Raw genomic sequence first — 115,343 nt, forward strand, 5'->3', positions numbered from 1 at the left:
CAAAGTTTTAAACATGTTAACCACGTTGTTTTCCCTCTATAAACCGAGTTTTAAACATTTTCCACACCCCTAAAGAAGAAGAAGTAATATTTATATAAATACTCTATCCTTTTCAGACGTTGTGGAAAGTGTTGAAGGAATGTAAACATGAGCTCATTAGCATTGAGTCGACGACCTCGTAGAAATAGAAGATCCGAGGCGATTCGTGATTTGGTGTCGGAAACTGCTTTATTACCTCAGGATTTCATCTGTCCTTTTTTTGTTAAGGAAGGAAAAAACATACGCGAGGAAATCGAAAGTCTTACGGGTGTGTATAGGTGGAGTATAGATCTTCTTTTAAAAGAGATCGAAAGGTTGTGTTCCTTGGGGTTAAGGGCTGTAATTCTTTTCCCTGTCATTCCGAGTCATCTTAAAGATGCTTATGGCTCATACTCTTCCAATCCTAAAAATATTCTCTGTAAGAGTATCTATGAGGTAAAAAAAGCTTTTCCTAACTTGTGTGTAATCAGTGACATTGCTTTAGATCCTTATACCACCCATGGTCATGATGGTATTGTTGATCGCGGGGAAGTATTAAACGATGAAAGTGTTCGTATATTTGGAAACATAGCTACGTTGCATGCTGAGATGGGTGCTGATGTTGTCGCTCCTAGTGATATGATGGATGGCAGGGTAGCTCATATCCGCTCGAAGTTAGATCAAGCAGGATGGACTCAGACGTTGATTCTTTCTTATAGCGTGAAGTATGCCTCGGCTTTGTATCATCCTTTTAGAGATGCTTTAGGATCTCATTTGCAATCGGGAGATAAACGAAATTATCAGATGAATCCGACCAATGTCTTAGAAGCTTTACTCGAATGCTCTTTAGACGAGCAAGAGGGAGCTGACATGCTCATGATCAAACCTGCGGGATTCTATCTTGATGTGTTGCATCGAGTGAAAGCTCTTACAATGTTACCTTTAGCAGCCTATCAGGTCAGTGGTGAATATGCTATGATAGCCGCGGCTTCTACTTTGGGGTGGTTGGATAGAGAAAAGATAGTCTATGAATCTTTGATAGCGATCAAACGAGCAGGAGCTGACATGATCATTTCTTATGCAACCCCGTTAATATTAGAAATGATAGCTTCTTCGAGAATTTAAGTTCTTCGAAGAACTTTATTCTACATCGGCGGTATTTTCTGGATTGAGTATCCCTGTTTCTTTTGCGTAATGCTTTAGGGATTCTTTAATTATTGTGAGCATTTCTGTTTTTGATGGGTCTGTGAAGGTCGGAAGAGCAAAATCTTCAGGACACACTTCTAATAACCCCAACATGCACGCTAATTCGAAGTTTTTGGTAATGACGGATTTAATTAAAGGTACAACAGGGATTTTCATCGCCATAACTTTATCATAAATTTCGGTGTCTATGATGGGGCGTGTTTCACCGTGGAGGTTGGTATCCGGATCCATATATGTATGTTTTCTTTTTAAAAATCCGGAAAGGTAGGTCCTTGTCAGTGTAGGTTTATTAATGCCTAACCTTAAAAAGTTAAAAGCTTGCCGCTTTTGGGGGTTAGGGAGCACGGAGATGGTAGCGTCTCTCATACCGAGACAAGGAAGATCTTCTTTGTTGCAAAGCCTTCCAGTTAAAGGATCACCAGAAATTAGAGATACCTTATCGGAGGCGATCTCATCTAAGGGAAGTAGGCTTTGGAAATCAGCACCTCTAGTAGTAATCACATAGCGTCTTAAGGAGGGTTTTAAACCCGATCCCGCTAAGGCGACTACTTGTTCATTGAGAATTCTTCCTTTTAAGAATAAGTGTCCTATAGTTAAGACTTCCTGGAAGGATATAGTGAAAACGATATCTTTTTCGCTAGTAATCGGTGCTATGTAGTGAATGTGTGTAGAGGGAGACCCAGAAGGATAGGGGCCCGTGATTTTATGTACATGTGCTATGGATTTTAAGTCTTTTTCAGGAATCACTAGTCTATCCGTAGAAATAATATGCGGGCATAAACCAAACAGTTTGGCTATAGCGCGAACTCCTACATTGAAAACGTAAAATCCTTCTTCCCTGGAAGAAAAGACAGAAAGATGTTTTTCTGTAGATGGGGTGAAGGGACGGTTATCAGCTAAGTTGATGAAGACATCTCTAGGATGATGTGTGGGTAGGGCTGGAATATCAAAGGGACGTTGTTTAAAAAGCGCGAACAGCCCTTCTTTCTTAAAGATTTCTAACAGCTCTGTTCTTGATAATTTGGATAGATCGTAAGAATATTCTGTGAGATTTTGTCTTGGGGTTTTTTTGATAACTACATCTAAAAGAGAGCGTTTGTCTCCTCTACGTATTTCTTGTACAGTTCCAGAAACGGGAGAGGTAATAAAAACGCCCGGGAAGTTTTTATATTCCGCAATGGGTGATCCTGAAGAAATAACATCACCCTGTTCTACCTTAAGCTTTAAAGTTAAGGCAGAATACGGGCGCAGGTCTACAGAAACCAGAACCGGGTCTATTCTTTTTAAAAACCCAGACTCTTTAGGAGACCCTTGCAAAGATAGATCTAAACCCCGAGTAATCGCAATTTTCATACTTTAGGGATTATAGGCGTTTTTATAAGGGAATCCAGTTTTTTTTCTTATTTTTTTTAGATGAAGTGGTTTTTGTTTTATTACTAGAATTAGGTTGGGGAGTTTCTCCTCCTAATTCCTTGGTCACTTCACTAATCAGAGCTTCTGTTTCTTTTTTATATTCGTTACATGAAGACCGGATGTTTTCTAAGGCCAACCATTCTTCTGGAGAGAAGTTATCAGGATTATTCGCAAACACTTCCATTTGTTCTCTGGTCATCCCTGTTTGTTGAAGGATTTCCTGAGAACGTTTATCTAGCTCTTGGATTTTTTCTTGGGTTTTTTCCAGCAAATATTCGTAATCTACTTCAGAGTCAGAAGATAAAGCTGAACCGAAGGAAGGATCAAAGTCTATATTATAAAGAGTAAGTATTTGTTTTATAGAATCTATTATTTTTTGCGCAGAGTTACTATTCATTAATACACCATGGATTTTAATTTATTATAAAATAAATATTATTATTTTTGTGTTGTGATATTGCTCTTTTTTATAGTTAAGCGTATATTTCCCGTTAAAAACGGGAGACATCGTGGACTATCTAGAAAAGTTGCAAGTCTTAATAGACGAAGAGCAACCCTCAAGTTTCTTTAATTTGTGGGAAGAATATTGTTTTAACGATGTGGTGAGGGGGACGGAGCTTGTTCAGATCTTAGAGAAGGTAAGACATTCATCTTTAGCCCCTTTGTTTGGCAAGATAGCAGACACTGTCCTTCCTTTGTGGGAAAGAATACCTGAGGGCAAAGAAAAAGATCAGGTTCTTAGATTAGTTTTGGATATACAAAACACTAACGCTAAGCCGTTTTATGATGCGGCTATGGATTACGTAAATAGGAAGTACCATGGTAGGCAAAATTTTAATGAGGCTTTAAGAGTTGTTGGTCTTCGTGATGGTCGTGAGTTTCAGTATAGTTTAAGCCGTTTTGACTTCTTGATGCACTTGAAAGAGGGAAATTTCGTCTTTCATTCTGGGGGATGGGGTGTTGGAGAGGTGATGAGTGTTTCCTTTCTTCAACAGAAGGTTCTCATAGAGTTTGAAGGCGTGATGATGGCTAAGGATATCTCCTTTGAAACAGCCTTTAAAAGTTTGATTCCTTTAGATAACGATCATTTTCTATCACGAAGATTTGGAGATCCAGATGGGTTTGAGGCTTATGCTAAAGATCATCCGTCCGAGGTGATAGAAATTCTACTTAAGGATTTAGGTCCGAAAACAGCTAAAGAGATCAAGGATGAGCTTGTAGATTTGGTTATTCCCGAGGTGGACTGGCACCGTTGGTGGCAAGCAACTAAGAGTAAAATTAAGAAAAACACTCGTATTGTATCCCCTAAAACCATAAAAGACCCTTATCGATATAATCCTGGAGGGGATTCTTTAATTTCTCAGTTAGAAACGCGACTTTCTCAAATCGAAGAGACTCAGAGAAAGATTATCGAGATTTATCAATTTATTAGAGATTTGCATAGTGAATTAAAGAAACCTGAAAACAGGGAAATCATACTGAAGGTTTTACAAACACTTCCTATAGAAGATAACCAATCTTTAGAAATCCAAAGGGATTTGTTACTTTCTGATTTTTTAGGTGAAAAATCTAATAAGTTAGACAGTAAATTTGTAGCTTCGCTTTCTGAAGAAGGGATTATCACTATAGTTAATGACATTTCTATAGCCGCCTTACAGAAGGCTTTCTTAATGTTAATCAAGAAGTATTCTCCTGTTTGGGAAAATGTCTTTATGAAGATCTTTTTCTCGACAACGTTTCCAGCCCTCAGAGAGCTGAGTTTTAAAGTATTAAAAGGAGAGGAGTCGTGTTGCCAGAAAATTAAAGAAAAGCTTCTTGGATTTATAGAGCATCCTATGATGTATCCAGAGGTTTTTGTCTGGTTTTTCTTAAAGTTCGGTTCGCACGATGACGGTCTTTTTGATCCTAAAGATAAGGAAATCGAAAGGCTGTTTTTAGAGGCGGCTATGGTGTTTATGTACTATATTGCTTCAACGCCGCAGAAAGAGTTAGGGAAAAAGATTTACAACTTCCTTGTGAGAGAACGTTACCTGGTGATTCGTAATATGATAGAGGGGGCTCCTTTATCTTATTTGAAAGAGATTCTGTTGCTCTCAACGAAATGTAGTCAATTTTCCTCTAGTGATCTCAGTGTTTTACAAAGCCTTGCCGAGGTTGTACAACCTGATCTGAAGAAAAACACTGTAGCTGTGAAAGAAGATATTCTTTGGACAACACCAGAAAGCTTTACGAAAATGAAAAACAAGCTTCAATCTCTTGTGGGTAAGGAAATGGTGGATAACGCCAAGGAAATAGAGGATGCTAGAGCTTTAGGGGACCTTAGGGAGAACTCTGAGTATAAATTTGCTTTGGAAAAACGAGCACGTTTACAAGAAGAAATTCGTGTGCTTTCTGAAGAAGTAAATCGAGCTAGAATATTAACTAAGGATATTGTTTTTACTGATACGGTAGGCGTTGGTTGCAAAGTTTCTTTAGAAGATGAACAAGGAAATCTTATCACCTATTCCATTCTTGGTCCTTGGGACGCTGACCCCGACAACTATATTCTATCTTTAAAATCTAAGCTTGCTCAAGAAATGCTAAACAAGAGCGTTGGAGCTAGTCTACAGTTTCAAGGAAAGAAATATAAGATTAGCCGAATACAATCTATTTGGGATGCATAAAGCAATGGAGTATAGCGGAATCGAACCGCTGACCTCAACAATGCCATTGTTGCGCTCTACCAATTGAGCTAATACCCCAAGTAGATAAAATTATCATGAGGTAAGGTTTAGAATCAATCTTTGTTACAATACGAAGGAATTTCTTTGGTATGAGTTTTTTTCATCAATTACCCACGTTTGCTCCCGATTCTATTTTGGGTTTGCAAAAACTATTTTTAGAAGACGAGCGAGAGGAGAAGGTCAATCTTGTTATAGGTTCTTATGAAGATCCTAACAAGGCTTATGGTGGCTTTTCGAGTGTCCGCAAGGCGCAATTTTCATTGTTAGAAAACGAGATGAATAAAGGGTACTTACCTATTAGTGGGTTATTGTCTTTTAATCAGCAAATGGAAAGTCTTGTTTTTGGTGATGATGTAAATCCGAGTTTTGTTGTTGGTGCCCAAGCTCTCGGGGGAACGGGAGCGTTGCATTTAGGTGCTAAGATTTTCGCCATGGCTCACCCTTCTGCTGCAGTATACATTCCCGAACAGACATGGGGAAACCATTTGAGAATATTTGCTCAACAAGGTTTAGATGTTCTAAAATATCCTTATTATAGTTCAGAAAGTAAAACACTCGTTTTTGATGAGATGATTTCTGTATTGAAATCTGCTCCCAAGAACTCTTTAGTGCTTTTGCAATGTTGTTGTCATAATCCTACAGGAATGGACCTTGACGAGAACATGTGGACTCGTCTTGCAGAACTGATGAAAGAACGTCAGCTTCTTCCTTTTTTTGATACGGCGTATTTAGGCTTTGGGTTAGGTATCGAAGAAGATAGAAAGCCTATAAAGATTTTTATAGATTCAGGGCATACTGTATTTGTAGCCGCATGCGCAAGTAAGAATTTTTCTCTTTATGGGGAGCGTGTAGGCTATTTTGCTGCATATAGTCGGGTTGTTGATGATTTAGATAAGATTTCTAGCTGTCTCGAAGAAAAAATACGAGGAGAGTATTCTTCACCACCTCGACATGGAGCGAAAATTGTTTCTACAATTTTATCAGATGCCTCTTTAAAAACAGAATGGTTGGCAGAATTAGACACGATTCGTTGTTCTTTACAAAAAACACGCACGCGATTTGTTCAGGCTATGCGCAATCATATTGGTCATTCTTTTGATTTTATCCTATCTCAGAAAGGATTTTTTGGTTACCCAGGATTTTCTTTAGAACAAGTCTTATTTTTAAGATTAGAAAAAGGTATTTACACAACCAGTGGAGCCAGGTTTAATCTCAACGGAATCACCGATAATAACATCGATCATGTAGTTCAGAGCTTTGCTGAGGCATACCAACAAGCTTAGTGTACTGAGTTTGATATAACATGATTTCGCTTTGTTGATTACATCTACTCATAATGATAGCGCAGATGCATATCTGCGCGTATTTTTCATTCACATTACACTGAAGTTTTCATTATGTTTTGTTTTATCTGTTAATATCATCAAACGATAAGTTACGCACTGAACAGCTACAGAAGCTCAATAAGGCTTCAGGTAGAGTGCAGTCGCCTGTAGTGAAAACGAAAACATTAAGCAATATGCGAGAAATTCAACATTCGGAAGAACATTCTGCAATAAAGACGACAGGATCTGTTTTTTACCGTCGACATAGAAAAAACAGAGTTTATGTCTACGTGGTGCTAGCCTTAAGTATTGCTTTGTTCTGGAGTTTGCCCAAACCGTTTTATGAAAATATCCAAAAACGTTTCGTAGTTTGGTATTCGCGTGTTTTTATGCACCACGCTGAAGTTTCTCCCCAAAGTTGTTCTCTCCAAGATACGGAGAACATCATCTTAAAAGATCGCATTGCTATTTTAGAAGAGCGTTTGCAAGCTTATGAGGTTGCTTATCATACGCCTCCTGTGTTTCCAGAGATTCTATCACCGTATTTTCGTAAGTTAATCACTAGTCGTGTGATTTACCGAGATCCTTCCCACTGGGGAAGTTCTTGTTGGGTAGATGTAGGTCGTGAACATAACATACAAAAAAACTCCTCAGTACTTTCTGGGAAGGTTCTTATCGGTCTTGTAGATTACGTGGGAGAAAAGCAGTCCCGCATACGTTTGATTACTGATGTAGGTATGCAACCTTCGGTGATCGCCGTTCGTGGAGGCATACAAGCTTGGTTAATAAAAGATCGGATTCAAGATCTGAGTAAACAAATAGAGCGCCTTTCAGATGCTTACATTCTAGAAAAAGATAAATATGAAAAAATCTATCAGCTAGAAGAACTCAACGTATCTATACAATGCAGTGATGAAAATACCTTACTTTTGCGAGGGACATTATCAGGCAAAGGCGGTCCTTTATGGAAAGATGAAACTCTAACTTTACATGGAGAAGGATTTTGTTTTTCTGATGGTAAGGGGTTGTGTGTTGGGGATCTTTTAGTTACAACTGGACTCGATGGTGTCTTCCCTCCAGGATTGTTGGTTGCTGAAATTACCAAAGTTTGTCTACCCCGAGAGGGAGCATGCTCTTATAAGATAGAAGCTAAATCACTTGCTGCTGATTTAATGAATCTTTCTTCTGTTTTGATTCTTCCTGCTATGGAATTTAACCCTAATGATAGACCGGATATTTTTGGTTTATTGTGGGATTAGATGTTTTGTAGTTGGGTAAGCAAAAAAATCCGTTTCCTGAAGAATCGGTACCCCGAATAAAAACAAATCCCATTTCTACGTCACTAGTAATATCAAATTGTTGCAAAAAGCGTTTTGCCGCATGGATGTAAATGGCACCTTGATAATCCAGGTTGTGCTCTTTTATGTAAGAGAAGAGATTTTCTTGAGAATATTTCGAGCTGGTTTCCCCTAAGAAGGATGTTTTCCAATCTATAATGTAATACTTGCCCTGATGCTCGAAAAATAGGTCAATGGCTCCCTGCCACAACTGGTCTTTATTAGAAAAGAGAAAGGCTTCTTCACTGAGTATTTTGTCGGGACAAATATCTTTTAAGGCAAAAGATGCGGAGGTGAAAGATAACGGTGAGGAGATAGTTGAGAAAAGCTTTTCTGAAATTATCTCTTCGTACCCTTCTAAATGAGTGTTTTTAACGAAGTGTAAGACTGTAGTGAAGATTTTAGACATGGGAATTTTAAAATTTGGAGATATATTCTCGAGGATTTTATGAATGAGAATTCCTGTTTTTCTTCCTCTAGGGAGTGCAGAAGAGATAGAGGAGATCTCCATATCACTGTCTAAAAGCACTTCGTTATCCAACATCGTCTTTACCGAAGAAAAGGAGAAAATTTGTTTTGTGGGGTAGGAGGATAATGCAAAAGTTGCAGGTGGGGTAATGTGGTATATAGGCCAAGTAGATCGATCCTGGGTGTTTGTGGTCGATAAAGAAAATAGGGAAGGATGCTCTTTGGATAAATTTTTTGCTAGATCGAGGATAGATGCATGAGATCCGTCCTGATTTACATAGTTAGTAAGAGCTGTATTGCGTCTTGTACTTAAAGAAGTTTGGAAAGGGATAAAGAGTTGTTTTTTAGCTCGAGTACAAGCTACATACATTTCTCTTATCCATTCTGAAGAACTTTTATTTTTTTTTGATTTATCTAGTCCCGGGCAAAAAACAATATCATATTCTAATCCCTTAGATGCGTGAATTGTAGTGATTTTTAAGATTTCTGTGTCTTCGGAATAAGAAGAAAACGACAGGTTTTCTTCCCAACGTCCCGTTTCTGAAAAATACTGCAAATAGAGAAGTTGGTGTTGAGGTTGTGAAGAAATCGTTCCTAAGTATGCACACAGCCTTTCCATTTCTTGGAAAGTCAGGTCTCCTTGAGGAGTTTTTAGTAAAGCTTCACCATGAAGAGTCATGAAATGATAAAATGTAGCTAAAAGCCCATGATCAAAAATATAACTGCGTAGGGAAAAAAAATACGAAGAGTAGTGTTCTTTTTTCTCTAGAACATCATTGAGGTCATGGCGAAATAAGCTGCTCAGTAAGACTCTTTGTATTTTTTCATAATTTTCTGGATAGAAGATAGCTTCTAGCCAAGCTAGGGTTAATAGATAGGTTTCGGTAAGATGAAATATCGATTTATTTTTAAAAAATGATACGGGAATACTGCAGTGGGTAATGAGATCGAATGCTTGAGCCGAATCCGAGACTAAAATCGCCATGCGTCCAAAAGGGATCCCATGAGTAGCTTGTAAATGCGCAGCTGTTTGAGATATCCAAGCAGCTTGGTCAAGAACGTTATCATAAGAAAAGAAGTGGATAGGCGCATGTTCGGTGTTATCAAAATATTCTAAACTCTGCGGGGTTAAGGAATGATATTCTATAGGTTCATAACCAGGAATTTCTAGGAAAGGAGAACATTTACAGAAGAGAATGTTGATCGCCTGCATCAACTGTGGTGTAGAGCGGTAGTTGTTGATAAGATGCAGCTGTGACGTTTTAGGAAATGTAGATTTTGCTTTTAAATATGTAACGAGATCGGCATTTCTCCACTCATAAATCGATTGTTTTGGATCACCTATTAAAAATAGAGATCCAGAAAAATCTTTGTGCGCAAAGAGTTTGGCAAAAATATTCCATTGTTTCCTATCCGTATCTTGAAATTCATCGATTAATATGAGCTGGAAGCGCTTTCTTAAGGATGGTATCACTTCTTCTGCTTGAGAAGAGTGCAGGAGATCTTCTAATGTTACAATACTTTCATCTGGAGATAGCCACCAAGTGTAGTGGTTTTTTAAATACACTTGTACATCGTGCAGCAAGGTGTTGAAAATCGTGTCTACATTGCAAAATTGCTCGGTGTATTGAAACCATGACGTTTCTTCTATATAGCTAAAGGCGTGACAAGGTTGATAACGTGCTAAACGATTTTTGGGATGAAAAGTTTCTGCTATCTTAGAAAAAGAAAACAGGCGCACGGATGTTTCTGCAGCATATAAGTGCTCTATAAAAGATACGAGGTCCTCAGTAATAGAGAAGGGCTGTTTTCTGAAACTCTCCGTATATTTAAGAGCTTGTTCTAAGAATTTTTCCTTAGGAATAGCGTTGATTTTAGATCGGATAGAACTGTGCCAAGTGTTGAGTAAGGAGGCAGTGGTGCTTTTAGATGGTAGGTGATCAAAAGTCTGCGCTGTGTAACTGGAAAGTAGCTTATCTGTCAAAAAAGATGTATGTTTGCCATGAGAATTATAGCGTGCCGCAAGTAAGTAAAATTGTTCAGGAAATAAGATGTTCTCCCAAAGATCTTGGGATAAATACTTGCGAATGTGATGTAAAACTGCTTGTGAGTGCGTAAGAGCAGAGTTTTTTTGCGAGATTTGTATTTCCGGAAAATGCTGTTGTAAAACGTAATTACAAAACCCATGAATAGTAAAAATTGCCATACGATCTATCGTAGCTAAAGCATTACGCACCTGCATGTAAAGCAGCTTTACATCACATGGGTGGTGTAAGTAAGGAGGCAAAGGTTGCTCGGGGTCTGTAATAGCAGATTTTAACTGCGCTCCAGCTTGTTTGAGATTCTCTGAAATCCTCAGTTTTAATTCATTTGTCGCGGCATTTGTAAATGTCACAACAAGAATATTTTCAACATGGGAAACAGAACCCTCTAAAAGAGCACGTAAAACAATTTGTTCGATAGTAAATGTCTTTCCTGTACCCGCAGAAGCTTCTAAAAAATATTTCCCTTGGATAGATGTTTGAGGATGAAAAATATCAAACGGTTTCATGCGCCCCCTTAAACAAAGAAAGAATCAGAAGACGTTGTTCTTCACTTACTGTGAACTGCTCTTTATAGTCTCGGTTATGAAATTTCCAAAAAGTCGATAGAGAAGGATTATTCACATCAGCTTCAATAGCTGTGTGTATAGCTTCATGAAACTTTTCAGCATTGTCTAAAAACTTCCAACAGTCAGAAGAAATTAAAGGAATCGGAAAATCTCTCATCATTTGGTACACACGAAGAACCTGATGCAGGTAGTTGTCAGGATGAGAAAAAGGAAGGGGAAGATCTTCAAACACCTCTTGAGAGAGGATATTCCTGATAACCGCGTGTTCTGAAAGCACGCCAGATTTTTGTAACATGGCTATAGCTATATAGGCCTTTAAGTAATTTTTCATGTCAGCAGGGTTCTCTAGAATAGATTTTGTTTTCCTTACAGTTTTTCTTGTCTTAGCTGTAGGGTCAATGGAACACAGGTATATACCTTTGGAAAATACTCCAGAAAAATTCCCGTGTAAGTAAAGCTCAGAGTTGTTCAAAGTGAGGGACACAGGTGAGAGAACCTGGTCTTGATCTGCAAGGTGATCATGAAATAATGATGAAGAAAACAGCACGGTATAGGGGGCTGTGAGAGGATTTAAGCGAACAGTGTTCAGCCATTGGGCTATGAGATCGTCATAGTAAGTGAACATGGCCTCAGAAAAGGAAGATAGGTAATTATACGTGTGATCTTCGGATGTATTAGAGAGTCGATTTTCCCAAAACATCAGGATGTGTTTTTTCGTAGGAAATAGCTTCTCTCTAGATTCTAGTACAGTGGGAGATCTTAGAGAAATCTGGTAATTAGATTTTAAGAAGAAGTCTAAAGGAGAGAAAATAGCTTTTATAATTTGAGAAACAGATAAATGGTCGGGCAGGTTTGGCGTAGTATCTGGAGTTTGAAACAAAGAAGGTAGGGGCTCTTTCTTAGAACAAAAGGCTTGCGCTAACTTGTAGTAATGCTCTTGAGAGGTGTGTACCAGGGTGGTATCGGCAAATAACGAAGGTATATAAGCTTTTGTAGGAAGATGGGAAACAGGTAGTTGTAAAGCCTCTTGAAGATAATGAATATAAGCGCTGGGTAATGCAGGATTGTGAGCAGAGGAGGGATAACTCATGTGCAGTTCGTATTTAGTAGAAACGATCACCTGAAGGAAATGAAAGTTTTCTTCATCTTCAGAAGATGAAAATACTAGTTCTTCTTCTGTTGAGGCATCAACTAGATCGAGTAAATCTATGGCTTGTTTCTGCTTATTTGCTCCGAGGATAAACGTGTAGCCTTTAGGTATAAGACTTAAATCTCCTAATGTTCCGACATAAGGGCCAGGCTTATCATAAAGGGGGCTATTAGCACAAAAGCGAGAAAAGAAATCCAAACAAAAGTCTGTAAAAAATTTTAAAGAACATTCTGAAGAAGAAAAAGCGGGGAAGAGCGCATTTCTAAGAGATGTGATAAAAGATAATTCCTCTGGAGATAAAATAAAGAGGGATTCAAGGAAAGATAAAATGTGGTTACAGTGTTCCTCGTAAGATTTAATCGTGGTAGATGCATAAAGATCTAAGAATTTTTGTAGATCATACAGTAGAGGAAGAATACGCTCCCAGAGTTCTACCTGACTTACTTTACCACACTCTTCAACAAAGGGATAGTCATGCAAAATGTTATCCCCCAGATGTTGTAAATGTGTTCCATCCCCTTTATACAGTTTTTCCCACTCACTAGAGAGCTTATTCAAAAGATAGGGAGTTTTACTCGGATCTATAGGATTCTGTAGTTGGGGGTGTGTAAGAAGTTGTAATAGACGGTAGAGATTGCCCTGTGTTTGTAAAATAGACGATAAGAGTAAGAGCTTTTCCTTTAAGTCTTCAGCATGTGAAGAGGTGTTATTGCAGCAGTATAAAGGTAAATGGGGGGAAAATACTGCTTTTAAATACACCTCATAAATTTCTAGTTGCGAAGATAAAATAAAAATTTCTTCAGGGCGGACACCTTGATGCAATAATATAGAAATTTTTGAGAATACTTCTTGTACCTCTCTAGATGGACTTAAAGCCTTGCTAATAGTGATCGTTTGCTTTTTGTCTGCAATGTTTTCATGAGAGCTTGGTTTTAAGTGAAATAGATTACTTTGCACAACTCCTAAAGATGTTGTTTCTTGAGGAGGAATGAAAACTTCGGAATAATGTATTTCCTTGTCTAAAAAGAAATTTTGAGATGCTTGCGATTTGTGAGAAAGATTGGCAAGCAAGGCTTGCCTATCCGTTAAAACATAGTGTTGCCAAGCATCTCTGTTGGGTTGATCTATAAGTTGACGCCATAAGAAATCTATCGATTTGTCAGATAACAAATCACCAAAATATTCGCGACTGGGTGAGAAACAGTAAAAATATACAGGGAAAAAATTACTCAATTTGGTAAAGAAAGTCGCAAAATGCCTGGGTAAATGAGAATAACCAAAGATATGCAAGGAACGGTTTTGTTTCTTAACTTTTACAGAAGATAGTATCGAAGCAAACACCTTCCCCATAGGCATAAAGTGCTTCTCTAACTGAGAAAAAAGATCTTTATGATAACGATTATTTTCCGAAGGCGCTTGCGAGAATGTATAGAATTTTTTAAAAATAGCTGCCAGATGCTTTGTTGAGCTATAAGAAGGCTCCGAAAGAAAAGAGGGGTTTTGTAAAATATTAGGAGTGGCTGCAGAAGTCTTTAGTAGCTCGTGTATAAATAGGGGAAGTGTTATATAGTCAGGAATTAAAGGTTTTTCATGACAAACTTCAGTGAATAAATGTTTGATAAGGGAGTCAGAAGAAGAGAAAATAGTCGACCCCATGAAAATGTGGTTACTCGTAGCATTAGTAAGTTCTCTACGTAGCCAGTGCCCTATTTCTGTATTGGCAACAAGAATCCACCTTTTAGTAAATGGCTGTTGATAAGTAGAAAATAGATCTTCTGCAAGTTTAGCTAATAGATGAATGGGGGAGTTACTAAAAATTGCCTGACTATGTTTGGTCGCATTCATGGATATATCAATACAGAAAAAATCTTTTCGTGCCTTAGTAATAACGCATTTTCTTACGATATTAAATGATAATCTTTATAAGTTTCTTTTAGTCTTTTTCCTGCTTGAAGGAAAAAGTTTAACAGAGAATGCGAAGATATTATCTTACGTAAGTTTGTGTTTTGCTTTACCGTTTCTTTTGCTCGCACCTTTAGCAGGAAGTTTATCAGATAGGTATCAGAAACGAAACATTATCTTAGCTACACGTCTTATTGAAATTGTTTGTACTTCACTGGGGTTATACTTTTTCTATATCCATTCTGTCGTCGGCGGGTATATAGTTTTGCTCCTCATGGCTAGTCACACGGCGATTTTTGGTCCTGCAAAGATGGGGATTCTTCCAGAGATGTTGCCTCTAGATTATTTATCTAGAGCTAATGGAATAATGACCGCAGTCACTTATACCGGGAGTATCTTAGGATCTTGTTTTGCTCCCTTACTTGTCGATCTTACCAAGAATCTTCCAGTTAACTGTTATGTTCTTTCAACATCATTTTGCGTTGTTTCTTCGATCATCAGTACGTTTGTGTCGTTAGGCATATGTTCAAGTAACTTTAAAAATCGTAGTCAAAAAATTACTTATGTCAGCTTTAAAGATCTTTGGGAAATCTTTAAAGATACACGTCATGTACATTACCTCACCCTCTCGATTTTCTTAGTCGCTCTTTTTCTTCTGGTTGGAGCTTATGTACAAGTCGAAATCATTCCTTTTGTCGAGTTTACTTTAGGTTATCCTAAGCATTACGGAGGTTACCTGTTTCCTATCGTCGCTTTGGGAGTTGGCGTAGGCTCTTATATGACAGGATGGATTTCAGGAAAAGATATTAAGTTAGGGTATGTGCCTGTCATGACTTTAGGGCTAGGCCTGGCCTTTATGGGACTGTATGCTGTTTCCTGTTCTTTAGTCGGAGTGATGTTCTTCCTATTACTGTTAGGATTCTTAGGCGGGGTATATCAGGTTCCTTTACATGCCTATATACAATATGCGAGTCCGGAGCATAAGCGTGGGCAAATTCTTGCAGTAAATAATTTCTTGGATTTTGTCGGTGTATTAATCGCTGCAGCCATTGTCAGGATTTTGGGATCCAGTTTAAGTTTGCCACCGGAGACGAGCTTCCTATACATGGGAGTCATCATTTTCTGTCTCGGCTTGTGGATTCTATGGCTTTGGAAAGAGTTGGTGTATCGTTTAATACTCAGTGCCGTATTAATCAAACAACTAGGAAACTATCTTAAACTGCCAAAATCCCTCATTCCTGTTTGCTATTTGGTGCCCACCCACTCTTATCGAGAAGTCCGGCGTGTATTAGCCATGCTACCAAAAACATTACGCACTACTGTAGTGATACTCGATCAAAAACTACAACCTGGTTGGACAACTCGATTAATTTCTTACTGTGTTCCTACAGTCATATGTGATCTTAATGAAACAAGTGATCGAAGCATGAAAGAAGCTTGGGCAGTGTTGCAAGCTAAACGCTTGCACACGTTGTTGAAAAAGCAACCGGATTTGTGCGTGATATGCTTAGGTAAAAAAGATAATATTGAAATATTTTCTCAGGTGCTCTTGGAACAGGGAATTAGTATGAGAAATATTCATTTGACATCCAAGAAAGTGTCCTACCGAAGAAATAGGTATAGCCTATCCTTGAACCAAGCCGATGAAACTTAGTTCAAGGAAAATATTCAGCACATCCTAGTGTAGACAGCAGGAGCTAGCAGCTTCTTCCTTCTCTTTTGTTACTTCACAGAGATGCATACGGCGGAAAGGCTTGTTTCCTCTACAGGGGGCAAAGGAGCGAATCCGAGGTGCTTGAGAACACTCTTGAGAACAACATCCTTTTGTTGAATGGATACACTCCTTACAACAGATGAATAAATTATTACAGTCTGTATTTGCGCAGTTGTAGTAAGTGTCACAGGGAGTCTCACAATGTGAGCACGAGGCGATGGGAGGAACGTCAGTATCCGCTTCATCAATAGGTACAGCTAAACGATCATCAAATACGAATAGCTTACCTCGCCATTTACCTGTGCCTACAGCCTGACCATAAGCAATAACACCACCATCAAGTTGATACACTTCTTTAAAACCTTTTTCTAAAAGGAGGGAAGAGTACAATTCACAACGTATGCCACCAGTACAATACATCATCACAGGGGTGGTAGCTGGGTCGTGTTCTTTGGATAACTGTTCAGCATAATCAGGGAATTCCCGAAAAGTCCGAATGTCTGGAAGCACAGCATTTTCAAAATGCCCTATTTTCCATTCGTAATTATTTCTTACATCTAAAACTAGACAGCGATTCTCCTCGAGCTTTTCATGCCACTCTTGCGGAGAAATATGCTTCCCTTGATTAGATAAATCAACGTCGCAACCAAGAGCGACAAGCTCTTTGCGATATTTCACAGTTACACGAGGGAAAATATTTTCTTCAATGTGATGGATTTTAAATTTTACATTTGAAAATCCAGGACGCTGTCTTAGCCAGTTCATGTAATACTCTGCGTCCGGTTGATAGCCACTAAACTGGCCATTAATCCCTTGTTCAGATATGTAGATACGACAAGAAACATCTAAATCTTTAAATAGTTCCTTGTGCAACGCAATTTCCTGTTGAGGATTATCTACACGAGTCAAATAATAATAAGCTAAAGCGTAATAATTCTTTTTCATGAGAAATACCCTAGCATATTCTCGGAAATAATTCCATTGTAGAAAATTAGGATTGGAACTAAAATGCTCTTTGGTATTTTGTCAAGTGGATGAGTAATCGTTTTCTTTATTAGCGAGGAAAATCTTCCAGGTTATACCGAAAGCAGTGCCGCTACCTTTGTCTAAAAAAGGCCAGGGGGCGAGAATAATTTCTAAGGACTAAATAAAGGACTAAAATACATGGCTCGATATTGTGGCCCTAAAAATAGAATAGCAAGGCGTTTTGGAGCGAATATTTTTGGAAGAAGCCGAAACCCTCTGTTCAAAAAGCCCCATCCTCCAGGTCAGCACGGTATGCAGAGAAAGAAAAAGTCTGACTACGGTCTTCAGTTAGAGGAAAAGCAAAAGCTAAAAGCTTGTTATGGCATGATCTTAGAAAAGCAACTAGTCAAAGCTTTCAAGGAAGTTGTAAATAAGCAGGGCAGCGTCACTAAGATGTTCTTAGAAAGATTTGAGTGCCGTCTTGACAATATGGTGTATCGCATGGGGTTTGCAAAAACTATTTTTGCAGCTCAGCAGTTGGTTGCTCATGGGCACGTATTGGTGAATGGAAAAAAAGTAGATAGAAGATCTTTTTTCCTACGTCCTGGCATGCAAGTTTCCTTAAGAGAAAAATCAAGAAAGTTACAGTCAGTAAAAGAATCTTTGGAAAATAAAGATGAAAGTTCTTTCCCTTCCTACATCTCTGTAGATAAAAGCAATTTTAAGGGCGAACTTTTAATTTCTCCAGAGCAAGATCAAATAGAGGCACAACTTCCTCTACCTGTAGATGTTTCTGTTGTTTGTGAGTTCCTATCTCATAGAACATAAAAGAAAGTTTCTTTCTTCCAAAAAGAGAGGCGTCAACTATTCTTTTATAGTTGGCGCTTTTGGTTTTTTATTTCTGAAAGCTTTTCAACTGCCGAATTTCCTTTGTCCATAAGTCTGGACCTCCAGGAGTCTCTAAATATTTGGGGATCATCCGTGTGAGCTCGTCAGTCATAAGAAATTTAAAACTTTCCATCCCTATATCTCCTTCCCCAAGGGGCGCGTGGCGATCCTTGTGTTTTCCTAGAGGAAACATCGAGTCATTAAGATGAAAAGCTCTTAAATACGACAAGCCTATCGCATCATCAAAATTTTTGAGCACTTGCTTCCAAGACCCCGGAGAGGTAATATCATAACCAGAAGCAAAGATATGACAAGTATCTATGCAAACTCCTACCGGGATTTTATGCTTAAGTTTGTCTATGAGGTAACCAAGTTCTTCAAAAGTACTGCCGACAAGTGTACCTTGTCCCGCAGTAGTTTCAAAAAGAACAACAAGAGGCGGAGAATCTTCGAATAGAGGCTCAACCAAGGAAAAACTTGAAACAATCCTATCTAAGCAAGCTTCTTTAGTATCATTGACAGCGGCTCCTGGGTGGAAGTTAACAAAGGTAATCCCTAAAGATAGACAATCTTGGATCTCTTGCTGTATACAGATGCGGCTTTTTTCTAGGATTTCTGGATTAGGAGCCCCAGGATTAATTAAATAGCCAGCGTGGCTCATAATATAAGATAGAGACGTTTCTTCAAGAGCTGTTTTGAACGAATTTATCAAATCATCAGTGAGAGGGCGTCTACGCCACTGCCTTTGATTGGCAGTAAACATTTGAACGGTGGAAGCCCCAATTTCTTGCCCTTCATAAATGGCGTTTTGAAGCCCTCCAGAAGTGGATGTATGCGCACCTAATAAAGGGACTTGGGGAGGTGGAAATACCTGCATTTTAATGCTCCAAAAATCTCTATCTGCTATGGATAAATTAAGTATTAAGGGAGTAAGACTTTTTAATGAATAAAAAAGACGGCCAGGGATCAGTAGCCAGCTCACTTTTTAATTTATTGTCAGGAACCTTTTTTAGTCGTGTCACAGGAATGTTACGCGAAATTGTTATGGCAGCGTATTTTGGAGCAGATCCTTTAGTGGCAGCTTTCTGGTTGGCATTTAGAACAATTTTCTTTTTAAGAAAAATCCTCGGAGGACCCGTTTTAGGGCTAGCTTTTATTCCCCACTTTGAATTTCTAAGAGCACAAGATACAAGCCGTGCCGCATTTTTCTTTAAGAGCTTCTCACGATTTTTCTGTTATAATGCTTGCGCTTTCACATTAATTATAGAAATAGGCTTAGGATTCTGGTTATATCATGCCCAAGGGAATCTAGCTGACGCCTTACTGTTAACTATGATTCTTCTTCCCTCAGGGATCTTCCTAATGATGTATACGGTAAATTCTGCCTTACTGCATTGTGAGAAAAGATTTCTCAGTGTGGGTTTAGCTCCCGCTGTTGTTAATGTGCTGTGGATTCTTACTGTATTCCTCGCAAGACATAGTGATCCCAGACAACGGATTATAGGACTGTCTGTTGTCCTTGTGATCGGGTTTGTTTTAGAGTGGTCTGTTACCCTACCTGGCGTGAATAAGTTTCTAGGAACAGCAACAACCCCACCTAAGGAGCGTGATAGTATAAAAGCTTTGATCGCACCATTGTCTTTAGGATTACTTTCCATGGGTGTGTTTCAGATCAATCTTTTAACCGATATGTGTTTAGCACGCTATATACATGAAGTCGGTCCGTTATACTTAATGTACTCGATACGTATCCAGCAACTGCCCGTACATTTGTTTGGTCTTGGAGTCTTTACTGTTCTCCTGCCTTCTATTTCTCGTTGTGTGCAAGAAGATAATAATGAAGCAGGCTACGAACTGATGAAGTTCGCTTTGAATCTGACTGTATCGGTGATGGTCATCATGACTGTAGGTTTGTTGCTTCTTGCTCTTCCTGGTGTGCGTGTGTTATATGAACACGGTTTGTTCCCAACAAGTGCTGTGCACGCTATTGTTCAAGTGTTGCGTGGGTATAGCGGTAGTATCATTCCTATGGCTCTGATCCCGTTGATCTCTGTACTCTTTTATGCACAGCGTCATTACACCATACCCTTAGTCATAGGGATCTTTGCCGCTATAGCCAACATGGTGCTCAATGTGATTTTTGGTTGTTGGTTGATCAAACATGTTTCAGGTCTAGCCTACGCCACATCTCTTGTTTCCTGGGTGCAGTTATATTTCCTTTGGCAATGTGCATCAAAAAAACATCTCGCCTATTCGGGGTTAATGTGGATTACTTTTAAGCGTTCTATCAAGGTGGTTGGTGTCACGAGTTTAGCCTTCGTAGTTACCCTGGGGACTAATATTCTTACACATACTACTTATGTGGTTTTCCTTGAGCCTTACACACCACTCGCCTGGTCGTTGTCATCTTTTGTAGCGCAAAGTGCCGCTTTTTTCTCTGAAAGTGTCATTTTCTTGGCTTTTTTGTTTGGTTTTGCAAAACTGCTTCGAGTAGAAGATCTTGTAAACTTAACATCTTTTCAATATTGGAAAGGACGCCGAAGCTCTTTGCTTAGCTCTTCCGTTGTGCAAGATAGTCAAAATTAGCGAGTTGTTTCCTCCTTTCTCATGTGCAACTGTTTCGTTAGGGTTGTCCAAGTAACCATTTTTCGATCTTCTTACATTGAATAATTAAATCGACGCTAAGGAAACTATGAAAAAATATATTTATCCGTGGTTGGTGTGCTTGACTCTATCGACAATAGTGTCTCAAGGGTTTGCCAATACACCTTCTAGCATGCAAAGAACGAACAATTCTCCAACATTGATGAGTTTGGAAGATGTGAAGGCATATTTAGATACTCGAGGTTTTGTAGAAACAAGAAAACGAGGAGGAGTCTTAAGATTAGCCGGGGATGTGCGTGCTAAGTGGATCCACGCTAGGGAAGATATAAAAACACCTCCTACGCAACCAGATAAGTATAAGCCCTTGCCAGTAAACCGCTATCGTAGCGAATTTAAGCTGTATGTAGATTATAACGCGGATAAAACATGGCTAACATCAGAAATGAGTTGGGCAGCAATTGCCGGGGGAGAATCTTCAGCTGCCGGTATGGATATAGATAGAGCCTTCTTGGGTTATCGTTTCTATCGAGATCCGCAAACGCATACTAACATCTTTACGGAAGTCGGACGTTCTTCTTTAGGTAGCATTTTCGAATCAGAAGTGCAGTTTAATAGTAATTTTGATGGTGTTCATCTTTATGCAGCACGTCGCTTAAGCGAACGCTTTCCTTATAACGTGATTATTCACGGCGGGCCGTTCGTAGTTAATATGACGAAAAAACATTATGCCTGGGTTGTGGAAGGGATTGTTAATAAACTTCCAGGGAACTTCTCTGTAAAGTGTAGTGTGATAGATTGGAACTCCTTTTCTCCTACAGAAGCCCCAGACCCTGCAAAAACAGCAGCAGGACCTGTCGCTGCAAATCTGAAATATAAGTACTGCGTCTGGCAATGGTTAGTAGGAAAGTACTCTGATTTACCTTGGTTCCATGGAAAGACAAAACCTTTGTATGTGTATGGTGCCTATTTAATCAATACCTTAGCAAAAGCAACTGCAACAACCTTAAATGAAAAGCAAAACAAAGCTTGGTTTGTTGGAGGAACCTTGGGCAGACTAAGAAAAGCTGGAGATTGGTCAGCGACAATACGTTATGAATATGTCGAGGCGTTAGCAGTTCCTGAAATCGATGTATCTGGTATTGGCCGAGGCAACCAGCTGAAGTATTGGTTTGCTCAAGCAATAGCTGGAAATTATGACCCTAAAGAAGCCAATGGATTTACAAATTATAAAGGGGCTTCTTATCTGTTTATGTATGGAATCACAGATTCTTTATCTTTCAGAGCTTATGGGGCTTATTCCAGACCAGCGGATAGCCGCCTGGGGAGTGACTTCACCTATAGGAAATTCGATCTTGGGTTAATTTCCGCATTTTAATCGGATTTTTAATAAAATCTTTAAAAAGGGCTCATATCTAATTAAAAGATGTGAGCTTTTTTTTTATCTTTTATAATAAAGAAAAGATTTTATAAGTTTATTATTATGGTTAATCCTGTTGGTCCTATAGATGAATCTAAAAACATTGCTCCTGCAGACTTATCTACCTTAGGTATGCAGGCTAGCGCCGCCAATCGCAGCGCAGAAGCTGAATCCATAGCCGAAGTCGAAGGTAAAAACGGATCGCCTCGGCCTTCGGTAAATACCTTGGGACGGCTGAGTTTTCTATCTTCAGCAAGAAATGCTTTAATCAACTTTTTTAATAAGATATCTGCTTTGTTCACAGGAAAGTCTGTGCCTAAGGATTTTGAAGAGGCCAAGACTCAGGCATCGAATGCGCAGAATGCTCTGAAAACAGCGAAAACCTTTGATGAGTTTAAGACAGCGCTACAACAACTCCAAGATGCGATCAAATACATGGAACAATTTGCTGAAACTGACGAACAAAAAACGGAGGTAGCAACATTAAAGGCAGCGCTAGCAGAGAAACAGCCTATTATTGATACAATCAATAAGCTCGGGGGGATTCTTGAAGAAAACGAAAAGCTTTTGGAGGCAATAAAAACGACTTCATCTATCGATCAGATTACAGGAGTTGCTGGGCAGGTAGAAGTTAACAAAGCTGCTGCGGCAGCTCTTATTGAAGAGTTGAAGAAATTAGGTGTTACAGCAGACAGCTACCCCGTAATCGGCGATACGGAAACTAAAATTAACACATCCTCAACAGAAATCACTAAAGTAGCAGAAGCTATAAACAGCGCTTATACTGCTGGGAAAAATAGTACTACAGCTGTCGGTCAAGCTCAGGCGAATAATAGTCCCGCGAACATAGAAGCTTCTAAGAACACGATAAAAGAGGCAAAATCTACTATAGACGCTGCTCTTGGTTTAGCTCCAGATTCTCCAATCGTTAAAGCTGCTCAGAAAGAACAACAAAAGGCAGTGAAAGACATCGACAAAATTAAACCTAGTGGGGGTAGTGATGTGCCTATCGGTGGACCTGGAGCTCCGGGTAGTGTGGGAACTTCTCAGAACCGTGGTACTACTGTAGGGGAAGCTAGGATATCGATGTTACTTGCTGATGTGGACAACGAGACAGCCGCGATCATCATGCAAGGTTTTAGAAACATGATTGATAACTTCCATACGCAAAATCCTGATATTACAGCGCCATTGGAAGAAGTTTTAGCTCAGGTCACAGATTTAACAACGCAAGCCAATCCTGCGGATGCAGAAGCTACAACACAATTACAAGAAATACAACAAACTTTACAAGAAGCGCTTCAGGGTATTTCAGGCGAAGAAGGTTTGACGAATGCCCTAGGTGCTATAACAACGGCTGCTTCGATTTCTACAGGAGCTCCTATAGCATCGGCAAATCAGGGCGGTTCAGCTGTAAAGCAGCTTTACAAAACAAGTTCGGCATCTGCGAGCTCTAAATCTTATGTAGATACATTATCAGCCGGTTACGGAGCTTATCAATCTCTAAATGACGTGTATTCACGTAGCAGCGCTGCTAATCGTGAAGTGTTAGATCGTACTTCTACGCCAGCATTAACGCGAACGGTGTCTAGAACAGAAACGCAACCTCGTGATAACGACACTGCTGCACAAAGGTTCGCAAGAACGATAGCTGGCAATAGCCATACTCTTGGGGATGTTTATGCTTCCGTAAACGTATTACAAACATTACTGGGTGTATTACAAAGTAATCCGCAAGCAAATGAAGACGAGATTAAGCAAAAGCTTACATCCGCAATCACGAAAGCTCCACAATCGGGCTATCCTTATGTCCAGCTTTCCAATGATGCGACACAGAAGTTTATTGCAAAACTTGAGGATGAGTTTGCTAGAGGATCTAAAAGACTTGCAGAAGCAAAAGAAGCTGCATTTGAGAAACAGCCTCTGTTTATCCAGCAAGTGCTCGTGAACGTAGCCTCGCTATTCTCCGGATACCTACAGTAAAATACAGTATCTTCTAAGAATAAAGACTGCTTCAAAAGCCTGTTCTGTATGGTGCAGAGCAGGTTTTTTTATGCTTAGATGAGGTCAGTAGAACTCTGATAATTTGATGATGAGAAGATAGGAAGATATAAAATGGAATATGGGAAAAAGAAGGGAACTTCTTCTGAAGTTCCCTACTTCAATAAGTTATCTAATTAGGGTAAATTTCACCTACGAGTTGGGAAAGGATTCGGTTAAACACCTGCATCGATGTCGATACCAACGTCCATTCTTGTTGTACGTTAGTCATCTGATTTTGCAGGTTTAATTGCTGTGTCTGTCCTTGAGTAGTGTAATTTTGTTGGTCAGATTGAATCTGAGTGAATAAAGGTCCTAATCCTCCGGTAGGCGTGCTGTTAGGGAACCCATTGGAAATAAAACCTTCTAAGCTAGCTAGAGTGGGGATCCAATCTTTAGGACCCATGATTTTAAAAACGGTTTTTTTGTACGCATTCTCCTTGTCTTTCTCAGGTGTAATTTTAAGATTGGATAAGAGTGCGTTCAAAACATTCAGTTGATTAAATGTAATGGAGAGAGCGTACATGTAGTTGGAAGTGGCATCAAGCATCTCGGATTGTTGAGATGAAGAAATCCCTGGGAGTTTTTTGATTTTATCCAGTAAAGCGTTCACAAGCGCTTGAGCCCGTCGACAACGATCTGTATCCCGAGCAATGTATTCTTTTTCCCTAGATAAGGCTAAGCAAGTTTCAAAATAGTCTCCGCAAAATAGATTCTCACCTTCTTTACTTTGAATGAGGTAGGAGGAAAGGTTGTAGTACACAGAAGTTGTGGAAAAGTGGTTAGTGATTTTTAAGAGATCATTAATCGCATTTGCAGCAAGGTTATTAAAATTAATTTCTTCGATTAAAGGGTTTAAGAACGCAGATTGCTTGGGCAATTGAGAGTTTAATATGAGATAGATAAAGGCAGAGCCCAAGCTCTCAGAATTTAACCAACTTTCCACAGCTATTTTGCGTTCAGCAGTAAAACTTGCGTCTGCAGGGTTTAAATCAGTGTATTTTTTTTCTAAATCCGCGATTTGCTGTTGGAGTTGTTTAACGTGAGCGTCTGCGGCTGTTTTAAAGTTTTGTAATACTGTAGCTGCTCTGTCTGAGAATCCGTTTGAGCTACTAGTCACAGGTTTTAATTCGTTCTGAACAAAATCATTGAATTGGGGAATTTGATACTTATTGCTAGTTTGAATATAGTTAGTTAATCCATTGTTGGCTATGTTTGCAATGTATGAACTAACTTGAGAGTAAAAAGGGTTATTCTTAATAGCCTCAGCTTTGTTTTGTAAGTTAGATTTGACTCCTACTGAACTAGATTCAGCATTATTTAAAGTGTATTCTGAAATTGTCTGAAAAGCGTCTATCTTTGCGATAAATTTTGCAACATTAGTGTCATTACTTATATTCTCTGCGAGATATTTAGGAACATGATTATTAAAAATTGCTTTTTCGCTGTCTTGGAGATTTCCCTGCATTTGGGATAGACTATTCAACCCTGCGCTAGCTTCCATTGCCGCTGTGACAATCTCAGAGGTGTATTCTTTGGCTCCAGTAATAGTTTTCGACCCATTTACCCAGGATGTAAAGCAGCTCGACGCTTGTTGGAATGTCGCTAGTTGATTTTCTAGAGTCTGTTTTTCATTTTCTATATCAGAACGCACGGAATGCAGATTTTGTACAGCAGACTGGTATGCGGCTGTAATGCCCTCACGGTATATTGCAGCATCCCTAGGTTTTAAATAGGTATCGAGAGTTGTTTTACTCGGAAGTTGCGATGCTGTATAAATAAGTTTTAACTCTTCATCTGTTAATGATTCTTTAGAGAGATAACCACTGAGAACCAGTTGGGTTTTTATCACTTCTTCTTCACTACCAAGAGCAGGCTCCTTATTCACAGCGTCTGTGAGGCCGTTAAAAATCGTATGTAGCATGAGCATCCCATTCACATTGTGAATGTTGTCTTTAGTCGGTTGTGGGATGGGTATTTCAAGAGCTTTGATATCACTCATCATCTTGGAGGTTGCTCCACCAATGGTAGAGCGGTACGTCATGTACTGCTTTTCAACATGAGCATCAAAAAAGTCAGATGTAAATTTATTCTCGTAGTCTTTAAGAGCTTTCTCAATTTCTTCTTCAGTTGCTCCTGCAGATGTGAGTTTTTCTGATAGGGCGTCTTTTCCTTTCTGAATTTCAGTAGCTTGTTCTTTTTGGATTTGTTTCAGGATTTCGTTCTTTTGAGGCTCATAGCAATTATTAAATACTTTTTGTTGCTCTTCCGAACTTAACGAAGGTTTGCCTTTTAGAGGTGTGATTAATGCGATAGCGAGAACAATAGAAGATATCTGCGCTAAATTGACTTCGGAAGTAGAATCTATGAAAGTCTGTAAGCCATCAAGAATGAGCGGGACAAGAGCTACAGCTGTTGCACTTTGAATCCCGGCAATAGCTTCTGCAGTGCTTTGAGCTGAACCTAGGGGCTTTACTGAACGAGATGTAGGCCTTATAGGAGGAGATGGGAATATCGTGTTGTTAGGATTTAACAACATAGACGCTTGGACATTTCCTGCTTCTATAATCGATGCTAAACGTTTTAATGCGTACAATCCAGAATTCAATGTTTCTATGTCTATAGCTGGCTGAGCTTTGGGATTAAAATTAGAAAATTTATGGTCTAATTTAATATTAAATAAACCGTCACCCGAAACTGTTTTAGGTCTGTTTTGTATATAAAAAGAAGACATAGAAATTATTTTTTATAATTTTTATTTTATTTTCTTATTTTAAAAACTTTTTTTCTATTAAATTTTTTATTTTTCTTATAGTCCTGTTATTTTTGTTTTTAAGAAAAACGATTTATTTTTGATTAATTATAAAAATAGTTTTCATGTTAATTTTATTAAAAATAAAAGTTAACAAGACTGTTTTCCGTATGGATATCATCAATAGTTACTCTGTTTCAGCAAATTATAAAAAATTACCGATACTACCTTGCTCAGATTCAATACAAAAACGCCACCAGTTATTAGAAAGTGTTTTTCATTACGAAAAGACTGAGTTTGAACGTTATGTAGTGCAGAGATTGATCTGTATTTTAGATCAAAAAGCTGATGAAAAGTACCGGCAGTTAATAGATAAACTGCATAAGTTTGAAATAGAAGACCGGGTGATCCCTAAGGAAAATCGAGTTTCAGCTGTTCATCGTAAGCCTTTATCAGATTTACACGCCCCGATTGCCGTTGTAGCTACGACTTCTGCTGTAGGTAGTAGTGACAGCTTACCTACAGAAGACCCTTTCTATAATGCGACTAAACAACAGTGGGCCCACAACTTATTAGGAGAAATCAAAAATGTAGTGGATAAGATCGTGGGAGCCGTAGTGAGACTGGCTGGTAAGCCAACCTTACTTCCAAGAGATGGGAGTGTGCGCTCTTCAATCGAAAAGGTGGAAAAAGAACCAGAGAAACCCTCACAAGAGGAGTTAGATAAAGCAGCGCTTTTGAAAATCCAAACAGAGGTTCAACGTTTATTTGATCTTGGTACGAATTTAACAAACGCAGATTTTGAATCTCTATACCGCTTGTCGAAGCAGATTTTCGATACGGTTCAAACATCCACTCTTTTTATGGGTGGCCAGAAAACAGATTTTATCAATGAGCTCTCAGCAGAATATGGCAATGCAGATCAATTAGCTCAAGTTTTTGCGGATGGTCGTATTGAGGGATTAAAAGATGTTCTCAATGTAGTTAAAAGGAAGTTAACAGAAGAAGAATACAGCATTTTCTCAGAAGTAGAAAAAGCATTAGCGAGTTTGCAAACCTCAGTACACACCTACGACCAAGAAAAATTTGATCTTATCGATCAAATCGGAGACGAATTAGCAGATACAATTAATGCATCTGCCTTATCGAGAAATGATAAAATCGATTTATGTGCACAGATCTCCTATTTATATAAAGATCAAGTATCTGCTGTAGATTCTTTTAATGTTGTTGTTGATGCAACTATTTTCGTCAACAGTCACCAAGAGGCTATTTTCGATCAGATATCTAATTTAGTATCCTCCTTGATGGGGGTATTTGCTCCTATCAACTTAGGACAAGTGACTACGGAGATCAGTAGTGCGGCCATAGCCGGAGCATTACAAGCTGTCCGTGCAATCAATTCTAGGTTCAATGATCTAACAGATGCACAACAAAAATTAGTCAATGATGCTTTTAAAACACTAACAACGTTCAAAGCTCCTAGTTATATAGGGGCGATATGGGCCTATTTTGTTGCTTCGACTGTATTAGCTACTAATACAACAGCTTCAATGGAGAATATTGGTGCTGTCATAAGAGAAGCGGCAAAAGAGATGGGGAGCTCAAAACTTGATATAGCCTCCTCTATTAAGACTACAATGGAGAACATTGTATCAGCAAATGGGCAGTTTAAACCGGGGAATACTGATAACGGGCAAGAAGAAACTTATACAATTTATTCACAACAAAACGGCTCTGGAGTAAAAATCAATGCCCAGCTTTTAAATCGTGGAAACGTAGGATTTTTACCTAAAATAACGGTTGCAGCCAACGCGCATGCAGAAAGTACAGCTAGAGCTTATTTCGCATTTAAAGGACTAGCTGGAGTACAAATAGCACAACTCCAATCTAAGATAGATGAATCCCGAGGGCAACTTAAGGATTATCAAGCTTTAAAGGCAGAGCTCTATAAGGATCAATTATATGCACAATCTAATGAGCTGCAAGCGATGGCATTACCTTCAGCTGTGGCTTCGGTATTAATCGATCGTTATATGCCTAAGGAAGTGGGTTTTTTAAATGGTATTTACGATCAGCTGTACTATAGCAACCTCGGATCGTCAGTTGGAAATGCAATGATAGACGTTATTTCCGAGTATGTGAACGCGGCTACATATTTCAATTTTGCCAGTTATGTGGGTCAGCAACCTGCTGTAGGACAGAAAGGTAAAGATGTATTTCCTGGAACTGCGGATAGCGCGAGAAATAAATTAGAAACAGAACGAAAAAAAGCAGCTGCCTATCTTAAAAGTACGCAAGATGCAAAAATAGTATTGGAAGAGCAGGTAAAAAGAGTCACTGAAGATTCCAAAATTTCGAATGAGCAACGTACACGCATCATCGATTCTTTAAATAACTACAGAGATAATTTGAATGTGATATCAGGATCTTTAGTCTTGTTACAAAACTATTTAGCTCCTTTAGGTGTGAGTGAAGGTGAAGTTGCTGGAACGTTTCAAGTTACCGGTGGAGAAGAACAATGGCAGGCACGACTGGAGATTTTAGAAGATGCGTTAGTATCTGGGTTATCAGGTAATGCTATCAGTGGGGGGATGTTCCCATTACAAGCTACTATACAATCAGATCAGCAGTCTTATGCCGACATGGGACAGAACTACCAGCTAGAGTTACAAATGCACCTAACGTCTATGCAGCAAGAATGGACCGTTGTCGCGACATCTTTACAGGTGTTAAATCAGATGTATCTGAGTTTGGCAAGAAGTTTGATGGGCAATTTATAAGATTTTTCTTATAGGCAACCAGGGTTTGGCATGATTTTCGCTCCTTATTTTCTTGTGAAAGGAAGAAATAGAAGGGAGGGAGTTATGACCACGCCACAGATGCAACAAGAATTAGCTCGTTTAGAATTCATTAATGATCAGCTGCGTACAGAGCTAGAGTATGTCAACACGCTGTTGTGTGATATAGGATTCCCTGAAGGATTAACTACGATCAAAGCGATAGCGAAAGAAGTGCTTACAGACGAGGATTTGTTAGACTAATAAGAGAATGAATCTCCAAGGTAGTGCTGCTTTACCATAGGGTTGGCTATCATTTGTGAGGAAGAACCTTCGAAGAAGATCTTTCCATCAATAATGAGATAGCACCGATCAGCTATGGAAAGTAATTCTTTGGCATTATGGTCTGTAATAAGAATACCAATACCTCGACTGGAAAGAATTTTGATTAGGTATTTTACATTTTGAATGACGAGAGGATCAACGTTTGCAAATGGCTCGTCAAGTAAAAGAACACTAGGATTTAAAGCTAATACGCAGGCGATTTCTAATCTCCGTCGTTCTCCCCCAGAGAGTGTTCCGGCTTTTTTGTTGATGCAAGAGGCCAGTTGTAAATCATCTATCAATGTATCTAGAAGATGGGATTGTTGTTTTCTTGCTTTATAGATAATCTCTAGAATGCAAATTAAGTTTTCTTTTACTGTCAGATCCTTAAATACCGTGGGCTCTTGAGCTAGATAACCAATTCCCAATCTTGCTCGATAGTCCATAGTTCTTTTAGTCACATCCGTATTTTTGAATATGATTTTCCCGGAATCGGGACGGATTAAACCTACAGTAAGGTAAAATGCAGTTGTTTTCCCTGCGCCATTAGGACCTAGTAGACCAACCACTTCCCCAGCATTGACTTCAAAAGAGACGTCGTTAGTCACAGGCTTCTTGTTATACTTTTTTACTAAATTACATACGGAAAGTATCGGCATAAAAAACTCATTTTCTCAATAAAGACAGCGACAAAGTTTTCATGCCTCCTACAGCGCGCTCTTCAGGAGCATGGGGATCAGGGTGGATAGGATCTACATGAAAGCGACAATCATAAATATTTAAAGAGCAGTCTTGGTAATTTAACAGACCGCCGTTGCCCTGAAACGTCATCAGTTTGTCTAAGTCTTGGGTATGGATATGCCCAGAAAGTTTAGACAGAGCCTCTTGACAAGCATAATTTGCATCAGAGAAATGCAGTTCCATACAAGATTTATCCACATGGCAGTTGAAAAACTGCCGTTCAGGAGAAGTGATCTGTTTGTGTACCCCAAGTTTTTTTATTTTTAGAAAAGGAGGAGCTTTTTCAAAATGCTTGTTCATGCAAGAAACATCGCAAATGCTATCTACTTTGATTATAGCCACTATTGTTGTACAGGCAATCCCAAGTATTGCTAATGAGCAGAACAAGCCGTAGAACAAAAATTTGGTCATACTGAGGCCATCTCAAACGAACGTACACATTGATACAGCTGATTCCATACCGGAAGGAGAACTTCAAAAGCTTTTAAAGATAACATAGAAGCGGCATCACTTTTTGCTATCGCAGGATTCGTATGCGTTTCTATGAATAAACCATGAGCTCCTGCAGCTAGAGCAGCTCGTGTTAATGTGGGTATAAACTCTGTCTGCCCACCGCTATGGGTTTTTAACCCCCCAGGAAGCTGTACAGAATGTGTCCCATCGAAAACTACGGGGAAACCCATCTTCGAGAGAACAGCAATCGCACGCATATCTGAAACCAGATTGTTGTAACCAAAAGAGCAGCCGCGCTCAGTTAAAATAATCTTGGAATTTCCGGTAGAGAGGACTTTGTCTACAGGGCCTTGCATATCCCAGGGAGAGAGAAATTGCCCTTTTTTAATGTTAATAACTGCTTGGGTTTCAGCAGCAGCAACGAGAAGATCTGTTTGACGGCATAGAAATGCAGGGATTTGAAGAATATCACACACCTCTGCTGCGGCACGCGCTTCCTCTGGCGAGTGCACATCCGTGAGGATTTCTACACCAAAAGTTTGTTTAACTTTGGATAGGATTCTCAACCCCTCTTTTAACCCAGGGCCACGGTAAGAATGTATAGAAGAACGATTGGCTTTGTCGTAGCTACTTTTGAAAATCCAGTGGATGTGATCGGCATAGGGAGCAACTATCTCTTGGATTTTTGCGGCGATTTCTAACGTAGTTTCTTCTTCCTCTATAACACAAGGTCCCGCAATGAGGATCATCTTATCTGAGAACATCGTACGCCCTCTTTTTCTTTCATTAAAAAGCCACTATAGAGGTTTATTTTAAACAAGTCTACTCACGATTTTAAGGAGAGAACGCCCTTCGAGGAACACAAGGGAGTAGGAGAGCCGAGTCTTAAATTGACTTTTTTAGATAGAGATTTATACTATAGCTTGCATTATCCCCTTACTTAGGCCAAGGTCAATGTCTTTGGTCAAGAGTTCACATTTCTTAATAGATCTGGACCGATAGCTCAGTGGATAGAGCATTCGCCTTCTAAGCGAATGGTCGCAGGTTCAAATCCTGCTCGGTCCGAATTCCTTAAAGTTGAAAGCTATCAAATACAAGAAACGTCTCCCTTCTTTTTGCCTGCGGAGTTTCCGCAGGCGGAAACAGGACACATCCGGAAAGTACAAAATATTATAGAAAGTCTATCTAAAGGAGGAAGAGTCTATAACCTATTTATCTTCCATAATTTCTAAGCTAACTTTTACATTATTTCTACTAGCTACAGAGACCAGGAGAGTACGAATCGCTTTGATGGTGCGGCCCTCTTTTCCAATAATTTTGCCAATATCAGGTTTCGCAACAGTTAATTCGTAAATAATGGTGTGAGTGCCTTGAACTTCTTTAATGTGTACTTCCTCAGGGCGATCCACAAGGTTTTTGATAATGTAACTTAAAAAGTCTTTCATAAAGTAATCCTATAACTAAATTCGCGTTATCTGTGGGAGAACGGTAAAAAATCGAACTCGAAATTAATTTAATTTTAATTGGTCTGTTAAAATAATCAAACTTAATTAATGATCAAATTTATTTTATGATTGATTCAAATAATTGTTTGTTAATAACAGTTTTACTATTATAAAATTCTTTTATTATCAAGATCTTCATATCCCGGGGTAATTCTGTTGTTAAGTTTAGGTGTTTATGCGTCTGAGGGTGGATAAAATTCACGCTATAGGCGTGTAATTGTTGTTTGTCAAGACCATAACATGAGTTGGCAGAAGCTGATCCATACACCGGATCACCTAAAATTGGAGTGGATAGATGTTTCATATGCACTCTAAGTTGATGAGTTCGTCCTGTTTCTGGATGCAGGAGTACTAAACTGAATTTCCCATTGTAAGCGAGTACCTCGCAACGAGTAATAGCTTCTTTCCCTGTTGAGGAAACAGCCATTTCTTTGCGTTTCGTGTGATGTCTAGCTAATTTTGTATGGATTACAGAAGCTGATGGTTTCCCGACACAAATCGCTAAATAACTCTTTTTCAACTGTTTTGTCGCAAATAATTCACTGTAAATCATTTTTGCTTGGCGGGTTTTTGCCGTGATGAGTAATCCTGAAGTATCTTTGTCTAATCTGTGGATGATACCCGGTCTCCATGGCTCTTCAGGGAACTCTTGTTTGAGACGCTCTCCGATTTCATGAAGTAGAGCATGAACCACTGTACCTCGAGTGTGCCCAGGCGCAGGATGTACGACCATATCCCTAGGTTTATTTATAACGAGAATCATCTCATCTTCGTAGATTTTCTCTAGAGGGATAGCTTCGGGTAACAGTTCTGAAGGCTCTTCTTTTTCTTCAATAGTAATAGAGACGGTATCCCCAGGAACCAATTGTGTGGAAACTTTTGTCTGTATTTGCTCATTAATTGTCACCCGTTGATCTACAATGTGCTGTTGATAAAAAGCTCGAGAATATTTTGGGTTTTGCGAAACTAAAAACTTATCTAACCGATCTCGATTAGTTTCATTAACAATAAAAAAAAGAGGAGTATTTGATTGCATTGCAATGAACGGTTTTTATTAAAACATTTTAAAATAAAGAAGCTTATGGTTCTAGGGAAAAGCGAAAATAGATCTTTGTAAAATACATCTTAAAAAAATACTAATTTTATTCGGCTGTGATTGTTTTCAAGTATTTGTGTATCGAGATGGATCGCGAAATAAGAAGAATGCTGTTCAATGACTTTTTAATTTAAAATTTTAGTTGGTGAGAACTGGGAGCTCAATTTGTGTGAATTGCCGACAGGCTAGGAAAAGAAGAGAATCAACCGATGAACGTAAGAATGTATGGGTAAGAAGACTAGATACGTGATTCACAGCTTTCTGCCATTGTTCAAGAGTACAGGGGAAAGAAGAGATTTCTTTAGCAAGATAGGCAGTAGCATCGTAAGAAATGAGAGAAAGATAAAGATCCTGGTTTAAAAATGGAGCCCAACGTTTCGCAGAATTTAGAAAATATGCGAGGTCTTTTTCGCTTAAGGGTAGGGCTAGAAAGTAGGAGATTCCCATACTACTCTTTGTAAACAGAACGCATTTTTTTCGAGGCTTTTTGAGCACGATCCATTTCTTTATGGATGTTGCCAAACGAAGAAATCAAAATCGATTGAATGAACTGGTCATACATCTCTTTCCCTTTTTCTTCTCCCATTTTCTGAATAAGAGCTAGTCTTAGCTGATCCAAGGTGCGTACAGGACCTTCGAAAGTCGTGTTCGTGGGTGCGAGATATTCAGGAGTGGACGTCTCTTTTACCGGCGCAATTTCCTGAGTCTCAGCCTTTTTGATATTGATGTAACGTGGTTCCATAATCCTACAGACCTTGGTGGCTAACTTAATTATGCATTTTACTAAGGAAAGAACTTATTTTCTATAACCATAAAATAAAAAGTTTCAAAAAATAGAATTTTATTGTTTTTGATTACACTAAAGTTTGTTGTTTAAGAATGGATTTCTTTTGTTTTGAAAAAGATAGAACTTGAGTCTTTCTTTTCCCAAGTTCGCCATATTTTGCTGAAAGGCCTTTGAGATATTTGATGGTGAACTTTTTCATGTTGCTGAGATCTTTGTTTACAGCAGCTTGTTTTTTCTCTATTGCTGCAAGATCTTTGGTATAGCGATTTTCATTAAAGCAGAGAATTTTCTTAATGGCTAAGGAAGCAAGTTGCCCTGTTGCTTGTTTACTTGGAATTGTAGGTAAGCTAGAGAGAAAAGGCGCTAGAGCAGTCAAAACCGCTGCATGTAGATCTTCTTGAGACACCGTATTTTTTAACTTAGAGAGGTTTGCCCTCACCGTATCGTACAGACGGTATTTAATGAAAATATACTCCAGAGATTTATAATAATGTTCTTGAGCTAACTCATCCTGGAGTATCTCCAATTCTTTTTGGAGATAGCCTTCTAAAACTTCTGTGTGGAGTTTTAAAATTTCCGAGATGGAAGTCTCAACAGGTTTATTATTATAAATAGCCGTAGGTCTCGAGGTTAAAACCACTTGACATTCCGTATATTGGAATAAAGGTTCGATAATATCCTTAGCGTAAACGCCTTTAGGGAGTTTGATTTCTATGTGGGGTTGGTCTGTGGAGAAATCTTGAATCGAATCAATTTTGATCACACCACGTTTAGCTGCATTTTCTATAGAGCGGATTAGGGTTTCTGTTGTGGTTGATGGACAAATTTCTTTGATGATTAGGGTTTTTTGATCCACCGTTTGAATAGAAGCGCGCATGGTTATTGAGCCTAAGCCGTCTTGATATTCTGAGGCATCCATCACACCCCCCGAATAGAAATCAGGAAGCAAGGTAAAAGCACGATTATTTAAAATAGCAATTTGTGCTTCTATAAGCTCACAAAGATTATGCGGGAAGATTTTTGTCGTCATCCCTACAGCAATCCCTTCAACACCATGTAACAAAAGTAAGGGAAGCTTCGCAGGAAGGATATCAGGCTCCTTATCTCTTCCGTCATAGGAATCATGAAAAGACATCAAATCCGTATTGAATAAGATTTCTTTAGCTAGAGGGCTAAGACGTGCCTCGATATATCTCGCTGCGGCATGAGGGTCACCTGTTAGAGGATTCCCAAAGTTTCCTTGCATATCGATAAGGTAACCTTTATTTGCCAACACAACAAGAGCTTCGACAATCGGAGCATCCCCATGGGGATGTAGCGCCATAGTTCTACCGGCAATATTGGCAACTTTATGCATTTTGCCGTCGTCCATACAAAATAATGTCCACAGTAAGCGTCGCTGGACAGGTTTAAGGCCATCAAGGATATGAGGAATGGCTCTTTCTAAAATCACATACGATGCGTAATGCATAAAATGTGTTTTAAAAAGTTCTGAAACATCATGCATAAGCTATACGTTGGTAATCAGGTTATCCATAATAAATTGTTTCCGTTCTTTAGTGTTTTTCCCCATATAAAATTGTAAAAGGGACTCTAAAGATTCTGATGAACTAATTGTTACCGGGGTCAGACGCATATCCGCACCAATAAAGGTTTTAAATTCTTTAGGAGAGATTTCTCCTAACCCTTTAAATCGCGTGACTTCTAAATGCGCTTCTTTTTTCCCTAATTTCTGTATTGCCTGAGTCTTTTCCTGATCTGAGTAGCAATACAGTGTCGTATCCTTATAACGAACTTTAAATAGAGGCGTCTCTAAAATAAACAGGTGGTGGTTTTCAACAACGGATACGAAAGTTTTTAAAAAGAATGTAATTAATAAATTCCGGATATGCATGCCATCCACATCAGCGTCGGTGGCAAGGATGATTTTGTTATAACGCAAGTGTTGCGTGCTATTTTTTGTAATACCTAGTGCCGTGGCTAGGTAAAATAACTCGTCGTTTTTGTACACTTTCTCTTCTTCTAAAGAAAAAACGTTCATAGGTTTCCCTCGAAGAGAAAATACCGCTTGTGTCAGCGGATTTCTTGAGGATAAAATCGAGGCAGAAGCAGACTCTCCTTCCGTCACAAAAATCGATGACGCCTCGCCATAAAGAGAACGCTCATTATAGTGGAACTTACAATCACGAAGTTGCGGAATTTTATAATGCAGTTTCTTCTGCTTGTCTTTAAGATCTTGCTTTATGAATTGGATGTTTTTTCGCGTTTTTTCATTTAGCTTAATCTTGTCCAGAAGAAGATCTGCGTAAGATTTGTTTTTTTTAAGCTCTTGAATAATCGCACTTTTGACTTCTTTGATTATGCCTGAGCGAATTTGTGTATTGCCCAGTTTATTTTTTGTTTGCGATTCAAAAATCGGCGAAGCAATTTTTATAGCAATACAGCCTACAATCCCTTCACGGATATCATTGCTTGTGAAATTCTTTCCAAAATACTCATTGATACCTTTAACAATCGCCTCTTTAAAAGCTGCGAGATGCGACCCCCCATCTATAGTTTCTTGACCGTTAACAAAAGAAAAATACCGCTCGGTATGCGTGTCTAAATGTGAAAATAAAAAGGACAACTCCGCATTGTGGAAAGCAAGAGGAGGGTAGAGCGTTTCCTCGGGGATTTCCTCTTTAAATAGATCAAGAAGACCTTGTTGTGAGACGAAGGCTTCATTATTATAAATGATCTCCAGGCCAGGGTGCAAGTAGGTGTAACGATGAATTTTTTTTCTTAAAAACTCATCATTGAAAGAAAAATTGGTGAAAATCGTTGGGTCTGGGGAAAAGGTGATTTCTGTTCCATCAGGGTCCTTTGTAGATCCCTGTCGCGAATCTTGCAAAATGCCTTTGTGAAATATGGCATAGTGGTATTTTTTCTTCCGGACAGAACGTACGGTAAATTTCTCTGAAAGAGCATTTACCGCTTTTAACCCAACACCATTTAATCCTACAGAAAAATGAAAGACATCTTGAGTATACTTTGCTCCCGTATTGATTTTCGAAACACATTCGATCATTTTCCCTAAGGGAATCCCTCGTCCAGAATCACGTACAGTTATGGTAGAGTCATCACTAAAAATGACAAGAGTCTTCCCATAACCCATGATGAATTCATCGATTGCGTTATCCACCACCTCTTTAAATAAGGTGTAGATACCATCTTCAACTTGAGAGCCGTCTCCTAATCTTCCTATATACATGCCTGCGCGTAGGCGGATGTGTTCTAAGGAGGCTAGAGAAACCACACTAGCTTCAGTATATGTTGCCATATTTTTCTATTCTTCTTGCTATATTCTAGAGGAAAAGAGTTGTGTTAGAATTCTTTTGCGTGATGTTTGTATGCTCATCACTGGCCATAACAGTGCGGCGAGTATTTCTCAATACTGGCATGGTATGCTATGCTATGCAACCCATAGAGATCTCAGCCCTTCTCTCAGAGAATTTGCCAGATTACGATATTTCTTTTTCTCAATCAAGATAGACATAATTTTAGATTAAAATTTATGCTTTTTATATTTTCGAATGATTTTTATAATTTAATCATTAAAAAAGATAGCATCTTGATGTTAGACGACAGTTTCTGCAATACTGTATTTGTTAGTTGATCAAAGTTAGTCAATCAAAAATAACACAAGAGAGAGCTCGACACTCCCTAGTTTGCCTCTTGCATTTACACTCATGCCATGTTTGTTTATTTTTCTGCTCTATCTAGTAAATACTGAGGAAGAGTAGATAAATAGATAGCATCTAATTTTGTCTTGGGCTATACACCTAGATTACTTTCGCTCTCCATTCTCTATTATTTTTCTCATGTTTAGAGGATAAGCGGAAAACTTATTGCAACGTGCTTATGGTTCTAGGAGTTGTTGGAATTAGCTATCGAGAGGCTGCTTTAAAAGAAAGGGAAGCAGTAATTAATATCTTGAAGGATTTTGAAGCTAATTCTTTTTTTTCTCAGCATTTTTTCGGTGATGACGGATCTTTCGTTTTATTGCTAACATGTCATAGAGCGGAAATTTACTATTTTTCTAAAAGTAATCGTCATATTCAATCAAAGTTACTGTCGCGGATTTCTTCGTTAGGAGCACGTCCTTATTGTTATCAAGGACTCGCGTGCTTTACGCATTTATTTACCGTAACTAGTGGTATGGATAGCTTAATTTCTGGAGAGACCGAAATACAAGGCCAAGTAAAACGCGCGTATATAAAAGCAAAAACAGATCGAGACTTACCCTTCGCTCTACATTTTTTATTTCAGAAGGCTTTAAAAGAAGGAAAGGATTTTCGTTCTCAAGTCTCTTTGTCTCATCCTGTTGTAACGATTGAGTCTGTCGTTGAAGAAACTCTAGACTTGCATGGTAAATCAACAAAAGACAAACTTTTATTTATCGGTTACTCCGAGATTAATCGGAAGATCGCAAAGGGGTTGAGTGCGAAAGGTTACCGAAATCTAATTTTTTGCTCTCGAAAAAATATTTCCATACCATACGATACAGTGGCTCGTAGTCAACTTTCTTTTAGGGAACCCTATGATGTCATTTTCTTCGGATCATCGGAATCAGCTAAAGATTTTTCCGGGTTATCTTTAGAAAGTTTGGCCAGCATCCCCAGCCGTGTGATTTTTGATTTTAATGTTCCGCGTACCTTTACTTTGGCGGAAAGTCCGAAAGATATCATATGTTTGGATATGGATTTTATTAGCGAGCGTGTGCAGAAAAAACTCCAAATTAGTAAGCAATGTACAAATAAAGAAAAACCATTTTTAGCTCTAGCAGCAAGAAAACAATGGGAAGTTTATGAAAAAAAGAGCTCACATATACCTTCGAGCCAGGTTCGAGCTTCTCGTCCTAAGCTGTTGATTCTTTAGCGTCTAATTCATCTCTTGACATATACAGCTATCGAAAATACTCTAGGCTTTCATCGTTAACTCCGATGAATTTGTATGCAAGTGTGGTCTAGTACTGGCAGATTGTAGTTGATAACAATTGCAATAAAAATCATCCCGATTTTTCTTAGGTCTTTTGTTCTTTATAGTGAAAAAGATGAACAAGAAAACGAACATGAGATTGTTTATAAAAACAAGAAATCGTTTTTATTTTTAAAGTTTGTATTGGCATAACTCGATTTAAAGGCTGAAAAAGCCAAGTCTAGAAAAGAGGTTGTCTAAATTTTTGAAGAAGAGACAGCCGTTCCTGTATTAGGAAGAGCGTGCATGTTGGAAAAATTGATAAAAAATTTTGCCACGTATATTGGTATAACGTCAACCCTCGAATTCGATGCGGATGGAGCCTATGTCTTGCCTATAAGCGATCTCGTCAAGATACGTGTATTACAAAATGCAGATAACGAAATTGTACTTAATGTTTTCTTAGGGGAATTACCTCCTTCTTCGGATACCAATAAAGCATACTTACAAATGATGGTAGCGAACTTGTTTGGTAGAGAAACAGGAGGTAGCGCTTTAGGATTGGATTCCGAAGGCCATATTGTCATGACACGTAGAATTCCCGAAGAAGTTTCATATGAAGACTTTGCGCGCTACGTAGAGAGTTTCATGAATTTTTCTGAAACCTGGCTAGAAGATTTGGGACTAAACAAAGCACAACAAGGACAATAGGCAACAGGGGTAGAAAAGCATGGGTGCACGGTTAATTATTGATAAAGGCCCTTTGTCAGGATTTGTTCTGGTTCTTGAACAAGGAACAAGTTGGTCGATAGGAAAGGATGCAGCGTCTAGCGATATTCAGTTAGAGGATCCTAAGCTTGCAAATACTCAGGTCGTTATCACAAGAGAAGATGACCTCTACTTTATTACAAATCTAGATACTTCCTATCCTGTTACTGTAAATGGAAAAGAAATCACAGAGGCAACACCGATACATGACGCAGACGTTATCACGTTCGGAAGTAATCAATATTCTTTTTTCACGCAGGAGTTTGATCCTGATGATGTTGTTTACGATTTCGATTTTTCTTCAGAAAATACGACTAATGTCTCGCCTGAGCCTGCCGATACTAAAAAGAAAACGAAGAAGAACAGCGCGCCTGCACAGGATGAGCCAAAACAACCTTCTTCAAAACAGCAAGATTCTTCCGATACTTCTCCTACCGATAAAGATAAAGAACTCGCTGAGGCTTTCCTAGCTTCTGCAAAGTCAGAGAAGGAAACTTCCGGTCAAAAACTCGATATGGATACGCTGCCCGAGGCCGGATCAAAAAATACAACAGAAGAAAACGGAGCTTTGCCTAATCAAAATCAGCCGCCGTTGCCAGATTCCGATCCTGCTGCGCAGGATCCGTCGACAAAAGGTGGCCAGCCCAAAGAAGGTGAGCCTGTCAAAGACACTCCTACTTCTGCAGAACCGTCAGAAGAAAAAGAGGGAATTGCCCAAGGCCAAGAGGCCAACCCTCAAGAAACTCAACCTGAAGATGTTCAGGGTGTAGAACAATCCCCTAACGATCAAGAAGCTCCTAAAGAAAAAACAGATACAGAAGAAGAAGCTGAAGAGAAGCTCGAAGAAGAAGAGGAGCAGGAAAGTAAGAAAACTGAAAAACCTGAAGTCTTGTCTCCATTTAATGTACAAGATCTCTTCAAATTTGATCAGGGTATTTTTCCTGCAGAAATCGATGAGATTGCACAGAAAAATGTCTCTGTAGATCTTTCTCAACCTGCACGCTTTTTATTAAAAGTCTTAGCCGGAGCGAATATCGGTGCGGAATTCCATCTCGACACGGGGAAATCTTATATTCTAGGAAGTGATCCTGCCTCCGCAGATATTGTCTTTAATGACCTTAGCGTATCCCATCGTCATGCAAAGATCATCGTGAGCAACGATGGTTCTATCATGCTAGAAGATCTAGGTAGCAAAAATGGCGTGATTATCGAAGGAAAGAAAATCGAGAACAGCTCCACATTAAGTGCCAATCAAGTGGTCGCTTTAGGAACTACTTTATTTTTACTCATCGACCATTTAGCCCCTGCGGATACTATCGTCGCATCATTTGCTCCCGAAGATTACGGATTATTTGGTCGTCCTCAAGATGCTGAAGAAATTGCTCAGCAAGCAGCTCAAGAAGAAGAAGAAAAACGTAAGCGCGCTACATTGCCTACAGGTTCGTTTATTCTTACATTATTCATAGGAGGGCTGGCTATACTGTTCGGCATAGGCACTGCATCCCTATTCCATACCAAAGAAGTCATTCCTATAGAAAATATAGATTATCAAGAAGATATAGAACGCGTAGTCAATGCTTTCCCCACGGTCCGCTACACATTTAATAAAAACAATGGCCAGCTCTTTTTGATAGGACATGTAAAAAATAGTATTGATAAAAGTGAGCTTCTCTATAAAATGGATGCTTTGTCTTTCATCAAATCCATAGATGACAACGTTATCGATGATGAAGCGGTTTGGCAGGAAATCAATATATTGTTGTCTAAAAAACCAGAGTTCAAGGGTGTAAGCATGCACTCCCCACAACCTGGAGAATTTGTTATTACGGGATATCTAAAAACAGAAGAACAGGCTGTCTGTCTCGCTGATTATCTGAATGTACATTTTAACTATCTTTCTCTGCTTGAGAATAAGGTAATCATAGAATCACAAATGTTGAAAGCGATTGCAGGGCAACTGTTGCAAGCAGGCTTTGCCAATATTCACGTCGCTTTTGTGAATGGTGAAGTGGTCCTTACTGGTTATGTGAATCATGAGGATGGAGAGAAATTCCGTTCTGTTGTTCAGGAGATCTCCACACTGCCCGGCGTACGTTTGGTGAAAAACTTCGTGGTTTTGTTGCCTGTTAAAGAAGGGATCATAGATTTAAATTTACGGTATCCTAGCCGCTATCGCGTAACCGGATATTCAAAGTATGGTGACGTGAGCATTAATGTTGTAGTCAATGGTAGAATTTTGACCCGTGGTGATGTTATCGATGGCATGACAGTCACAAGCATACAACCACACTGTATCTTTTTAGAGAAGGAAGGGTTGAAATATAAAATCGAGTACAATAAATAGCTAATGTTAAGGCTTATTAATTCTGTTGTATTTAGGAAGAAATACTATGTTTAATATGGAAAATACAGCTGCTAAAGAAGATAGATTTTCTCATCAGCTATTTGATTTAGAGAAAGATATGCAGGATCTGAGCAAAGCTCAGGAGATCAAAGCTAATGTACAGGATAAAGTGCAAAAATTGCATGTTTCTCTTCGAGAAGGTTCTGATAAAGCCTCTTTTGAGAAGCAACAAATAGTATTAGCAGGATATCTAGCCCTTCAGAAAGTTCTCGGGCGGATCAACCGCAAAAATGGTTTAACAGACTAGATAAGTGGAGAATTTATGAGTAGTGGTAGCAGTTGCTCAGCTTTTAATTTTAATGACATGCTTAATGGCGTATGTAAATACGTCCAAGGTGTGCAACAATATCTAACGGAATTAGAAACCTCAACGCAAGGTACAGTCGACTTGGGTACGATGTTTAATTTGCAATTCCGTATGCAAATTTTATCACAGTATATGGAAGCTGTATCCAACATCTTGACAGCAGTGAACACAGAGATGATCACTATGGCAAGAGCTGTTAAAGGAAGTTAATAAATTAAGAGAAGGATCATGGCAGATTTGGAATTATTTAAAGCAGATTTTGCGTTGTTGTTTGAAGCGGGCATGTTGGCCATTAAACAAGGCGACGAAGAAAGTGCAAAAAAGCTTTTTCAATCTCTACAAATCTTAAATCCTGACCATTATGGTTATGAATTAGGATTAGCATTGATAGACCTGCATAAAATGGAAATTTTCGCTGCAGAAGAACGATTAAATGCTTTAGCACAAAAAGAAGTGGATAATTGGAGCATTAAGTCTTTCCTGTCTCTAACACATATGATGATCGTATTGCATCAAGGAAGCTCTTTCGAAGTGCGTCGTGAAAGCTTAGAAAATTGCTTAAAATTGGCAGGTCAAGTGTTGGAAAATTGTGAAGTCGAATCCACAAGAATTCTAGCACAATCTGTTTTAGACTGGCATGATAGCTTAGTAGCTAAAAGCGGAGGACCTTTAAGTTAACCTTATTCCGTCCTAAATATAAAAAAACGCCCGGTTGTTGTCTTATGATAGATCCTTTGAAGCTTTTCCCAAAGCTAGACTCCGAGAAAGAAACAGCTTCTATACAGAAGCCTTTAGGAACTCCTTTAGCCAGTGAGTTACATAAGGAAGTTCCTGCATTTTCTTTAGGGACGGCAGCAGACTCCTTGAATAAAAATATAGAGGATGTCAAGCCTAACCCTATGGCGATGATGCAAGACAGAAACTCTAACATTATCGATCCTGAACTGGAAGAGGCGTTAGATTCGGAAGAGCTGAAAGAGCAAATAAACAATCTAAAAGAGCGTTTATGGGATGCACAATCCACTCTACAACAAGATCAAAATAAACTATCGCAAGAACATTTTGAAGCTGTCAGTGTGATCATTGATTTAATCAATGGTGATCTGAATGATATAGCTGAGCATACGCAACAAAACTTACAAACCAAAAAAGAAGAAGAACACGAGTCCGTTGCCCGTAAGATGGTCAATTGGGTGTCTTCTGGAGAAGAAGTGTTAAATAGAGCCCTTCTCTACTTCTCAGATAGGAATGGAGAACGGGAAAATTTAGCAGACTTTTTAAAAGTACAGTATGCTGTTCAAAGAGCAACGCAAAGAGCAGAACTTTTTGCTAGTATCGTAGGAACTACGGTAAGTAGTATAAAGACGATAATGACCACACAATTAGGTTAACATGGACGAATTGACGACAGATTTCGATACCCTCATGTCGCAATTGAACGACGTACACTTGACTACCGTTGTCGGTCGTATAACTGAAGTCGTCGGTATGTTAATTAAAGCTGTCGTTCCCAATGTACGCGTTGGGGAGGTATGCTTAGTTAAACGTTATGGTATGGAGCCGCTCGTGACCGAAGTCGTCGGCTTCACACAAAATTTCGCTTTTTTATCGCCACTAGGAGAACTTACTGGAGTCAGCCCTTCTTCAGAGGTTATTCCCACAGGTCTGCCTTTGTATATCCGTGCAGGTAACGGTCTTTTAGGTCGTGTATTGAATGGTCTGGGAGAACCTATCGACTCCGAGATCAAAGGACCTTTGGTTGATGTTAACGAAACCTACCCTGTGTTTCGCGCTCCACCAGATCCATTGCATAGAGAAAAATTAAGAACAATTTTATCCACCGGCGTGCGGTGTATCGACGGTATGCTCACAGTCGCCAGAGGCCAGCGTATAGGCATTTTTGCTGGAGCTGGGGTGGGTAAATCGTCTCTCTTGGGAATGATCGCTAGAAACGCGGAAGAAGCCGATGTCAATGTGATTGCTCTCATCGGAGAGCGGGGCCGAGAGGTTCGTGAATTTATCGAGGGCGATCTCGGAGAAGAAGGAATGAAACGTTCGGTGATCGTCGTCTCTACTTCAGATCAATCCTCACAGTTGCGATTAAATGCTGCTTACGTAGGCACCGCTATAGCAGAGTATTTTCGTGATCAGGGCAAAACCGTAGTTTTGATGATGGATTCTGTCACCCGATTTGCCCGAGCCCTAAGAGAAGTCGGTCTAGCTGCCGGAGAACCGCCAGCTCGAGGAGGATACACACCTTCTGTATTCTCAACTTTGCCTAGGTTATTAGAACGTTCCGGAGCTTCGGATAAAGGAACAATCACAGCCTTTTACACAGTACTTGTTGCCGGGGATGATATGAATGAACCGGTCGCTGATGAAGTTAAATCGATTCTTGATGGTCACGTTGTCTTGTCTAACGCTTTAGCTCAGGCATACCATTATCCTGCTATTGATGTCTTAGCATCTATCAGCCGATTGCTGACAGCAATTGTTCCTGAGGAACAACGACGCATCATAGGAAAAGCCCGAGAGGTGCTGGCAAAATACAAAGCAAACGAAATGCTTATACGTATTGGAGAATATCGCCGAGGGTCCGATCGTGAAGTGGATTTTGCTATAGATCACATTGATAAATTGAACAGATTCTTAAAGCAAGATATTCATGAAAAAACAAATTACGAGGAAGCCTCGCAACAGCTTCGGGCTATTTTCCGATAAGATATTCAGGGTAAAATGCCGTGCCTAAATACCCGTTAGAACCTGTTCTAGCGATTAAAAGAGATCGTGTTGATAGAGCAGAAAAAATCGTTAAGGAACAGCGAAAGCTTTTAGAAATAGAACAAGAAAAATTACGAGAGATCGAAGCCGCTCGTGATAAAGTAAAAAATCACTATATGCAGAAAATTCAGCAACTCAGAGAGTTGTTGGATGAAGGCACAACCAGTGATGCAGTTTTACAAAGAAAAGCTTATATTAAAGTTGTTGCTGTACAGCTTGCTGAAGAAGAAGAAAAAGTCAATAAGCAGAAAGAAAACGTTTTAGCAGCAGCTAAAGAGCTCGAAAAAGCAGAAGTGAATTTAGCCAAACGGCGAAAAGAAGAAGAAAAGACGCGTTTACATAAAGAAGAGTGGATGAAAGAAGCTCTGAAAGAAGAAGCGCGAGAAATTGAAAAAGAGCAAGATGAAATGGGACAGCTACTTTATCAGCTGCGCAAAAAAAAACAACGTGAATCGGGGGAATCTAGTTCATGGAATTAAATAAAACATCCGAGTCTTTGTACAATTGCAAGACAGATCGCCACTTAATACAACAAGAAGTAGGCCCAGAGCCTAAAGATAACCGTGATGTAAAAGTCTTTTCTTTGGAAGGCCGCCAGCAATCGAAACACGATCGTCAAGACAAAGCTGTGAACAAAGGTTCTCGTCAAGAAGCTCGTGGTGCTGATGATAAGCATGTAGAAGAGAAAACCTCCGCAGTATCTTCTAAAGAAGAAGAGAAAGAAGAAGGACAAAGTTTCATGGCTTATGATAACCCTACAGCAGGCATGGCATTCGTAGATATTGCTTCTTCTGTGTCCAGTGAGGTTGTTGTGGAAAGCTCTACAGTGGCAGTTGCTAGTGCAGATTTGCAGTGGGTCCAAGATGTGATTGCTAGTACTGTAGAATCTATGATAGTTGCTGATGTAAACGGTCAGCAGTTAGTAGAATTAGTTTTAGATGCTGAAGGCAATGTCCCCGAAGTTTTTGCTGGCGCGAATTTAACGTTGGTACAGTCTGGGACCGATCTCTCTGTGAAATTTTCTAATTTTATAGATGAGGTTCAGCTGACAGAGGCTGTGAATCTCATTGCAAATAATCCTTCTCAGCTGGCTGGCTTGGTAGAAGCATTAAAAAATCTTCGTTTGAATTTGACAGAATTCACAGTTGGAACAAGTATTGTACAATTGCCGACTATCGAAGAAGTGCAGACACCTTTACATATGATTGCTGCAACAATACATCGCAGAGATGAAGAGAGGGATCAACAAGGAAAAGATCAGCAGCAGCAAGATCAAGAACAAAACCAATATAAAGTTGAAGAAGCACGTTTATAAAGGTGATTTCTCATGACAGTAGCAGCGGAACCTAGTGCTAGTTGGTTAAAATCTAGACAGGATTTTCTAAGTTCTTTAGTGAAAACGGAAGAGGCGGTTGCTCTTCCTCCGTTCCCTAAAGAACTTTGCCAAAATAGGTTGAAAGAAAAATTCCGTTTAGAAGATACGAATCTTACTATTCAACCTCGAGGTTCCCTAACTGCTGCTCAGGCTGTTCAAGATTTTGGGACACACTTTTTAGTACAGTCTTTCTTGGCCCAGCCCCTGACATCAGGGACGTTTTTCTTTGTCACCTCCGAAGCTGATCTGCAGTCGTTCATGGTGTCCGTGTTCAATGATTCTAGTTTAGCTTCCTACTTTTATGAGAAAGATAAGCTTTTAGGTTTCCATTACTATTTTTCTGCAGAGCTGTGTAAGTTGCTCCAGGAGCTCGCTTGGATACCTTCTTTATCTGTTAGAGTTGTCGGCGACGCTCGATTTTCTACTAAAGACCTACAAGGCTCGTATCAGGCTGTAGATGTCAATTGCGGATTAGACGGAAAAACTATGCGTTTTCGTTTACTTTTCCCAGAAGCAACCTGTGCCAGCTGTCAGGATTTCCTTTCAGCCTCGAATCAGAATTTTGATATTCATCAGTTAGATCCTACGCCTTTAACTATGTCTGTAGAAATTGGCTATTGCCAATTAACTCAGGAAGAATGGCAACAAGTTGCGCATGGCAGCTTTATCTTGTTAGATAGTTGTTTGTATGATCCTGATACAGAAGAAAGCGGAGGCTTGCTAACTGTCCAAGGACATCAGTTCTTTGGTGGTCGTTTTATTGATCAAACATCTGGAGAATTTAAAATTACTAGCTATCCAAGTGTGCCTCAGGAAGCCCCTACCGAAGAAACTCCGGAAGCCTTGCCTGCAGCACCTTTACCAGGCAACTATAAGTTAGTCGCAGAAGCTTCTCGATACTCGTTGACTGTGGAAGAGTTTTTACATCTCTCTCAAGGCAGCATTCTGAATCTCAATGGGATCCACCCTTCTCGAGGCGTGGATTTAATCCTCAACGGTGCAAAAGTTGGAAGAGGAGAAATTGTATCTTTAGGAGATGTTTTAGGAATTCGAGTTCTAGAAGTCTAAACGTATAATTGTTTCGTATGGATTGTCAATCCGAAATACTTCTTCTGCATCAGGTAATAGGTGCTTACCACATCAAGAAAATCCTGAGTAAGAAAGAAGGAAGCGCGGTGTACCAGGGTTTGCATTCTGCCACCCTACAATCTACAGCTATTAAAGTGCTTGAACCACCTTTAGTTGCTGATACTCGCAGAGTTCATAACTTTTTAAAAGAAGCACGAATTATAGAACAAGTCTCACATCCCAATATTGTTAAGTTATATCAATATGGACAGTGTAGAGAAAGGCTGTATATAGCCATGGAATATATCCAGGGCGTGTCTCTTAGACATTATATCCTCACCCATCAGATTCCTTTATCCAGAGCGATTGATATAATTTTACATATTGGCCGAGCTATAGAGTATCTGCATAGCCGTGGTATACTCCATAGGGATATCAAACCCGAAAATATCCTCATGAATGCTCAAGGGGAAATCAAACTCATAGATTTTGGACTTGCTGTTTCTTCTTCTACAGAACATGCTTCCCATCCTTCTTGTTTAGGAACGCCCGCATATATGAGCCCTGAACAACGTCAGGGAGATAAAGTTTCTGAAAAATCAGAAATCTACTCTTTAGGTTTAATTGCTTATGAATTGATCTTGGGAAACCTAGCCCTAGGTAAGGTCATTTTGTCCTTGATTCCGGATAGAGTGAGTAAAATTTTAGCGAAGGCCTTGCAACCTTCTCCTCAAGATCGTTACGGGTCTATGAAAGAATTCATGAGTCATTTACATCAGTACCGGTACAGCCAAGATCTTCAGCAAGATTATCGTAATAAAGATCATACAGCACAGGTAAATGAGCAGCTGTATCAGCAGAGATTCTGGTTGTCTCCTGCAGAAATTGTTGTCCCTGATTTCATATCCGCTTCTGTATACGAGCAAGGATACCCAACACATCCTCACGTATACTACGAAGCCTATATGAGTCGGGATACTTTCCGTTTATGGTTTTGTTATAGTCTTTCAGGAAATGCAACTTTAGTATTAACTATTATAAAAACCTTCGTAAGTCAATGGGGTCATGAAGATAGCATTAGAAGTACGATGCGCAAAATACATAGTGAGCTCCTGCGGATCCATGCTCCTGTTGATACGGCGGGAATGTCTTTAGTTTGCGTAACTATTCCCAAAGAAAAAAAGGAACTTTCTTGGATTACTTGTGGGAAAACTAGTTTCTGGTTAAAAAAACAAGGAAAGGTTCCCCAGAATTTTACTACTTCATCCTTAGGTTTAGGGAAAATTAGTTCTTTACAAATTCAGGAAACCAAGGTTGCATGGGAAATAGGTGATGGAGCAGTATTACATACCTTACAGGCAGACGATTCCATGTCATCTTTAAATAGTCCTTTATTCACAGAGTTGAAAGATAGAGGACAAACAGCTATATTCTGCCCAATAGAGAGCGTACAGTTCGGGATATTAGAAAATCATGACGGAAATCTTTGTCCCTCAACACTTATCAGCTTAAAAAGAATCTGGTGAAAATAGTGACGTCGAACATTGGAAGAAAGATCTTACAGGTCATAAATAAGAAAAAAGGAAAAATCGGAGTACTTTCTATTCTGTTGTTCTTTGACCTGGTTTTGCTTGGTGTGAATTCTCAAAAACCTGCAACTGACGAGCCGAGATCTCGAGTTAAAAACTCCCAAACTGACGAGAAAAGCCAAATTGCTGCCTGTCCTAAAAACATAGTCAATAAAACATCAGCAAAAAAATCTGATAAGCAGGCCGTAGTTAAAAACTTCCCGTCGAACCAGCCACGGCATTTTAAAAAATCTACGCAGACGTTTTCTCCAGGATTTTCTGAAGGTTCACCATTTGCTAAGCCTGAAGCGAAAAAACGCCTTCAGGATAATCGCTACACGCAAACTACTGCAAAAAAGACCCCTAGGTTCCTCTCTAAACAAGAAGAAAAAACTGAAGTTACTGAAGGGAAAAGTGAAGAAGAGCGTATTTGGGAAGATAAACGTGCTTACGCTAAACGCGCTGTAAATGCCATAAACTTCAGTGTTAAAAAACTGGTGGAAGAAAGCGACAAAAAAAGTTCCCAGGAAGAAGGCTTTAAAGTTGATCATCATTCTGGATCCCCGAACGCATTAACGAAATCACCAGATAAACAACCCTCGATTGATAAAATAGCCATACAGCCCGAGGCAACAAAAGAGGAAGAAGAAGCGCCCGCGCTATTGAAAGGGAAACAAATTACTTGTGAAGACCTGAAAGACAACGGTTATACTGTAAATTTCGAAGACATCTCTGTTCTTGAGCTATTACAGTTCGTGAGTAAGATTTCAGGAACCAACTTTGTTTTCGATAGTAATGATTTAAATTTCAATGTAACGATTGTTTCTCACGATCCTACATCTGTAGACGATCTCTCTACGATTCTTTTACAAGTCTTAAAAATGCATGACTTGAAAGTTGTAGAACAAGGAAATAACGTCCTTATTTATCGTAATCCACGTCTTTCTAAGTTGTCTACGGTAGTCACTGATGGTTCTGCAAAAGATAATTGCGAAGCTGTTGTAGTGACTCGTGTATTCCGTTTATACAGTGTACATCCTACATCAGCTGTAAATATTATCCAGCCTTTGCTCTCCCATGATGCTATAGTCAGCGCTTCAGAAGCCACACGTCATGTCATCGTGTCGGACATTGCTGGCAATGTAGAGAAAGTAGGAGAGTTGCTAGCAGCTCTAGATAGTCCCGGTACATCCGTAGATATGTCTGAGTATGAAGTCCGCTATGCAAATCCGGCGTCATTAGTGAGCTATTGCCAAGATGTTCTTGGCGCCATGGCAGAGGATGAAGCTTTTCAAATTTTCATACAGCCAGGAACAAATAAGATTTTTGTAGTTTCCTCCCCGCGTTTAACAAACAAGGCAATACAACTGCTCAAATCCTTAGATGTTCCAGAAATGGCACATACATTAGATGACGTAACTAGTCCTGCATCCGCTCTCGGAACATCAGGAGCTGCGAATCCTAAAAGCTTGCGCTTTTTCATGTATAAGCTGAAGTATCAAAATGGCGCAGCTATTGCTCAAGCAATTCAAGACATCGGTTATAATCTCTACGTCACCACAGCTATGGATGAAGATTTCATCAACACATTGAATAGTATTCAATGGTTAGATGTGAACAATTCTATCGTTGTTATCGGAAATCAAACCAACGTAGATAAAGTAGTCAGCTTACTCAATGGCTTGGATCTACCTCCCAAGCAAGTATACATTGAAGTTTTGATCTTAGAGACAAGTTTAGAAAAGTCTTGGGATTTCGGGGTTCAATGGGTGGCTCTCGGTGATGAACAAGGGAAAGTCGCTTATGCTTCAGGATTGTTGAGCAATACCGGTCTTGCGAATCCTGCAAAATCTACAGTACCTCCTGCAAAACCTTCTCCAGGAGATATCCCTTTACCTACGCCGGGTCAGCTAGCCGGTATTAGCGATATGATGTATGCATCTTCAGCATTTGGTTTGGGGATCATCGGAAACGTTCTAAGCCATAAGGGCAAATCTTTTCTAACCCTAGGGGGGCTGCTCAGTGCCTTAGATCAAGATGGCGACACTGTGATAGTTCTTAACCCAAGAATTATGGCCCAGGATACGCAACAAGCATCTTTCTTCGTTGGACAGACTATACCGTTCCAAACGACCAGTACCATTATTCAAGAAACAGGAACAGTTACACAAAATATCGAATATGAAGATATCGGTGTGAATCTTGTTGTTGCTTCAACCATAGCACCAAATAACGTTGTTACCTTACAAATAGAACAAACGATTTCCGAGCTACACTCTGCTCAAGGAACACTTACACCGGTAACAGATAAAACATACGCCGCTACACGTTTGCAAGTTCCTGATGGTTGTTTCTTAGTCATGAGTGGCCATATCAGAGATAAAACTACGAAAATTGTTACTGGAGTTCCTCTTTTAAACTCCATACCTTTGCTTCGAGGTTTATTCAGCAGAACAATAGATCAAAGGCAAAAACGCAACATCATGATGTTCATTAAGCCTAAGGTGATTAGTAGTTTTGAAGAAGGAACAAAATTAACCAATAAAGAAGGCTATAGATACAATTGGGAAGCTAATGAAGGCTCGATGCAGGTAGCACCGCGACATGCTCCTGAATGTCAACACCCCCCAGCACTGCAAGTAGAAAGTGATTTTAAAATGCTAGAAATAGAAGCCCAATAAATGTTATATAGAAAAAGTAAGATGATATTCTGCGCCATGGAATAGCTTCTCACTCTGTTGTATTTCAGGGGGAAAGCCAAGAAAGCATCGTCGGCCGTATGATTGTTGTTTTCTTGGCTTTTTTGTTCTTCAATTCTATACTAATTTTTCTTGTTTTTTTGCCTAAATAGCTCAGTTGGTAGAGCAACGCATTCGTAACGCGTAGGTCGTCGGTTCGATCCCGGCTTTGGGCAAACATGGTAAAAAATATTTACAAAAATAAAACAAATGCTTACCTTTTGTCTTGTTCCTTAAAGGAAAAGTATAAGAAGTAAGAACTTATAAAGATCAGGCCCATTCCATAATGTGAATCAAATTCACACCTTCTTTGTTTTACGGCTATTTCTTAACCTTTTCCTTTAAAGAAAGCTTTTATTTATGAAGTGCGCTGAGGAATCCTTATTTTCTCTATTCATTTCAAAAATACGTACGTAGGGGAAGGGCAGGCTGACATGTCCTAAGAGGCGAGGTATTGAAGGAAGAACCTCCTCAAAGCTTTTTTTATATTTATTTTAAAAGGCAAAGTCGGGGCTTTTAATTTAGGCTTTAGGGGGAAAAAGTTTTGCTGCCCTCCTTGCTGCGTATTGTAGTTATAGGAGGGCATTAAAAGCCATTAGCAGATAAGCCTTCGGCAAGTCTCTTTAACACATCTGCACGTAACTGTGAGATAACTTCTTTTTGTAAACTCTTATTATCTTCAGGTTGTTTTGTAAGAGCTAAGTGCCCACGACGTGCCTGCCAGAATACAGGATTCCAAATGGAACTGTTATCGGAACCTTGGATCCATCCTAAGCTAATCCCTAATTGGATCCAACTTAATGCATCTAACGTTTCTTGGAGATCTAAATGATAGGAGTGTGTAAGTAAGCCTAGAGCACGCAGAATATGGTTTTTTAACTCCCCAGGATTTTGCTCAGCATGCTTCTTTTTCGCGGAAGCTTCGGCAACAGCAATTTTCGAAGACCATATTCTGAGTGATGATAAGATTTGTTCTTCGGTAAGCCCTAAAGAACATTTATTCGATAAAACTACAATATTCCCAATATATTCGGGAGTTCCTGGTAAAATGCCAGAACACGCAACCTCTGTATCCTCATCAATAATCTCAGCCAATTCGCGAGAGTAAACCAATGCCGGAGCATGTAGAAAACTCTGACTTTTTAATCCTGTGCCGCATTCTCGAGGATTTGTAGTTAGAAAACCAAAATCAGGGGAAAAAGCAAATGCTAATTTTTCATTCAGATAACTGTCTAACCGCACAAGCTGATCTAAGGCTTTTTCGGGTTCTGATGTAAAATCTATAGCATGGAGAATCAGATGATCCCGGAAATTTATAGCGGCGAGAATATTTCCAGAGCGGTTGACAATAAGAGCTTCGCCTTCAGGGTTACCTGTAAGATCATAGGGAAATAAAAAATGCTCAATGAGAAACTCTTTTTGCCAGGCAGGTGCATCTTTCAGGGGTAAAACTAGAAACTCATCAAAACCTTCAATATGGTTAAAATGTGAGGCGATAACCTCTAAAATTTCTTGTTTTTTCTCCCTAGATAAGCAAGGAAGAAACTTCGCTATGGAAAGGTTCCTAGATAGTGAGAACGTCGTTATAGGCCAGGTTTTATTTGTAGGAGGAGCGTCTTTCTTACTAGCAAAATTAAGAAGTAAGTCATTGGGAAGAATCATGCGAATTCTGATTTTTTAAATGATTAATCTGATCTCGTATTACAGCAGCTTGCTCATAATCTTCACGAGCTAGCGTATCCTGAAGAGCCTCGTTTAACGCTATTAATTTAAGGAGGGGATTCATACTCGCCGCTTCTCCAGGGGAACGACCAATATGCAAACCACCTCGGCCATTGTCCGCCGTTGCCGATGAACACATAGCTTTAGTATGCACGAGCTTGGGTATGAGTTGTGTTTTAAAGTTTGTGTAACATAAGTGACAACCAAATAGCTGATTTTCATCAGCAGTTGGCTTCCATACGGTTTTACAATTGCCACATTCTAAAGTTACAGAAGTCCCAGAAGAACCTAACACAATGTTGTCACGACTATAGTAATGACTAGGACACGGACAAGAATCACACACATAAGAACGTAAGATCTTATCCTTATCTACTTCAGTATAACAAATTGTTGCCGGCTTTTGACAATGGTAACATAGGTGGGGTTTAGAAGTTGCCATGAAGATCAACCATTAAAACCAAATACTAATACACCCGATACCAATAACAAAAAAGAGACAAAGGAGAAAAAGGTTTTTTTAAGAAATACAAAAGAACCAAGAATAATCAATTGGGCCTTGAAGGATTTGAACCTTCGACCCCCTCATTAAAAGTGAGGTGCTCTAACCGCTGAGCTAAAGGCCCGAAGTTTACTTGGCTATTTTATATTTTGACCCCAAGGGGATTCGAACCCCTGTTACCGGAATGAAAATCCGATGTCCTGGGCCGGGCTAGACGATGGGGCCAAGACAACTACAATATTACTAGTTCTACTCCTTTAGAGCAATCTTTTCCTCTCCGAGTTTTATATGAAAAACCAAAGAAGGAGAAGAAGATAAAGATTACTCATAAAAAGTAAAGCTTATCAAATCGATGAAAGATCAACTTCTTTTTGCTTGGACATTTTGTCGATTTGCTTACAAAACTTATCTGTTAATTCCTGGATTTTTTTCTCCATTCCCTTAACAGCGTCTTCTGTTAAATCAGAATCCTTTTTTAACTTATCGTTAGATTCCCTACGGATATTGCGAATAGCTACTTTGGCTTCTTCAGATTTACGACGTAACTGCTTAATCACTTCATTTCGGTATTCTGCTGTCGGTTCGGGAATTTTAATACGTACTATGGATCCTTCTACATCAGGTTGCAAATTTAAATTTGCAGCAATAATCCCTTTGGATATAGCAGAGACGTTATTAGCATCGTAAGGGGAAATGACTAACTGGCGTGTATCAGCTACAGAAATAGAGGCTAAATCCGATAGCCTCATCGTCGTGCCATACACATCCACAGTAACTGTTTCTACTAAAGCAGGATTAGCTTTCCCTGTTCTAAATGAACGGACTTCTTTAGTGAAAAATTCTAAAGCAGCTGCCATTTTTTTTTCAGTATCAGCTAGAATGGACATGTGTAGCTTCCTCACCAATTAATGTTCCGATATTCTCATCAAAGATCGCTTGCTCTAGAGAGTGTTTAACAAAGCTAAAGACCCGAATAGGAATATTAGAATCCATGCATAAAGATACAGCAGAAGCGTCCATAACGCCTAATCCTTGAGCTAGGAAATCTTTAAAGCTAATCCGATCATATTTTACAGCATCGCTGAATGATCGAGGATCTTTGTTATACACGCCATCCACATGCATAGTAGCTTTGAGCAGAATATCCACTTTTAACTCACAAGCACGCAAAGCTGCTCCTGTATCAGTTGTTAAGTAAGGAGACCCTGTTCCTGTTGTGCAAATTACAATTTTCCCTTGGTTTAAAGCTTCTTCAGACTTTTGAGGGGTGTATAAGTCTGCTAGTTGAGGACAAGACAGTGTAGAAGTCAATAAACAAGGGATGTCGTCAGCTTTTAAAGCGTCTGCCACAGCCATACCATTAATTAAAGTGGCTAGCATTCCCATTTGGTCAGCAGACACGCGATTAATTTGTAATTCTTTTTGTTGAGCAAGGCCTCTAAGGATATTGCCTCCGCCTATAACAAGAGCTGTTTCAATATCACAATTGCGTACAGCGCGCAATTCCGCTACCAATCTGGATAAACGAACTTCATCAATTCGATTCCCGCTGTCTGTAGAGAGAGATTCTCCGGATATCTTAAATAAGACTCGTGTTATTCGCTTAGACATATTTCCTCTCGCTTATTAAGCTCCTATTTTCCATAAAATGAATTCCTTCACTTCGACGGAGTTGCCTCTAGTTTTGCTGGCCTCATTAATCAAACCTTGAATAGTGATATCAGGGTTTTTAATGAAAGCTTGTTCTAGTAGACAAACATCTTGGAAGAATGTTCCCAACTTGCCACTGATGATTTTATCAATAACTGCTTGGGGTTTTCCTTGTATTTGAGAAGAAATAACTTCTTTTTCTCTTGCTAGAGCATCTTCAGGGACACTTTCTTTATTTAAGAACAGAGGTTGAGCTGCTACGATATGCATCGAAATATCTTTCGCGAGGCTTTCTTCATCAGAAATTCCAGAAAGAACAGTGACAGAAACGGTTTTCCCATTACCATGAGAGTAAATGCCCACACTTTCATTAGTTGTTTTTGGCAAATACTTAATTCTGTTGATGCGGATATTTTCTCCGACGGTTTGCATGGTTACAGCACGTAACTCATCTACTGTAAGAGAAGCATCTTGCGATGAGGGGAGTTGTAGCAATGCATCAACATTATCTACTTTATGGTTTAAGACGTCTTCAACAAGACCATCAACGAAAGTTCGAAAGACGGCATTATTAGCTACGAAGTCTGTTTCCACGTTAACTTCAACGACAGCAGTGCCGCGAGAATCGCTTTTTGCTGCGATAACGCCTTCTTTCGTTTCCCTATGTTCTTTTTTACTAGCTGAGGCAAGACCTAATTTACGTAAGTAAACTACAGCTTCTTCAAGATTTCCATTGCACTCGGCTAAAGCTTCCTTACACTTGGTTAACCCCACACCGGTCTGCTGTCTTAAGAGTTTGAGGGTTTCCATAGAAAAGTTGCTCATTAGTTAGCCTCATTACTGTCATATTTTTTTGCTAATAGATCTTCTTGACGATTGTCCTCATCGGTTGCGTAGACGTCCATATCTTCGCTATCTTGTATGTCTAGAGTTTTAATTGGAGAGACAATCTCAACGCCAAGTTTTTTCTTGGTATCAATGATACTATCTTTAATTGTGCTAATGATTAAGCGAATGCTTTTTAAAGAATCGTCATTGCAAGGAATCACATAGTCGATAGGAGTTGGATCACAGTTAGTATCTACTAAAGCCAATACGGGGATACCGAGCTTTTTAGCTTCTGCAACAGCAATCTTTTCATAACTAGGATCAACAACGATAACAAGACCAGGAGCTTTCTTCAGGTAACGAATACCTTCAAGGTTCTTCAATAATTTTTGATGACGTTTAGCGAGTAGGGCGATTTCTTTTTTCGTAAGGTAAGAACTATTTTGAGTCAGGTCTTTTTCGATCTTATCCAACGTTTTGATGGAGTTTCTAATAGTCGTCATGTTAGTCAACATGCCGCCTAACCAACGCTCAGCAACAAAGTATTCGCCAGCTTCAATAGCAGCTTCTTTAATGACACATTTGGCTTGTTTTTTCGTCCCTACAAAGAGAATAGGTTTATTTTCCTTAATAACCTTACAAACTTGTGGGAGAGCTTTACGTAATTGATAAAGAGTTTTTGCTAAATTGATGATGTAAAGACCATTTTTTTCTTCAAAGATGTAAAGTTTCATCTTTGGATTCCATCTTCGGGTTTGGTGCCCAAAATGAGCTCCCGCTTCCATTAAGTCTTTAACTGAAAGATTGCATAGTGGTTGTTCTTCCAAGCTTTGTACCTCTATTTCTTGAATATGTTAACAATGGCATCTTGAACCGATGTCAAGATTTCAGTCTTGGTGGTGTTCAGAAAGCGCCCGATCAGAATCGAACTGACACCGGTAGCTTGGAAGGCTACAGCTCTACCATTGAGCTACGGGCGCGTGCTAAGAATAGAGATGTTAATTTAATAATGCTTTTTACGCAAGGTTGTAATCTCTAGGTTTCAAGCTTCTAGAAAATTTTAGATAATCAGTGAATTCTTATGCGAATGGATTTTAGAAAAGAGATTTGAAGCTCTACAAAAGGATGAGAGCAAAAAAAATCAGAACCCAGAGATTCCTAGGTTCTGATAGCGGGACAAAAAGTTAGGATAGTATAAACTAAATCCTTAGAATCTGAATTGAGCATTCATGTGAGCGGCTCTTTCATTGATTAAGCGTGCTTCACCAGTGATTGACCATTTGTCAGCGTCGATTAACGTTGCACCAACAGCTACACCACAAGCTTTTCTAGACTTCATTTTGTTGATCTGAATCGAAGCAATTTGCAAGAAGTCAGCGAATTTGTTGCTAGTATCTAAAGCTGTAGCTTCTCCTAAAAGGGTTGGGTTCCATGTGGTCAAGTTTAACACAGCAGCAGCTAATTTAGGTTGAGCGATGCGGATAGCGTCAGCATCAAAAGTTGCTCGTGACCAGTTTACGCTAATGTAAGGAACAAGCATGTTCAATCGATAAGAGAGCGCTAAACCAACTTGCCATTCGTGGTATTTAATTGTAGCCGACTTAGTGTCAGTTGCCTGATCAGTACCAGCTGTTAGAGGTAAAGGAAATGCTGTTCCCTTGTATCCTCTAGGCTTGTGAACCACAAATTGTGCTGGGCTGGAGACTACATTCAACATTTCAATTTTAGGATTAGACTGAGCGTATTGGAACTCTGCTCCTAAAGTCGCACAACCACACTCCCATAAAGCTCCGCGTGCACCTACACTCCAAGAGAATGTTGTATCTGTATAAAATTCAACGATTCCTTGAGTGATGCCTACATTGGGAAGCTGATCAGCTGCTATGGAGGATCCTTTAACACCAATCAAACCAACGAGGTTGAATGCCGCAGAACTAGCTTTGAAGTACCCATTAGAAGCGCCTAATGTGCAGAAAATATCAAAGCGATCCCAGATATTCAATGCGAGGAAAGCTGCATTGGTGAACCATTCGGCGTCTTGTAAGTGTTTGCCGTAAGCGATGTTGGGTCTATCCGTAGGAGTTTTGTAATTAGCTGCTGCGGTTCCTGTAGGAACTGCACCCATGCCGGTGATAGTTTTATTCACATCAACTTTTAATACACGATCGAAAACATAATCTCCGTAGTATCCTGCGCGGATGCTGATAGCATCACACCAAGTAGAGCAAGGATCGCAAGGATCACCTGAAGCACCTTCCCACATAGTGCCATCGATTAATAAACTTGGTTCAGCTGGGTTCCCTACAGGCAAGGCTTGTAAGGAGAGAGCGGAACCCGTAGCGGCAAACAATAATGCCGATTTCAAGAGTTTTTTCATACTCACCTCTAAAGATTATGCTTAGTATCTTTTCTTTTTGTGCTCGCTATTCTAATTTGCTCTTCTGGCGGCACCACGTCCAAGTTAAAGCCAGACAAGATATCCTGTAGGCAATTAATGGCTTTGAGGAGTGTCTTGCAAGTGAAAACAGCCTTAAGCATGAACATACAGTTCATTATTCGAAAACATAACAAACTTTTCTTATTATAGTAAAGACGATAAGAAAAAAGACTGTTTTCAGGCACAGATTTCAAGCAATAACTCCTTATACTTGCTAATAAGAGAGCTATTAGATTTTTGTACACATTTTTATTTCTTATGCCACTTAGAATAAGTTGGAATTACCCTCATAGAAGAGTGTAACAAGGCTTTCTTATATTTGAATCATTACGATTTATTCTTTATTTTTGTAAATAAGATAAAGCAAAATTGTTAAACAAAGCGTTAAAGTTTTTGGCATTTTTCATTTCTATGTTTTATTTGTAACAATTTTCTGTTTTCAAGATTCGTGTGTGTTTTTTTGCTGATTTGTATCTTGTAAAACGCCGTTCGTAACCAGTCGAAGCACTTGCCAGACAATGGGTGAGACCCTACTATTTGTTTTATGAAATCTCCGAAAAAGCGTCGTTCCTACCTTACTGTTCCAGAAAAGACAAACAGGCTATTGTCAGGGATCATTGTTGCTTTAGCAATAATCGCTGTACGTTTGTGGCATCTTGCTGTCGTTGAACATGATCAAAAGTTAGAAGAGGCTTATAAACCGCAGAAGAGGGTGATTCCTGAGCTTATAGAGCGTGCCACCATTTGTGATCGTTTCGGCAAAGTATTAGCAGAAAATAAAATGCAATACGATGTGAGTGTTGCTTATAGTGCCATTCGTGATTTGCCTACTAGAGCATGGCGTGCCCGTGCAGATGGAACTAGAGAGCTCATTCCTGTTAGGAAAAACTATATTGCACGTTTGGCGCAACTTCTTGCTCAAGAGTTACATCTAGATAAAGATACAATAGAAGATAATATTCATGCGAAAGCCTCTGTATTAGGTTCTGTACCCTACGTAGTTCAGGCCAATGTTTCTGAGCGTACATATTTAGGATTGAAAATGATGATGAAACATTGGCCGGGCTTACATGTCGAACCGTCAGTGCGTCGGTATTATCCTATGGGGAAGACGGCATCAGATATTTTAGGGTATGTAGGACCGATTAGTGCTCAAGAATATAAGAGTGTGACACATGAGTTAAGCAAGTTGCGGGAATGTGTTCGAGCGTATGAAGAGGGTGAGAATCCGAAGTTTCCTGAAGGTCTAGCAAGTATAGATCAAGTGCGTTCTTTATTAAATTCTTTAGAGAACAATGCATATAGTTTAAATGCCTTAGTTGGGAAGGTGGGCATAGAAGCCTATTGCGACGGGAGTTTAAGAGGACAATTAGGAAAAAAAACAGTTCTTGTAGATCGTCGTGGTAATTTTATCCAAGGTCTTCATGAAGTAGAAGCCATTTCTGGGAAGAAGTTACAACTTACATTGTCTACAGAGTTGCAAGCGTTCGCAGATGCTTTACTTTTAGATCATGAAAAAACCGAACAATTTCGTTCGGCACAGTCTTTGAAAAAGCAAAAGTTTTTACCTCCTTTATTTCCTTGGATTAAGGGGGGAGCGATTATTGCTTTAGATCCGAATAATGGCCAAATCTTGGCTATGGCATCTTCTCCGCGGTACCATAATAACGATTTTATCGACATACGGGATGCGGATTCTGAAGCTAGATCTGCAGTGTATCGTTGGTTGGAAAACACCGAACACATTGCAGAGGTGTATGATAGAAAAGTGCCGTTGCGTCGAGAAAGAAGAAGTTCTCTTACCGGGTTATGTTATGATGAGGAGCTTTCGCTGACTTTTGATTATTTCTTAGATTTTATTTTGCCGAACACCTCAGAGGTCAAGTCTGTTATACAACGTTACGGCACTGTGCATAACGCTGTTAAGATCCAGCATGCTATGGAGCGATTACTAGAGGTATTTTCTTATTCTGAAGGGCATTGTTCTTGTTCTTCTATTTTTGATGCAGTGTTTCCTGTTGAGCAGGAGCATATTGCTATCGGCCGAGTGATTTCCATAAAGCAGCAGCAATGGATAGCGCGTTGTCATAAGGCACATGAACAAGAAATAGAGGAGATAAAGCAAGAGCTAGAGCCCTTTTTTGCGGAACTTCCGGCAAATTATGACAAACTTTTACTTGTAGATCTCTTTCAGTTGGTTGTGGATCCTTCTAAAATTGATCCCGAACTACTAGCATCCGTAGCTTCTTTTTCTTTATCCGAGTTTTTTGAGTGCCAGGGACATTACGTAGCTTTGCGTAGTGCATTTTCCAAGATAGTAGAGGACATTTTCACTGAAGTTGATTTTAAAGAATGGCGGAAACTCTATTTTGCCAAGTTTTTAGAGGTGAAACGTAAGGAAGAAAACGAGAGGAAGCAGCGTTATCCCACACCTTATGTGGATTACTTAGTGGAAGAGCAACGTGCACAATACCAAGATTTTCGTCGTTGTTATCTTGATAGGTTTTTAGCTTATTTACTTTCCGGGCAAGGAGATATAGAGAACCAAAAAGCTTACTATGAAGCTCTTTCTGTATGGAAAAGAGAATTAGAAAATGGGGCGCATCAGGCATTGCCTTGGTACGAACATTACGAGTTTTTGAAACAAAAATTCTCGGATTCTTCTATAGATTTGCTACGTTTGTTTGTCTCGTTTAGAGAGTTTTTAGAGCTGCAGAGACCACTATATGGTAACTATGCTCCGATGCTGACTAGAAATGTTCCTCAAAAGGAGCAAGATCTTGCTGCAGCATTTTATCCTACTTATGGTTATGGGTATTTGCGATCTCATGCTTTTGGGCAGGCAGCAACTTTAGGATCTATTTTTAAACTAGTTTCTGCGTATTCTGTGCTGTCTCAAGAAGTGATGCGGGGTAATGTCGATGTGGACTATTTATCTCGATTACTAGTGATTATCGATAGGAAATCTTTTGGGTATGCTAGTACTAAGCCTCATGTAGGTTTTTTTAAAGATGGCACGCCTATTCCTTCATTTTATCGTGGAGGGATTTTACCGAAGAATGATTACTCTGGTCGTGGGCGTATTGATCTTATTTCTGCTTTAGAAATGTCCAGCAACCCCTATTTTTCTTTGCTTGTAGGAGAGTATCTCTCTGATCCTGAAGATTTATGTCATGCAGCGGCTTTATTTGGATTTGGGGAGAAAACGGGGGTAGGCTTGCTTGGAGAGTATGCCGGAGCGGTTCCTCAAGATGTGGCGTATAATCGTTCGGGATTGTACGCCACAGCTATAGGGCAGCATACTCTTATTGTGACTCCTTTACAAACTGCTGTCATGATGGCAGCTCTGGTGAATGGAGGGACTGTGTATGTTCCTAGTTTAGTTTTAGGAGAATGGGATGGTGAAGAATTTTCCCCGACCCCTCCCATGAAGAAAAGAGATGTGTTTATGCCCGAGTGTATCACGGAGTTATTTAAATCCGGTATGCATAACGTGATATGGGGAAATTATGGAACAACACGCAGTATTCGGGATCAGTTTAGTCCTGAACTATTAACTCGTATCATTGGAAAGACAAGCACTGCGGAATCGATAGTTCGTGTAGGTTTGGATCGGCAATACGGCAGTATGAAAATGAAGCACGTGTGGTTTGCTGCAGTTGGTTTTTCAGATGAGGAACTTATGCATCCGGATATTGTTGTTATTGTCTATTTACGTCTCGGGGAGTTTGGACGAGACGCAGCTCCCATAGCCGTCAAGATGATCGAAAAGTGGGAGAATATAAGAAAAAAAGAAAAATTTTCAGCTATGAACTGAGGATTGGCACGCTTTTTGCTCCTGTAAAGCACGAGGTCAACAAACTTGTGTGCCAGGAGAAAGATTCATGGAAGAAGCTGCGAAACATCTAGCGAAAGAATTTCTCTGCTCAGGAATTAACTTTTTTTTGAGCGGGGAGTATGAACAGGCAGAACAAAGGCTAAAAGAAACTTTAGAGCTAGATCCTACAGCAGCACTAGCCTATTGTTATTTGGGCATTATTGCTTTAGAGTCAGGAAGAACTGCAGAGGCGTTGACTTGGTGCACAAAGGGATTAGAGTCGGAACCTACGGATAGCTATTTACGTTATTGCTATGGGGTAGCTTTAGATCGGGATAATCGTTGTGAAGAAGCTGTAGAGCAATATCGTGCCTATATTGTTTTACATCCAGATGATGCAGAATGTTGGTTTAGCTTAGGTGGTGTATACCATCGTTTAGGTAAGTATACTGAAGCTATAGAGTGTTTTGATAAAATCTTAGAGTTAGACCCTTGGAACCCACAAAGTTTGTACAATAAAGCTGTTGTTTTAACGGATATGAACAATGAGCAAGAAGCCATTGCTTTGTTAGAGACTACGGTAAGAAAGAATCCTTTATATTGGAAAGCTTGGATAAAATTGGGGTATTTACTCTCCCGTCACAAACAGTGGGATAAAGCCACAGAAGCTTACGAAAGGGTTGTGCAGTTACGTCCTGACTTGTCTGACGGTCATTATAATCTTGGTTTATGTTATCTCACTTTAGATAAAACACGATTAGCTTTAAAAGCTTTCCAGGAGGCTCTTTTCTTAAATGAAGAGGATGCTGACGCACACTTTTATGTTGGACTTGCCTACATGGATCTTAAGCAGAATCGCCAAGCATCAGATGCTTTCCATCGTGCGCTTGGTATTAACTTAGAACACGAGCGTTCACACTATCTTCTTGGTTATCTTTATCATATGGAAGGGCAGTTTGAAAAAGCGGAAAAGGAACTCTCCTTTTTAACTACGAAAGACTCGACATTTGCTCCTTTGCTACAAAAAACAGTATCTTCTGGGCAATATGAGCCTAAGTTGGATGTCTTCCCGTAAAACTCAACTGCTTTACAGTAAATCTTTTTAACTCTTTTAGAGGTTGTTGAGCTAGAAAAAATCATGGAGTAGAAGAAACTTTTGGGATAAAAATAAAGAATTCTTAAAATAATTTTGTGCTTCAAGATCTTACGTCTTGTTTAGCACGTAGTGTGATCTCTACAAAGAATGGTCTTTGTCAACATTCTTTTCTAAACAAGTGTGAAAGTTAAAGCTTTGCTTTTTCCTTCACGCTTTCTTTAATGCTTCGAAAAATATGGACAATTTGTTAATCTGGCTAAGCCCTTGTGAAGTTTTACACAATAATATTACGAGGAGCGCAGAGGCTGGGCATTATGAGCCAATCTATAGAAGATTTTTTACATAATCATGAGGATTATCCTTATGGTTTCGTCACACCTATAGAGTCAGAGGGGTTAACTCGGGGGCTAAGCGAAGAGACAATAATAAAAATCTCTCAGCTGCGCAACGAGCCTTCTTTCATTTTAGATTTCCGTTTAAAAGCCTATCAGCATTGGAAAAAGTTACAAGAGCCTATATGGGCTAGACTGTCCTATCCTACGATAGATTATGACAGTATAGTCTATTTTTCTGCTCCAAAGCAGAAAAATCCTTTAGGGCGTTTGGAAGAAGCTGATCCTGAAATTTTAGAGACCTTTAAGAAATTGGGAATTCCTCTAGATGAGCAAAAGCGTTTATTAAACGTTCAAAATGTTGCTGTGGATTTAGTTTTTGATTCGGTGTCTATAGGAACAACATTTAAGGAAGCTCTGGATAAAGCGGGTGTGATTTTTTGCTCGATGAATGAAGCGATTCGAGAATATCCGGAGTTAGTAAAAAAATATTTAGGGTTGGTTGTTTCTTATAGGGACAACTATTTCGCGGCTTTGAATGCTGCAGTGTTTAGTGACGGTTCTTTTGTCTATCTTCCTAAGGGCGTGCGTTGTCCTATGGAGATATCTACGTATTTTAGGATTAATGACAAAGAATCGGGGCAGTTTGAGCGTACATTAATTATTGCTGAGGATGATTCTTTTGTGAGTTATCTTGAAGGGTGTACAGCTCCATCGTATTCTTCACATCAGCTGCATGCAGCTGTTGTAGAATTAGTGGCGCATGAACGAGCGGTTGTGCGTTATTCTACCGTGCAGAATTGGTTTTCTGGAGATAGGAAAACTGGCAAGGGTGGAATTTATAATTTTGTAACGAAGCGCGGGTTGTGTGCGGGTTACAAATCAAAGATTTCTTGGTCCCAGGTTGAAGTTGGAGCGGCAATCACTTGGAAGTATCCTAGTTGCATTTTGAGGGGGAAAGAAAGTGTAGGAGAGTTTTACTCTATCGCTTTAACAAATGGAAAAATGCAAGCTGATACTGGGACGAAGATGATTCATGTGGGGGAAAAAACAACTTCTACAATAGTTTCTAAAGGAATTTCTTCAGAGGAGTCGCATAACACCTTTAGGAGTCTTGTTTCTATTTCTGAAGGAGCTGTTGGAAGTCGTAATCACACACAATGTGATTCGATGCTGATTGGCCGGGCATGTGGAGCGTATACGGATCCTAGAATTTCTGTAGAAAACTCCCAATCGTCTGTTGAACATGAGGCTACAACATCGAAATTGCGAGCAGATCAATTAATGTATTTGCGTAGTAGAGGGTTAAATGCTGAAGAGGCTGTGAGTTTAGTGGTCCACGGTTTTTGCCTTGAAATTATCGAACAGTTACCTTTAGAGTTTGCTCGAGAAGCTTCAAAATTATTGTTTGTTAAGTTGGAAAATAGCGTGGGGTAGTTGATGCTACATATACAAAACTTACACGTATGTTGTGAGGATGTTAAAATCCTGGATTATTTAAATTTGCATATTCATCCGGGGGAATTACATATAATTATGGGCCCTAATGGAGCAGGAAAATCTACCTTCGCGAAAGTGTTATCAGGAGATGATAGTTTATCTATCATTTCTGGAGAAATAAGCTTATTGGGTCAGGATCTTTTAGAAAAAGCGCCTGAAGAGCGAGCTCATATGGGATTGTTTATAGGATTCCAACAACCTCCAGAAATTCCTGGGGTGAATAATAAGCTTTTTCTAAAAGATGCTTACAATGCTTGTAGGCGTTCTCGGCAAGAAGAAGAGATGGCAGAAGCTGAATTCGATATGTTATTGTCCTCTGTATCGGAGACTTATGAATTCGCATCCTTTCAGCATTTCTTACAAAGAAATATCAACGAAGGATTTTCCGGAGGAGAGAGAAAGAAAAACGAAATTTGGCAAATGCTTGTTCTAGAACCGGAAATGATACTGTTAGATGAGCCTGATTCCGGGTTGGACGTTGATGCTTTAAGATTCATATGTAAAACCATTGAGAAATATCGCGAACTTCATCCTAAAAGTGCCACCTGCATAGTTACACATAACCCTAAGTTGGGCAGTCTTCTTGAGCCTGACCACGTACATATTCTTTTAGAAGGCAAGATAGCCTGTTCGGGAGGGGTTTCGTTAATGCAGGAGTTAGAAGAAAAGAGTTATCACGAAGTCTTGGCACGCTCTTCTTGGGGGTAAATATGTTAGGTTTTTTGGAGCATACCTTTCCTATAGTTAAGGATTCTCCTATTCATCAAGCGGCACAAGCATACTATGAGAAATACTCTCAGTTAGAGTCTTTCAAAGCCATTTTTCGTAGTTACCCATGGTTTAAGAATTTGGCGCAGTCTCCTGAGGACTACCATATTGCCAATGGAGGGTCGGAAACAGCAAAACAACACTGGTTACATCATGAGAACTCTTTGTCTTGTGAATGCATTTTAATTAACGGCAAATATGAGTCATCACTTTCTCAACTGCCTGAGGGAGTCTTATCGATGACATTAAAAGAAGCCCGGTCTATTTTTTCTACATTTATCAAAAAATACACCCTGGATACGCATCCTCTAGCATTTCTTAATTCTGTATGTGTTCAAGAAGAAGGCGTGGTTATTTATATTCCCGAAGAATTTCAGGTGAGTGAGCCTATATGTATACGTCATATATGTTCTCCGACTTCTAGAAGTGATAAGGTCATCTACTCTCCAAGGATTATTGTGATTGTAGGGAAGCATTCTAGCTGTCGTGTATTTGTATCTCATCATACTGAGAGAGAAAGCGGTGTTGCTGAAAGTTTTGCTATTGTAAATGGTTTGACCGAAGTATTTGTATCTGAAGGTGCAGAACTCTCTTTGACGATGCAGCCTAAGTACATTAGTGAAGAGAGGATAAGTTGGGCGCATATGGCGACTATCGAGGCGCAAGGAGCTTGTTCTATACATCAACATCTGCAAGAACATGTCAGTGGTTGCGGATGGTTTGACAATACCTTTTCCATGATAGGAGATGGTGCTCATGGGGAATCTTTAGTTTCTACCCTATCTCCAAAAAAGACTTGGGTAAGAAATCTGATGTATCATGACGCTGAGAGGACAACATCAAGACAGAATATCAAATCGATATTGTCTTCAGGTCATTTTCTTTTTGAAGGAGGTATCCACATCACCACCCAGGGAATGTTTTCCGATGCTTATCAAAAACATGACACTCTATTGCTTAGTGATGATGCTTGTGTAACCACCTTTCCAAGATTAGAAATCCTTACTGATGATGTTAAAGCTTCTCACGGAGCTGCTGTAGGACCATTAGATCCTCAACAGATATTTTATATGCAATCGCGAGGAATGACGCGAGAGGAAGCACAAAAAAAGCTAGTTCAAGGATTTTTATCTATAGAACCTAGTCAAGAAGCTTTCCCTAAACTGTCCGAGCAAATGTAATCTCAAGATATGACTAAGGAGTATTCTATAGATGGTGTGTAGGATCAAAGAAGACTTTCCTATTTTTTCTAATAAAAAGCTTCAGGGGGAGTCCTACATTTATCTTGACTCTGCGGCTACTACGCATAAACCTAAGAAAGTGATAGACGCAATTACGGATTTTTACAGTAGTAGCTATGCTACCGTAAATCGTAATGTCTATACTTCTTCGCAGGTAACGACGGCAAATTATAACGCTGTTCGTGGGAAAGTTCGTGCATGGATACAAGCTGCATATGATGAAGAGATCGTTTTTACTCGGGGAACTACAGCCGCATTGAATCTATTAGCCATATCCGCAAATGACGCTTTCATTCCTGAGGGTGGTGTGGTGTTAGTTTCTGAAGTAGAGCATCATGCAAATGTATTGTCATGGGAATTAGCCTGCCGTAGGCGTGGATCTTGTGTTAAAAAAATTGCTGTTGATCATTTGGGATATATAGATTTAGAACACCTAGAGGTCTTACTCAAAGCAGGAGCTGTGTTTGTAAGCATAGCCCACGTGAGTAATGTTACAGGGTGTATCCAACCTCTAAAGGAAATCGCAAGTCTCGCTCACCAATATGGTGCGTATGTCGCTGTGGACGGAGCCCAGGGAGTAGCTCATACCTCTGTAGATGTTGTTGATTGGGATGTAGATTTCTATGCTTTTTCGGGCCATAAAATGTATGCACCCACAGGTTTAGGGGTGTTGTATGGTAAGAAGGCATTGTTAGAAAAGCTTCCTCCTGTAGAAGGTGGAGGCGATATGGTCTCCATTTATGATAGTGAACATCCAGAATATCTTCCTGCACCGTTAAAATTTGAAGCAGGAACGCCGCCTATAGCTTCTATCTTAGGATTAGGAGCCGCTATAGATTACTTACAATCTTTGCCAGACTCCGTATACCAGGAAGAAGAAGAGTTGACACAGTATTTGTACAACGAATTGCTAACGATTCCGGGTATGCAGATATTAGGTCCAGAGGTAGGTCACCCTCGCGGAGCTTTGATAAGTTTCAAGGTGGAAGGTGCGCATCCTTTCGATATAGGGTGTTTATTGGATCTTCAAGGGATCGCTGTCCGTACAGGGCATCAATGTGCACAACCTGCCATGACCCGCTGGGATTTGGGTCATGTGCTTAGAGTGTCACTGGGATTATATAATGATAAGGAAGATGTGGATGCTTTCTTGTCGGCTTTACGTGTTATTTTGAATAAAGTCCGAGTATAGTCCTTATTGTGAGGAGCTTCCTTGAAATTCGATGTGTTCTTTAGAATAAGGGTACCAACGTAAACGCATTTGTTGACATCTATCTATTAGCCAGTTTTTGACATAGTACGGGTTATGGATAGGCCTAGGCAATGTGTATGCAGCACGCGTCATATCTAGACGATAGATCCTGTGGTTCTTGTTTTTCATATTTATGACATCACCTAAAACAAAAGAAAAAGGATAGTACTTCCTTACTGTTTGTTCGCATATGTGATCATATTTGCCAAAAGGGTAGAAAAATCCTATAGGGTTTTTCCCCAAGGCTTTTTCTATAGAATATTTTGATAAGAAGATTTCTGTAGCGAGATAGGGCGGTGTATTTTGTAAATTGCGAATAGCAAATCCTGATGAGGCGAGTTGTATAACGGAAGAATCAGCGAGTGCCTGTAACTCCTGTTGTGAGCAAAATGGTTGGTGCTTTGCAAATACTTCATCTTGGAAAGCCAAGGCTTCGCTAGGGGCTAAACGATAGGAAAGAGGAAGAGTTTGAGCAGAATTCTCAGCAACATATCTCCAAGCAATTCCCACAACGGCGGGAATATGGTGCGTCTGTAGGAAAGGGAAGATATGGGCATAGAAGTCCACAGAGACATAATCAAAAGTTAGCATAACGGATAACTTTTTGATGGGTTCTCCGGGGAGCACTAAGGGATACGATTGTTTAAGAAGTAATAAATACCGGAGGAATTTTTCTAATACGTGGGGTGACTTAGAAAAGAAAACTTGGCGGAAAGCTAAAACAATCAGCATACGCCTGCCTTAAGATGCTGGTTGGTTATCCTCAGAGGGATAGATAACTATGGATCCAGAGAGAACTTTCGGGGGATGTTGAGGGGAGGGTTCTGTTATAGTTTGTGTAGCAGTCGTCGATTCCGTTGTAGCATGAGAAAGTTCTTGAGTGTCTACAGAAGAAGGCATGCGAATCCTTGGTATAAATAGGCAGTTAGTGTTTTTTGCCAAAACGTTTAGTTAATGTCCACTCTCCATCTTTATAGAATTGTTCAAATTCTTTGAACAATGGCAGGGCTTTGAGTTCTTCGAAATCTATGGAGGTGTCTTGGTTTAAGATTTCTTTGATTTCTATAATTCTTAATAAAGTCAGGAAGCGTAACGTCGGATAATCTGCAGAAGATGCAGTGAATTGAAGAAGCTGAGAAGATTTTTCTAAAGCTGTTTGATAGTCTTCAGTAGCTTGAGCATCTGCAATTTCTTTGAGTAGTACCTGAGCGGGTGAAGGCATACGGAAATGCGATCCACTACCAAAGGCCAGCCCTGCATAATACGCACCGCGTAAAGGTTCATTATGGATATAGAAACATGAAGATAGAAAACCGGCATAAGGTTGTACAGATTTACCTCCCATACGGTAAGCACGTTCTAACATAGGTAGAGCAGTTTTAGGAGGTATGAATCCTTGAAAAACGGCAGATTCCGCGGTTTTGGTAAGAAGAAGAATACTTTCGTGTTTCTCGCGATCGTTTTTTTGAAGATGATAAATGATCTTTCCCGTGAGAAATATGGATAGGGTAATGAGGAATGTGAGAGTAAACGAGTAGGAATAAACCCTTTTCCATACTAAGGATAGTAAATTCTTCATGATTTTAGGGTGTAAAGCGCTTGATATCCCTAGTGTATCTGGAAAAATTTTTTTCGTAAACTCCTTGATTTAAGATGCTCTAACAGTGGAAAACACGAAAAAAAGCACTTCACTTCTACAAGCTCTTTTGATAGAAAAACTTCTGTGATACTATTTTTACTTAAAATACGTTGGGATAAATAACATCTCTATGCCACTGAAAATGTTTCAGAGATAATAGGAAAATAGCGAAGGTAATTTGTGAGCGGAGTTATCAATAAAGATACAATAATAGAAGTGGCTATCGATAACATTCGGGTCAGTCCTTTTCAACCTCGTCGAGTGTTTTCCGAATCTGAACTGCAGGAATTAGTTGCCTCGTTAAAATCTGTAGGTTTAATTCATCCTCCTGTGGTGCGTGAAATTCGTAGTGGGGATAGAGTTTTATATTACGAATTAATCGCAGGAGAGCGCCGCTGGAGAGCTTTACAACTTGCTGGCTACACTACGATACCTGTTGTTCTCAAACAAGTAGTAGCAGACGATATAGCTGCAGAAGCTACTCTTATAGAAAATATCCAACGTGTGAATCTCAGCCCTATGGAAATGGCAGAGGCTTTCAAAAAGCTCATCAATGTTTTTGGATTAACTCAAGATAAGGTAGCTGTAAGAGTAGGGAAAAAACGCTCCACAGTAGCAAATTACCTACGTCTTTTTTCTCTATCTGAGTCTATTCAAAAAAGCCTTTATCTTGGGGAGATCACTTTAGGTCACGCTAAAGTCATTCTTACCCTCGAAGATCCTAATCTACGAGAGATTCTTGCTGAAAAAATTATTTCACAGCGTCTTGCTGTCCGCGAAGCCGAACAAGAAGCAAAGAAGCTGTTGTCCGGAGAAGTATTGACGACACGTGCGGCTAAAGAGCAAGTAAAGGCTTGCGCTACATCTCCACACTGTCATGAAATGCAAAAACGTCTTAGTCAATCTTTGGGTTATAAAGTCACCGTCAAACCTCAAGGTTCTCATTATAGTGTATCCCTGCACGTTCAAGATGAAGAACAACTCAAACAGTTAGAAGAATGGCTGTTGAAGAAATCCTAGTTGTATACAAATAGCCACGAACCTGTTGTAGCCATCTTTTAAAAAATACATAGACGTGTATGTTTGTTCCCTTCTGTTTGTTCTGGGATAGGTCCCTGAAGGCAGGTTTTTTGTCGTTTAGGACAGCGATTATAGAAGACACATCCTGTTGGCGAAGGATTCTCCGAAGAGTTTTTTTGAAAGGACTGTAGTTTATGCTCAATGCTACGATTTTCTGGTAAGTCAGGTAACTGCGAATTCAGCAGCATTTGGGTATAAGGATGTTTAGGGTTTAAGAAAATATCTTCTGTGGCTCCCGATTCAACAATTTTTCCCTTATACATGATGAGGACCTCGGAGCAAAAAGATCGTACAACAGCTAAATCATGCGAAATAAACAAGTAGCTCATCTGGAGTTCTTTTTGTAATTTGGAGAGCATATTCAAAATCTGTGCTTGCATGGACAGATCTAAAGCAGAAACTACCTCATCACATATGATAAGCTTAGGCGCTCCTAGTAATGCTCGCGCTATAGATACGCGCTGTTGCTGACCTCCTGAGAGCTGATGCGGATAATGATAAAAATAATCAGCAGATAATCCTACACGTTCTAAACTCTCTCCAATGACAGAAGGGAGTTTATCTTTTGTAATGATCCGATGATGGATAAGGGCGTGACCTAAGCTATCAAAAATTGTTTTTCTAGGATTTAAAGAGGCTTTAGGATTTTGAAAAACCATACGCACGTAAGAGCGTAGCTTTTTTAAATCATGTCGAGAATGAAGCTTAATTGGCGTATTGTCGAAAGATAAATACCCAGAGGTTAACGATAGCAACCCCGAGAGGGCTAGGGCTAATGTTGTTTTCCCTGATCCTGATTCCCCAATGAGTCCGACAATCTTTCCCGAAGGTATAGAAAAAGAAATATTATCAATGGCTCGCGTTGCTATGGTTTTTTTGCGAAACCAACTGGTCCGTTTATAGTAATATTTTTTTAGTTGATTGGCTTGTACTAAGGGGTCATTCATATAACCAACACCTTACTTTATGTCCTTCTGTCACTTGCTGAGCTTCTGGAGATTCGACTTTACATTTTCCATAAGCTTTTGAGCATCTGGGGTAGTAGCAGCATCCGGAAGGCAGGGCACTGTAGTGGGGAGGCTGCCCAGGAATTGTCGTAAATGTTTCACTTTGCAATGAAGGACGAGAAGCGAGTAAATCTTGAGTATAAGGATGGCAAGGATTATGGAAAATATCCTTTACTGGAGCATACTCAGCGAGTCTCCCTGCATAGAGAACGAGTACGTCATCCGCAGTTTCGGCAACGACGCCCATGTTGTGGGTAATGATAAGCAAGGCCATGCCGAGTTTGTTCTGTAGGCCTTTGAGTAATTGTAAAATCTGGTATTGAACAGAAACATCAAGAGCTGTTGTTGGCTCATCAGCAATGAGAATTTCTGGAGAGGTAAGTAAAGCCATAGCAATGGAAACTCTTTGCAGCATCCCTCCCGAGAGCTGATGAGGATAGAGCTTTAAACAGAGTTCGGGATTATGAAATCCTGTATCTATGAGAGCTTGTATAATTTTATTTTTCCCCTCTTGAGTAGGTAGGTGTAAGTGTGTGCGGATAAGCTCTTGGAATTGTTGTTCTATTGTAAAGACAGGGTTTAATGAAGATTGAGGATTTTGAAAAATCATAGAAATCTTTGTTCCAAAGATAGAACGTAAGATACCTCGCGGAGCTTTGAATAAGTCCTTCCCATGGAACAATATTTCCCCCGATGTAGAAAATAGTGGGGAGGGTAATAATTGCATAAGCGCTTGCGCTGTTACCGATTTCCCCGAACCGGATTCGCCAATAATCGCTAAAGTCTTCCCTTTATGCAGATCAAAAGACAATGACTCAACAATAGGGTAATGTGCCCGACGTTTATGCAGACTTACCGATAGATCCTTAACTTGTAAGATAGGTGGATGAGTCATAAGTCATTTACAAGATCATTAAAGCTCGTTATTATTACGAAAAAGGTATTCTTATGCAAACCCTTGCTCGTCTGTTCGGACAGTCTCCTTTTGCCCCTCTGCAGGCACATTTAGAAGTTGTCGCATTTTGTGTTCAGCAAATGGTGCCGATCTTTACAGCTTTACGTGATGGAGATTACAAACAGGTACAAATAATCGCTAAAAGTATTTCTGATAAGGAATATCAAGCAGATTGTATAAAAAATGATATGCGGAATCATCTTCCTGTAGGCTTGTTTATGCCTATATCCCGGGCAGGGTTACTGGAAATTATTTCTATACAAGATAGTATAGCTGATGTTTCTGAGGATGTCGCTATTTTGCTTACCGTTAGAAAGCTACGTTTTTATCCGGAGTTTGAGAAGATCTTTTTTCAGTTCTTACATAAAAGTGTCGAAACTTTTGACCTGACTATGACGGTCATACAAGAATTCAATAAATTACTAGAAAGCTCTTTCGGAGGACATAAAGCTGATAAGGCACGTTTCCTAGTCAGTCGTGTGGCGAAAGCAGAACACGAGTGTGATGTCATTCAACGAGAGATCATGCAAATATTCTTTTCCGATGAATTTACCATTTCTGAAAAAGAGTTTTATTTATGGCTGCAGGTAATTAAACGCGCAGCGGGCATATCCGATAGTGCGGAGAAGCTTGCTCATCGAGTTAACATGACGCTGGAAGAAAAGTAGTATTTCATGCTTGCCTTACTCATTTTTGTTCTCTTATGTGGTTTCTATACCTCTTGGAATATAGGAGCTAACGACGTTGCCAATGCTGTTGGCCCCAGTGTAGGATCCGGAGTATTAACACTACGACAAGCTGTAGTCATTGCCGCGATTTTTGAATTTTTAGGGGCATTATTTCTAGGAGATCGTGTCGCAGGAACTATAGAAAGCCATATTGTTTCTGTTTCAGATCCTTTAATGGCTTCCGGGGATTACGTTTATGGTATGACAGGAGCCTTGTTAGCTACAGGAGTTTGGCTCCAATTGGCCTCTTATTTTGGATGGCCAGTCTCTACAACCCATTCTATAGTTGGAGCGGTAATCGGCTTTGGTCTTGTTCTCGGTAAAGGCACAGTGATTTACTGGGGATCTATAGGGGCAATTTTAGTTAGCTGGGTAATCTCTCCATTAATGGGGGGATGCATTGCGTATGCCATCTTCTCTTTTATACGTAGGAATATTCTTTATAAGAATGACCCTGTCGGAGCAATGATTCGCATAGCGCCTTTTCTTGCTGCTTTTGTCATCATCGTTTTAGGGATTATTATTGTTTGCGGAGGGATAGTCACCCGGTTGATTCCTTTACCTTGGGCGTTGGCATCAGTATTCTTAGTCGGGAGTATGGCTTATGCTATTATGTTTAAATATGTGCATACGCCGCATTGCTCTTTTATTTCTCCTTCGCCTAAATCAGGGAGTTTGCTTTGTCGTTTAAAAACATGCGGGGGAAACTATGGTAGAAAGTATCTTATCGTAGAAAGAATCTTTGCGTACTTACAAATTATTATCACATGTTTTATGGCTTTTGCTCACGGATCTAATGACGTTGCGAATGCCATAGCTCCGGTTGCTGGAGTTCTACGACACGTCTATCCCCATGTATATTCTTCCTATACGCTAATAGGTCTTATGGCGTTTGGGGGCGTGGGATTGATTATAGGGTTATCTATTTGGGGATGGCGCGTCATCGAAACCGTAGGATGTAAGATTACAGAACTCACACCTTCAAGAGGTTTTTCTGTGGGGTTAAGTTCAGCTGTTACGATTGCTTTAGCTTCAGCTATAGGTTTACCCATATCGACAACTCATGTCGTTGTCGGAGCTGTCTTAGGTATAGGCTTAGCTCGAGGTATCCATGCGATTAATTTAAATATCATTAAAGATATTATCATGTCGTGGTTTATCACTCTTCCAGCAGGAGCAATTCTCTCTATTCTATTTTTCTTTGCTTTAAGAGCGCTCTTCCAGTAAAAATAGGGAAATCATCTTAGATAGTTTCTCAAGGTATATGGATAGATTGACAGTCAGGGAACTCTCCCCAGAAGAAAAAAAGGTTTTAGTCCGTGTAGATTTTAATGTTCCTATAAAAGATGGGAAGATTCTTGATGATATCCGCATCCGTAGTGCGATGCCGACAATTCATTATCTATTACAAAAGCGCGCTGCTGTAATTTTAATGAGTCATCTGGGTCGCCCTCAAGGAAAGGGTTTCGAAGAAAAATATTCTCTCCAGCCTGTTGTGGAAGTTTTAGAGGGTTACCTAGGTCATCACGTGCCTTTAGCCCCCGATTGCGTAGGAGAAGTTGCTCGTCAGGCAGTAGCACAAATTTCTCCAGGACGCGTGTTGTTATTAGAAAATCTTCGTTTTCATCCAGGAGAAGAACATCCTGAAGAACATCCTGCTTTTGCTGCAGAACTTTCCTCCTACGGAGATTTTTATGTGAATGATGCTTTTGGAACTTCACACAGAAAACATGCCTCCGTGTACACGGTTCCTCAAGCTTTTCCAGGGCGATCTGCGGCAGGTCTTCTTATGGAAAAAGAACTCGAGTTTTTAGGACAGCACCTGTTAATTTCTCCTAAGCGTCCCTTTACTGCGATTCTTGGCGGTTCTAAAGTATCTTCAAAAATCGGCGTTATCGAAGCCTTACTCTCTCAAGTGGATAACCTACTTTTAGCAGGCGGCATGGGCTTTACTTTTTTAAAAGCATTAGGAAAATCCGTAGGGAATTCCTTAGTTGAAGAATCTGGCATAGAACTCGCACGTCGGGTTTTACACATTGCACAACAGCGTAATGTACGTATCGTTCTTCCTATAGATGTGAAGGTTGCCAAAGCCTGTACTCCCGCAGTGTCTTGGACGGAAGTCTCTATAGATCAAGGGATCCCTCAAGATCTCGAAGGCCTAGATATAGGAACAAAAACTGTTCAAGAATTTTGTAAAATCATCGATGCCTCATCCACCATATTTTGGAATGGCCCTGTTGGTGTTTATGAAGTGCCTCCTTTTGATCAGGGGTCCATGGCTATCGCTAATTGTTTAGCACGACATCCTTCTGCCATTACAGTTGTGGGAGGTGGAGATGCTGCTGCTGTTGTTGCTTTGGCCGGATGCACAGCACAAGTCTCACACGTGTCTACAGGTGGTGGTGCGTCTTTAGAATTCCTAGAGAAAGGTTTTTTACCAGGAACCGAAGTTCTGTCTCCATCACAAGAGTAAACTTTTTTAAGCTCTTATTTTTCAGACACTTCAATAAAATGGCTTTTTAATAGCATAAAGCTGAATCCAGCTTTATGCTGAAATCTTCATCAGCAATTCCTTGCTGGATGTTTCTGTTGCTATTTGTAAAAAATGAGATTTCTGACAGAAACAGCTCTCTATTTCCCCTCGTAGAATGAGAAATATCTTCCCATTGATCATGAACGTTACCTAACTCCTTGATTTAGTCGGGGTTAGGTGATTCTCAATCTCAATGTTCATCTTCTACAGCTTGTGCATGGATCAAAGTCTTAAGATGCACATTTACAAAGTTTTCGCGCTTATTTTCTAGTTTATTCGCAATTCTATTTATTATTAATTAATTATATTAATTTTGTTTCTTTTTTTAATAAAAGCATGCGCATTAATTAAAATTAATTTTAAAATTACAATTGTAAATTAGCGAAACTATTATGGAGAAAAGCTATGGGAATTAATCCAAGCGGTCGCGGCAGTAATAATAATGATCTATGGATTTCCGGAGCTCACCATCAGCACGAGGACGTACAAGATGCGGGTACAGGTCCATCCGGAGTAGTAGGGTCCCATAACATTTCTACCAAAAATAATACCCATGAAAGCTCGAGCTTTTTATCAAGAATCGCGTCTGCTGTACGGAGTTTCTTCGCTGGTATATTTGGTGATTCTTCCTCAAGAGCCAATTCTCGCGCCTCTACTCCTACACCATCCCCAACGAGTAGTCGCCGGTTTTCTGAGGATTCTTTCGGCTCATGTATGGATGTCAGTGGCGAGGAAGTGGATACACGGAGTGTCTCATCTTTTAGCAGTGTGGAGTCGAGTAGTGAAAAGAGCTTTAGTTCTTTGGATAGCGCAAGATCGACAGAGGGTGCGGCTAGAGGATTACAAAAGAAAGGTTATACTCCAGGAATTAAAGTCGATATTCCCAAGGTGCCAGATCTCGCTTCAGGGCCAAAGCGTCCTAATACGCCACCGCCACCACCACCAACTTCTCCATCTGTAAAAACATCGCCGCGAGGTGTGAGTCCTTCTTCCTCACTCACGAAATCCAACACATCTTCAGTTGCTTCAGGAAGTAGTGCTACACGACCTCTCAAACGTAAAGCTCCTCAACCTCCATCAGAAGGACCAACACAACCAAAATTACAACGTCGGGGCAGTACGTCTTCTATGTCTAGCATAGACTCTAATGACTCAACCGCGAGCAGGACCTCTCAAGAAATTTCCTCTGGAATAGCAGATAAATTAAAAGCGGAACTAGAAGCGCACCACAAGACAAAACAAGAACAATTAGCAAAGTTGTCCGACCAAATTAAAGAACGCTGGACAAATCACGAAGCACAGGAGCCAATAGCGTACAAACTTGCCTGTTTACAGACAGTAACATCTAGGTTGGGCCAAGCACGCCTAGAGGCACAAAAAGAAATAAGTGTCTTGCGACCCGGAACTAGTGAATACCCCTTAAATACTGCTATTTCGTTATCTCGATCTATATGGGACCTGGGAGAGAAAGAACAAAGACAAGATGGAGAATCTGTACTCCTTCCGGTATTGGTACGTATGGGTTTAGAAGGGCCGAAGTTAGGTCCTGACGAGGATTTTGTTAATTATGTTGATCAGATTATAAGTGAGTACGGAGAGCCAGAGGAAACGTATAACTGGCAAGGCACTTTGCAATCTCTAGCTCGTGATTTAAATTCTCTAAGAGAGACTAACCCTAACGGTATGAAAAAGTTTTGGTCTTCGTTTGCCGGTAAGGGAGAAATCACTATGAGAATGATAGCGAATAGATTTGCCTCTGCGAATGTTGGGAAATACGATCCTAATTCAGTTCGAGTAGAGCGCCGTTGGAATACAGGAGCTCTAGATCTTATGAATTTTTTAAGCTCAGAAGCTTATGTAAAAACAGCTTCGATCTTAGCTTATGACGCTTTGAGTGTGTCAGAGGATTAAGTAAGGATTCGCTATGGGAGCACCAATTTCAGGTGGTGGAGGCGTAGAACCTCCTTGGAAAGATCTATTCACAGATAAGGAATTTTCAGTAGAAGGTGAGGGGGAAGATCTTGATTTAGAAGAGCGTATCTCCGACCACGTAGGTTCTATATTAGACGAACAGTATGCCGAACACGGTATCCCCGAAGCGAATGCTTCCGAAGGCATGAATAGTGACTTGCAAGGCAGGGTACAGTCAGAAACTCAAGAGGGATTTTTTAGAAATATACTATCTAGAATTCGTCAAGCAGTGCACAGGCTATGGTATACTAGATTAGGCACACCTCGTTTTTCGAGAGGTCGGTCTTTTTCTAAAAGTTACGTGGCACTGTTTAATGAAACAGAATTGCCGGAAGAAGCTATCAAGGAAGCTAAAGCTGCCCCCGAAACTACCGCAGGATGTTGCGCGTCCATAAGACAATTTTTCTTAAAAATTTTTGAGAAAATGTGCTTCAGTATCTGCAGAAAACAAGCAGAATCTTCTATTGATTTTTGTGGTGTAGATCCCGAAGGACCAGAAGTCACTGTGGCGTTGGCCTTGATGTTGCGTATGGCTTGTAAATGGTCTGCAGAAAAAGAAATCTTCTATAAATCAGGAAATACTACCTATAGTTCCTTAACAGCATTGGGAATAGCCCCTATGGCAAGCGCTGTGGAAGCCGGGGTGATCGTATCGTCTTTTCACGATATTATGAAAGGAGAGCAGGTGCTAGACCCCCTAGCTACAGTTCGAGGCATCACAAAACTATCTACTCTGCCCTATAATGAGAAAGTCAAGTGCAAAGAGGCTATAGAAACATTGGCGCAAGCTGATGCGGCTTCTGATTACACACTTGTTTTGGATTTAACCTCTCGCCTCGATGTACTCGCCAGTCAAGGATATGAAGAAACAGTCATAGTCAGACAAATTCTAGCTTCTTTGCGTTACACTCATACAACGTTAATGGGAGAATATCTCAACTTATGGACAAGTGATACCGAACATATGGATCAGGACATTCCTATCATCAATTATGATTTGGTAAGCAATATTGTTGAAGCGAATCTACCTTCTTTAGAAGAGGATTACCGAGGTAATCCTAGAGAATATGAGCAAAAACTTAACGATATGATACGCAACTTTTTCTTTTCTTATCAAACAAAGTAAGGGAAAAGACATAGATGATATTGGAATGCATCCTAGAAAATCTTCAGGCGTAGACCAACAGCTCTAGGGAATCTATTTTCTTCGAATAAAAATAATGCAATAATATTCCCTCTAGAGAATAAGCAAGAAAAACGTTAGGACCTTGTTCTCCTATGATGTTAGATTTGCGATTTTCTACAGACTATTACTTGCGCGTTCTCGAACTAGCTATTCGTGATGAGTCTCGGATTCTTGTTTATAATAAAAAACACCATCTTTTAGAAACTTGGCCTATACATACCGTTCTTTCTCCCGATCAGGACGCTATGAAAGAGACAATCCAAAAAGTTATTCAAGAGCTTTTTTCCCGTTCAGTAATTTCGTACGCTCTGTCAGGAAGACTCCTTTCTATTATCGATATGCGCCTGCGTCAGGAACTACCTTACACTCGTATTCTCTACAAAATATTTCGCAAAGATACTTTCACAAGAAAAACGAGCGTCATCCAAAAGCTCCTGAAGCTAAAGAATATCATTTTCTTAGAACGCCAACGCCCTTTAAATAAAGTTTCCAATGTAGCAAGTTCCGTATTTGCAAAAGAGAAAACAAATTTTTCTTCCTGGGAAGATTTTACCCATGATGTAGAAATCCATGCCGAGAGTGCTGATGCGCACTTGTCTGTAAAAGAGATCATAACTGCAGAGTCTTCTTCTCAAGTGATTATGGAAGCTTTAATGACATTTTTAGAGAGCCAGGCAATGTATCTTCCCTTAAGCTTAGAACTGCTAGATCAATTCGTTGCTGAGAAAGCTATTCCTTTGCAGACTTTGTCAGAAAAAAGTTTCGCCTTATTGTCAGAACTAAAAAATCTCTATACACTCAGTCGAGAAGATTTCCAAGCAGTCATCGGTGGGGTGATCACCAACTCTCTTTCTGCTATGTTGACGAACTCCTTGGTAGGTTCTCTATTATTCACTCCACAGGGGAAAGCTATGGTGAACACCTGGCAAGAAGTCGCGGAATTTTCCCCGAAGGAAGCAAACGCTGCTCAAGGATTTCTTGCAGAAATCCTTCGGCGTATCATATCAGAAGATCTAAAAACTGCTGCCGCCATTGTCAATGAAGCAACTCCAGAACAAATCGGGAGAATGTATAGCATTCGTGACTATAGTCCCGGACTCTGGTTGAAAATGCTGCAGATGCTTCTGATGCGCTGGCTTTTAGATTTCGATGAAAAGGTCTATTCTTTATTGAAAAAAAGTATTAACTATTACACTCCAGAACCGTCGTTTTGGCAGCAAATCTTGTGTATATTTAAAAAATTCTAATATTTTTTATTCTGTTATAGAGATGGTTCTCTACTTTGGAGAGGTAAGTACTCTAGTTATTTTTTCTTTTACAGTTTTTTCAAAGGAAAATAACGCACAACCCTGTATACTTTTCTCCACGGTTCCTTTTCGTCTACATCATTTATACACACTACTCAATGAGCTGTATACCACACCGATTGGTGAGGTTAACCGTGTAGCTCTGTATTTTAAACAACACCGTTCTTTAGGCTTTAAAGATCGTCAGTGGATCAGTGCTCGTGTCTTTGCTATTCTTCGTCATCGGCGGCTGTTAGAAGCTCTGATTCAACGAGATAATCAGGAGATCACTCCAGAAACTTTAGTGACAAGTAGAAGAAGGAGCTTTAGATGATATTGAAAAGTATCATGATCTTCCTTGGCCGGTAAAGTTTCTGTATCTGATGATCTTGCTGCATGTTTGACAGAAGATTATGGCCAAGAACGTGCTAAAGAACTCTCGGAGATTTTTCTTAAGGAAGCTCCTTGTACGATTCGTGTAAACACACGAAGAACCTCTGTGGAAGATCTACAAAAGAGTTTAGAATATCCTAGCGAGCCAGGATCCGTACCCGGTGCATTGCGTTTTGCTAAGCGTTATCCTTTGCAGCATAGCGCAGCATTCCATCGGGGTTTATTTGAAGTCCAAGATGAATCTTCACAGAAAATCACTCTAGATATTCCGATAAGCAAAAAGGATCGTATTTTAGATTTTTGTGCCGGAGCTGGTGGGAAAAGTCTGATTTTTGCTGAGAGGGCGCATCATGTTGTTTTACACGATAGCCGAAAGGAGATTTTGGAAGAGGCAAAACAGCGTTTACGTAGAGCAGGAGTGAGAAATTTCTCTATAGGCGAACAACATCTCAGAAAAAATAGCTTCTCTATTGTAGTTGTTGATGCTCCGTTTACAGGAACAGGGGTATACCGTCGTCATCCGGAAAAGAAAAGTCAGTTTTCTAAGAAACTACTCACTACATTCTCCTATGTACAAAGAAAGATCCTTAGAGATGCTGTACGTTATGTCAAACCTGGAGGCAAGCTTGTCTATATTACCTGTTCTCTATTGTCCGAAGAAAACGAAAAGCAAGTCGCTTTTATGAACTCTTTGGGGTGGGAAGAAATACATCGTATGCACACCACCCTTGCGCCAGAAAGCGGAGACGGCTTTTTTTCGGCTCACTTTGTTCGTAAGCGCAGCAAAGTTGCTGTATAGGGTGACGCGCTTATCCCGCATTCATAGTGAGTACCATAACTCTATGCTTGATAACGACGAGCAATAAGTCATGACATTCTCCTGATGCCTCGGGAAACTTATCAAATTGCAACAAAATATGCAGAAGATTTAACGGATCATTCCAAATTTCAGGTCGCTTTAATGCAAGAATTACCTGTTTTAGAAAGTGCATATGTTGTTCTTCTCGCACTACTTTTGGATCTTTCCAAAAATACCAAGAAGATGATTCTCGAGCCTCGTTTTTAGAAATACATAACGTCGTAGGTACTGGAATCTCGGCATTTTCCTCCGCAGCTCCGACTCTAGGTAGAAAGATAAAAGCAAGTAAGCCGCAAACGAGGTATGTATACATGGTATCCCTTGTTATTACAATTCTATACCTGAGTAGTTTATGCAAAGATCAGGTTTTTCATAAGCTAAAAGAAAGAGTTATACTATAGATAATATCGAGAGGATTTGCGTCGATGTACTCGAGTTTTTCTGTAGTAAAGCAGGACGAGTGTGAGAACAATATACGTTCTATATGAAGTAATGATACGCTTAGTATACAAACGGATTTTTTGTCCCACAGAGGGATGAAGGGTATCAGAGGCATATAAAGGTTCAGCGCGGACCCTTTCCCCAGCAACATTGCGAAATACCCAATGCCCTAGAAGATCTCCTTTCTGTATAGGGAGTTTTGTTGCATGAGGAACAAAAGAGACGGTTTTAGGCTCTTCACCTTCAGAAGCATAGAAATCATAGTAAACCCCATCAGGTAGAGGAATCGAAATTTTTCCTAAGAGGCCGAGACGTAGGGGATATGTTTCTGTAGGGGGGATGAGGTACTTGCGTAGCGGTTGTTCATTGAAAACGCCTTCGCATAAAGCGATCACATCCTCATAAAGTTCGCTCATAGCAGAGTAACCAGCAGCTATAGTGATAATAGATCGACCATGTTTTTTCGCCGCAAAGACGAGGTTTCTCCCTGCATCTTTTGTTGTTCCTGTTTTTCCCCCTAAAGCAGGAGGATAGTAATACGTAGATCCCGGCAGAATCAGCTTATTTGTAAGATGGAGAATTCTCTCTTCGCTGAGATTCGTAGGAGCCATTGTGTAATTGGTAGTGCGGATAACCTGACGGAATAACGGTTCTTTTAATCCCTCACGCATAATACGTATTAAATCACCCGCTGTTGTGTAGTGGTCGGGGTGATGCAGACCATGAGGATTATTAAAATGGGTATGGTCACAACCCAGTTCCCTCAAGAATTGATTGAGTTGCTTCATAAACTCTGCAACAGATCCTGAGCAAGCTATAGCGAGAGCATTAGCAGCATCATTGGCTGAGCAAATCAATAACGCATGGAAGAGATCCCAGCCGGATACTTCTTCTTTATTTTGTAGTTGTATGGTTACACCATCAGTCTCTAGCCAATGCGGAGGACTGCGGTATCCTGATTGTTTTTTCGCTTGAGGAGTGATCGAAGCAATGGCGTCCGGCTTTACGATAATAAAGCGATTTAAAACATCAGGGTGTTTTTTCAGGATAAATAGTGCGGTCGCGATCTTGGTCATGCTCGCAGGATAGATTCTTTTATCTAGATCCTTAGCATACAGTACTTTACCTGTTTCTGTATGGACAACCGCCACGGCATTTCCTCGTGTTTCAGGAAATACTATTTGTCCATGCACAGGATGTGTAAATAATCCCGCCAGGAAAGGAAGCAATGCAAATGTAAAAAAAACTCTTATCATCTTAGGGGTTTTGATAGCTTGTCACTTAGATAGGAATCTTCAAGCGAGCCCGAGAAAGCTCTTGACGCCTCTTAAAATAAAGAATTACCATAAATGAAGGGAAAACGTTATGAGTTTGGATTTTTTAGAGGATTTTTACCGTCGTTCTATTTGTAACAAAGAAACGGCGTTTCCTGAGGGCTTTATGGATATAGCCGATGTCCTATCTCATTCTACGTCTGAACTTAAAATGGACTCTATTAGAGAGCTTCCTATGAGTAATTTCATCATTGCAGAATCCGCAGATAAACTCACTTTATTTAATGCAGATTTTGCTGTTTGGTTAGTTCCAGAGCTAGTCCAAGGAGAGCCCGTCACTCGAGGGTATATTGCTTTATACCATTCTAAAGGGACTATACTCCAGAAATGGCATTTCAGGCTTCCGGAGAGTATAACCAATCCACTTTGATTCTTGAAGCACTTCAGATATACCTGCAGGATATAAAAGATACTGAAAGTATGCTGCGCTCTTTCCGTTTTCATCAAGATTGACTAAGTATTATGGATTTTTAGATGTACGATATTGACATCCCCGTGTCTTTCATACTGAAATTCATCCACCGAGTTTTTTGCTAAGAAAATGCCTAACCCACCGAGTTTTCGTTGATCTAAAGGTAAGTGATCTTGAATATCAATCGTGGCAGTTAAAGGATTAAAAGAAGGGCCGTGATCTTTAATTGTGACATGCAAGGCGTCTTTATCTCCATTGCAACAGATGATTATAGATCCTGGAGTGGGCGCCTCTTGGTATGCATAGGAGATGATATTAACTAGTAACTCTTCACAAGCTAATTCTAATTTTAACAGCTTTTCTTTTGGGAATGTTTTTAGTTGTTCTGTCCCTTTAACGAAGTCTAGCATATTGTGAAGTTCACTAAGGAGTGCCGGGAAGACTGCTTCTCCATCAGAAGAGGTCATAATATACCTGTTGAACTATAGTCTCGGCTAGATGAGCGTACAGCACACGCCAGGCGCTCTTAATAGCCTCATTATGCATTTCAAATTGACCTAAGGCAAACTGATGAGCATTCACTACGCCTAAATCAGGTTCAAAATCAAAAGAGACTGATTTTTTTGCTATACAGTCATCGACTATGACTTGTCTCGAGTGTCTGTCAATAAGTTGTACTTTCGCAGACAAGGATAAGCGCCCCTCGCTAGAAACAATAAAATGTCTTAGGGTTTTATCACCAATTTTATTTGGAGCATACGTAAAACCTGTATTCTCGTCAACCTCATTCAAGAGCTGCACTTTGAGCAAATAGCGAGCGCAACTCTCTCCATTGCGCACAGGGAGAGAGCGCTTGCCTAGCTCATACAGGAGAGCTGATGTCAATTGCCCCAGAGAGTCCTTATCGATAGGAGAAAGATAAATACCTTCAGAGAGTATTGAGCGTCCTAAATCTGATAAAGTACCTGAAGAACGTAAAATAGTATACCCAGAGCAAGAAGATAGCCCTAAACCGGACAAACAAGAAAACAGCAAAAAAAGCACAATACGCATAGGAAATATCTTAAAACTAAGAAGAATGCTTTGTTATCCTATTGAGTCGCTTATGACACTTAGCTACTAAAGATGACTCAGGATAGTTTTCTATGGCAGTAGTATAATAGATACTCGCTGCATGAGGCTTCTTCTTTTTCTCGTAAAATCTTCCTGTAGAGTATAGTCCTAACGCATAACGCTCACACATAGAGCGTACATTCGCAGAAACAACGCTATTTAAAGGATGATTCGGGTGCTGCTTGGCTATAGCCTCTTCATTAATCTTTGCAAGGTTTAAATATTGCAAGTTATGGGGTTCTTTTTGTGCCTGCATAAGATAAATTTCTGAAAGACGCACAAAAGATTTTGGAGATAGAGGATGAGCAGAGAATTGTAACGTTAGCTTCTTAAATGTCTTAATCGCTTCGGGAAAATCCTTTTTAGTAACAAGAAGGTCCCCTTTAAGATACAAAGCCTGAGCTCCTAAATCTTTATTAGGAAAAGCCGTGAGGATCTCGTCATAAATACGTAAAGCATCTGCGTCAGCATTCGCAAGTTTAGGAAACCCTTCTAAAAGGAATATGCGCTTACGTTTTCCTTGAGCGAAGCTCTTGGCTATAGAATATTTCATTAAAAATAATTCTTCAGAGTAATTAGCGTCAGGAAGTTGTAAATATGCGGAAAACGCTTTTTCAGCTAAGTCTGGTTGATCATTTTTAAAGTAACAAACTCCCGTTAAGTATAAAGCTTCAGAATATAACGGATCTTGGGGGAAGTGGTGTGTAATCATGCCAAAGCAAAGAAGAGCTTTGCGATAACGTTGCTGTTCTAAATAGCGCTTTCCTTCGGAAAGATATTCTTGCGTAGAGTACTTAGGTGTAAACTTTTGAGGAGATAATTTGCCAGAAAAAGGCTCAAAAGAAATCGGTCTGGCATAGCAGCCAGAAGATAAAAGTAGTAAAAAAACAACAAACTGTAAAACAGATTTCATAAATCCGGCATGACGCTACAACAACAAAATGTTATCATAGAAAAGAAAAAGAGAATTTGTCAAATCCGTTGTTTTTGTTTTATTTACAAAATATAATTTTTTTGTTTGATAAAACATTTTTTTATTTAGTAAAATAAATAAAAAGGTTTTTTATGAAAAAGTTAGTTTTGTACTTTGGTACTTTTGTTGCATCTCTTTTTTGTGGAGTTTTTTTGTGGGATCATGTGCCTTGTGCACATAAAGCCATGCAAGTAACCGCACATTATAGCGTAGATGTTTTTGAAAAGAGCTGCCGGTTTGTTCGCAAGGTGTCTGGATTTGAGAAGTTACGAGTTTTTGAGAGAAAATTTTCTCCAGAGCAAGTATTAACTTTCTTCCCTGAACATCAAGAGGGGAAGGCTACTGTAGAGTTGATTTTTGTCCCTCATACACTGATGCACGTGCGTTTTTCTCGAGAAGATGTGGTTAAGAAAACCATGGTGAGCCAGGAAGGAGCTATCCTTTGGAACTTGGCAAATGGGGAAATGGTCCTGAATACCGGGACATGGAGTTGTTCTAAAGGATTTAGAGAGTGCTTGATGCTAAAAGCTGGCAAGCAAGACGTCAATGTTATGCAAGCTTTAGCAAATTTGGGAGGAGCAGCGTCTAAGGAGTCTTTAACTCACGCTTTGTCTATGAAAAATATCCGCGCAGATAAAGTCATCCGCGCCTGTCAAAAAAAGAAATTGATTTTCTCTATGGGAAGTCAAATAGGGAGTCATTTCCAACAACTTCAACCAATTAAAGGTTGTACAACAACGATCCAGTCGTCTCCAGTATGGCTAAGAAGACCTCGAGGGTCCTCTATTGTATCCCCACAGTTTTCAGAAGATCGTGTAAGTCACCTTGTTGAAATGATTTTCGGCGATAATTTCCTGATATTAGATAAGGTGACTGTTTACGTGCCTGTGTATAAGGTGTCACTGGTTGCTGCAGATAATAGCGTCCGCATAGAGTATGTTCATGCCGTTACAGGTAAGCCATTTCAGGATATTTAAACAGCAATGAATCGCACGGGAAGTTGGGAATTTTCCAAATCTTTTTGCAGACCGCTCGTATCTTCAGAGACAAAATAATCTGCGTCCGGAGAGATCGTGGCGACACGTTCATTGTTTTTGGTAAAAACTAGAGAGAGAGTGCGAGATCCAGGATATTTGCGAATGATTTGTTTTAACGTACACAAATGGCTGTGGCGGAGTTGCTCAAGATCTAAAGATAGCTTAACTATGGGAGCCTGAGACCTGTGATCAGTAGATTTGGACATGGTTGACGTTTTCCCCTGATTCGTGTCTTTATTAGTTTCTAAATTTAAATACGACATTTTCTGCATTTGACTTTTGATTTTATCAAACATATCGTCGCATTCTTGAATGAGATCTTCATTAATCAGAGACAGGTCTCTCATCCATCGGCAAGACAAGCGTAAAGATTCGCTACGTTTATCGATAGATAAAATAGCGTAAATTAAACGATCTTCTTCTAGAAGATCTTGCTGCTCAGCATACATTTCTGGCCATATCGGCAGTTCATAAGAATCTACGCCATCGTTAACACGTAATAAAGCAAATTTTCTTTGGCCTTTTGAGGAAATCCGTGTCGTTACCTTATCAATAATAAATATTGTGCGAATTACCGCTCCGTGAGGGAGATTTGCAAATTCTCCAGGACTGACCACCGAAAGTCGAGGTAAAATATCTTTCACAGCATCCATAGGGTGCTCTGTAAGGTAGATCCCTAAAAGTTCTTTTTCTTTCTTAAGAATATCTTTTTTTGATCTACGGACAACATTCGTAGCGGGAGTTAAGGGGATAGGATGTTTTTGGTGCATAGCATTTAAAGAAAAGAACGTCATGACACCAGTAGCCGCCTCTTTCTTTTCTTTAGATATACTATCGTATAGCGATTCTAAAGTTGCTTGAGCCACGTCTCTATCTGGTTCAAAAACATCAAAACATCCTGCATCAATTAAGTTTTCTGTGTGTTTTTTCGTAACTTTTTTTAAATCAGAGCGTTGAATAAAATCTCGAATACTTTGATAAGGACCGTGTTTCTCTCTCTCTTCTATAATACTTTCTACAAGGCCTTTCCCTATACCTCGAATGGCTCCCATAGCAAAACGAATGCCCTTATCTGTAGCCACAAAATCTGTTCCTGATTCATTGATATCAGGAGGAAGGATACAGATATCCATGCTATGCGCTTCATGGATCAGTTTCCCTATCTTTTCAATATCGTCAGAATCGCTAGTAAGAAGAGCTGCTAACCACTCTTTAGGATAGTTTGCTTTCAGATATGCAGTTGTATAGGTGATTAACCCATAAGCAGCCGCATGAGATTTATTAAATCCATAGGAAGCAAACTTTTCCATTTTATCAAAAATCGTCGTTGCTAGCTCAGCATCAATACCATTTTTGCGTGCTCGTTCACAAAATCTTGTGCGCTCTTTAAGCATTTGATCGATGTCTTTTTTACCCATAGCACGACGGAGGACGTCACCTTCTCCTAAGGAATAGCTTGCTAAAGAGCCTGCAATTTGCATAACTTGCTCTTGATACACCATAATCCCATAGGTTTCTTTGAGAATGCTCTCCATCAAAGGATGGTCGTATTCTATGATCTCTTTTCCGTGTTTTCGATTGATGAATGAGGGAATCATGTCCATAGGACCTGGACGATACAAAGCGCCTATCGCTATGATTTCTTCAAAAGAATCAGGACGGAGATTTTTTGCTAATTCCTGCATGCCTTTGGATTCCATTTGGAATATACCCATAGTCTTCCCTTGATGCAAAAGAGCAAACGTCGTTTTGTCATCTAGGGGCAGCGATGCCATTTCTAATAACTTTCCAGTTTTCTTTTCGATGGCACGCATGGCTATGTGGATACTAGTTAAGGTTTTTAATCCTAAAAAGTCGACTTTAAGCATGCCTACACTTTCCACCGGCTTCATGGAAAATTGTGTAGTGATCATCGTAGAGTCTTTAGAAATACAAATGGGTATATGATTCGTTAGGCGATCTCCACAAATGATCACTCCAGCAGCATGAACTCCGGTATTGCGGATAGATCCCTCTAGACGCATGGCCATGTCGATAACTTGAGCGGCTTCAGCATCATTGGTATACAATTCGTTTAGGTGAGGGTCGGTTTCTAAGGCTTTTGCTAATGTAGTATTCAGCTCAGGAATATGCTTGGCAATGTGATTGACCTTGGAAAGGGGAACATCTAAAGTTCTCCCCACATCTTTTACAGCCATTTTGGCTTTCATAGTGCCAAAAGTAATAATCTGGGCAACGTTATCTTTCCCATGACGTTCTATTGCATAGTTAATGACGCGTTCACGTCCCGCCATACAAATATCAATATCGATATCAGGATAGGATAACCTTTCTGGGTTAATGAATCTCTCAAAGAATAAGTCAAAACGAATAGGTTCTATTTCTGTGATTCCCAAGAGGAATAACATAACGGAACCTGCTCCTGACCCACGACCAGGACCTACAGGAATACCATTATCTTTTGCCCAATAGATAATATCCCAAACGATAAGCAGGTAGTCACACATCCCTTTAGGAATGATGATAGACATTTCCATTTCCAAGCGTTCTTTGACTAATTCTAAAGGATCACGATCGGGGAACTTTTTCGAGATATGAGCAAGCTTCTCTGGAGTGTATTTTGTAGATAAGCCTTTCTCACAGAGTTCTCGAAGAAAAGCTGCAGAAGCTGCGTAACGCTCTTCTTCAGTATAGTTTTGCTTACTTTTTAGGAACTCAGGAACATAAATAGGGTAGTGTTTGCTTGAAAGATTTAAATGTAGGTTACACTTATCAGCAACTTCTAAGGTATTTGTGATCGTTTCAGGATGATCGGCAAATAACCTTGCCATTTCTTCAGGAGATTTAAAATAATATTCTCTACTCCGGAAGGTTTTTCTCTTGGGGTTGGGGATATAGGTATTTTGCTTTGCTATCCTTATAGTTTCTCCTAGTTGGACATTGAGGAGAATCTCATGAGCTAACCAATCGTCAGCATGAATATAGTGAATATCGTTTGTCGCTACCGAGCGAATTCCTAAACGTTTACTTGCATCTAATACAGCTTGATTTACCTTTGTTTGGGAATCAATAAACTGGTAATACTCGTGTTTCAACCATTCTTCACCCAGAGAAGCGATTTTTTCCTCGGACATTTTATGCAGTTGGATTTCACTGTAAAAATCTTCCCCGAATAAATTTTGATACCAGCGGAGATCCTTTTCTAGAGCCTCTTCTGATTCTAATGCAGCTTGTGCTACAGAACTCGAAAGGCACGCGGATAAACAAATTAACCCTTCAGCATGTTGGCTAAGCAGCTCCCTGTCTATTCTAGGAAAATAATAAAACCCCTCAGTAAAAGCTAAGGAAGATAATAGACAAAGATTACGATAACCTAGTTCATTTTTACACAACAGAATGAGGTGATGGGCAACCCGGCTTTTTTTCTCTTTCTTTTTATCAAAACGTGATGAGGGAGCGACGTAGACTTCACAGCCAATAATTGGCTTAATATCGTTTTGTTGGCACTCTTTGTAAAACTCAATCGCTCCGTAGAGATTCCCGTGGTCTGTTAACGCTAGGGAAGGAATTTGATACTCTTTTGCTTTTGCTACAAAGCTCTTAATAGAGCTTGTAGCATCTAGAATGGAGTATTGAGAATGACAGTGAAGAGGTATCCAAGTCACAAGTAGCCCTCGTGTCAACCCGCGTTATTTTCTAGTTTGTAAACTTCTCTCTGAGGCATTCCATGTAGGAAGGAACAAAACCAAAGCTATTAAAGCGCAACCCAGAAGGGCAATAAAGAAACCTCTCCAGCCCCAATCTTGAGCTATTTTTCCTAACGGATAACCTGCAAACGCTGCTCCAAAATACGCAAACCATCCTGCAAAGCCGCTAGCCGTACCTGCAGCTTTTTTATGTGATAGTTCAGCAGCTGCTAACCCTATCATCATTTGAGGACCAAACAAGAAAAAGCCAATAACAAAAAGAAGGGAGCCATCTAACCACCACATATCTTGATTACGGCTGTACCACATGCCTAAAATGGAGAATAGCAATCCTAAAGAAAATACAACATTCATAGGACCGCGTTTGCCTTTGGAAATTTTATCAGATAACCATCCAGCAATTAACATGCCAAAAAGTCCGCCAATCTCAAATAGAGAAACACAGAAATTGGCTTTAACAGCTACGTAACGCTTTGTTTCAATCAAGAATAAAGCGCTCCAATCATTGACGGCCATACGGACAACATAAATGAAAAATGAAGCAAAGGACAATAACCAGATCCATTTGTTTTTCAACACATAAGTAAAGAGGATTTCTCTAGTAGAAAGCTCTTTTTCTGCTTCTTCTTCTAAAATATCTACAGTGGTTTCTTCGTGTTTTTGAGATTCCTGTTTTTTTCGGAATTTTTCAATGGAAGGAAGACCTAGGGATTGTGGCGTATCACGAAGGCGATTAATTAAAACTAATCCCATGAGAATACAGAGTATACCGGGGACAAACATCGCCCCGCGCCAACCACAACAATCAATAGCAAATCCTGTGAGAATAGGAATTAATGCCCCACCAATATTGTGCGAAGTGCTCCACACACTCCACCATGTTCCTCTTTCAGATTTCGAATACCAGTGAGTGAGTAAACGGGCACATGGAGGCCAGCCCCAGCCTTGAAACCAACCGTTAAGCCCCCACCATAATGCAAATAACAAGATCGAGGAAGACATTCCGAAGAAGATATTAGTGAATCCTGTAACAATTAAACCCAGCGCCATAAAATAACGAGGATTGGACTGGTCAGATATCACACCACTAACAAATTTGCTCACACCGTAACTGATGTATAAAGTACTTCCGATGATCCCCAGTTGCGCTTTATCAAAGCCAAGATCTGTCATTAGTGTGGGCATGGCAAAGGTAAAACTCTTCCTTGTGAAATAATAGAAGACATACCCTATAAACATGCTATAGAAGATGCGGATTCTCCAATACTTGTATTGTTTTTTGACTAATTCTGGATCATCAAGTTCTTTAATGTGCTTGGGAGGCTGAAAGAATTTGGTCCAAATATTCATTATAAGCTCTCATATTTAAATATTTAATATAGTTTCAGTAGAATAGAGAAGACCTGAGGTTAGCATATGAGCAATGAAAAAACAAGAAGGTAATAACATCTTGTAGTACCTGTAAACATTGATTAATTGTAGTTTTCAGTCACTTATTTTAGTATAGATTGATGTATGTAATAATATTGAAGTTTGCTTTAGCGTATTTGATCTTCGTCGTTGGAAGATAGAGCCTTAGCTCCAAGAGTCTCGTTATGAAGAGAATGAGTGTCGTATTTATCAGTGTATTTTTAGCCCCCATTGGCACTGGAGACAATAAAGAAGTGCGTTCTTATGAGACAAAAATTTGGAAAAAAATATTACACACATATGTTGGCGAATATGAGTTTCCTCGTCAAGAGGTCTTAGAACCTCTATTCGGTGAATCTTTTGACTCTCATATAGGAAGGGTTTAATTTTGCTCTTTATCCGAATTTTGGATATTCTACTCTTAAAGTTGTTCAATTAAATTAAAGACATACGGTGAAAGTAGCTTTGCCCAAAGGGGTGTTCGATATATTCCCTTACATTACGGATGCGAAACATATGTGGAGACACACTTCTCTATGGCATCGGGTCGAGGATGTGATTCATGACGTATGTGGTCTATACGGGTTTTCAGAAATTCGTACGCCTGTTTTCGAAAAGTCGGAAGTGTTTTTGCATGTCGGGGAACAAAGTGACATTGTAAAAAAAGAAATGTATACCTTTCTGGATAAGAAAGGGCGGTCATTGACACTGCGTCCTGAAGGAACCGCTCCCATAGTGCGCTCGTTCATAGATAATTCTATGAACCAACGTGATGACAATAAATTTTATTATATTCTGCCTATGTTCCGTTATGAAAGGCAGCAGTCAGGAAGGTACCGTCAGCATCATCAGTTTGGGGTAGAAGCTATAGGGGTGCGTCATCCTCTCCGTGATGCGGAAATCCTTGCTTTACTTTGGCATTTTTATTCTGCTGTGGGTTTGCAGCACATGCAAGTGCAATTGAACTTTTTAGGTGGGGAGGTTACACGCAAACGCTACGATAAGATTTTGCGAGAATACTTCCTTGATCATTTAAGTTCTTTATCTTTGCTAAGTAAAGAACGATTTAATACAAATTTATTGAGGATATTGGATTCCAAAGAGCCAGAAGATCAAGAGATTATCCAATCCGCACCCCCGATTCTTGACTATGTTTCTGATGATGATCGTAAATATTTTGATGAAATTCTTTCTGCTTTAGATGCTTTAAACATTGCCTATGATATTAACCCCAGGCTTGTGCGTGGTTTAGATTACTATACGGATCTAGTTTTTGAAGCGATCACAACATGTAGAGATCATTCCTATGCTTTGGGAGGAGGAGGGCGCTATGACGGCCTGATTGCTTCTTCTGGAGGGCCAGCCACTCCCGCTTGTGGTTTTGGCATTGGTTTAGAGAGGGTGATTCAGACTTTATTGGCGCAAGGGAATTTCACACCGCTATCCTCTCACAAATTGCGTTTGATCCCGGTGGAGTCGCAGGCCGACTCTTTTTGTTTTGTTTGGGCACAGCATTTACGTAGTTTAGGAATCCCTACAGAAGTGGATTGGACGCATAAAAAATTAAAAAATGCTTTAAAAATAGCAGATGCGGAGAAAGCCACTTTTGTCTGTCCCGTGGGAGAAAGAGAGTTGGTTTCAGAGCAATTGACAGTGAAGAATATGTCTTTGCGCCAAGAGTTCTCTGGTTCAAAGCAAGAGGTAGAGCAAAGGTTGCTATATGAAATACAGAACACATCGTTGTAATGAATTATCCCTAAGCAATGTAGGAGAACGTGTCCGTTTATCTGGATGGGTACATCGTTATCGTAATCACGGGGGAGTCGTTTTTATAGACTTACGAGATCGTTTTGGAATCACACAGATCGTGTGTCGTGAGGACGAAAAACCTGAATTACACCAGTTAGTGGATTCTGTACGTTCGGAGTGGGTTTTATCCATAGAGGGAACGGTATGCCGACGTTTGGAAGGCATGGAAAATGCGAACTTAGCCACAGGGGAGATTGAGGTAGATATTGAAAAAGTCGATATCTTATCGAAAGCCAAAAACCTCCCTTTTTCTATATCAGATGATCATATTCACGTTAATGAAGAATTGCGCCTAGAGTATCGTTATCTTGATATGCGTAGAGGTCAAATTTTAGATCGATTGGTCCATCGTCATAAAGTGATGATGGCTTGTCGTCAGTATATGGATAAACAGGGTTTTACCGAGGTAGTTACGCCAATTTTAGGTAAATCTACTCCCGAAGGAGCTCGGGATTATCTTGTCCCTTCTAGAATATATCCGGGAAGTTTTTATGCTTTGCCACAGTCGCCACAATTGTTTAAACAAATTCTTATGGTGGGAGGGCTCGACCGGTATTTCCAAATAGCCACGTGTTTTAGAGATGAAGATCTTCGAGCCGACCGTCAGCCTGAATTTGCTCAGATTGATATTGAAATGAGTTTCGGTACCCCCAATGATCTTTTCCCTATCATTGAACAGTTAGTAGTAGAGATGTTTGCTGTTCAAGGGATTAAAATAGATCTTCCCTTGCCGAGAATGACCTATCAAGAAGCTAAAGATTTATACGGTACAGATAAACCAGATCTTCGATTTGGTTTGCAGCTTCATGATTGTCGGGAACATGCCAAAGAGTTTTCATTCTCCATATTTTTAGATCAGCTTGCTCAAGGAGGCACAATAAAAGGTTTTTGTGTGCCTGGCGGAGCGGATATGTCTCGTAAGCAGCTGGATGTTTATACAGAATTTGTTAAGCGTTACGGTGCTATGGGGTTGGTTTGGATTAAAAAACAAGAGAGTGGCATCGCTTCTAATGTAGCGAAATTTGCTTCTGAAGCTGTGTTCCAAGCCATGTTTGCTGATTTCGGAGCTCAAAATAATGATATCCTACTGTTGATAGCAGCTCCAGAAGATGTGGCCAATCAATCTTTAGATCATTTGCGTAGATTGATAGCTAAAGAGCGCAACTTCTACAATGAAGCGCAATACAACTTTGTTTGGATTACAGATTTTCCTTTATTTGCTAAAGAAGATGGGAAAATATGCTCAGAGCATCATCCATTCACCTCACCCTTAGATGAGGATATTCCTTTATTGGATAAAGATCCTTTATCGGTACGATCTTCCAGTTATGACTTAGTTCTTAACGGATACGAAATCGCTTCAGGGTCACAACGTATTCATAACGCAGATTTGCAAAATAAAATATTTTCTATTTTAGAGTTATCACCAGAGAGTATAAAAGAAAAGTTCGACTTCTTTATCGATGCCCTAAGTTTTGGGACGCCGCCACATTTAGGAATTGCTTTAGGTTTAGATCGTATTATGATGGTATTGACGGGGGCAGAAGGTATTAGAGAAGTCATAGCTTTCCCAAAAACTCAGAAAGCCGCGGATTTAATGATGGATGCTCCTGCGGAAATTATGACTTCCCAATTAAAAGAGCTAAGTATTAAGGTAACTTCTTAAATAATTTTATACCTATTTTAGGTGCATGGCGCCATACCATGTGAGTGTCTAGGCTACAACCATAGGAGAGAAAATATGAAAAAACAATGGTATTTAATTATAATAACAATGGTTGTGTCCTTTTCCATTGCTGCCTGTGATCAGAGTTCTCACAATGAGAACACGAAAACACAAGTTGGGGAGGAAAGCACTGCCAGTGATTCACAACTTTCTGTAAATCAACAGATATCGCGTACTTTTGGTCATTTGTTAGCACGACAATTACACAAATCCGAGGATATCGTCATGGATATCGCGGAAGTTGCTAAAGGACTGCAGGCTGAATTAGAATGCAAAAGCGCACCTTTAACTGAATCCGAATATGAGGAGAAAATGGCAGAAATACAACAATTGGTTTTCGAGAAAAAAGCAAAAGAAAACCTCTCCCTAGCCGAAAAATTCTTACAAGAAAATAAGAAGAATGCAGGTGTCGTAGAAGTACAAGCTGATAAATTACAGTACCGTATCGTAAAAGAAGGAACGGGGAAAGCAATATCAGGGAAACCTTCAGCACTCCTTCACTACAAAGGAAGTTTTATCAATGGTCAAGTCTTCAGTAGCTCTGAAGCTAATAAAGAGCCGATTCTTCTTCCTTTAGCACAAACCATACCAGGATTTTCTTTAGGTATGCAGGGAATGAAAGAAGGCGAAACTCGCATTCTCTACATTCATCCCGACCTGGCTTACGGAACTTCTGGTCAATTGCCTCCAAACTCTTTGTTAATTTTCGAAATTAATTTAATTGAAACTACAGAAGATACTGTAGCATTACCAGACACAGAGGACAAAAACACAGCTTCATGAAGGTAGTTCTTTATCATCCTGATATTCCCCAAAACACGGGGAATATAGGAAGGACGTGTATAGCTCTAGGTGCTGAATTGATTTTAGTGAGGCCCCTAGGGTTTTCTTTATTAGATAAATTTGTTAAACGCGCGGGGATGGACTACTGGGATAAGGTAAATCTGTCCGTTGTGGACTCTTTAGATGAAGTGCTATTCGGGGTCGATGAAGATAAGATTTTCTGTCTTTCGACCAAAGGCGCCCAATACTACGGGGACGTGGCTCTTCCTATGGATGGTGTGTACGTATTCGGCTCTGAATCCAAAGGTTTGCCAGAAGAAGTGTTAAAAAAATACTACAACCACACGTATTACCTGCCTATGCAACCTGGAATCAGGTCTTTAAATTTGGCAACCACCGTGGGTGTAGTACTCTTTGAAGCAGTTCGACAAAATAATCAAAGTACGTGTATCCGTACTGGGAATTAAGCGTGCTGATTAATCAATTTAATTAATGCATCCTTATCTTTCAATCCAACCGTACGGTCTACTTCTTTGCCATCTTTGAACAAAATCAAAGTTGGGATTGAAGAAACTCCATATTGTTCTGCTGGAGCAGGACTGTCGTCAATATTTACTTTCCCAATGAGTACCGAAGGTACCTCCGTTGCAAGACTTTCTAATACGGGGGCGAGCATTTTGCAAGGACCACACCATTCAGCAAAAAAGTCTATAAGCACTAGGCCCGAGGCGATGAAAGAATTGAAATTTTCCGCAGATACAACTTTGACCATAATTCTCCAATAAGTTCAGGGTATTCGTTTTGCATTCTATGTGCAGCTAAGAAGACTTGAACTTCCATGAGCCTAAGCTCACTAGAACCTGAATCTAGCGCGTCTACCGGTTCCGCCATAGCTGCATGAAGGCAGATTGTAGACATAGGTCAAAAAAAACACAATTCAGAAACTTGTTCAAAAGGAAAGAGAGACATTGCCTATCGATTGCCGAGATGCTCTAGGAGGATCCATAGAGGGTGTTGGACTATGCCAATGAAAAATATGCGTATCAAAAGAACCCGCAAACATCCCCATTCAGGGTGTGCCTAGGGATTAAGATCTTCTAATTGTTTTTAATCATTTGATTTGAAATGCTTTGAGAGTCTGTTAGAGACAGTTTGAAGGTTAAAAATTTTCAAGGAATGTTATGGAAACAGAACAATACGAAACTTCTGAGAACATGAAACAATTTTTCAAAAATCTAGAAGAGATCAAACTTTTCTTGAAGGAAAATGCACACGAACATCCAAAACTTCAGGAAGCTTTGAGTATGCTCAATAAAACATTTAGAGTGGAAGATTAAGTGCAGAGCCTATTTCCAGTTTTATGTTTGGGACACTGTTTATCGACTTTAGATGCTGGCGTGATGGCAAATAAAGGTTCCAGGGCGGACACAGTAGATCCTCTCAGGTGTGTTGACAGAGAACAAAAATCCACAGTTCTTTGGATATTTAATAACTTTGATTAACATGTTACAATAATAGAAAAGCTATGATGTGGGTATTTAACTGGAGAATATTGACGTCATAGCTTTAAAATTCTAAATAATCACAATGATTTCCCAATGTTTTTCTGGGGTTTCTCGAATTTCCTTGCGCTACGTTGAATAAAATACTCCAGCCATAGTCTTAAAAGTAGCATTCAGTAACACGACTCTTCACTTTATTGCGAATAATCAATTTACCTTTTTAATTCTCGCAATGGCTAATAGCTTTATGTTCAACATAATTCTCGTGTTATGCTAGTATGATTGATTTAATGTGAAACAGTGCTAAACTATTCTTGAGTTTATTGCTTTAGAAAATAAAATTTCTTCAGTAAACCAGGAAAACTTTTAATTTGCTTCATTAGCTGAAAAAGGGATGAGCATGAATATTTCTGGAAGTATCAAGCAGAAACTTCTCCAGTTTTTGGGAAAACAAAAAGCACCAGAATTGTTGGCTACGTATCTATTTTATCTAGAACAAGCTTTAAATATAAATCCTGTGGTTTTTGTCCGCGACAAAATAATTTTTAAAACTCCAGAAGATGCCATTCGAATTCTCGAGGAAGATAAAAAGGTTTGGCGCGAAACAGAGATACAAATTTGCTCTGGGAAACCAGAAGTGAACGAACAGACAAAAAGAATCTATATATGTCCTTTCACTGGGAAAGTATTTGCCGACAATGTGTATGCTGATCCTCAAGATGCTATTTACGATTGGCTGTCATCCTGTCCTCAAAATACAGAGCGTCAAAGCGGTGTGCGCGTAAAGCGGTTCCTTGTGTCCGATGACCCGAATATGATCAAAGAGTATATAGCTCCTCCTAAAGAGCCAATTGTTAAAACTGTTTTTGCTTCTGCTATCACGGGAAAGCTTTTCCACAGTCTACCAGCACTTATAGAAGACTTCACCTCTTCATACTTGCGCCCAATGACTTTGGAAGAAGTACAAAATCAAAACAAGTTTCAATTGGAAGGTACTTTCTTATCTTTACTACAAGATGCTCTCGTGGAAGACAAAATTGCTGAGTTTATCGAAAGCTTGGCCGATGATACAGCCTTTCATGTGTATATTAGTCAATGGGTAGATACAGAAGAGTAACTAATTCTTCTCAAGAAACTATAGATATAGGTGCCGAACTTGGCAAAATCCTTCCTCAAGGAGTTGTTTTGTTATTGTTCGGTGATTATGGTTCAGGGAAAACGGAATTTGTGCGCGGTGTTGTACAAGGGTATTTAGGAGACGCTTTAGCTCAAGAAGTTGCTAGCCCCTCATTTTCTCTTTTGCATGTGTATGGTAATGAACCACGAAGAATCTGCCATTATGATTTTTATCGGATAGATGCCATTAAGGGAAATCAAACAGATTTTTTTCAAGATGCTGACGAGGATGATATTCTATGCGTGGAATGGCCAGAACGCATAACATTGCCGCAATTTCGAGAGATGATACAGGTGCAGATTCAACCGCTAACCACTGTGCAAAGAGAAGTTAGCATAGATGCCCCACCCTCCATATTGTTAAAATTGCTGAAGGAATAAAATAGGATCATGACTTTACTAAAAGATACAGTTTTTGTTTGCCTAGATTGTGAGATGACTGGGTTGGATGTAAAGAAAGATCGTATTATTGAATTTGCTGCGATACGTTTCACTTTTGATAGCGTGATTGATTCTATGGAGACATTAATCAATCCCGACCGTGTCATTTCCGCCGAATCACAGAGAATACATCATATTTCCGACGCGATGTTAAAAGATCAGCCTAGGATTGCGGAAGTATTTCCAAAGATTAAATCTTTTTTGAAAGAAGGAGACTATATCGTAGGCCATAGCGTAGGATTCGATCTCCAGGTATTGAGTCAAGAAGCAGAAAGGATAGGGGAGACCTTCTTATCTAAGTACTACATCATCGACACCTTACGATTGGCGAAAGAATACGGAGATAGCCCGAATAATTCTTTGGAAGCCCTAGCTGTACACTTCAATGTTCCCTATGACGGTAACCATCGCGCTATGAAAGATGTTGAGATCAATATCAGCATTTTCAAACATTTCTGTAAGCGCTTCCGGACGATAGAACAACTAAAGCAAATGCTATCAAAACCGATAAAGATGAAATATATGCCTTTAGGAAAACATAAAGGACGTTGTTTCTCCGAAATCCCCCTCTCCTATTTGCAGTGGGCATCTAAAATGGATTTCGATCCCGATTTACTCTTTTCTATAAGACATGAGATCAAACATAGACAAAAAGGCATAGGTTTTACGCAAGTCAATAACCCATTTATTGGCTTGTAAAACACTTTTATTTTATAGAAGTTGATTTGAAATCTTTGAACTTCCCTCTAGTAAAAAAATACAAATCACTCTTTAAGTAATCTCTTGATTTTCTTTAGACCTCAAGATACTATTCAGCAAAAAGTAGAGAGCGTTGTCTCTCCCTAGGGGATTTTTTAATGCTTAAGAAAAAGCCCGTATCTTTTAGTTGTATAGACGGTCATATCTATAAAATTTTCCCGAACGATCTTAATGCAAACAACACTGTATTCGGTGGTTTGTTAATGAGCTTGTTAGATCGTTTAGCCCTTGTAGTTGCTGAAAGACATGCCGAAAGAATTTGCGTCACAGCTTTTGTTGATGCCCTGTGTTTCTATGCTCCTGCATATATGGGAGAGAATCTAATTTGTAAGGCCGCTGTTAATCGTACGTGGAAAACTTCGTTAGAAGTTGGGGTTAAAGTATGGGCAGAAAATATCTATAAACAAGAGAGACGGCATATTACTTCTGCCTATTTTACTTTTGTTTCTGTGGATCAGAATAACGCCCCGACTCCTGTTCATCAGGTTGTTCCCGAAACCCCCGAAGAAAAACGTCGCTATGATGAAGCGGATCAGCGTAGACAAGCTCGGTTGAATATGAATAAATAGGAACGTTTTGTTCAGAATTCTTAGTTTTTTTTGTTCCTGGATTCTCATAGCTTTCGCTCAGCCCGATTTGAGCTGGTTTTTCTCTTTATTAGGCAGTGCTATAGGTTACGGACTTTTGTGGTATAGCTTAGAGCCACAAAAACCACCCTATCTTTCTTGGAAATATCTAACATTTCTATTATTTCTTTGGTCTGCCACCATACATGGAGTGCATTTTTCTTGGATGCTTTCCGATGTATATGTAGGGAAATTTATTTACATCGTTTGGGGGGTACTAACTAGCTTACTCGCCCTACTGTTCACCGCCTTTTCTTCTCTATTACTCTATGCGGTACGTAAAAACCATGGCAAAATTCTCTGGTGTTTACCAGGCTTGTGGATTGCCATCGAAATGGTACGATTCTACTATTTTTGCTCAGGAATGTCTCTGGACTACCTAGGCTGGCCAATGACTGCTAGCGCTTACGGACGACAGTTTGGTGGGTTTTTTGGTTGGTCGGGAGAAAGTTTCTTTGTAGTCGCTACCGGAATCAGTTTCTATCAAGTGTTATTGAAAAAGCCGTTTGCTCGATTTGCATGGTCCGGATGTTTACTCCTGCCGTATGTGTTCGGCGGACTACATTACGAATACCTCAAATCTACTTTTTCAAATGAAGAAAATCTACACGTTGCTGTTGTACAACCTGCCTCATCAACTCTTTTGGAAGGGGCGTGGTCAGGCTCGCCAGCTATGGCGTGGCGAAGATTAATTAGTCTTTCTTCCGTTGTACGAAAACCCGTGGATCTTCTTATTTTCCCTGAGGTAGCCGTCCCTTTCGGAAGAGATAGAAAAATTTATCCTTACCATGAGAGTGAAATCATACTCTCTCTTTTGACACACTTTAAATATCAAGATGGACTACTCACAAATATAGATTGGATGCAGGCCCTTTCAAACCATTTTGATTGCCCGATTCTTATGGGATTAGAACGTTGGGAAGAACGAGAATCTCAACTACACCTGTACAACGCAGCAGAATGTATCTCTCAACATGGCGAGCTCATCGGATATGATAAACGTGTCTTAGTGCCCGGAGGAGAATATATCCCCGGGGGCAAACTCGGCTGGGCAGTATGTAAGAAATATTTCCCCGAATACGCATTATCCTGTCAGCGTCTCCCCGGAACACGTTCCGGAGTCATTGAGATCAATCACTTGCCTAAAATCGGAGTTTCTATTTGTTATGAGGAGACTTTCGGATCCTTATTACGTAACTATAAGAATGAAGGGGCGAAGCTTCTCGTCAACTTAACTAATGATGGCTGGTATCCTTCATCAAGACTTCCACAAGTACACTTTTATCATGGAATTTTGCGAAATCAAGAATTGGGCATGCCTTGTGTTCGTTCTTGTCATACCGGAGTCACTGTTGCCGCAGACGCCTTGGGAAGGATCATAAAAATGTTGCCTTATGAAACCTGTTCTAGAAAAGCCTCCCCAGGCGTGTTACAAGTCGCTCTTCCTCTGCAAAATTATTCTACTTTGTACGCATTATGGGGAGATCTTCCTATGATTTTGCTATCCTTGTTGTCTATAGGATGCATCGGATGTTATTTCGGATATCGCTTGCTTGCTAAAAAAGAAAAAGGATAATATACGAACACTCTTTGTCAGGTTTTTGCATGTTAGAACGAGCTCAAAGAACGTTAAGGCGCGAAGTACGTTATTCAGGTGTGGGAATTCACTTTGGAAAGTCCGCGACTATAACTTTAGAACCTGCTAAAGAAAACACCGGAATAGTCTTTTGCCGTTCCGATCTTTTAGGGGAACATATCCCCGCATTACTTCCTCATGTATGTAATACAGGCCGCAGTACTACCCTGTCTTCAGGAGATTCGATTATTGCTACTGTTGAACATCTCATGGCTGCTTTGCGTTCGAGTAATATTGATAATGTGATCGTCCGTTGTGATGAAGAAGAAATCCCCATCGGGGATGGAAGTTCTCATGTTTTTATGCAGTTAATCCATGATGCTGGGGTTTGTACGCAGAATGATAAGGTCTCCATTGCTAGGCTATCACAGCCTGTCTACTATCAAGCGCAAGATACTTTTCTTGCCGCATTTCCTTGTGATGAGCTGAAGATTTCTTACACTCTACATTATCCTCAAAGTCCTACCATAGGGACGCAGTACCGTTCTTTCGTTATAACGGAAGAATCTTTTCGTAAGGAAATAGCTCCTTGTAGAACATTTGCTCTATACAATGAGCTATGTTTTTTAATGGAAAGAGGGTTGATTGGAGGCGGATGTCTAGAAAATGCTGTAGTGTTTAAAGATGATGGTGTTATTAGTCTCGGCCAGCTACGGTTTCCAGATGAGCCCGTAAGGCATAAAATTTTGGATTTAATAGGTGATCTATCTTTGGTAGGCAGACCTTTTGTTGCTCATATTGTGGCTGTGGGGTCGGGACATTCTTCAAACATTGCTTTGGGTAGAAAGATTTTAGAAGTGTTACAACCCTAAGAAACGAGTGCTAAATGAAAGAGTCGCCTGTAATTAAATTACGAGAATTATTAAACTTACTCCCGCATCGTTATCCTTTTTTGCTTGTGGATAAGGTGTTGTCTTATGATTTAGAGAGACGGTCCATTGTTGCACAAAAAAATGTAACAATAAACGAGCCTTTTTTTGTAGGGCATTTCCCCGAAGCACCTATCATGCCTGGAGTGTTAATATTAGAATCTTTAGCGCAAGCAGCCGGAGTTTTGCTGGGCTTAGTTTTAGAAAATGACAGAAATAAACGACTGGCTTTGTTTTTGGGGATACACAAAGCAAAGTTTCGCCAGGCAGTTAAGCCCGGCGACATTCTTACATTGAGCGCTGAATTTTCATTGATTTCGTCGAAGGGAGGGAAAGCTTCGGCTCGGGCTTGTGTGGGTTCCCAGGTTGCGGCTGAGGGAGAACTAAGCTTTGCTCTTGTAGACAAGAAATCTTTAGATTAACGGAGACGTATGACGAACATTCACCCAACAGCAATTATCGAACCCGGGGCTAAAATCGGAAGGAATGTTGTTATTGAGCCGTATGTTGTTATTAAATCTACGGTGACCCTTTGTGATGATGTAGTTGTTAAATCCTATGCGTATATTGATGGATACACAACGATAGGCAGAGGTACAACGATTTGGCCGTCCGCTATGATCGGTAACAAACCTCAGGATTTAAAATATCAGGGTGAAAAGACCTATGTTACTATAGGGGAAAATTGTGAGATTCGCGAATTCGCTATTATTACCTCTTCTACATTTGAAGGAACCACAGTTTCTATAGGAAATAATTGTCTTATCATGCCCTGGGCTCATGTAGCTCATAACTGTACAATTGGCAATCATGTGGTCTTAAGTAATCATGCACAGTTGGCGGGCCACGTTGTAGTAGAAGATTATGCCATTATTGGCGGTATGGTCGGTGTCCATCAGTTTGTTCGTATTGGTGCACACGCTATGGTCGGAGCTTTAAGTGGCGTGCGAAGAGATGTTCCTCCATATACTATAGGCACAGGGAACCCCTACCAGTTAGGCGGAATCAATAAAGTTGGTTTACAGAGACGACAGGTAGGCTTTGAAATACGTTTGGCTTTGATCAAGGTGTTTAAGAAAGTCTATCGTTCTGAAGACGGCTTCTTTGAAGCTTTATTAGAAGCTCAAGAAGAATACGGCCATATTCCTGAAGTCCAAAATTTTATTCATTTTTGTCGGAATCCAAGTAAGCGTGGAATTGAGCGTGGAGCTGCTAAAGAGGCTTTCCAAGAGGAGAGCGTAGATAAAGAAGGAGCTCTGGTTGAGTCTTAAGATTGTTTATTTCGGCACGCCACAATTTGCTGCCACAGTTTTAGCAGATTTATTACATCATGAAGTCAATGTTGTCGCTGTCGTTACTCGTGTAGATAAACCACAAAAACGTTCGTCACAACTTATTCCTTCTCCTGTTAAAACATTAGCTTTATCCAAGAATATCCCTCTTTTGCAACCAGAAAAAGTTTCCGATCCACAATTTGTCGAACAATTACGAGATTTTGAGGCGGATGTTTTTATTGTGGTTGCTTACGGAGCGATTTTAAAGCAAATGGTTTTGGATATTCCAAAATATGGCTGTTATAATTTGCACGCAGGCCTATTACCAGCTTACCGTGGGGCAGCTCCTATACAACGTTGTATTATGGACGGGGTCGTACAGTCAGGAAATACCGTCATTCGTATGGATGCAGGTATGGATACCGGAGATATTGCCAACGTGTCCTTTGTCCCAGTAGGGCCGGATATGACAGCAGGAGAACTTGCCGAAGCTTTGGCTAGCCAAGGCGGAGAAATCTTAATAAAAACTTTACAACAAATCTCTGATGGAACCATCACTCATACACCACAAGAGGCATCCAAAGCCTCTATAGCTCCAAAACTATCCAAAGAAGAAGGGTTTATTCTTTGGGATCATCCTGCAGAGAAGGTGTATGCTCAAATACGGGGGGTCACTCCAGCTCCTGGAGCTTGGACACTCTATTCTTATCAAGGTAAACCAGCAAGGCGCTTGGTTATTCGTAAAGCCTCTCTCTCTTCTAGTCAGGGGGTTTATGGCCATCCTGGAGACATTCTCTTGTCAGATCAACAAGAGCTTCTTGTTGCGTGTGCTGAAGGGGCCATTTGCCTAAAAGAAATCCAACCCGAAGGCAAGGGAGTAATGGATTCAAAAAGTTTTTTGAATGGCCACTCCGGGCATAAATTAAAATTATCGCTTAACTTAATGTCTTAATTTCGATTTTAGTCAATATAATTCACTTTATTAATTGGCTTTTGTGTTATAATTGGGGCTTAAAATCTTTATTCTGCTAAAAAAACCTTTTAATTTTAGGGAGGTGAATATGGCATCTGTAACACCACAAGTGGCTGCCCTGGCTATGGGAGGCCGAAACGTGTTTATACAAACAGCAATGCAAAAAACTCGCAGAGGTGTAGCTGGCAATTGCGTGAAGATGTTTTGTACTCGAAGAGATAATCATTTAGCGCGTTTTGTCGGTAGTACTAAAAATTTAGATAAAGCCTTTAAATTCGCTAAATCAGTTTCTGAGTTTAGTTGTGGCGTTATTGAAAGTTCAGGAAATACAGGAGCCTCTCTTGAGACAGCTAGAAATGTGGCCGGAACTTTAGGTACAGCAAGATCTGTTGTGGCTTTAAGTAACGTCTTTAACGGCGCCATCCCCGGTTGCATTAGCTCTTCAAAGAATTGCTTCGCACACATCAAGAAATGCTTCACTCCAGAATCTCACTACGATCTTGGCAACGCCGAGAAAGGGCTGCCTTATAACAAAATCTACCTGACTAAGGGCGATCACGCATTAGCCGCAATTAAAGAGGGTTGTTCTGCAGTCGGTGCAGCTACATATATTGGAACATTCGGGGTATGCCGTCCGGTTCTGTTAGCAAACAAACTCGCACACAAACCTTTCCTTCCTAAAGATGTGAAAACAGGATTTGGCGATGCTGTAACCTACATGATGACAGCTAACCACGCTGCCAGTGTGATCGGAGGAGCTGCTTCCTTAATGTATGAAAACCGCGCCTATCAACGTGCTTCTGCAGGATTAGAAGATGCTAGAATCGCCGAAACTTTGACGGTCGATGTGTATAATCAAGTATCTCAAGAATTAAGAGAGTCACATCTTGCAGTTGTTAAAAAAACTATATTAGCGATTTTAGAAAAAGCATTTGAATTGATAGCAGATGTTGTCAAATTAATTCCTTTCCCAACCACTGCTTCAGTTCGATTGGCTGTGACATCAGGAGCTGTTGTCATTTCTAGCGGTATCGGTCTGTACAGCGCATGGGCTCATTCATAAGAAAAAGATTTGTCAATTTCGCCAATATTGTAAATCGCTTCTAGAAAACCTAGAAGCGATTTATTTATTAGCGAACTAAGATTTTATAAGAACTTTTTATCTTTCTCTCATTAAGGCATTCCCGTTTTTTCTTATTGTAAAAATCTTCTCCCTCTGATAACCTGTCCCTTTATTTTCTTAAGGAAAAGGCTCCTTTTCTTTTTAGGGAATTCTACGAACAAAAATGCTATCACGATTTGCCTGGTTGCCCTCGCTTGAGCGCGGACAGCCATTGTATTAGTGGGTAATTATATATGCAATCTCAGCTTAGCTTAATGGGAAAAAAGGAAGGCATGATTCATGTCTTTGACAAAGATGGAAATCTAGTTGCGTGTTCAGTAATTAGCATGAGTTCCAATGTTGTTACTCAGATAAAAGTTGATTCAACAGATGGTTACAACGCTATTCAAATGGGCGCCAATGAAATCAATGTTCCAGAAAAAACATTGCACAAACGTGTGAATAAACCCAGTATCGGACATTTTAAAAAGTCCGGTTCTCGTGTTTTTCGTGAGTTAAAGGAAGTTCGCCTTTCAGAAGAAGCCGTAAATGAAGTTTCTCTAGGAAGCGAGTTCGGTTTGGAAGTCTTTGAAAGTGTTTCTTCCATAGACGTTAGCGGTGTTTCTAAAGGTAAAGGATTTCAAGGGGTCATGAAAAGATTTGGATTCCGTGGAGGCCCTCAAAGTCACGGCTCAGGATTCCATCGTCATGCCGGTTCTATAGGAATGCGGTCGACTCCTGGACGATGCTTCCCAGGAAGTAAACGTCCTAGCCATATGGGTACTGTGAACGTAACTGTTAAGAATTTAGAAGTAATAAAAATAGATTTAGAGAAAAAAGTTTTGCTAGTGAAGGGAGCAATTCCTGGTCCTAGAGGTTCTGTTGTTGTCGTCAGACGTTCTTCCAGAGCAAAAGGGTAATGCAGAAGAGGTCCTAATGGTTTTATTATCAAAGTTTGATTTTTTTGGGAATAAGGCAGGAGAGGTGGAATTACCAGATGCCTTTTTTGCTCAGGAAGGAAGTGGACTTCAATTAGTGAAGGACTATCTTGTGGCCATCCGCGCCAATAAGAGACAGTGGTCCGCATGTACGAGAAATCGTTCAGAAGTAAGCCATTCTACTAAAAAGCCTTTTAGACAAAAAGGTACAGGAAATGCTCGTCAAGGGTGTTTAGCAGCTCCTCAGTTTCGAGGAGGGGGTATCGTTTTTGGCCCTAAGCCTAAATTTGATCAACACGTTCGTATTAATAAAAAAGAGAAAAGAGCAGCAATTCGTTTGTTGTTATCTCAAAAGATTCAAACGAATCATTTGATTGTAGCTGATGACAGTGTATTCACGAACAGTTTAACTTCTCCAAAGACAAAAGAAGCTTTGAGATTTTTAAAATCCTGTAATGTGGAATGTCGCGGGGTGCTTTTCATCGATGATTTAGAGCATGCTCAAAATAACGAAAGTTTAAGACTAAGCTTGCGTAATCTGCCTGCTGTGCGCGGTTTTACGTATGGAATGAATATCAATGGATATGACCTAGTCTCTGCCCGCAATATAGTGATTTCCGAAAAGGCTCTTAATAGACTCTCCGGGCATCTTATTTCTGCAATGAAAGATTAAAAGGGAATTTTAGGACATGAAAGATCCTTATGATGTAATCAAACGGCATTATGTAACCGAGAAGGCTAAAACACTAGAAGGTTTGAGTCTTGGGAATGGTGAGGGCAAAAAGAAAGGTAGTTACTGTAAGCATCCAAAGTATACATTTATCGTGGATAGCAACGCTACTAAGCCTTTAATTGCTCAAGCTTTAGAATCTATTTATGCGGATAAAAAAGTAAAAGTTAAAAGTGTAAACACGATATGTGTGAAGCCCCAGCCAGCCCGAATGTTTCGCGGAAAGCGAAAAGGAAAGACTGCTGGATTTAAGAAGGCAGTTGTGACTTTCTATGAAGGCCATTCTATCGGGTAATCTATTAGAGGGAAGAAAAACATGTTTAAAAAGTTTAAGCCAGTAACTCCAGGAACTAGACAGTTGGTTCTTCCGGCTTTTGATGAGCTGACCACACAGGGAGAGTTGTCAGGAAAGAAAACGAGAAAAAGCGTTCGACCAAATAAAAAACTATCATTTTTCAAAAAGAGTTCCGGTGGTCGTGATAATTTAGGTCACATTTCCTGCCGTCATCGCGGTGGAGGAGCTAAGCGCCTGTATCGAGTGATCGACTTTAAGCGCAATAAAGATGGTATCGAAGCTAAAGTAGTTTCTGTTGAGTACGATCCAAATCGTTCCGCTTACATCGCTTTATTGAGTTATGCCGATGGAGAAAAACGTTACATACTTGCTCCAAAAGGCATAAAAAGAGGAGATCAAGTGATCTCAGGAGAAGGCAGCCCTTTCAAATTGGGTTGTTGTATGACTTTAAAAAGTATGCCTTTAGGGTCAACTGTTCATAATATTGAGATGAGACCCCATTCTGGAGGGAAATTAGTAAGATCCGCAGGTTTAGCTGCTCAGGTGATTGCTAAAACTCCAGGATATGTTACATTAAAAATGCCTTCAGGCGAATTTCGCATGTTAAATGAAGGTTGTCGAGCGACTATCGGCGAAGTTTCTAATTCAGATCACAATTTATGTGTTGATGGTAAAGCAGGAAGAAAACGTTGGAAAGGCATTCGCCCAACCGTTCGTGGTACTGCTATGAACCCTGTTGATCACCCTCACGGAGGTGGTGAAGGCCGTCATAACGGTTATATTCCTCGTACTCCTTGGGGTAAAGTCACGAAAGGATTAAAAACTCGTGATAAGCGTAAAAGCAATAAGTGGATAGTTAAAGATCGTAGGAAATAGGGATTATGAGTAGATCGTTAAGAAAGGGTCCTTTTGTTGATCACAGTCTGATAAAAAAAGTACGTGCTATGAACTTATTGGAGAAAAAAACTCCAATTAAAACCTGGTCTCGTCGTTCTATGATTACCCCTGAAATGATAGGCCATACATTTGAAGTTCATAACGGGAAAAAGTTTCTAACAGTGTTTGTTTCGGAAACTATGGTAGGACACAAGTTGGGAGAATTTTCACCAACAAGAATATTTAAAAGTCATCCCGTGAAGAAAGGGTAAGTCTAAAGGAGACAAGTCATGTTTAAAGCGACCGCCCGCTACATACGGGTTCAGCCTCGCAAGGCCCGACTAGCTGCTGGGCTTATGAGAAATCTAAGTGTTACGGAAGCTCAGCAACAGTTGAGTTTTTCTCAGTTGAAAGCTGGAAGATGTCTAAAAAAAGTCTTAGATAGCGCTGTAGCTAATGCTGAGCTTCATGACAATGTAAAACGTGAGAAACTAAACGTTATCGAAGTCAGAGTGGATGCAGGCCCTGTATATAAGCGAGCTAAATCAAAAAGTCGGGGAGGACGATCCCCAATTTTAAAACGCACTAGCCACTTAACTGTTATTGTTGGTGAGAAGGAGCGGTAGGAGAAATTATGGGTCAGAAAGGATGTCCAATCGGTTTTCGTACAGGTGTTACCAAGAAATGGCGCTCCCTTTGGTACGGAAACAAGCAAGAATTTGGTAAATTTCTTATTGAAGATGTGAAAATTCGAGAATTCTTAAGAAAAAAACCTTCTTGTCAAGGGGCTGCGGGCTTTGTTGTGAGACGTATGAGCGGTAAGATTGAAGTTACAATCCAGACAGCTCGTCCAGGACTAGTTATCGGGAAAAAAGGCGCTGAGGTAGATCTTTTAAAAGAAGAGCTAAGAAAGCTTACTGGTAAAGAAGTTTGGGTAGAAATCGCAGAAATTAAACGCCCCGAATTAAATGCAAAATTAGTTGCAGACAATATTGCTAGACAAATTGAACGCCGTGTTTCTTTTAGACGGGCCATGAAAAAAGCTATGCAGTCTGTTATGGACGCAGGAGCTGTAGGTGTGAAAATCCAGGTTTCTGGAAGATTAGCAGGAGCTGAAATCGCTCGTTCCGAATGGTATAAAAACGGTCGTGTTCCTCTACATACGTTGAGAGCTGATATTGATTACGCCGCAGCATCTGCAGCAACTACTTACGGAATTATCGGCGTAAAAGTTTGGATTAATCTTGGGGAAAAAGCCTCTACAGCTAGTTCCAATGTTGGCACTGCTGCTCCCGTTGTACAGTAGCTGTAAATAAGAGAGTGTGAATTATTATGTTGATGCCTAAACGAACAAAATTTCGCAAACAGCAAAAAGGTCAATTTGCAGGCCTAAGCAAGGGGGCTACTTTTGTTGATTTTGGCGAATTTGGAATGCAGACCTTGGAAAGAGGATGGGTAACTAGTCGGCAAATAGAAGCTTGCAGGATTGCTATCAATAGATATTTAAAACGTAGGGGAAAAGTTTGGATTCGTATTTTCCCCGATAAAAGCGTAACTAAAAAGCCTGCAGAAACTCGTATGGGTAAAGGTAAAGGGGCTCCTGATCATTGGGTAGCCGTAGTTCGCCCAGGGAGAATTCTTTTTGAAGTGGCTAATGTCTCAAGAGAAGATGCTCAAGACGCTTTAAGAAGAGCTGCAGCGAAATTGGGAATAAGAACACGTTTTGTTAAGCGGGTTGAAAGGGTATAAGTTCATATGTCAGTAAAAAAGAAATTATTAGCTGAGCTTAGACAAAAAAGTCTAGTTGAGTTAGACGCGTTTATCCATGAAAATAAGAAAGCTCTTTTTTCTTTAAGAGCCGAGGCCGCTTTGCAAAATAAAGCAGTGAAGACGCACTTGTTCTCTATGTATAAGAAAACCATAGCTCGATCTATGACGGTCAAACAAGAAAAAGAAGGAAAAGTCGATGGCTAGTGAAGTAAGAGGCCTTAGAAAAACCAAGATTGGTGTTGTTGTCTCGTCAAAAATGGATAAAACCGTAGTTGTTCGAGTTGAAAGGATATATTCTCATCCTCAGTATGCCAAAGTTGTTAGAGACTCTAGGAAGTTTTATGCTCATGATGGTCTAGGTGTTTCTGAAGGCGATAAAGTTAAAATTCAAGAAACACGACCTCTGTCTAAGTTGAAAAGATGGCGTGTTGTTGAGCGTGTAAGTTAGTTTGGTAGATTAGCAACATTGGGTGGATGCAGTTATGATTCAGCAAGAAAGTCAGTTAAAAGTTGCCGATAATACTGGGGCTAAAAGAGTAAAGTGTTTTAAAGTTTTAGGCGGTTCTCGAAGACGTTACGCTACAGTGGGTGATGTCATTGTATGTTCTGTTAGAGATGTTGAGCCTGATAGCTCTGTGAAAAAGGGTGATGTGGTTAAAGCTGTAATAGTGAGAACACGCCGCAATATTCTTAGAAAAGATGGTTCTTCTTTGAAATTCGATACTAATAGTTGCGTAATTATCGATGAAAAAGGGAATCCCAAAGGAACACGAATTTTTGGTCCGATAGCTCGAGAAATTCGCGATCGTGGCTTTGTGAAAATTAGTTCTTTGGCTCCTGAGGTGATTTAAGGATAAGAAAAGATATGAAAAGACGTAGTGTTTGTGTTGGCGACACTGTTTATGTGCTAGCCGGGAACGACAAAGGCAAACAAGGTAAAGTTTTATCTTGTCTCAGAGAAAAAAATAAAGTGGTCGTTGAAGGAGTCAACGTTCGTACGAAAAATATCAAGCGTAGTCAAGAAAATCCAAAAGGTAAAAGGATTAATATTGAAGCTCCGATACATATTTCTAACGTTCGTTTAAGTATAGATGGAGCTCCAGCAAAACTTTCTGTCAAAGTTACTGAGAATGGACGAGAGTTGTGGAATAAGTCTTCTGATGGCACCTCTAAACTATATCGTTCTGTGAAAGAGAGAAAAGGTTAATATGAGCAGGTTAAAAAAACTATATACCGAAGAGATCCGAAAGACCCTCCAAGAAAAGTTTGGATATAGCAATACCATGCAAATCCCTGTTCTTAAAAAAATTGTAATAAGCATGGGTCTTGCAGAAGCTGCTAAAGATAAAAATCTTTTCCAAGCTCATTTAGACGAACTTTCTATGATTTCTGGACAAAAACCTTTGGTCACAAAGGCTAGAAATTCTATCGCTGGCTTCAAGCTTCGTGAAGGACAAGGCATAGGAGCAAAAGTTACACTACGTGGCCAACGTATGTACGATTTTATGGATCGTTTTTGTCACATTGTCTCTCCTAGAATTCGCGACTTTCGCGGTTTCTCAAGTAAAGGAGATGGACGCGGATGCTATTCATTAGGATTGGACGATCAGCAGATTTTCCCCGAAGTGGATTTAGACCGCGTTAAGAGAACTCAAGGAATGAATATTACCTGGGTAACTACAGCACAAACAGATGTAGAATGCACCACTCTTTTAGAGTTGATGGGTTTGCGCTTTAAGAAGGCTCAATAGGGGAGATATAAGATCAGTATGGGCATGACAAGTGATACTATAGCCGATTTATTAACAAGGATCCGAAATGCTTTGAAGGCAGAGCATTTGTACGTAGATTTAGAACACAGTAAAATGCGTGAAGCGATTGTAAAAATTCTGAAACAACACGGATTTTTAGCACATTATTTGATAAAAGAAGAGCATCGTAAGCGTACAATGCGTATTTTTTTACAATATACTAATGACCGTAAGCCTGTGATACGCCAACTAAAGCGGGTTTCTAAACCCTCAAGAAGGGTTTATGTCCCTGCAGCGAAGATTCCTTATGTTTTCGGGAATATGGGTATTTCCGTCCTCTCCACATCACAAGGAGTTTTGGACGGGTCAACAGCTCGGGCTAAAAATATTGGTGGTGAACTACTCTGTTTAGTTTGGTAACAGGATAAAAGAATTTATAGGACGGTAAGGAATGTCTCGTAAAGCTCGAGACCCTATTGTGCTCCCTCAAGGAGTAGAGGTCTCCATTCAAAATAATGAAATCTTGGTAAAAGGTCCTAAGGGCTCTTTAAAACAAGTATTAGCTCCAGAAGTAGTCATCGACATAAAAGGTAGGGAGGTTTTTGTTCATCCTGCTCCTCATGTGGTTGACAGACCAAGTCGCATGCAAGGTTTATTTTGGGCATTAATTTCCAATATGGTTCAAGGGGTTAGTGTAGGATTCGAGAAGCGTTTGGAAATGATAGGGGTTGGTTTTAGAGCTTCCGTTCAAGGATCTATTTTAGATTTGTCTATTGGGGTTTCTCATCCTACGAAGATTCCTATCCCTGCAGATATTCAAGTGAGTGTTGAAAAGAATACGATAATATCTGTGAAGGGGATAAATAAACAGTTAGTTGGGGAATTCGCTGCTAATATCCGTGCTAAACGT

At 39.8% G+C, this 115,343-nt stretch carries 105 protein-coding genes, 7 tRNA genes and 2 pseudogenes (1 of these 114 running past the window's edge); 73 read left to right on the forward strand and 41 right to left on the reverse strand.

What is annotated here, in order from left to right; genetic code table 11:
- Positions 1 to 147 precede the first annotated feature (147 nt).
- Positions 148 to 1,143: a porphobilinogen synthase gene (gene hemB / locus CHAB577_RS00005; RefSeq protein ID WP_011096755.1), complete on the forward strand. Its 996-nt coding sequence runs from the start codon at positions 148 to 150 to the stop codon at positions 1,141 to 1,143.
- A 15-nt stretch (positions 1,144 to 1,158) separates the two neighbouring features.
- On the opposite strand, the gene CHAB577_RS00010 is transcribed toward hemB, so the two are convergent.
- Positions 1,159 to 2,577 (reverse strand): Na(+)-translocating NADH-quinone reductase subunit A, encoded by a 1,419-nt coding sequence (locus CHAB577_RS00010; protein WP_011096756.1) that lies wholly within the window; start codon positions 2,575 to 2,577, stop codon positions 1,159 to 1,161.
- A gap of 22 nt (positions 2,578 to 2,599) precedes the next feature.
- Positions 2,600 to 3,034 carry a hypothetical protein gene (locus tag CHAB577_RS00015; RefSeq protein ID WP_006343682.1) on the reverse strand — a complete coding sequence of 145 codons (435 nt, stop codon included), beginning with the start codon at positions 3,032 to 3,034 and terminating at the stop codon, positions 2,600 to 2,602.
- A 112-nt stretch (positions 3,035 to 3,146) separates the two neighbouring features.
- On the opposite strand from CHAB577_RS00015, the gene CHAB577_RS00020 reads away from it, so the two are divergent.
- On the forward strand, positions 3,147 to 5,300 hold the full coding sequence (locus tag CHAB577_RS00020) for a GreA/GreB family elongation factor (protein ID WP_011096757.1): 2,154 nt from the start codon (positions 3,147 to 3,149) through the stop codon (positions 5,298 to 5,300).
- A gap of 5 nt (positions 5,301 to 5,305) precedes the next feature.
- Here the strand turns inward: CHAB577_RS00020 and CHAB577_RS00025 are convergent.
- Positions 5,306 to 5,378, reverse strand: a tRNA-Ala gene (locus CHAB577_RS00025).
- Positions 5,379 to 5,449: 71 nt separating this feature from the next.
- Here CHAB577_RS00025 and CHAB577_RS00030 point away from each other — a divergent pair.
- Together CHAB577_RS00030 and CHAB577_RS00035 are read left to right on the forward strand one after the other, a co-directional pair.
- Positions 5,450 to 6,643 (forward strand): amino acid aminotransferase, encoded by a 1,194-nt coding sequence (locus CHAB577_RS00030; RefSeq protein WP_011096758.1) that lies wholly within the window; start codon positions 5,450 to 5,452, stop codon positions 6,641 to 6,643.
- A gap of 236 nt (positions 6,644 to 6,879) precedes the next feature.
- Positions 6,880 to 7,944 carry a rod shape-determining protein MreC gene (locus CHAB577_RS00035; protein ID WP_049765688.1) on the forward strand — a complete coding sequence of 355 codons (1,065 nt, stop codon included), beginning with the start codon at positions 6,880 to 6,882 and terminating at the stop codon, positions 7,942 to 7,944.
- On the opposite strand, the gene recB is transcribed toward CHAB577_RS00035, so the two are convergent.
- Together recB and CHAB577_RS00045 are read right to left on the reverse strand one after the other, a co-directional pair.
- Positions 7,904 to 11,041, reverse strand: coding sequence for an exodeoxyribonuclease V subunit beta (gene recB / locus CHAB577_RS00040; protein WP_086393201.1), 3,138 nt, complete (start codon positions 11,039 to 11,041; stop codon positions 7,904 to 7,906). The two genes, CHAB577_RS00035 and recB, sit on opposite strands and share 41 nt — an antisense overlap.
- Complete coding sequence (locus tag CHAB577_RS00045; RefSeq protein ID WP_011096761.1) at positions 11,028 to 14,096, reverse strand: exodeoxyribonuclease V subunit gamma; 3,069 nt, start codon at positions 14,094 to 14,096, stop codon at positions 11,028 to 11,030. Before CHAB577_RS00045 ends, recB begins: the two co-directional genes overlap by 14 nt.
- On the opposite strand from CHAB577_RS00045, the gene CHAB577_RS00050 reads away from it, so the two are divergent.
- Positions 14,095 to 15,807: an MFS transporter gene (locus CHAB577_RS00050; RefSeq protein ID WP_011096762.1), complete on the forward strand. Its 1,713-nt coding sequence runs from the start codon at positions 14,095 to 14,097 to the stop codon at positions 15,805 to 15,807. The two genes, CHAB577_RS00045 and CHAB577_RS00050, sit on opposite strands and share 2 nt — an antisense overlap.
- Before the next feature lie 24 nt (positions 15,808 to 15,831).
- Here CHAB577_RS00050 and trhO read toward each other — a convergent pair whose 3' ends face one another.
- Positions 15,832 to 16,812, reverse strand: a complete 981-nt coding sequence (gene trhO, locus CHAB577_RS00055; RefSeq protein WP_011096763.1) for an oxygen-dependent tRNA uridine(34) hydroxylase TrhO — start codon at positions 16,810 to 16,812, stop codon at positions 15,832 to 15,834.
- A gap of 219 nt (positions 16,813 to 17,031) precedes the next feature.
- Between trhO and rpsD the strand changes: the two genes are divergently transcribed.
- On the forward strand, positions 17,032 to 17,661 hold the full coding sequence (gene rpsD / locus CHAB577_RS00060; RefSeq protein ID WP_011096764.1) for a 30S ribosomal protein S4: 630 nt from the start codon (positions 17,032 to 17,034) through the stop codon (positions 17,659 to 17,661).
- Between the two features lie 67 nt (positions 17,662 to 17,728).
- Here rpsD and CHAB577_RS00065 read toward each other — a convergent pair whose 3' ends face one another.
- Positions 17,729 to 18,598, reverse strand: coding sequence for a deoxyribonuclease IV (locus tag CHAB577_RS00065; RefSeq protein WP_011096765.1), 870 nt, complete (start codon positions 18,596 to 18,598; stop codon positions 17,729 to 17,731).
- Between the two features lie 65 nt (positions 18,599 to 18,663).
- Here CHAB577_RS00065 and CHAB577_RS00070 point away from each other — a divergent pair, with 65 nt between their 5' ends.
- The 3 genes from CHAB577_RS00070 (at position 18,664) to CHAB577_RS00080 (ending at position 23,725) form a co-directional block, all read left to right on the forward strand.
- Complete coding sequence (locus CHAB577_RS00070; protein ID WP_011096766.1) at positions 18,664 to 20,307, forward strand: lipid II flippase MurJ; 1,644 nt, start codon at positions 18,664 to 18,666, stop codon at positions 20,305 to 20,307.
- A gap of 106 nt (positions 20,308 to 20,413) precedes the next feature.
- Positions 20,414 to 21,700 (forward strand): hypothetical protein, encoded by a 1,287-nt coding sequence (locus tag CHAB577_RS00075; RefSeq protein WP_011096767.1) that lies wholly within the window; start codon positions 20,414 to 20,416, stop codon positions 21,698 to 21,700.
- 105 nt (positions 21,701 to 21,805) lie between these two features.
- Positions 21,806 to 23,725, forward strand: a complete 1,920-nt coding sequence (locus CHAB577_RS00080; RefSeq protein WP_011096768.1) for a hypothetical protein — start codon at positions 21,806 to 21,808, stop codon at positions 23,723 to 23,725.
- Positions 23,726 to 23,915: 190 nt separating this feature from the next.
- Here the strand turns inward: CHAB577_RS00080 and CHAB577_RS00085 are convergent, their stop codons facing one another.
- Entirely contained in the window at positions 23,916 to 26,516 is a 2,601-nt protein-coding gene (locus CHAB577_RS00085; RefSeq protein WP_011096769.1) for a CT620/CT621 family type III secretion system effector, read from the reverse strand.
- A 188-nt stretch (positions 26,517 to 26,704) separates the two neighbouring features.
- Here CHAB577_RS00085 and CHAB577_RS00095 point away from each other — a divergent pair, with 188 nt between their 5' ends.
- Both CHAB577_RS00095 and CHAB577_RS00100 read left to right on the forward strand, forming a co-directional pair.
- Positions 26,705 to 29,317, forward strand: coding sequence for a CT620/CT621 family type III secretion system effector (locus CHAB577_RS00095; protein ID WP_173024167.1), 2,613 nt, complete (start codon positions 26,705 to 26,707; stop codon positions 29,315 to 29,317).
- An 84-nt stretch (positions 29,318 to 29,401) separates the two neighbouring features.
- Positions 29,402 to 29,578 (forward strand): hypothetical protein, encoded by a 177-nt coding sequence (locus CHAB577_RS00100; protein WP_086379999.1) that lies wholly within the window; start codon positions 29,402 to 29,404, stop codon positions 29,576 to 29,578.
- Here CHAB577_RS00100 and lptB read toward each other — a convergent pair.
- The 3 genes from lptB to kdsA are packed head-to-tail and all read right to left on the reverse strand — an operon-like array spanning position 29,575 to position 31,596.
- Positions 29,575 to 30,297, reverse strand: a complete 723-nt coding sequence (gene lptB, locus CHAB577_RS00105) for an LPS export ABC transporter ATP-binding protein (RefSeq protein WP_006342694.1) — start codon at positions 30,295 to 30,297, stop codon at positions 29,575 to 29,577. The two genes, CHAB577_RS00100 and lptB, sit on opposite strands and share 4 nt — an antisense overlap.
- Positions 30,298 to 30,304: 7 nt before the next feature.
- Positions 30,305 to 30,790: a DUF1137 domain-containing protein gene (locus CHAB577_RS00110; RefSeq protein WP_011096771.1), complete on the reverse strand. Its 486-nt coding sequence runs from the start codon at positions 30,788 to 30,790 to the stop codon at positions 30,305 to 30,307.
- A complete protein-coding gene (kdsA, locus tag CHAB577_RS00115; RefSeq protein WP_006343699.1) occupies positions 30,787 to 31,596 on the reverse strand; it encodes a 3-deoxy-8-phosphooctulonate synthase in 810 nt (269 codons plus the stop codon). The genes CHAB577_RS00110 and kdsA overlap by 4 nt, the downstream gene beginning before the upstream one ends.
- A gap of 228 nt (positions 31,597 to 31,824) precedes the next feature.
- Here kdsA and CHAB577_RS00120 point away from each other — a divergent pair.
- Positions 31,825 to 31,897: transfer RNA gene (locus CHAB577_RS00120), tRNA-Arg, on the forward strand.
- Between the two features lie 143 nt (positions 31,898 to 32,040).
- Here CHAB577_RS00120 and CHAB577_RS00130 read toward each other — a convergent pair.
- The 6 genes from CHAB577_RS00130 to CHAB577_RS00155 form a co-directional block, all read right to left on the reverse strand.
- Entirely contained in the window at positions 32,041 to 32,277 is a 237-nt protein-coding gene (locus CHAB577_RS00130; RefSeq protein WP_006342697.1) for a KH domain-containing protein, read from the reverse strand.
- A gap of 118 nt (positions 32,278 to 32,395) precedes the next feature.
- A complete protein-coding gene (locus tag CHAB577_RS00135) occupies positions 32,396 to 33,373 on the reverse strand; it encodes an RluA family pseudouridine synthase (RefSeq protein WP_011096772.1) in 978 nt (325 codons plus the stop codon).
- A 198-nt stretch (positions 33,374 to 33,571) separates the two neighbouring features.
- Positions 33,572 to 33,880, reverse strand: a complete 309-nt coding sequence (locus CHAB577_RS00140) for a hypothetical protein (protein ID WP_006343701.1) — start codon at positions 33,878 to 33,880, stop codon at positions 33,572 to 33,574.
- Between the two features lies 1 nt (position 33,881).
- Complete coding sequence (locus CHAB577_RS00145; RefSeq protein WP_011096773.1) at positions 33,882 to 34,175, reverse strand: CT656 family putative T3SS effector; 294 nt, start codon at positions 34,173 to 34,175, stop codon at positions 33,882 to 33,884.
- A gap of 112 nt (positions 34,176 to 34,287) precedes the next feature.
- Positions 34,288 to 35,727 (reverse strand): DNA gyrase subunit A, encoded by a 1,440-nt coding sequence (locus CHAB577_RS00150; protein WP_011096774.1) that lies wholly within the window; start codon positions 35,725 to 35,727, stop codon positions 34,288 to 34,290.
- 3 nt (positions 35,728 to 35,730) lie between these two features.
- Positions 35,731 to 37,539 (reverse strand): DNA topoisomerase IV subunit B, encoded by a 1,809-nt coding sequence (locus CHAB577_RS00155; protein WP_011096775.1) that lies wholly within the window; start codon positions 37,537 to 37,539, stop codon positions 35,731 to 35,733.
- A 581-nt stretch (positions 37,540 to 38,120) separates the two neighbouring features.
- Between CHAB577_RS00155 and CHAB577_RS00160 the strand changes: the two genes are divergently transcribed.
- From CHAB577_RS00160 to CHAB577_RS00225, 14 genes are all read left to right on the forward strand, one after another.
- Positions 38,121 to 39,137, forward strand: a complete 1,017-nt coding sequence (locus CHAB577_RS00160) for a glutamyl-tRNA reductase (RefSeq protein WP_011096776.1) — start codon at positions 38,121 to 38,123, stop codon at positions 39,135 to 39,137.
- 345 nt (positions 39,138 to 39,482) lie between these two features.
- On the forward strand, positions 39,483 to 39,887 hold the full coding sequence (locus CHAB577_RS00165; protein WP_041461297.1) for a CesT family type III secretion system chaperone: 405 nt from the start codon (positions 39,483 to 39,485) through the stop codon (positions 39,885 to 39,887).
- A gap of 19 nt (positions 39,888 to 39,906) precedes the next feature.
- Complete coding sequence (sctD, locus tag CHAB577_RS00170; RefSeq protein ID WP_011096779.1) at positions 39,907 to 42,288, forward strand: type III secretion system inner membrane ring subunit SctD; 2,382 nt, start codon at positions 39,907 to 39,909, stop codon at positions 42,286 to 42,288.
- Between the two features lie 46 nt (positions 42,289 to 42,334).
- On the forward strand, positions 42,335 to 42,595 hold the full coding sequence (locus CHAB577_RS00175; protein ID WP_041461298.1) for a DUF5398 family protein: 261 nt from the start codon (positions 42,335 to 42,337) through the stop codon (positions 42,593 to 42,595).
- A gap of 15 nt (positions 42,596 to 42,610) precedes the next feature.
- Entirely contained in the window at positions 42,611 to 42,865 is a 255-nt protein-coding gene (gene cdsF, locus CHAB577_RS00180) for a type III secretion system protein CdsF (RefSeq protein WP_006343709.1), read from the forward strand.
- 18 nt (positions 42,866 to 42,883) lie between these two features.
- Positions 42,884 to 43,333, forward strand: coding sequence for a CdsG family type III secretion system protein (locus tag CHAB577_RS00185; RefSeq protein ID WP_006343710.1), 450 nt, complete (start codon positions 42,884 to 42,886; stop codon positions 43,331 to 43,333).
- Positions 43,334 to 43,377: 44 nt separating this feature from the next.
- The gene (locus CHAB577_RS00190; protein ID WP_011096781.1) at positions 43,378 to 44,046 is read left to right on the forward strand and encodes a CT668 family type III secretion system protein; all 669 of its coding nucleotides are present in this window, start codon (positions 43,378 to 43,380) and stop codon (positions 44,044 to 44,046) included.
- Between the two features lies 1 nt (position 44,047).
- Entirely contained in the window at positions 44,048 to 45,376 is a 1,329-nt protein-coding gene (sctN, locus tag CHAB577_RS00195; RefSeq protein WP_006343712.1) for a type III secretion system ATPase SctN, read from the forward strand.
- Positions 45,377 to 45,396: 20 nt separating this feature from the next.
- On the forward strand, positions 45,397 to 45,915 hold the full coding sequence (locus CHAB577_RS00200) for a hypothetical protein (RefSeq protein WP_011096782.1): 519 nt from the start codon (positions 45,397 to 45,399) through the stop codon (positions 45,913 to 45,915).
- Complete coding sequence (locus CHAB577_RS00205; RefSeq protein WP_011096783.1) at positions 45,906 to 46,751, forward strand: DUF5421 family protein; 846 nt, start codon at positions 45,906 to 45,908, stop codon at positions 46,749 to 46,751. Before CHAB577_RS00200 ends, CHAB577_RS00205 begins: the two co-directional genes overlap by 10 nt.
- A 12-nt stretch (positions 46,752 to 46,763) precedes the next feature.
- On the forward strand, positions 46,764 to 47,879 hold the full coding sequence (gene sctQ, locus CHAB577_RS00210) for a type III secretion system cytoplasmic ring protein SctQ (protein ID WP_011096784.1): 1,116 nt from the start codon (positions 46,764 to 46,766) through the stop codon (positions 47,877 to 47,879).
- A gap of 17 nt (positions 47,880 to 47,896) precedes the next feature.
- Positions 47,897 to 49,405 carry a serine/threonine protein kinase gene (locus tag CHAB577_RS00215; protein WP_011096785.1) on the forward strand — a complete coding sequence of 503 codons (1,509 nt, stop codon included), beginning with the start codon at positions 47,897 to 47,899 and terminating at the stop codon, positions 49,403 to 49,405.
- Positions 49,402 to 52,128 (forward strand): secretin N-terminal domain-containing protein, encoded by a 2,727-nt coding sequence (locus tag CHAB577_RS00220; RefSeq protein ID WP_011096786.1) that lies wholly within the window; start codon positions 49,402 to 49,404, stop codon positions 52,126 to 52,128. The genes CHAB577_RS00215 and CHAB577_RS00220 overlap by 4 nt, the downstream gene beginning before the upstream one ends.
- Before the next feature lie 160 nt (positions 52,129 to 52,288).
- A tRNA-Thr gene (locus CHAB577_RS00225) sits at positions 52,289 to 52,361 on the forward strand.
- A 409-nt stretch (positions 52,362 to 52,770) separates the two neighbouring features.
- Here the strand turns inward: CHAB577_RS00225 and CHAB577_RS00230 are convergent.
- From CHAB577_RS00230 to CHAB577_RS00275, 10 genes are all read right to left on the reverse strand, one after another.
- Positions 52,771 to 53,847 (reverse strand): protein arginine kinase, encoded by a 1,077-nt coding sequence (locus CHAB577_RS00230; protein WP_045071685.1) that lies wholly within the window; start codon positions 53,845 to 53,847, stop codon positions 52,771 to 52,773.
- Complete coding sequence (locus CHAB577_RS00235; RefSeq protein ID WP_045071686.1) at positions 53,831 to 54,349, reverse strand: UvrB/UvrC motif-containing protein; 519 nt, start codon at positions 54,347 to 54,349, stop codon at positions 53,831 to 53,833. The genes CHAB577_RS00230 and CHAB577_RS00235 overlap by 17 nt, the downstream gene beginning before the upstream one ends.
- A gap of 111 nt (positions 54,350 to 54,460) precedes the next feature.
- Positions 54,461 to 54,533 (reverse strand) — tRNA-Lys (locus tag CHAB577_RS00240).
- Between the two features lie 26 nt (positions 54,534 to 54,559).
- Positions 54,560 to 54,634, reverse strand: a tRNA-Glu gene (locus CHAB577_RS00245).
- A 119-nt stretch (positions 54,635 to 54,753) separates the two neighbouring features.
- A complete protein-coding gene (frr, locus tag CHAB577_RS00250; RefSeq protein ID WP_011096789.1) occupies positions 54,754 to 55,296 on the reverse strand; it encodes a ribosome recycling factor in 543 nt (180 codons plus the stop codon).
- Entirely contained in the window at positions 55,280 to 56,020 is a 741-nt protein-coding gene (gene pyrH, locus CHAB577_RS00255; protein ID WP_011096790.1) for a UMP kinase, read from the reverse strand. The genes frr and pyrH overlap by 17 nt, the downstream gene beginning before the upstream one ends.
- Before the next feature lie 15 nt (positions 56,021 to 56,035).
- Positions 56,036 to 56,884 (reverse strand): translation elongation factor Ts, encoded by an 849-nt coding sequence (gene tsf, locus CHAB577_RS00260; RefSeq protein ID WP_011096791.1) that lies wholly within the window; start codon positions 56,882 to 56,884, stop codon positions 56,036 to 56,038.
- Positions 56,884 to 57,672 (reverse strand): 30S ribosomal protein S2, encoded by a 789-nt coding sequence (rpsB, locus tag CHAB577_RS00265; protein ID WP_231908357.1) that lies wholly within the window; start codon positions 57,670 to 57,672, stop codon positions 56,884 to 56,886. Before rpsB ends, tsf begins: the two co-directional genes overlap by 1 nt.
- 124 nt (positions 57,673 to 57,796) lie before the next feature.
- Positions 57,797 to 57,867: transfer RNA gene (locus tag CHAB577_RS00270), tRNA-Gly, on the reverse strand.
- Positions 57,868 to 58,094: 227 nt separating this feature from the next.
- Complete coding sequence (locus CHAB577_RS00275) at positions 58,095 to 59,264, reverse strand: porin (protein ID WP_011096793.1); 1,170 nt, start codon at positions 59,262 to 59,264, stop codon at positions 58,095 to 58,097.
- Between the two features lie 604 nt (positions 59,265 to 59,868).
- Between CHAB577_RS00275 and CHAB577_RS00280 the strand changes: the two genes are divergently transcribed.
- From CHAB577_RS00280 to CHAB577_RS00305, 6 genes are all read left to right on the forward strand, one after another.
- On the forward strand, positions 59,869 to 63,141 hold the full coding sequence (locus CHAB577_RS00280) for a penicillin-binding transpeptidase domain-containing protein (RefSeq protein ID WP_011096794.1): 3,273 nt from the start codon (positions 59,869 to 59,871) through the stop codon (positions 63,139 to 63,141).
- A gap of 67 nt (positions 63,142 to 63,208) precedes the next feature.
- Positions 63,209 to 64,216, forward strand: a complete 1,008-nt coding sequence (locus CHAB577_RS00285; RefSeq protein ID WP_011096795.1) for a tetratricopeptide repeat protein — start codon at positions 63,209 to 63,211, stop codon at positions 64,214 to 64,216.
- 335 nt (positions 64,217 to 64,551) lie between these two features.
- Positions 64,552 to 66,006 (forward strand): Fe-S cluster assembly protein SufB, encoded by a 1,455-nt coding sequence (gene sufB / locus CHAB577_RS00290; RefSeq protein WP_011096796.1) that lies wholly within the window; start codon positions 64,552 to 64,554, stop codon positions 66,004 to 66,006.
- A gap of 3 nt (positions 66,007 to 66,009) precedes the next feature.
- The gene (gene sufC, locus CHAB577_RS00295; RefSeq protein ID WP_011096797.1) at positions 66,010 to 66,777 is read left to right on the forward strand and encodes a Fe-S cluster assembly ATPase SufC; all 768 of its coding nucleotides are present in this window, start codon (positions 66,010 to 66,012) and stop codon (positions 66,775 to 66,777) included.
- Positions 66,778 to 66,779: 2 nt separating this feature from the next.
- A complete protein-coding gene (locus tag CHAB577_RS00300; protein WP_041461299.1) occupies positions 66,780 to 68,018 on the forward strand; it encodes a SufB/SufD family protein in 1,239 nt (412 codons plus the stop codon).
- Positions 68,019 to 68,049: 31 nt separating this feature from the next.
- A complete protein-coding gene (locus CHAB577_RS00305) occupies positions 68,050 to 69,270 on the forward strand; it encodes a SufS family cysteine desulfurase (protein ID WP_011096799.1) in 1,221 nt (406 codons plus the stop codon).
- A 3-nt stretch (positions 69,271 to 69,273) separates the two neighbouring features.
- On the opposite strand, the gene CHAB577_RS00310 is transcribed toward CHAB577_RS00305, so the two are convergent.
- Genes CHAB577_RS00310 through CHAB577_RS00315 form a run of 3 tightly spaced genes read right to left on the reverse strand, consistent with a single transcriptional unit; the run spans position 69,274 to position 70,909 of the window.
- Positions 69,274 to 70,062, reverse strand: coding sequence for a polysaccharide deacetylase family protein (locus CHAB577_RS00310; RefSeq protein ID WP_011096800.1), 789 nt, complete (start codon positions 70,060 to 70,062; stop codon positions 69,274 to 69,276).
- Between the two features lie 9 nt (positions 70,063 to 70,071).
- Positions 70,072 to 70,230, reverse strand: coding sequence for a hypothetical protein (locus CHAB577_RS05160; protein WP_162009507.1), 159 nt, complete (start codon positions 70,228 to 70,230; stop codon positions 70,072 to 70,074).
- 25 nt (positions 70,231 to 70,255) lie between these two features.
- Positions 70,256 to 70,909, reverse strand: coding sequence for a hypothetical protein (locus CHAB577_RS00315; RefSeq protein ID WP_011096801.1), 654 nt, complete (start codon positions 70,907 to 70,909; stop codon positions 70,256 to 70,258).
- Positions 70,910 to 71,149: 240 nt separating this feature from the next.
- Here CHAB577_RS00315 and CHAB577_RS00320 point away from each other — a divergent pair, with 240 nt between their 5' ends.
- Positions 71,150 to 71,989 carry a ParB/RepB/Spo0J family partition protein gene (locus tag CHAB577_RS00320; protein WP_006343732.1) on the forward strand — a complete coding sequence of 280 codons (840 nt, stop codon included), beginning with the start codon at positions 71,150 to 71,152 and terminating at the stop codon, positions 71,987 to 71,989.
- Positions 71,990 to 72,027: 38 nt separating this feature from the next.
- Here the strand turns inward: CHAB577_RS00320 and CHAB577_RS00325 are convergent, their stop codons facing one another.
- Positions 72,028 to 72,996 carry an oligopeptide/dipeptide ABC transporter ATP-binding protein gene (locus CHAB577_RS00325; protein WP_011096802.1) on the reverse strand — a complete coding sequence of 323 codons (969 nt, stop codon included), beginning with the start codon at positions 72,994 to 72,996 and terminating at the stop codon, positions 72,028 to 72,030.
- The gene (locus CHAB577_RS00330) at positions 72,989 to 73,951 is read right to left on the reverse strand and encodes an ABC transporter ATP-binding protein (protein ID WP_011096803.1); all 963 of its coding nucleotides are present in this window, start codon (positions 73,949 to 73,951) and stop codon (positions 72,989 to 72,991) included. Before CHAB577_RS00330 ends, CHAB577_RS00325 begins: the two co-directional genes overlap by 8 nt.
- A 53-nt stretch (positions 73,952 to 74,004) precedes the next feature.
- Between CHAB577_RS00330 and CHAB577_RS00335 the strand changes: the two genes are divergently transcribed.
- The 7 genes and pseudogenes from CHAB577_RS00335 (at position 74,005) to CHAB577_RS00365 (ending at position 82,910) form a co-directional block, all read left to right on the forward strand.
- Positions 74,005 to 74,679, forward strand: coding sequence for a TIGR00153 family protein (locus CHAB577_RS00335; protein WP_006343735.1), 675 nt, complete (start codon positions 74,005 to 74,007; stop codon positions 74,677 to 74,679).
- A gap of 6 nt (positions 74,680 to 74,685) precedes the next feature.
- Positions 74,686 to 75,966: an inorganic phosphate transporter gene (locus CHAB577_RS00340; RefSeq protein WP_011096804.1), complete on the forward strand. Its 1,281-nt coding sequence runs from the start codon at positions 74,686 to 74,688 to the stop codon at positions 75,964 to 75,966.
- A 37-nt stretch (positions 75,967 to 76,003) separates the two neighbouring features.
- Entirely contained in the window at positions 76,004 to 77,215 is a 1,212-nt protein-coding gene (locus CHAB577_RS00345) for a phosphoglycerate kinase (RefSeq protein WP_011096805.1), read from the forward strand.
- Between the two features lie 465 nt (positions 77,216 to 77,680).
- Positions 77,681 to 79,186, forward strand: a complete 1,506-nt coding sequence (gene semD / locus CHAB577_RS00350; RefSeq protein ID WP_011096806.1) for a SemD/SinC family type III secretion system effector — start codon at positions 77,681 to 77,683, stop codon at positions 79,184 to 79,186.
- Positions 79,187 to 79,199: 13 nt separating this feature from the next.
- Positions 79,200 to 80,372: a TmeB family type III secretion system effector gene (locus CHAB577_RS00355; RefSeq protein WP_011096807.1), complete on the forward strand. Its 1,173-nt coding sequence runs from the start codon at positions 79,200 to 79,202 to the stop codon at positions 80,370 to 80,372.
- Positions 80,373 to 80,524: 152 nt separating this feature from the next.
- A complete protein-coding gene (locus CHAB577_RS00360) occupies positions 80,525 to 81,679 on the forward strand; it encodes a hypothetical protein (protein ID WP_011096808.1) in 1,155 nt (384 codons plus the stop codon).
- Between the two features lie 22 nt (positions 81,680 to 81,701).
- Positions 81,702 to 82,910 (forward strand): annotated as a pseudogene (locus tag CHAB577_RS00365) (RsmB/NOP family class I SAM-dependent RNA methyltransferase).
- Positions 82,911 to 82,920: 10 nt separating this feature from the next.
- Here CHAB577_RS00365 and CHAB577_RS00370 read toward each other — a convergent pair.
- The gene (locus tag CHAB577_RS00370) at positions 82,921 to 83,283 is read right to left on the reverse strand and encodes a hypothetical protein (RefSeq protein ID WP_011096809.1); all 363 of its coding nucleotides are present in this window, start codon (positions 83,281 to 83,283) and stop codon (positions 82,921 to 82,923) included.
- A gap of 82 nt (positions 83,284 to 83,365) precedes the next feature.
- Positions 83,366 to 84,667 (reverse strand): D-alanyl-D-alanine carboxypeptidase family protein, encoded by a 1,302-nt coding sequence (locus CHAB577_RS00375; protein ID WP_086393200.1) that lies wholly within the window; start codon positions 84,665 to 84,667, stop codon positions 83,366 to 83,368.
- 109 nt (positions 84,668 to 84,776) lie between these two features.
- On the opposite strand from CHAB577_RS00375, the pseudogene CHAB577_RS00380 reads away from it, so the two are divergent.
- A pseudogene (locus tag CHAB577_RS00380) lies at positions 84,777 to 85,198 on the forward strand (hypothetical protein).
- Here CHAB577_RS00380 and CHAB577_RS00385 read toward each other — a convergent pair.
- From CHAB577_RS00385 to CHAB577_RS00395, 3 genes are read right to left on the reverse strand one after another with little or no spacing between them, the layout of a single operon-like run.
- Positions 85,199 to 85,624, reverse strand: a complete 426-nt coding sequence (locus CHAB577_RS00385) for an ATP-binding protein (protein WP_006343743.1) — start codon at positions 85,622 to 85,624, stop codon at positions 85,199 to 85,201.
- Positions 85,611 to 86,210 (reverse strand): LPS assembly lipoprotein LptE, encoded by a 600-nt coding sequence (locus tag CHAB577_RS00390; protein WP_011096811.1) that lies wholly within the window; start codon positions 86,208 to 86,210, stop codon positions 85,611 to 85,613. The genes CHAB577_RS00385 and CHAB577_RS00390 overlap by 14 nt, the downstream gene beginning before the upstream one ends.
- A 16-nt stretch (positions 86,211 to 86,226) precedes the next feature.
- The gene (locus tag CHAB577_RS00395) at positions 86,227 to 87,183 is read right to left on the reverse strand and encodes a tetratricopeptide repeat protein (protein ID WP_011096812.1); all 957 of its coding nucleotides are present in this window, start codon (positions 87,181 to 87,183) and stop codon (positions 86,227 to 86,229) included.
- Positions 87,184 to 87,335: 152 nt separating this feature from the next.
- On the opposite strand from CHAB577_RS00395, the gene CHAB577_RS00400 reads away from it, so the two are divergent.
- Positions 87,336 to 88,220 carry a hypothetical protein gene (locus tag CHAB577_RS00400; RefSeq protein WP_011096813.1) on the forward strand — a complete coding sequence of 295 codons (885 nt, stop codon included), beginning with the start codon at positions 87,336 to 87,338 and terminating at the stop codon, positions 88,218 to 88,220.
- Here the strand turns inward: CHAB577_RS00400 and dnaE are convergent.
- Positions 88,217 to 91,945 carry a DNA polymerase III subunit alpha gene (gene dnaE / locus CHAB577_RS00405; protein ID WP_041461301.1) on the reverse strand — a complete coding sequence of 1,243 codons (3,729 nt, stop codon included), beginning with the start codon at positions 91,943 to 91,945 and terminating at the stop codon, positions 88,217 to 88,219. The two genes, CHAB577_RS00400 and dnaE, sit on opposite strands and share 4 nt — an antisense overlap.
- A 24-nt stretch (positions 91,946 to 91,969) precedes the next feature.
- Positions 91,970 to 93,337, reverse strand: a complete 1,368-nt coding sequence (gene pgtP / locus CHAB577_RS00410) for an MFS transporter (protein ID WP_011096815.1) — start codon at positions 93,335 to 93,337, stop codon at positions 91,970 to 91,972.
- 245 nt (positions 93,338 to 93,582) lie between these two features.
- Here pgtP and CHAB577_RS00415 point away from each other — a divergent pair, with 245 nt between their 5' ends.
- The 5 genes from CHAB577_RS00415 (at position 93,583) to CHAB577_RS00435 (ending at position 98,182) form a co-directional block, all read left to right on the forward strand.
- Positions 93,583 to 93,783 carry a hypothetical protein gene (locus CHAB577_RS00415; RefSeq protein ID WP_011096816.1) on the forward strand — a complete coding sequence of 67 codons (201 nt, stop codon included), beginning with the start codon at positions 93,583 to 93,585 and terminating at the stop codon, positions 93,781 to 93,783.
- A gap of 67 nt (positions 93,784 to 93,850) precedes the next feature.
- Entirely contained in the window at positions 93,851 to 95,143 is a 1,293-nt protein-coding gene (gene hisS / locus CHAB577_RS00420; RefSeq protein WP_011096817.1) for a histidine--tRNA ligase, read from the forward strand.
- The gene (aspS, locus tag CHAB577_RS00425; RefSeq protein ID WP_011096818.1) at positions 95,118 to 96,872 is read left to right on the forward strand and encodes an aspartate--tRNA ligase; all 1,755 of its coding nucleotides are present in this window, start codon (positions 95,118 to 95,120) and stop codon (positions 96,870 to 96,872) included. Before hisS ends, aspS begins: the two co-directional genes overlap by 26 nt.
- 75 nt (positions 96,873 to 96,947) lie before the next feature.
- On the forward strand, positions 96,948 to 97,715 hold the full coding sequence (locus tag CHAB577_RS00430) for an FKBP-type peptidyl-prolyl cis-trans isomerase (RefSeq protein ID WP_006343752.1): 768 nt from the start codon (positions 96,948 to 96,950) through the stop codon (positions 97,713 to 97,715).
- Entirely contained in the window at positions 97,712 to 98,182 is a 471-nt protein-coding gene (locus CHAB577_RS00435) for a tRNA (cytidine(34)-2'-O)-methyltransferase (protein WP_011096819.1), read from the forward strand. Before CHAB577_RS00430 ends, CHAB577_RS00435 begins: the two co-directional genes overlap by 4 nt.
- On the opposite strand, the gene trxA is transcribed toward CHAB577_RS00435, so the two are convergent.
- A complete protein-coding gene (gene trxA, locus CHAB577_RS00440; RefSeq protein WP_006343754.1) occupies positions 98,179 to 98,487 on the reverse strand; it encodes a thioredoxin in 309 nt (102 codons plus the stop codon). The two genes, CHAB577_RS00435 and trxA, sit on opposite strands and share 4 nt — an antisense overlap.
- 41 nt (positions 98,488 to 98,528) lie before the next feature.
- Positions 98,529 to 98,612, reverse strand: a tRNA-Leu gene (locus CHAB577_RS00445).
- A gap of 284 nt (positions 98,613 to 98,896) precedes the next feature.
- Between CHAB577_RS00445 and CHAB577_RS05165 the strand changes: the two genes are divergently transcribed.
- The 26 genes from CHAB577_RS05165 to rplF form a co-directional block, all read left to right on the forward strand.
- Complete coding sequence (locus CHAB577_RS05165; RefSeq protein WP_167382210.1) at positions 98,897 to 99,052, forward strand: hypothetical protein; 156 nt, start codon at positions 98,897 to 98,899, stop codon at positions 99,050 to 99,052.
- Between the two features lie 565 nt (positions 99,053 to 99,617).
- Complete coding sequence (locus tag CHAB577_RS00450; protein ID WP_006342758.1) at positions 99,618 to 100,334, forward strand: DUF2709 domain-containing protein; 717 nt, start codon at positions 99,618 to 99,620, stop codon at positions 100,332 to 100,334.
- Positions 100,313 to 100,774 carry a tRNA (adenosine(37)-N6)-threonylcarbamoyltransferase complex ATPase subunit type 1 TsaE gene (tsaE, locus tag CHAB577_RS00455; RefSeq protein ID WP_011096820.1) on the forward strand — a complete coding sequence of 154 codons (462 nt, stop codon included), beginning with the start codon at positions 100,313 to 100,315 and terminating at the stop codon, positions 100,772 to 100,774. The genes CHAB577_RS00450 and tsaE overlap by 22 nt, the downstream gene beginning before the upstream one ends.
- A gap of 9 nt (positions 100,775 to 100,783) precedes the next feature.
- Entirely contained in the window at positions 100,784 to 101,533 is a 750-nt protein-coding gene (locus CHAB577_RS00460) for a putative quorum-sensing-regulated virulence factor (RefSeq protein WP_006343757.1), read from the forward strand.
- A 158-nt stretch (positions 101,534 to 101,691) separates the two neighbouring features.
- Positions 101,692 to 102,162, forward strand: a complete 471-nt coding sequence (locus tag CHAB577_RS00465; protein ID WP_006343758.1) for an acyl-CoA thioesterase — start codon at positions 101,692 to 101,694, stop codon at positions 102,160 to 102,162.
- Between the two features lie 7 nt (positions 102,163 to 102,169).
- Positions 102,170 to 103,795: an apolipoprotein N-acyltransferase gene (gene lnt, locus CHAB577_RS00470; RefSeq protein ID WP_011096821.1), complete on the forward strand. Its 1,626-nt coding sequence runs from the start codon at positions 102,170 to 102,172 to the stop codon at positions 103,793 to 103,795.
- Between the two features lie 29 nt (positions 103,796 to 103,824).
- Entirely contained in the window at positions 103,825 to 104,667 is an 843-nt protein-coding gene (lpxC, locus tag CHAB577_RS00475; RefSeq protein WP_041461302.1) for a UDP-3-O-acyl-N-acetylglucosamine deacetylase, read from the forward strand.
- Between the two features lie 14 nt (positions 104,668 to 104,681).
- On the forward strand, positions 104,682 to 105,146 hold the full coding sequence (fabZ, locus tag CHAB577_RS00480; RefSeq protein WP_006343761.1) for a 3-hydroxyacyl-ACP dehydratase FabZ: 465 nt from the start codon (positions 104,682 to 104,684) through the stop codon (positions 105,144 to 105,146).
- 9 nt (positions 105,147 to 105,155) lie between these two features.
- Complete coding sequence (gene lpxA / locus CHAB577_RS00485; protein ID WP_011096823.1) at positions 105,156 to 105,995, forward strand: acyl-ACP--UDP-N-acetylglucosamine O-acyltransferase; 840 nt, start codon at positions 105,156 to 105,158, stop codon at positions 105,993 to 105,995.
- On the forward strand, positions 105,985 to 106,950 hold the full coding sequence (gene fmt, locus CHAB577_RS00490) for a methionyl-tRNA formyltransferase (RefSeq protein WP_011096824.1): 966 nt from the start codon (positions 105,985 to 105,987) through the stop codon (positions 106,948 to 106,950). Before lpxA ends, fmt begins: the two co-directional genes overlap by 11 nt.
- A gap of 109 nt (positions 106,951 to 107,059) precedes the next feature.
- Positions 107,060 to 108,034, forward strand: a complete 975-nt coding sequence (locus CHAB577_RS00495) for a CT529 family inclusion membrane protein (RefSeq protein WP_011096825.1) — start codon at positions 107,060 to 107,062, stop codon at positions 108,032 to 108,034.
- A 293-nt stretch (positions 108,035 to 108,327) separates the two neighbouring features.
- Entirely contained in the window at positions 108,328 to 108,993 is a 666-nt protein-coding gene (gene rplC, locus CHAB577_RS00500; protein ID WP_011096826.1) for a 50S ribosomal protein L3, read from the forward strand.
- A gap of 16 nt (positions 108,994 to 109,009) precedes the next feature.
- Positions 109,010 to 109,684 carry a 50S ribosomal protein L4 gene (gene rplD, locus CHAB577_RS00505; protein WP_006343766.1) on the forward strand — a complete coding sequence of 225 codons (675 nt, stop codon included), beginning with the start codon at positions 109,010 to 109,012 and terminating at the stop codon, positions 109,682 to 109,684.
- A 16-nt stretch (positions 109,685 to 109,700) separates the two neighbouring features.
- Complete coding sequence (locus CHAB577_RS00510; RefSeq protein WP_006343767.1) at positions 109,701 to 110,036, forward strand: 50S ribosomal protein L23; 336 nt, start codon at positions 109,701 to 109,703, stop codon at positions 110,034 to 110,036.
- Between the two features lie 21 nt (positions 110,037 to 110,057).
- A complete protein-coding gene (gene rplB / locus CHAB577_RS00515) occupies positions 110,058 to 110,912 on the forward strand; it encodes a 50S ribosomal protein L2 (protein ID WP_006342771.1) in 855 nt (284 codons plus the stop codon).
- 5 nt (positions 110,913 to 110,917) lie between these two features.
- Complete coding sequence (rpsS, locus tag CHAB577_RS00520; RefSeq protein WP_006342772.1) at positions 110,918 to 111,184, forward strand: 30S ribosomal protein S19; 267 nt, start codon at positions 110,918 to 110,920, stop codon at positions 111,182 to 111,184.
- Positions 111,185 to 111,202: 18 nt separating this feature from the next.
- Positions 111,203 to 111,538, forward strand: a complete 336-nt coding sequence (gene rplV / locus CHAB577_RS00525; protein ID WP_006343768.1) for a 50S ribosomal protein L22 — start codon at positions 111,203 to 111,205, stop codon at positions 111,536 to 111,538.
- Between the two features lie 8 nt (positions 111,539 to 111,546).
- The gene (rpsC, locus tag CHAB577_RS00530; RefSeq protein ID WP_011096827.1) at positions 111,547 to 112,218 is read left to right on the forward strand and encodes a 30S ribosomal protein S3; all 672 of its coding nucleotides are present in this window, start codon (positions 111,547 to 111,549) and stop codon (positions 112,216 to 112,218) included.
- A gap of 26 nt (positions 112,219 to 112,244) precedes the next feature.
- Positions 112,245 to 112,661, forward strand: a complete 417-nt coding sequence (gene rplP / locus CHAB577_RS00535; RefSeq protein WP_041461303.1) for a 50S ribosomal protein L16 — start codon at positions 112,245 to 112,247, stop codon at positions 112,659 to 112,661.
- 6 nt (positions 112,662 to 112,667) lie between these two features.
- Positions 112,668 to 112,886, forward strand: a complete 219-nt coding sequence (gene rpmC / locus CHAB577_RS00540; RefSeq protein ID WP_006343771.1) for a 50S ribosomal protein L29 — start codon at positions 112,668 to 112,670, stop codon at positions 112,884 to 112,886.
- On the forward strand, positions 112,879 to 113,130 hold the full coding sequence (rpsQ, locus tag CHAB577_RS00545; protein ID WP_011096829.1) for a 30S ribosomal protein S17: 252 nt from the start codon (positions 112,879 to 112,881) through the stop codon (positions 113,128 to 113,130). The genes rpmC and rpsQ overlap by 8 nt, the downstream gene beginning before the upstream one ends.
- Before the next feature lie 34 nt (positions 113,131 to 113,164).
- A complete protein-coding gene (rplN, locus tag CHAB577_RS00550; protein WP_006343773.1) occupies positions 113,165 to 113,533 on the forward strand; it encodes a 50S ribosomal protein L14 in 369 nt (122 codons plus the stop codon).
- Between the two features lie 14 nt (positions 113,534 to 113,547).
- Positions 113,548 to 113,889: a 50S ribosomal protein L24 gene (rplX, locus tag CHAB577_RS00555; protein ID WP_011096830.1), complete on the forward strand. Its 342-nt coding sequence runs from the start codon at positions 113,548 to 113,550 to the stop codon at positions 113,887 to 113,889.
- A gap of 1 nt (position 113,890) precedes the next feature.
- Positions 113,891 to 114,433, forward strand: coding sequence for a 50S ribosomal protein L5 (gene rplE / locus CHAB577_RS00560; RefSeq protein ID WP_011096831.1), 543 nt, complete (start codon positions 113,891 to 113,893; stop codon positions 114,431 to 114,433).
- Positions 114,434 to 114,451: 18 nt separating this feature from the next.
- Positions 114,452 to 114,853 carry a 30S ribosomal protein S8 gene (rpsH, locus tag CHAB577_RS00565; RefSeq protein ID WP_006343776.1) on the forward strand — a complete coding sequence of 134 codons (402 nt, stop codon included), beginning with the start codon at positions 114,452 to 114,454 and terminating at the stop codon, positions 114,851 to 114,853.
- Between the two features lie 31 nt (positions 114,854 to 114,884).
- Positions 114,885 to 115,343, forward strand: the 5' portion of a protein-coding gene (gene rplF, locus CHAB577_RS00570) for a 50S ribosomal protein L6 (protein WP_045071713.1). 93 nt of this gene lie beyond the right edge of the window; 459 of the gene's 552 nt are visible here — the first part of the coding sequence; the start codon lies at positions 114,885 to 114,887; the stop codon falls past the right edge of the window.

The sequence above is a fragment of the Chlamydia abortus genome (assembly GCF_002895085.1).
Lineage (GTDB): Bacteria > Chlamydiota > Chlamydiia > Chlamydiales > Chlamydiaceae > Chlamydia > Chlamydia abortus.

Excerpts from the sequence above, each read along its gene's own strand:
- sctQ (WP_011096784.1), top strand. The coding sequence starts at position 46,764 with ATGACAGTAGCAGCGGAACCTAGTGCTAGTTGGTTAAAATCTAGACAG.
- CHAB577_RS00235 (WP_045071686.1), bottom strand. The coding sequence starts at position 54,349 with ATGGCAACTTCTAAACCCCACCTATGTTACCATTGTCAAAAGCCGGCA.
- rpsC (WP_011096827.1), top strand. The coding sequence starts at position 111,547 with ATGGGTCAGAAAGGATGTCCAATCGGTTTTCGTACAGGTGTTACCAAG.
- CHAB577_RS00355 (WP_011096807.1), top strand. The coding sequence starts at position 79,200 with ATGGGAGCACCAATTTCAGGTGGTGGAGGCGTAGAACCTCCTTGGAAA.
- CHAB577_RS00045 (WP_011096761.1), bottom strand. The coding sequence starts at position 14,096 with ATGAATGCGACCAAACATAGTCAGGCAATTTTTAGTAACTCCCCCATT.
- CHAB577_RS00080 (WP_011096768.1), top strand. The coding sequence starts at position 21,806 with ATGGTTAATCCTGTTGGTCCTATAGATGAATCTAAAAACATTGCTCCT.
- pgtP (WP_011096815.1), bottom strand. The coding sequence starts at position 93,337 with ATGAATATTTGGACCAAATTCTTTCAGCCTCCCAAGCACATTAAAGAA.
- CHAB577_RS00130 (WP_006342697.1), bottom strand. The coding sequence starts at position 32,277 with ATGAAAGACTTTTTAAGTTACATTATCAAAAACCTTGTGGATCGCCCT.
- CHAB577_RS00360 (WP_011096808.1), top strand. The coding sequence starts at position 80,525 with ATGATGTTAGATTTGCGATTTTCTACAGACTATTACTTGCGCGTTCTC.
- CHAB577_RS00510 (WP_006343767.1), top strand. The coding sequence starts at position 109,701 with ATGAAAGATCCTTATGATGTAATCAAACGGCATTATGTAACCGAGAAG.
- CHAB577_RS00230 (WP_045071685.1), bottom strand. The coding sequence starts at position 53,847 with ATGATTCTTCCCAATGACTTACTTCTTAATTTTGCTAGTAAGAAAGAC.
- lptB (WP_006342694.1), bottom strand. The coding sequence starts at position 30,297 with ATGCCGATACTTTCCGTATGTAATTTAGTAAAAAAGTATAACAAGAAG.
- CHAB577_RS00190 (WP_011096781.1), top strand. The coding sequence starts at position 43,378 with ATGATAGATCCTTTGAAGCTTTTCCCAAAGCTAGACTCCGAGAAAGAA.
- CHAB577_RS00285 (WP_011096795.1), top strand. The coding sequence starts at position 63,209 with ATGGAAGAAGCTGCGAAACATCTAGCGAAAGAATTTCTCTGCTCAGGA.
- CHAB577_RS00110 (WP_011096771.1), bottom strand. The coding sequence starts at position 30,790 with ATGACCAAATTTTTGTTCTACGGCTTGTTCTGCTCATTAGCAATACTT.
- CHAB577_RS00100 (WP_086379999.1), top strand. The coding sequence starts at position 29,402 with ATGACCACGCCACAGATGCAACAAGAATTAGCTCGTTTAGAATTCATT.
- CHAB577_RS00140 (WP_006343701.1), bottom strand. The coding sequence starts at position 33,880 with ATGGGAATCTCCTACTTTCTAGCCCTACCCTTAAGCGAAAAAGACCTC.
- rpsQ (WP_011096829.1), top strand. The coding sequence starts at position 112,879 with ATGGCTAGTGAAGTAAGAGGCCTTAGAAAAACCAAGATTGGTGTTGTT.
- trxA (WP_006343754.1), bottom strand. The coding sequence starts at position 98,487 with ATGGTCAAAGTTGTATCTGCGGAAAATTTCAATTCTTTCATCGCCTCG.
- CHAB577_RS00465 (WP_006343758.1), top strand. The coding sequence starts at position 101,692 with ATGCTTAAGAAAAAGCCCGTATCTTTTAGTTGTATAGACGGTCATATC.
- CHAB577_RS05160 (WP_162009507.1), bottom strand. The coding sequence starts at position 70,230 with ATGCCTTCTTCTGTAGACACTCAAGAACTTTCTCATGCTACAACGGAA.
- CHAB577_RS00010 (WP_011096756.1), bottom strand. The coding sequence starts at position 2,577 with ATGAAAATTGCGATTACTCGGGGTTTAGATCTATCTTTGCAAGGGTCT.
- sufC (WP_011096797.1), top strand. The coding sequence starts at position 66,010 with ATGCTACATATACAAAACTTACACGTATGTTGTGAGGATGTTAAAATC.
- CHAB577_RS00145 (WP_011096773.1), bottom strand. The coding sequence starts at position 34,175 with ATGGAACCACGTTACATCAATATCAAAAAGGCTGAGACTCAGGAAATT.
- rplB (WP_006342771.1), top strand. The coding sequence starts at position 110,058 with ATGTTTAAAAAGTTTAAGCCAGTAACTCCAGGAACTAGACAGTTGGTT.
- CHAB577_RS00330 (WP_011096803.1), bottom strand. The coding sequence starts at position 73,951 with ATGACTCATCCACCTATCTTACAAGTTAAGGATCTATCGGTAAGTCTG.
- aspS (WP_011096818.1), top strand. The coding sequence starts at position 95,118 with ATGAAATACAGAACACATCGTTGTAATGAATTATCCCTAAGCAATGTA.
- CHAB577_RS00435 (WP_011096819.1), top strand. The coding sequence starts at position 97,712 with ATGAAGGTAGTTCTTTATCATCCTGATATTCCCCAAAACACGGGGAAT.
- CHAB577_RS00070 (WP_011096766.1), top strand. The coding sequence starts at position 18,664 with ATGAATAAAAAAGACGGCCAGGGATCAGTAGCCAGCTCACTTTTTAAT.
- sctN (WP_006343712.1), top strand. The coding sequence starts at position 44,048 with ATGGACGAATTGACGACAGATTTCGATACCCTCATGTCGCAATTGAAC.
- rpsH (WP_006343776.1), top strand. The coding sequence starts at position 114,452 with ATGGGCATGACAAGTGATACTATAGCCGATTTATTAACAAGGATCCGA.
- CHAB577_RS00390 (WP_011096811.1), bottom strand. The coding sequence starts at position 86,210 with ATGCGTATTGTGCTTTTTTTGCTGTTTTCTTGTTTGTCCGGTTTAGGG.
- CHAB577_RS00095 (WP_173024167.1), top strand. The coding sequence starts at position 26,705 with ATGGATATCATCAATAGTTACTCTGTTTCAGCAAATTATAAAAAATTA.
- CHAB577_RS00315 (WP_011096801.1), bottom strand. The coding sequence starts at position 70,909 with ATGAAGAATTTACTATCCTTAGTATGGAAAAGGGTTTATTCCTACTCG.
- CHAB577_RS00450 (WP_006342758.1), top strand. The coding sequence starts at position 99,618 with ATGAATATTTCTGGAAGTATCAAGCAGAAACTTCTCCAGTTTTTGGGA.
- CHAB577_RS00135 (WP_011096772.1), bottom strand. The coding sequence starts at position 33,373 with ATGCAATCAAATACTCCTCTTTTTTTTATTGTTAATGAAACTAATCGA.
- rplD (WP_006343766.1), top strand. The coding sequence starts at position 109,010 with ATGGTTTTATTATCAAAGTTTGATTTTTTTGGGAATAAGGCAGGAGAG.
- CHAB577_RS00400 (WP_011096813.1), top strand. The coding sequence starts at position 87,336 with ATGAAAAAGTTAGTTTTGTACTTTGGTACTTTTGTTGCATCTCTTTTT.
- CHAB577_RS00030 (WP_011096758.1), top strand. The coding sequence starts at position 5,450 with ATGAGTTTTTTTCATCAATTACCCACGTTTGCTCCCGATTCTATTTTG.
- CHAB577_RS00335 (WP_006343735.1), top strand. The coding sequence starts at position 74,005 with ATGCAAACCCTTGCTCGTCTGTTCGGACAGTCTCCTTTTGCCCCTCTG.
- CHAB577_RS00065 (WP_011096765.1), bottom strand. The coding sequence starts at position 18,598 with ATGCAGGTATTTCCACCTCCCCAAGTCCCTTTATTAGGTGCGCATACA.
- CHAB577_RS00395 (WP_011096812.1), bottom strand. The coding sequence starts at position 87,183 with ATGAAATCTGTTTTACAGTTTGTTGTTTTTTTACTACTTTTATCTTCT.
- CHAB577_RS00375 (WP_086393200.1), bottom strand. The coding sequence starts at position 84,667 with ATGATAAGAGTTTTTTTTACATTTGCATTGCTTCCTTTCCTGGCGGGA.
- CHAB577_RS00075 (WP_011096767.1), top strand. The coding sequence starts at position 20,414 with ATGAAAAAATATATTTATCCGTGGTTGGTGTGCTTGACTCTATCGACA.
- cdsF (WP_006343709.1), top strand. The coding sequence starts at position 42,611 with ATGAGTAGTGGTAGCAGTTGCTCAGCTTTTAATTTTAATGACATGCTT.
- tsf (WP_011096791.1), bottom strand. The coding sequence starts at position 56,884 with ATGAGCAACTTTTCTATGGAAACCCTCAAACTCTTAAGACAGCAGACC.
- CHAB577_RS00305 (WP_011096799.1), top strand. The coding sequence starts at position 68,050 with ATGGTGTGTAGGATCAAAGAAGACTTTCCTATTTTTTCTAATAAAAAG.
- CHAB577_RS00175 (WP_041461298.1), top strand. The coding sequence starts at position 42,335 with ATGTTTAATATGGAAAATACAGCTGCTAAAGAAGATAGATTTTCTCAT.
- CHAB577_RS00150 (WP_011096774.1), bottom strand. The coding sequence starts at position 35,727 with ATGCATGATGTTTCAGAACTTTTTAAAACACATTTTATGCATTACGCA.
- lpxA (WP_011096823.1), top strand. The coding sequence starts at position 105,156 with ATGACGAACATTCACCCAACAGCAATTATCGAACCCGGGGCTAAAATC.
- CHAB577_RS00160 (WP_011096776.1), top strand. The coding sequence starts at position 38,121 with ATGGTTCTAGGAGTTGTTGGAATTAGCTATCGAGAGGCTGCTTTAAAA.
- CHAB577_RS00155 (WP_011096775.1), bottom strand. The coding sequence starts at position 37,539 with ATGGCAACATATACTGAAGCTAGTGTGGTTTCTCTAGCCTCCTTAGAA.
- hemB (WP_011096755.1), top strand. The coding sequence starts at position 148 with ATGAGCTCATTAGCATTGAGTCGACGACCTCGTAGAAATAGAAGATCC.
- recB (WP_086393201.1), bottom strand. The coding sequence starts at position 11,041 with ATGAAACCGTTTGATATTTTTCATCCTCAAACATCTATCCAAGGGAAA.
- sctD (WP_011096779.1), top strand. The coding sequence starts at position 39,907 with ATGGGTGCACGGTTAATTATTGATAAAGGCCCTTTGTCAGGATTTGTT.
- rplE (WP_011096831.1), top strand. The coding sequence starts at position 113,891 with ATGAGCAGGTTAAAAAAACTATATACCGAAGAGATCCGAAAGACCCTC.
- CHAB577_RS00460 (WP_006343757.1), top strand. The coding sequence starts at position 100,784 with ATGACTTTACTAAAAGATACAGTTTTTGTTTGCCTAGATTGTGAGATG.
- CHAB577_RS00385 (WP_006343743.1), bottom strand. The coding sequence starts at position 85,624 with ATGACCTCTTCTGATGGAGAAGCAGTCTTCCCGGCACTCCTTAGTGAA.
- CHAB577_RS00085 (WP_011096769.1), bottom strand. The coding sequence starts at position 26,516 with ATGTCTTCTTTTTATATACAAAACAGACCTAAAACAGTTTCGGGTGAC.
- tsaE (WP_011096820.1), top strand. The coding sequence starts at position 100,313 with ATGGGTAGATACAGAAGAGTAACTAATTCTTCTCAAGAAACTATAGAT.
- CHAB577_RS00280 (WP_011096794.1), top strand. The coding sequence starts at position 59,869 with ATGAAATCTCCGAAAAAGCGTCGTTCCTACCTTACTGTTCCAGAAAAG.
- rplN (WP_006343773.1), top strand. The coding sequence starts at position 113,165 with ATGATTCAGCAAGAAAGTCAGTTAAAAGTTGCCGATAATACTGGGGCT.
- rpsD (WP_011096764.1), top strand. The coding sequence starts at position 17,032 with ATGGCTCGATATTGTGGCCCTAAAAATAGAATAGCAAGGCGTTTTGGA.
- CHAB577_RS05165 (WP_167382210.1), top strand. The coding sequence starts at position 98,897 with ATGGAAACAGAACAATACGAAACTTCTGAGAACATGAAACAATTTTTC.
- rplP (WP_041461303.1), top strand. The coding sequence starts at position 112,245 with ATGTTGATGCCTAAACGAACAAAATTTCGCAAACAGCAAAAAGGTCAA.
- pyrH (WP_011096790.1), bottom strand. The coding sequence starts at position 56,020 with ATGTCTAAGCGAATAACACGAGTCTTATTTAAGATATCCGGAGAATCT.
- CHAB577_RS00300 (WP_041461299.1), top strand. The coding sequence starts at position 66,780 with ATGTTAGGTTTTTTGGAGCATACCTTTCCTATAGTTAAGGATTCTCCT.
- CHAB577_RS00370 (WP_011096809.1), bottom strand. The coding sequence starts at position 83,283 with ATGTATACATACCTCGTTTGCGGCTTACTTGCTTTTATCTTTCTACCT.
- CHAB577_RS00310 (WP_011096800.1), bottom strand. The coding sequence starts at position 70,062 with ATGCTGATTGTTTTAGCTTTCCGCCAAGTTTTCTTTTCTAAGTCACCC.
- CHAB577_RS00345 (WP_011096805.1), top strand. The coding sequence starts at position 76,004 with ATGGATAGATTGACAGTCAGGGAACTCTCCCCAGAAGAAAAAAAGGTT.
- CHAB577_RS00165 (WP_041461297.1), top strand. The coding sequence starts at position 39,483 with ATGTTGGAAAAATTGATAAAAAATTTTGCCACGTATATTGGTATAACG.
- CHAB577_RS00430 (WP_006343752.1), top strand. The coding sequence starts at position 96,948 with ATGAAAAAACAATGGTATTTAATTATAATAACAATGGTTGTGTCCTTT.
- CHAB577_RS00015 (WP_006343682.1), bottom strand. The coding sequence starts at position 3,034 with ATGAATAGTAACTCTGCGCAAAAAATAATAGATTCTATAAAACAAATA.
- CHAB577_RS00340 (WP_011096804.1), top strand. The coding sequence starts at position 74,686 with ATGCTTGCCTTACTCATTTTTGTTCTCTTATGTGGTTTCTATACCTCT.
- rplX (WP_011096830.1), top strand. The coding sequence starts at position 113,548 with ATGAAAAGACGTAGTGTTTGTGTTGGCGACACTGTTTATGTGCTAGCC.
- rplV (WP_006343768.1), top strand. The coding sequence starts at position 111,203 with ATGTTTAAAGCGACCGCCCGCTACATACGGGTTCAGCCTCGCAAGGCC.
- CHAB577_RS00275 (WP_011096793.1), bottom strand. The coding sequence starts at position 59,264 with ATGAAAAAACTCTTGAAATCGGCATTATTGTTTGCCGCTACGGGTTCC.
- CHAB577_RS00215 (WP_011096785.1), top strand. The coding sequence starts at position 47,897 with ATGGATTGTCAATCCGAAATACTTCTTCTGCATCAGGTAATAGGTGCT.
- rplC (WP_011096826.1), top strand. The coding sequence starts at position 108,328 with ATGCAATCTCAGCTTAGCTTAATGGGAAAAAAGGAAGGCATGATTCAT.
- rpsS (WP_006342772.1), top strand. The coding sequence starts at position 110,918 with ATGAGTAGATCGTTAAGAAAGGGTCCTTTTGTTGATCACAGTCTGATA.
- fabZ (WP_006343761.1), top strand. The coding sequence starts at position 104,682 with ATGAAAGAGTCGCCTGTAATTAAATTACGAGAATTATTAAACTTACTC.
- CHAB577_RS00325 (WP_011096802.1), bottom strand. The coding sequence starts at position 72,996 with ATGAATGACCCCTTAGTACAAGCCAATCAACTAAAAAAATATTACTAT.
- frr (WP_011096789.1), bottom strand. The coding sequence starts at position 55,296 with ATGTCCATTCTAGCTGATACTGAAAAAAAAATGGCAGCTGCTTTAGAA.
- CHAB577_RS00205 (WP_011096783.1), top strand. The coding sequence starts at position 45,906 with ATGGAATTAAATAAAACATCCGAGTCTTTGTACAATTGCAAGACAGAT.
- CHAB577_RS00495 (WP_011096825.1), top strand. The coding sequence starts at position 107,060 with ATGGCATCTGTAACACCACAAGTGGCTGCCCTGGCTATGGGAGGCCGA.
- sufB (WP_011096796.1), top strand. The coding sequence starts at position 64,552 with ATGAGCCAATCTATAGAAGATTTTTTACATAATCATGAGGATTATCCT.
- CHAB577_RS00415 (WP_011096816.1), top strand. The coding sequence starts at position 93,583 with ATGAAGAGAATGAGTGTCGTATTTATCAGTGTATTTTTAGCCCCCATT.
- CHAB577_RS00050 (WP_011096762.1), top strand. The coding sequence starts at position 14,095 with ATGGATATATCAATACAGAAAAAATCTTTTCGTGCCTTAGTAATAACG.
- trhO (WP_011096763.1), bottom strand. The coding sequence starts at position 16,812 with ATGAAAAAGAATTATTACGCTTTAGCTTATTATTATTTGACTCGTGTA.
- kdsA (WP_006343699.1), bottom strand. The coding sequence starts at position 31,596 with ATGTTCTCAGATAAGATGATCCTCATTGCGGGACCTTGTGTTATAGAG.
- rpmC (WP_006343771.1), top strand. The coding sequence starts at position 112,668 with ATGTCAGTAAAAAAGAAATTATTAGCTGAGCTTAGACAAAAAAGTCTA.
- lpxC (WP_041461302.1), top strand. The coding sequence starts at position 103,825 with ATGTTAGAACGAGCTCAAAGAACGTTAAGGCGCGAAGTACGTTATTCA.
- CHAB577_RS00185 (WP_006343710.1), top strand. The coding sequence starts at position 42,884 with ATGGCAGATTTGGAATTATTTAAAGCAGATTTTGCGTTGTTGTTTGAA.
- CHAB577_RS00035 (WP_049765688.1), top strand. The coding sequence starts at position 6,880 with ATGCGAGAAATTCAACATTCGGAAGAACATTCTGCAATAAAGACGACA.
- semD (WP_011096806.1), top strand. The coding sequence starts at position 77,681 with ATGGGAATTAATCCAAGCGGTCGCGGCAGTAATAATAATGATCTATGG.
- rpsB (WP_231908357.1), bottom strand. The coding sequence starts at position 57,672 with ATGGAAGCGGGAGCTCATTTTGGGCACCAAACCCGAAGATGGAATCCA.